76 protein-coding genes, 2 tRNA genes and 1 riboswitch (1 of these 79 running past the window's edge) are annotated in these 115,343 nt (G+C 59.4%); of the genes, 49 read left to right on the top strand and 29 right to left on the bottom strand.

What is annotated here, in order from left to right; genetic code table 11:
• The first annotated feature begins 472 nt into the window (after positions 1 to 472).
• A complete protein-coding gene (locus KQI84_14455; protein ID MCB2156076.1) occupies positions 473 to 8,236 on the top strand; it encodes an Ig-like domain-containing protein in 7,764 nt (2,587 codons plus the stop codon).
• 806 nt (positions 8,237 to 9,042) lie between these two features.
• Here the strand turns inward: KQI84_14455 and KQI84_14460 are convergent.
• Positions 9,043 to 9,132 (bottom strand) — tRNA-Ser (locus tag KQI84_14460).
• 203 nt (positions 9,133 to 9,335) lie between these two features.
• Here KQI84_14460 and KQI84_14465 point away from each other — a divergent pair.
• From KQI84_14465 to KQI84_14490, 6 genes are all read left to right on the top strand, one after another.
• On the top strand, positions 9,336 to 10,055 hold the full coding sequence (locus KQI84_14465) for a polysaccharide deacetylase family protein (GenBank protein MCB2156077.1): 720 nt from the start codon (positions 9,336 to 9,338) through the stop codon (positions 10,053 to 10,055).
• Positions 10,052 to 10,726, top strand: coding sequence for a class I SAM-dependent methyltransferase (locus KQI84_14470; protein MCB2156078.1), 675 nt, complete (start codon positions 10,052 to 10,054; stop codon positions 10,724 to 10,726). The genes KQI84_14465 and KQI84_14470 overlap by 4 nt, the downstream gene beginning before the upstream one ends.
• 43 nt (positions 10,727 to 10,769) lie before the next feature.
• Positions 10,770 to 11,408 carry a class I SAM-dependent methyltransferase gene (locus KQI84_14475; protein ID MCB2156079.1) on the top strand — a complete coding sequence of 213 codons (639 nt, stop codon included), beginning with the start codon at positions 10,770 to 10,772 and terminating at the stop codon, positions 11,406 to 11,408.
• Entirely contained in the window at positions 11,405 to 12,463 is a 1,059-nt protein-coding gene (locus KQI84_14480; protein ID MCB2156080.1) for a hypothetical protein, read from the top strand. The genes KQI84_14475 and KQI84_14480 overlap by 4 nt, the downstream gene beginning before the upstream one ends.
• A gap of 185 nt (positions 12,464 to 12,648) precedes the next feature.
• Positions 12,649 to 13,896: an isocitrate dehydrogenase (NADP(+)) gene (icd, locus tag KQI84_14485; GenBank protein ID MCB2156081.1), complete on the top strand. Its 1,248-nt coding sequence runs from the start codon at positions 12,649 to 12,651 to the stop codon at positions 13,894 to 13,896.
• Between the two features lie 181 nt (positions 13,897 to 14,077).
• Positions 14,078 to 14,545, top strand: coding sequence for a DinB family protein (locus tag KQI84_14490; GenBank protein MCB2156082.1), 468 nt, complete (start codon positions 14,078 to 14,080; stop codon positions 14,543 to 14,545).
• Between the two features lie 3 nt (positions 14,546 to 14,548).
• On the opposite strand, the gene KQI84_14495 is transcribed toward KQI84_14490, so the two are convergent.
• Complete coding sequence (locus KQI84_14495; protein MCB2156083.1) at positions 14,549 to 15,175, bottom strand: hypothetical protein; 627 nt, start codon at positions 15,173 to 15,175, stop codon at positions 14,549 to 14,551.
• Positions 15,176 to 15,347: 172 nt separating this feature from the next.
• On the opposite strand from KQI84_14495, the gene argB reads away from it, so the two are divergent.
• The 5 genes from argB to KQI84_14520 all read left to right on the top strand — a co-directional run bounded on the left by argB (position 15,348) and on the right by KQI84_14520 (position 23,027).
• Positions 15,348 to 16,220: an acetylglutamate kinase gene (argB, locus tag KQI84_14500; protein MCB2156084.1), complete on the top strand. Its 873-nt coding sequence runs from the start codon at positions 15,348 to 15,350 to the stop codon at positions 16,218 to 16,220.
• A gap of 10 nt (positions 16,221 to 16,230) precedes the next feature.
• Positions 16,231 to 18,258: a chloride channel protein gene (locus KQI84_14505; protein ID MCB2156085.1), complete on the top strand. Its 2,028-nt coding sequence runs from the start codon at positions 16,231 to 16,233 to the stop codon at positions 18,256 to 18,258.
• Positions 18,259 to 18,268: 10 nt separating this feature from the next.
• Positions 18,269 to 19,717: an NAD-binding protein gene (locus tag KQI84_14510; protein MCB2156086.1), complete on the top strand. Its 1,449-nt coding sequence runs from the start codon at positions 18,269 to 18,271 to the stop codon at positions 19,715 to 19,717.
• Between the two features lie 140 nt (positions 19,718 to 19,857).
• On the top strand, positions 19,858 to 22,137 hold the full coding sequence (locus KQI84_14515) for a DEAD/DEAH box helicase (protein ID MCB2156087.1): 2,280 nt from the start codon (positions 19,858 to 19,860) through the stop codon (positions 22,135 to 22,137).
• A gap of 32 nt (positions 22,138 to 22,169) precedes the next feature.
• Positions 22,170 to 23,027, top strand: coding sequence for an alpha/beta hydrolase (locus tag KQI84_14520; protein MCB2156088.1), 858 nt, complete (start codon positions 22,170 to 22,172; stop codon positions 23,025 to 23,027).
• A 12-nt stretch (positions 23,028 to 23,039) separates the two neighbouring features.
• Here the strand turns inward: KQI84_14520 and KQI84_14525 are convergent, their stop codons facing one another.
• Complete coding sequence (locus tag KQI84_14525) at positions 23,040 to 23,402, bottom strand: hypothetical protein (GenBank protein MCB2156089.1); 363 nt, start codon at positions 23,400 to 23,402, stop codon at positions 23,040 to 23,042.
• Positions 23,403 to 23,710: 308 nt separating this feature from the next.
• On the opposite strand from KQI84_14525, the gene KQI84_14530 reads away from it, so the two are divergent.
• From KQI84_14530 to KQI84_14540, 3 genes are all read left to right on the top strand, one after another.
• A complete protein-coding gene (locus KQI84_14530) occupies positions 23,711 to 25,705 on the top strand; it encodes a hypothetical protein (protein ID MCB2156090.1) in 1,995 nt (664 codons plus the stop codon).
• A 150-nt stretch (positions 25,706 to 25,855) separates the two neighbouring features.
• Complete coding sequence (locus KQI84_14535; GenBank protein MCB2156091.1) at positions 25,856 to 27,283, top strand: right-handed parallel beta-helix repeat-containing protein; 1,428 nt, start codon at positions 25,856 to 25,858, stop codon at positions 27,281 to 27,283.
• A 217-nt stretch (positions 27,284 to 27,500) separates the two neighbouring features.
• The gene (locus KQI84_14540; GenBank protein MCB2156092.1) at positions 27,501 to 28,217 is read left to right on the top strand and encodes a toll/interleukin-1 receptor domain-containing protein; all 717 of its coding nucleotides are present in this window, start codon (positions 27,501 to 27,503) and stop codon (positions 28,215 to 28,217) included.
• 536 nt (positions 28,218 to 28,753) lie between these two features.
• Here the strand turns inward: KQI84_14540 and KQI84_14545 are convergent.
• The 7 genes from KQI84_14545 to KQI84_14575 all read right to left on the bottom strand — a co-directional run bounded on the left by KQI84_14545 (position 28,754) and on the right by KQI84_14575 (position 36,522).
• Positions 28,754 to 29,383 carry an NUDIX hydrolase gene (locus tag KQI84_14545; protein MCB2156093.1) on the bottom strand — a complete coding sequence of 210 codons (630 nt, stop codon included), beginning with the start codon at positions 29,381 to 29,383 and terminating at the stop codon, positions 28,754 to 28,756.
• 183 nt (positions 29,384 to 29,566) lie between these two features.
• Positions 29,567 to 30,133 (bottom strand): hypothetical protein, encoded by a 567-nt coding sequence (locus tag KQI84_14550; GenBank protein ID MCB2156094.1) that lies wholly within the window; start codon positions 30,131 to 30,133, stop codon positions 29,567 to 29,569.
• A gap of 240 nt (positions 30,134 to 30,373) precedes the next feature.
• Positions 30,374 to 30,460: transfer RNA gene (locus KQI84_14555), tRNA-Leu, on the bottom strand.
• A gap of 204 nt (positions 30,461 to 30,664) precedes the next feature.
• Positions 30,665 to 32,434, bottom strand: coding sequence for a hypothetical protein (locus KQI84_14560; GenBank protein ID MCB2156095.1), 1,770 nt, complete (start codon positions 32,432 to 32,434; stop codon positions 30,665 to 30,667).
• On the bottom strand, positions 32,431 to 33,453 hold the full coding sequence (locus KQI84_14565; protein MCB2156096.1) for an NHL repeat-containing protein: 1,023 nt from the start codon (positions 33,451 to 33,453) through the stop codon (positions 32,431 to 32,433). Before KQI84_14565 ends, KQI84_14560 begins: the two co-directional genes overlap by 4 nt.
• 277 nt (positions 33,454 to 33,730) lie before the next feature.
• Positions 33,731 to 35,464, bottom strand: a complete 1,734-nt coding sequence (locus KQI84_14570; GenBank protein ID MCB2156097.1) for a hypothetical protein — start codon at positions 35,462 to 35,464, stop codon at positions 33,731 to 33,733.
• Between the two features lie 29 nt (positions 35,465 to 35,493).
• On the bottom strand, positions 35,494 to 36,522 hold the full coding sequence (locus tag KQI84_14575) for a hypothetical protein (protein ID MCB2156098.1): 1,029 nt from the start codon (positions 36,520 to 36,522) through the stop codon (positions 35,494 to 35,496).
• Positions 36,523 to 36,676: 154 nt separating this feature from the next.
• On the opposite strand from KQI84_14575, the gene KQI84_14580 reads away from it, so the two are divergent.
• Together KQI84_14580 and KQI84_14585 are read left to right on the top strand one after the other, a co-directional pair.
• Positions 36,677 to 36,982 carry a hypothetical protein gene (locus KQI84_14580; GenBank protein MCB2156099.1) on the top strand — a complete coding sequence of 102 codons (306 nt, stop codon included), beginning with the start codon at positions 36,677 to 36,679 and terminating at the stop codon, positions 36,980 to 36,982.
• Positions 36,983 to 36,985: 3 nt separating this feature from the next.
• The gene (locus KQI84_14585; GenBank protein ID MCB2156100.1) at positions 36,986 to 37,633 is read left to right on the top strand and encodes a YdbC family protein; all 648 of its coding nucleotides are present in this window, start codon (positions 36,986 to 36,988) and stop codon (positions 37,631 to 37,633) included.
• Here the strand turns inward: KQI84_14585 and rnr are convergent.
• The 4 genes from rnr to KQI84_14605 are packed head-to-tail and all read right to left on the bottom strand — an operon-like array spanning position 37,630 to position 44,484.
• On the bottom strand, positions 37,630 to 39,876 hold the full coding sequence (rnr, locus tag KQI84_14590; protein ID MCB2156101.1) for a ribonuclease R: 2,247 nt from the start codon (positions 39,874 to 39,876) through the stop codon (positions 37,630 to 37,632). The genes KQI84_14585 and rnr overlap by 4 nt on opposite strands.
• Positions 39,877 to 39,878: 2 nt before the next feature.
• Positions 39,879 to 41,624, bottom strand: coding sequence for a hypothetical protein (locus KQI84_14595; GenBank protein ID MCB2156102.1), 1,746 nt, complete (start codon positions 41,622 to 41,624; stop codon positions 39,879 to 39,881).
• Positions 41,625 to 41,636: 12 nt separating this feature from the next.
• Complete coding sequence (locus KQI84_14600) at positions 41,637 to 43,586, bottom strand: hypothetical protein (protein ID MCB2156103.1); 1,950 nt, start codon at positions 43,584 to 43,586, stop codon at positions 41,637 to 41,639.
• 31 nt (positions 43,587 to 43,617) lie between these two features.
• The gene (locus KQI84_14605) at positions 43,618 to 44,484 is read right to left on the bottom strand and encodes a hypothetical protein (GenBank protein MCB2156104.1); all 867 of its coding nucleotides are present in this window, start codon (positions 44,482 to 44,484) and stop codon (positions 43,618 to 43,620) included.
• Positions 44,485 to 44,679: 195 nt separating this feature from the next.
• On the opposite strand from KQI84_14605, the gene KQI84_14610 reads away from it, so the two are divergent.
• From KQI84_14610 to KQI84_14655, 10 genes are all read left to right on the top strand, one after another.
• Positions 44,680 to 46,602, top strand: a complete 1,923-nt coding sequence (locus tag KQI84_14610) for a hypothetical protein (GenBank protein MCB2156105.1) — start codon at positions 44,680 to 44,682, stop codon at positions 46,600 to 46,602.
• Complete coding sequence (locus tag KQI84_14615; protein MCB2156106.1) at positions 46,499 to 47,539, top strand: hypothetical protein; 1,041 nt, start codon at positions 46,499 to 46,501, stop codon at positions 47,537 to 47,539. The genes KQI84_14610 and KQI84_14615 overlap by 104 nt, the downstream gene beginning before the upstream one ends.
• Positions 47,540 to 47,903: 364 nt before the next feature.
• Positions 47,904 to 48,932 carry a sugar ABC transporter permease gene (locus KQI84_14620; protein MCB2156107.1) on the top strand — a complete coding sequence of 343 codons (1,029 nt, stop codon included), beginning with the start codon at positions 47,904 to 47,906 and terminating at the stop codon, positions 48,930 to 48,932.
• A complete protein-coding gene (locus KQI84_14625; protein MCB2156108.1) occupies positions 48,929 to 50,098 on the top strand; it encodes a carbohydrate ABC transporter permease in 1,170 nt (389 codons plus the stop codon). The genes KQI84_14620 and KQI84_14625 overlap by 4 nt, the downstream gene beginning before the upstream one ends.
• Positions 50,099 to 50,357: 259 nt before the next feature.
• Positions 50,358 to 53,186 (top strand): hypothetical protein, encoded by a 2,829-nt coding sequence (locus tag KQI84_14630; GenBank protein MCB2156109.1) that lies wholly within the window; start codon positions 50,358 to 50,360, stop codon positions 53,184 to 53,186.
• A 239-nt stretch (positions 53,187 to 53,425) separates the two neighbouring features.
• Complete coding sequence (locus KQI84_14635) at positions 53,426 to 54,658, top strand: hypothetical protein (GenBank protein ID MCB2156110.1); 1,233 nt, start codon at positions 53,426 to 53,428, stop codon at positions 54,656 to 54,658.
• 112 nt (positions 54,659 to 54,770) lie between these two features.
• Positions 54,771 to 56,750 carry an NAD(+) synthase gene (gene nadE / locus KQI84_14640; protein ID MCB2156111.1) on the top strand — a complete coding sequence of 660 codons (1,980 nt, stop codon included), beginning with the start codon at positions 54,771 to 54,773 and terminating at the stop codon, positions 56,748 to 56,750.
• Between the two features lie 14 nt (positions 56,751 to 56,764).
• Positions 56,765 to 57,397 carry a bifunctional nicotinamidase/pyrazinamidase gene (pncA, locus tag KQI84_14645; protein MCB2156112.1) on the top strand — a complete coding sequence of 211 codons (633 nt, stop codon included), beginning with the start codon at positions 56,765 to 56,767 and terminating at the stop codon, positions 57,395 to 57,397.
• On the top strand, positions 57,394 to 58,407 hold the full coding sequence (locus tag KQI84_14650) for a mechanosensitive ion channel (protein MCB2156113.1): 1,014 nt from the start codon (positions 57,394 to 57,396) through the stop codon (positions 58,405 to 58,407). Before pncA ends, KQI84_14650 begins: the two co-directional genes overlap by 4 nt.
• Before the next feature lie 6 nt (positions 58,408 to 58,413).
• On the top strand, positions 58,414 to 59,268 hold the full coding sequence (locus tag KQI84_14655) for a mechanosensitive ion channel family protein (GenBank protein ID MCB2156114.1): 855 nt from the start codon (positions 58,414 to 58,416) through the stop codon (positions 59,266 to 59,268).
• On the opposite strand, the gene rimO is transcribed toward KQI84_14655, so the two are convergent.
• The 4 genes from rimO to KQI84_14675 form a co-directional block, all read right to left on the bottom strand.
• The gene (gene rimO, locus KQI84_14660; protein ID MCB2156115.1) at positions 59,265 to 60,686 is read right to left on the bottom strand and encodes a 30S ribosomal protein S12 methylthiotransferase RimO; all 1,422 of its coding nucleotides are present in this window, start codon (positions 60,684 to 60,686) and stop codon (positions 59,265 to 59,267) included. The two genes, KQI84_14655 and rimO, sit on opposite strands and share 4 nt — an antisense overlap.
• Before the next feature lie 24 nt (positions 60,687 to 60,710).
• Positions 60,711 to 61,544 (bottom strand): metallopeptidase family protein, encoded by an 834-nt coding sequence (locus tag KQI84_14665; protein ID MCB2156116.1) that lies wholly within the window; start codon positions 61,542 to 61,544, stop codon positions 60,711 to 60,713.
• Between the two features lie 189 nt (positions 61,545 to 61,733).
• Positions 61,734 to 62,033, bottom strand: a complete 300-nt coding sequence (locus KQI84_14670) for an HU family DNA-binding protein (GenBank protein ID MCB2156117.1) — start codon at positions 62,031 to 62,033, stop codon at positions 61,734 to 61,736.
• A 209-nt stretch (positions 62,034 to 62,242) separates the two neighbouring features.
• Positions 62,243 to 63,478, bottom strand: a complete 1,236-nt coding sequence (locus tag KQI84_14675) for a PAS domain-containing protein (GenBank protein ID MCB2156118.1) — start codon at positions 63,476 to 63,478, stop codon at positions 62,243 to 62,245.
• A 175-nt stretch (positions 63,479 to 63,653) separates the two neighbouring features.
• Here KQI84_14675 and KQI84_14680 point away from each other — a divergent pair, with 175 nt between their 5' ends.
• Genes KQI84_14680 through KQI84_14690 form a run of 3 tightly spaced genes read left to right on the top strand, consistent with a single transcriptional unit; the run spans position 63,654 to position 67,149 of the window.
• Complete coding sequence (locus tag KQI84_14680; GenBank protein ID MCB2156119.1) at positions 63,654 to 64,601, top strand: hypothetical protein; 948 nt, start codon at positions 63,654 to 63,656, stop codon at positions 64,599 to 64,601.
• A 22-nt stretch (positions 64,602 to 64,623) separates the two neighbouring features.
• Complete coding sequence (locus KQI84_14685; protein MCB2156120.1) at positions 64,624 to 65,412, top strand: ABC transporter ATP-binding protein; 789 nt, start codon at positions 64,624 to 64,626, stop codon at positions 65,410 to 65,412.
• Positions 65,413 to 65,427: 15 nt separating this feature from the next.
• Positions 65,428 to 67,149 carry a hypothetical protein gene (locus KQI84_14690; protein ID MCB2156121.1) on the top strand — a complete coding sequence of 574 codons (1,722 nt, stop codon included), beginning with the start codon at positions 65,428 to 65,430 and terminating at the stop codon, positions 67,147 to 67,149.
• Positions 67,150 to 67,153: 4 nt separating this feature from the next.
• On the opposite strand, the gene KQI84_14695 is transcribed toward KQI84_14690, so the two are convergent.
• The 4 genes from KQI84_14695 to KQI84_14710 form a co-directional block, all read right to left on the bottom strand.
• Positions 67,154 to 68,020, bottom strand: a complete 867-nt coding sequence (locus KQI84_14695; protein MCB2156122.1) for a hypothetical protein — start codon at positions 68,018 to 68,020, stop codon at positions 67,154 to 67,156.
• 7 nt (positions 68,021 to 68,027) lie between these two features.
• On the bottom strand, positions 68,028 to 69,371 hold the full coding sequence (locus tag KQI84_14700) for a hypothetical protein (GenBank protein MCB2156123.1): 1,344 nt from the start codon (positions 69,369 to 69,371) through the stop codon (positions 68,028 to 68,030).
• A complete protein-coding gene (locus KQI84_14705; protein ID MCB2156124.1) occupies positions 69,368 to 70,759 on the bottom strand; it encodes a hemolysin family protein in 1,392 nt (463 codons plus the stop codon). Before KQI84_14705 ends, KQI84_14700 begins: the two co-directional genes overlap by 4 nt.
• Positions 70,760 to 70,895: 136 nt before the next feature.
• A complete protein-coding gene (locus KQI84_14710; protein ID MCB2156125.1) occupies positions 70,896 to 72,782 on the bottom strand; it encodes a glycoside hydrolase family 13 protein in 1,887 nt (628 codons plus the stop codon).
• 176 nt (positions 72,783 to 72,958) lie between these two features.
• Here KQI84_14710 and KQI84_14715 point away from each other — a divergent pair, with 176 nt between their 5' ends.
• A complete protein-coding gene (locus KQI84_14715) occupies positions 72,959 to 74,551 on the top strand; it encodes a hypothetical protein (protein MCB2156126.1) in 1,593 nt (530 codons plus the stop codon).
• A gap of 20 nt (positions 74,552 to 74,571) precedes the next feature.
• Here the strand turns inward: KQI84_14715 and KQI84_14720 are convergent, their stop codons facing one another.
• The 3 genes from KQI84_14720 to KQI84_14730 form a co-directional block, all read right to left on the bottom strand.
• A complete protein-coding gene (locus KQI84_14720; GenBank protein MCB2156127.1) occupies positions 74,572 to 75,822 on the bottom strand; it encodes a right-handed parallel beta-helix repeat-containing protein in 1,251 nt (416 codons plus the stop codon).
• 71 nt (positions 75,823 to 75,893) lie between these two features.
• Complete coding sequence (locus tag KQI84_14725; GenBank protein MCB2156128.1) at positions 75,894 to 76,532, bottom strand: prepilin-type N-terminal cleavage/methylation domain-containing protein; 639 nt, start codon at positions 76,530 to 76,532, stop codon at positions 75,894 to 75,896.
• 110 nt (positions 76,533 to 76,642) lie between these two features.
• A complete protein-coding gene (locus KQI84_14730; GenBank protein ID MCB2156129.1) occupies positions 76,643 to 78,043 on the bottom strand; it encodes a GAF domain-containing sensor histidine kinase in 1,401 nt (466 codons plus the stop codon).
• A gap of 176 nt (positions 78,044 to 78,219) precedes the next feature.
• Here KQI84_14730 and KQI84_14735 point away from each other — a divergent pair, with 176 nt between their 5' ends.
• From KQI84_14735 to ettA (KQI84_14775), 9 genes are all read left to right on the top strand, one after another.
• Positions 78,220 to 79,626: a hypothetical protein gene (locus KQI84_14735; GenBank protein ID MCB2156130.1), complete on the top strand. Its 1,407-nt coding sequence runs from the start codon at positions 78,220 to 78,222 to the stop codon at positions 79,624 to 79,626.
• A gap of 3 nt (positions 79,627 to 79,629) precedes the next feature.
• A complete protein-coding gene (locus KQI84_14740) occupies positions 79,630 to 80,973 on the top strand; it encodes a hypothetical protein (protein MCB2156131.1) in 1,344 nt (447 codons plus the stop codon).
• Positions 80,974 to 81,061: 88 nt separating this feature from the next.
• Positions 81,062 to 81,160, top strand: a riboswitch (glycine riboswitch).
• 158 nt (positions 81,161 to 81,318) lie between these two features.
• Positions 81,319 to 82,428, top strand: coding sequence for a glycine cleavage system aminomethyltransferase GcvT (gene gcvT / locus KQI84_14745; GenBank protein MCB2156132.1), 1,110 nt, complete (start codon positions 81,319 to 81,321; stop codon positions 82,426 to 82,428).
• 36 nt (positions 82,429 to 82,464) lie between these two features.
• Positions 82,465 to 82,854, top strand: a complete 390-nt coding sequence (gcvH, locus tag KQI84_14750; protein MCB2156133.1) for a glycine cleavage system protein GcvH — start codon at positions 82,465 to 82,467, stop codon at positions 82,852 to 82,854.
• A gap of 2 nt (positions 82,855 to 82,856) precedes the next feature.
• Positions 82,857 to 84,215, top strand: a complete 1,359-nt coding sequence (gcvPA, locus tag KQI84_14755; protein ID MCB2156134.1) for an aminomethyl-transferring glycine dehydrogenase subunit GcvPA — start codon at positions 82,857 to 82,859, stop codon at positions 84,213 to 84,215.
• Positions 84,216 to 84,261: 46 nt separating this feature from the next.
• Positions 84,262 to 85,761 (top strand): aminomethyl-transferring glycine dehydrogenase subunit GcvPB, encoded by a 1,500-nt coding sequence (gcvPB, locus tag KQI84_14760; protein MCB2156135.1) that lies wholly within the window; start codon positions 84,262 to 84,264, stop codon positions 85,759 to 85,761.
• Positions 85,762 to 85,938: 177 nt separating this feature from the next.
• Entirely contained in the window at positions 85,939 to 91,275 is a 5,337-nt protein-coding gene (locus KQI84_14765; protein MCB2156136.1) for a S8 family serine peptidase, read from the top strand.
• Positions 91,276 to 91,378: 103 nt separating this feature from the next.
• A complete protein-coding gene (locus KQI84_14770; GenBank protein ID MCB2156137.1) occupies positions 91,379 to 93,196 on the top strand; it encodes a mechanosensitive ion channel family protein in 1,818 nt (605 codons plus the stop codon).
• A gap of 14 nt (positions 93,197 to 93,210) precedes the next feature.
• On the top strand, positions 93,211 to 95,136 hold the full coding sequence (gene ettA, locus KQI84_14775) for an energy-dependent translational throttle protein EttA (protein MCB2156138.1): 1,926 nt from the start codon (positions 93,211 to 93,213) through the stop codon (positions 95,134 to 95,136).
• Here ettA (KQI84_14775) and KQI84_14780 read toward each other — a convergent pair.
• Entirely contained in the window at positions 95,133 to 96,035 is a 903-nt protein-coding gene (locus KQI84_14780; protein MCB2156139.1) for a carbohydrate kinase family protein, read from the bottom strand. The two genes, ettA (KQI84_14775) and KQI84_14780, sit on opposite strands and share 4 nt — an antisense overlap.
• Before the next feature lie 13 nt (positions 96,036 to 96,048).
• On the bottom strand, positions 96,049 to 98,865 hold the full coding sequence (locus KQI84_14785; GenBank protein ID MCB2156140.1) for a TIGR03936 family radical SAM-associated protein: 2,817 nt from the start codon (positions 98,863 to 98,865) through the stop codon (positions 96,049 to 96,051).
• A gap of 247 nt (positions 98,866 to 99,112) precedes the next feature.
• Between KQI84_14785 and KQI84_14790 the strand changes: the two genes are divergently transcribed.
• The 5 genes from KQI84_14790 (at position 99,113) to ettA (KQI84_14810) (ending at position 108,095) form a co-directional block, all read left to right on the top strand.
• Entirely contained in the window at positions 99,113 to 99,727 is a 615-nt protein-coding gene (locus KQI84_14790) for a fibronectin type III domain-containing protein (GenBank protein MCB2156141.1), read from the top strand.
• A gap of 30 nt (positions 99,728 to 99,757) precedes the next feature.
• Positions 99,758 to 104,191, top strand: a complete 4,434-nt coding sequence (locus tag KQI84_14795) for a protein kinase (protein ID MCB2156142.1) — start codon at positions 99,758 to 99,760, stop codon at positions 104,189 to 104,191.
• A 179-nt stretch (positions 104,192 to 104,370) separates the two neighbouring features.
• Positions 104,371 to 105,750, top strand: coding sequence for a tetratricopeptide repeat protein (locus tag KQI84_14800; protein ID MCB2156143.1), 1,380 nt, complete (start codon positions 104,371 to 104,373; stop codon positions 105,748 to 105,750).
• 90 nt (positions 105,751 to 105,840) lie between these two features.
• A complete protein-coding gene (locus tag KQI84_14805; GenBank protein MCB2156144.1) occupies positions 105,841 to 106,332 on the top strand; it encodes a gamma-glutamylcyclotransferase in 492 nt (163 codons plus the stop codon).
• Positions 106,333 to 106,418: 86 nt separating this feature from the next.
• Positions 106,419 to 108,095: an energy-dependent translational throttle protein EttA gene (gene ettA, locus KQI84_14810; GenBank protein ID MCB2156145.1), complete on the top strand. Its 1,677-nt coding sequence runs from the start codon at positions 106,419 to 106,421 to the stop codon at positions 108,093 to 108,095.
• An 87-nt stretch (positions 108,096 to 108,182) separates the two neighbouring features.
• Here the strand turns inward: ettA (KQI84_14810) and KQI84_14815 are convergent, their stop codons facing one another.
• Positions 108,183 to 109,178, bottom strand: coding sequence for a YpdA family putative bacillithiol disulfide reductase (locus tag KQI84_14815; GenBank protein ID MCB2156146.1), 996 nt, complete (start codon positions 109,176 to 109,178; stop codon positions 108,183 to 108,185).
• A gap of 203 nt (positions 109,179 to 109,381) precedes the next feature.
• Here KQI84_14815 and KQI84_14820 point away from each other — a divergent pair, with 203 nt between their 5' ends.
• Entirely contained in the window at positions 109,382 to 111,163 is a 1,782-nt protein-coding gene (locus KQI84_14820; protein MCB2156147.1) for a thioredoxin family protein, read from the top strand.
• A 221-nt stretch (positions 111,164 to 111,384) separates the two neighbouring features.
• Positions 111,385 to 112,128 (top strand): YebC/PmpR family DNA-binding transcriptional regulator, encoded by a 744-nt coding sequence (locus KQI84_14825; GenBank protein ID MCB2156148.1) that lies wholly within the window; start codon positions 111,385 to 111,387, stop codon positions 112,126 to 112,128.
• A 90-nt stretch (positions 112,129 to 112,218) separates the two neighbouring features.
• Here KQI84_14825 and KQI84_14830 read toward each other — a convergent pair whose 3' ends face one another.
• Positions 112,219 to 114,120, bottom strand: a complete 1,902-nt coding sequence (locus tag KQI84_14830) for a hypothetical protein (protein ID MCB2156149.1) — start codon at positions 114,118 to 114,120, stop codon at positions 112,219 to 112,221.
• Between the two features lie 276 nt (positions 114,121 to 114,396).
• On the opposite strand from KQI84_14830, the gene KQI84_14835 reads away from it, so the two are divergent.
• Both KQI84_14835 and KQI84_14840 read left to right on the top strand, forming a co-directional pair.
• Complete coding sequence (locus tag KQI84_14835; protein ID MCB2156150.1) at positions 114,397 to 115,200, top strand: TlyA family RNA methyltransferase; 804 nt, start codon at positions 114,397 to 114,399, stop codon at positions 115,198 to 115,200.
• 46 nt (positions 115,201 to 115,246) lie between these two features.
• Positions 115,247 to 115,343, top strand: the start of a protein-coding gene (locus tag KQI84_14840) for a tetratricopeptide repeat protein (protein ID MCB2156151.1). Its footprint extends 2,642 nt past the window's final position; 97 of the gene's 2,739 nt are visible here — the first part of the coding sequence; it begins with the start codon at positions 115,247 to 115,249; the stop codon falls past the right edge of the window.

Below are 115,343 nucleotides of genomic sequence, written 5' to 3' on the forward strand. Positions count from 1 at the left end.
GCGGCCGCATGGTTCCCTCGGGAACCATGCCCCGGCGGAAGTCGGCCGGCTCGGGCACATCCCTGGTCGGCCCAAAACCGCGAAAAGCTAACATCCCCGCTGGTACAGAAAAGGGGAGAGCATCAAAACCGCGAAGGGCTAACATCCCCGCTGGTACAGAAAAGGGGAGAGCATCACCCCCGGACTGGCCGGGGGCACTCGAAGGGCTTTATTCTCAGGGTGATAATGGCGGTGGAGGAGGGATTCGAACCCCCGGTACCGTTGCCGGCACACCCGCTTTCGAGGCGGACAGCGCAAATGTGCCTGCTCTCCCCTGTTTTTCCTTGAGCACTCATCGCTGTTTTGACCTAATCGCGTGTTCGTTTCAAGTTTCCAGGCGTCTTGTTCAGAATGTGAGGGATGAGACGCGAGGTGCCGCCCACGACTCGGCGGGTGCGCCGATCTGTTGAGGCATCCTTGAGGAGGGGCCATCATGTTTCTATCACGTCGCTGTTCTTCATTCCTATTCATCTGCGTCTCCATTCTGATGGTTGCCGCGGGGGGAGTCGCTCAGCCGGATGACTGGACGAACCCTGCCCAGGACGCCAACGAACAGTGGCCCTCCTTTGATGAGTTCCACCGCATGTCCGACCATGACAAAGAGCAGGTCGAACTCTACTGGCTGATGAACGTTTATGAGAGTGATCCGAAGTGGGAAAGCAACTACCACTTCACCTCGACCGGCTATGCCGATGATGGCCTGTCCGATGTGCCGGGGTGGTTGCGCGACGCGGCATGGTCTTCTTCCGCTTCTGTGGATGCGGTTCTTTACGGGGAGGAAGTCGGAGAGTCCAAAATCTGGGGCAGCTGCGCGGAGACGGCCGAGCGTGTCGAGAGTGATCTCAAGCTGGCCCGCGAGACGTTTCTGGAGACCTACTACCCGCCCGAACCGCCGCCCGGCGCCTCCTACGTTCCGGACGACTACGCGGACCTGGTTTCGCAACCAGTCCGCAATCTGCAGTGGGACTTCACCAACAAACCAGAAAGCGTCAGCTTCACGGGACTGGAACCCGCCTGGGCAACGCATCAGAGCGTGAAAGTCTATCCTAAAGGCGCCGATGGCACTGATGAGGGCTACGTGTTCGATCCGTGGGCCACGGGCTACCCGGAAGTCCTGGCCCCCGAGGTCGCCCACAACCGAGCTTACGTGTATAGCGGCGAACCCATGACGCGGCCCCTGTCGCCCTGGGAAATGCCCCCTCCTCCCTGTGAGGATTGCCCCCCGGGGGATGATGGAACCGACGGAAAAACCGGCGGCGACGATCCTCCGTCGGACGACACAACACCCGCTCCTCCCGGTGGAAGCGGGGGAGACATCAACTGGCTCCCCCAGGAGCATGATCGCCCTCCCACGAACCGCGACACTCCCGATGACAACGTGGATGCCGCTCGTGGCTCTCTTGCCTCCGGCCACCGCGCCGGCGTACCCGAGGCCCGAGTGATCGCCTCCTGGGTGCGAACGGCTCGCTGGCGGCAGGACACACTCCTGGCGGACCAATGGGCGAGTGACGAGTTCCCCTTCCTCATCGGGAATGTAAATGACGCCCGGCTCTTCTTCGACCCCTGGCGACTCTTCTGCCTGGATCATGCCGGACTCGTCGCCCCGGGCGGTCTGGCGGGATCCATTCAGGACACGGTGGACATGATGCGGCGGACACCCCGCATCGCGGTTCTCGCCAACGGGTACTTCCGCGATATGGCAGGAATCCTTGCCGCCCAGAGAGTCCCTGTTACTTTGGTCCGCCCCCAGGATATTGCGGCGGAGGCGGAGAACTACTCCGTTCTGATCGTGCCTTCGGGCGGCTTCTCGGGACTGGACAACGCCGAGTTCTTCCGCCAGGCCCTGGACGACTATGTGAGTGCCGGCGGGACCCTGGCCGTCTTCTGCCAGGCGACCGGCGACCAGTACCTCGCTGCCCCGGGCACTGCGGGATTGCAGGCCGCCGGCTGGCAGGAAGACCAGACCTGTGTCCACAATTCCGCCGTCATTACCCAGAGCCACCCGATCCTGGCCGGGCAACACACTGTGACTCCCGATTTCAAGGTGGATGGCTACTTCTCGTCCTGGCCGGACCACATGACTCCCGTCCTCTATCGGACGCGTAATCCCGTGCCGATGGTTCTGGTCTACGATCACGGGGAGGGGCACGTTCTGCTCACGACGAGCTACGCGGACTGGGGCGGCGTCCGATCCGCCATCGGGCGCGACGACGCGAACCTGCTGCGCCACATCAGTCATTGGGGTCTTTGGGCGGGGACGGAGATGCCACTTGTAGGAGCCGGCCTCCCCATCAACTTGCCGGTCACTGTCACCAACTACACGCTCGAAGTGGGAACTCAGGCTACCTTCCGGGTTGTCGATTCCTCCGGGATGCAGACGGGCGAGCCGATCATCAGGGAGGTCCTCGTTCTGCCGGGGGAGACGACGCAGGTGAACATCGACGTCGTGGCTCCGGATACTCCCGGCATCTATGAAATCGACGCGGACTTGCTTGCCGGAGACTTGACGGTCCCGCAGATCAGCGCCGCCGTCTTTGCGGCGGTCCGGCAGTTCCCGATGAACAGCGGCGCCACGCAAATCCCCGAGATCACCGCGCTGCTGACCTCCGATCGCCAGACATACGCGCCTGACGAAGTGGCTGACGTCACCATGACGGTCTATAACCAGTCGGCTCAGGATCAGGTCGTCGAACTGACATTTCCCGGCTATTTCGGCCAGCAATCCGAAGTGCGTCCCGGGGTCACCGTCCCTGCTGGGGGGTCAGCCGCTGAGGTCTTCCAGCTGGAGATGAGCGGGCGGCCGAGCGACGCGTTCCGAGCCTATGGGACCGTGTACAGCTCCCCGGAGCATTCCGCCATCGCCAGAGTCTGGCGAGGCATCTGGGTCAATGAACCGGAACCGCGCGCGTCGGTGGAAGTCGTTCCCGGCGGGGACACGCCCGCTGCGGGGGCGACGGTCGCCTTCGAGTGCCTCATTCAGAAGGACTACTTCGAGTCCGACCAGGATGTCTGGGCGTTTGACTTCACTCTCACAGGCCCGGGCGGGGAAGTACTCCACCAGGAGAGTTTTGGTACCTCTCCCCAGCCGAGTTCCTTTGCCCACCTCGTAGAGTATTCTTTCCCGAACGATGCCCCCTTCGGACCGTATCGCGCCACGTGTCAGGGCCAGTTCGAAGGAGCCGCTGGCGGTGCCTCGGTCCTGCTGCTGCTGCGCCCCGGCGTCGCCGGTCTGCGCCCGGCCGACAACATCTGGACGACCGCCGCCGGCAGTACCAAGGAGTTCACTGCAAGCTTCGAGACCTTCGCCCCCGGTGGCCAGACCGGGACCTTGCGGCTGGAAGTTCCCAGTGTCGCCTTCGATCAAACAGAACCCTTCATGCTGGGCTCGCCCGGAGTGGCCGAAGTCAGCTTCGACGTTCCCTTCCCCCCGGCTACGGCTTCCGGCGAGCATACCGTGACACTCACCGCGGACGCCTCGGGACAGGATCCCCAGGCTGTCGATCTCACACTCTTCGTCCCCGCGGCGGCTATCGTTGCCGAGCTTAACACCGGTTCCGTTCTGGCTGGCGATCCAGTGCAGGTACTTCTAACCAACTACGGAGGCGCCTATTCTACCGGTTGGGAGTATGCCCTCACGCTCAAGGATGGCTTCAAAGACATCTCGGAAACCTCCGGGACGGTTTCCCTGGCACCGGGCGAATCCGCCACTGTCGCTGTCGACACGTTTGTCGACCTGCGCGGAGGAGCCTACGCGATGGCCGCCGCCGTCTCGGAGCCGGGAGAATCCCCCCGCCTGCAGAGGCTCCCCCTGGAGATCCAGGGAACCACGGCCTGGATCACCGCCGACACCGACCGGAAAGTCTACGCGACAACCGACAATCTCAGCCTCTCCTCCGAATTTGGCCTCACATCCGATCTACTCCCGGACGCGATGGTCGAATTCCAGATTCTCGAAGGCAACAACGCGCTGACCATCAAGGGAGAGACCGGAAGTTTCCGGAGCGACGCCACCCGGATCGCGACATCGACCGGGGGTATCATCGCGGTGTATGGCCCCGAAATGGGCCTCAAGATGATTCACCACTTCACCGGCGCCACCCAGGCCACTTGGGGGGATATACGCACCGGGGCAGATCCGGTTGAGTATGGCGATGTGGCGTTCGACAGCACCGGCCAACTCCTTTTCCTCGACGGACCGGCTGGACGCATCGAAACGTGGGACCTGGATCCTTCACCGGTTCTGGTTTCGGATTGGATGGTGCGTGATTCAGAGGGACTCCCTCGTGTCTCGATGGATGTCGGCCCCAATGACAACGTGTATGTGCTGCGCCACGAGGATGACTCGGGATCTCGGGCCGGAACTTCCTATGTGGAGTTGTACGATTCCGCGGGCACATTCCTGTCCCAGGCCGGCAGCTACGGGTCGAGCGATGGCCAGTTCCTCAGCCCCACACATGTTGTCGCGGATTCCGAGGGGTCCTTCTTCGTCGTCGATCCGGGGAACCACCGGGTCGTCCGCCTCGGGACTGATGGCGTCCTTCTGGCTTCCTATGACGTCGGAGAACTCGCGCCCGTTGGCGTCGCGTTTGATCCGAATTTCGTCCCGAATGGACGTGTTGCCGTGTTGACGGAGGACGACTACAGCGGTCCCAACTCCGAGGAGATCTACTTCTTCACAACGGATGGCGTGCCGGACGGAACCTATGGAGTCTATGTGACGAAGGGGCGCGACCTCGCCCAGGATCGCACAAACCCCGCGCGCTTTGTGGCTTTGGAAGCCCTGAATATCTATGGTGCGCGGATTAACGTTCTCGCTTTCGAAGGTTACACCGAGTGGACGATCCGTTCCTACTCTCGACCGGCGGGGATCGATCGCCTCTCTGACGGCCGCCTTGTGATTGCCGATCCAGGATCCTACTCCGTGTGGATGTACGACCCGGCATCCGGACTTTCACCCTTTGTCGTCCCGCAGGCCGAGCCCGCGCTCGGGAACTTCTCCCCTCAAGACCTCATCGTTGGCGAAGGAGACATCATCTATGCCATCGATGGTGGTGTCTATAACCAGTACCTGCGCGTCTTCGATGCCAATGGGGCGCTCGTCCAGACTCTTCCCGGCGAAGGTACCCCCTTCCCCGAGACGCCCGAGTTCCTTGACATGGACGGTTCCGGGAACCTGTATGTCTACTTCAATACTGATGGCCGTGTTGTGAAGATGGATCCGGAGGGGAACGAGCTCAGCTCTTTCTACGTCGCCGGATCCGAGCAGAGGCTGACCAACGTGGACGGTATGGCGGTCGATCCCCAGGGACGTGTCTGGCTCGCCTGGGACGATGACGTGACGCTCCGCAACATGGATGGCTCGGTCGTCGCTGAAGCTGGGAGTTTCACCTACGTGTACGGCCTCGATGTCGGGTCCGATGGCTTGCTGTACCTGTGGGATCTGCTTCAGCGAGGTTTTGTCATTGATGACTCCGGCGATGTGATCAGCAGTTTCGCGCCTTCTCCTCCGTCACTGGTTACCTGCATCCGTGCGATGGATTCGCACGTTTATTTCGGCCTCAACTCCGCCTGGGGGATTGGTTGGACCGGCGGCTCCATCCATCGCGACAGTGTCGTGCCCGACATCGCGCGCGGCCTCTCGGGGACTGCCGGACAGACCATTGCCCCGCCGGTCAGCTACCCGTACGAAGGAACCCTGGTGGCCTCGTTGAGCAACCGTTTCGGTCAAGTGCTGGCTAGCGGATCCAGTTCCTTCAGCGTGACGGACGACGCTGTCGCCGTCGCCGTCCTGGCGGATCGGGCGAACTACTCCAGTGGAGAACTCGGCCAGCTCCGGTGCCTTGTCGCCAATCAGACAGACCAGCCTCTCAACGATCAACTGGTCCTTGCGAAAGAGGATGGAGACGTCTTCTTCGAGCAGTCCCTCGAACTGGGACCCTCGGAGACCTTGTCCTTCGAGTATCCCTTTGAAACCTCCTCCTCGTCGTTCACGGCGACCCTGGACTTTGGTCCGTATCACGCCGAATCGCCCATCAATGTGGTAAGTGCCGCCGTGCAGATCCAGGCAGTTGTCCCAGAACGGGTCACGTGCGAGCCCTTCGACGTCCCTGTGACATTGACCAACCTGAGGAATTCCCCCGCTTCTGGGCGGCTGACTGTCTCCACGGCGGCCGGCTCACGTTGGGCCGATGTCGCGCTGGCTCCGAAGGAAAGCCAGACGCACAATATCTCAGCCTGGGTTACGGCCGACGATTCCGTCAGAATTGTTCTCTCGAGCGGCTTGCGGGGCTCGGCCAGCTATCCTGTCACCCTGGGGCCCGCGGTTACCATCGATGTGACGGCCGACGAGGTCTATCCGCTAGGCAACGTCACCGTTCCCTACATGATAACGAACGCTGGCGCGTTGGGTGCCTCCGTCCCCATCACGTTCTCTACACTGGACGAATCCACTGTTTTGGAGCATTTCGTGGATGCCGCTGAGCAGGTAGCCGGCAAAGTCGCTGTGACACTGCGGGAGCCGGTGACCGAGCTGTTCTGGCAATCTCCTTACGCCAGCGGCAGCGCCCTCCTCCGGGCCGGCGGTGCCAGCATGCAACTTGTGGGAGCACCCGAGTGGACACTCGAGCCGGGGGATTCCGACATCTCAGGCGGGGACGCCGTGACGGTCACCCTCCAGATCGAAAACCTCTCCGACTTCCCCGATTCGGCGGACCTGTGCCATGACGCAAAAGGTGTGTTCCGGGGCGAGAGCCAGCTCTTCCTCGAAGGCGGCGAGACGGGGACGGCACACTTCTCCTTCAAGATTCCCGATGACCTGCCGGCCGGAACGTATCCCCTGCTTGTCTCCGTCGACAGCCTGGTCTCGCCTTTCGAGTACGAGGTGGCCGGTCCGGCTTTCGGAGTCTCCGCGGCATTGGATGCGGGCTGTTATTCCAGTGGCGACTCAGCGGCGCTGGCCGTTCACCTGGACAGCAGTTCCGCCGATTTGAGCGGGATCGAGATCATGGTAACCGCCCCGGAATTCCAGGAAACGCGGCTGGTGGACCTGCCGAACGGCGTGGCGGTGGATGAAGAGTTCGCAATCCCTGTTCTCGCATCGGGCCTCGTGGTCGTTGATGTCTCGATGCCACAGCAAGGGCGCTCCGCCTGGATCGATATGCTGAATCTCAGCACATGCGGCGGGTTGCGCGTGACCGTGGATGAGGAGTCGTACCTGCGCGGAGAAGTAGTTGCCGTGACGGTTGTTACCGACGCCCCCACGACAGCCAGCCTTTCGGCCTTTGAGGCGAATGTCGACATGGTGTTCGACAGCGCAGGGACGCAGGAGTGGGCCTTCACCGTCCCCGATGTTCCCGCCGGGCGGTATACCGTTGACTACCTGATCGGAGCGGGGGAAACCCCCGGAGAAGTCTACTTCGATGTCGACGGCCCCGAACTGCGTGTCATCCGTGTCGCAGCGACTCCCTCCATTCCCGTGGGCACTTGTGACCTTGCGGTGTCTGTGACTGCCGTCCCTCATCTCGTTCAGGAGGGAACGGTCAACTTCGAAATCCGGGATGATCTCGGAGACATTCTGTCCCGCTGGGCGGAGCCATTTTCCGGCATGACCGAGGGAGCCGAAAGCACAATCTCCACACGCCGCCAGGTCGCCTTCCACTCCTCCGGTCTGCATGTTCTCACCTACGCTGCCTACGCCGACGATACCGACGGGGCAATCGCGACCGGCCAGGTCTTCTTCGACGCCTTCTCCGAAAGGCAACCTGAGGTCGTGGAAGTAAGCCCCCGAGAAGGATCTGAAGAAGTCCCGGTCGGCATGCCCGTCAGCATCCGCTTCAACCGGAGAATGGACGCCCCGTCCGTCGAAGCCGCCTTTGCGGCCCAACCGGCCTTCACTCCGCAGTTTGAATGGCCCGCGGCGAATGTTCTCGTTGTTCGCCCGGCCGACGGCAGGTTCCGTCCTCTGCAGGCTTACACCTGCACGATTGACACACAGGCGCGCGACCGCGAAGATCAGGCTCTGGCAACTCCGTTCTCCTGGTCGTTCACCGCCGGGACCGGCGTGACCGCCGCGACGATCAACGAAGTCCTGGAAGGCGAGCGAGAGGTGACCACAGAGGAAGTCCTCCTGATGGATCTCAACGGAGATGGCGTCATCGACGTCGCCGATATCATCCTGGCGATCACCATGGGGTTGTAGAGACGTCAAAGCCGGGCAGCGCGAGTCCCGGGAGTTCCTGGATGGAAGACTCAAGAGCCCGGCAGCGTGACATGGGGCGGCACCCTTCACGGGAGAATGCCCGCAAATTGCGCGGGCAGCATCCGGCTGCATACAACGGTTGAAAAGGGACCCGGAGGCGGGTGTGTGCGCCCAGCCGTATGACCTGCCCCCGAGAACGCTACCAGGTCGTATGTTAGGTTTTCGGGGCCTGTCGAGGGTGGCTGGGCGGCGGAACCGGGGTCGGGGGGGAGGTCAGCCAAAAGGATTCCTCTTCCCCTTCTGAATACGGGACCAGTCATCACATCCCCGCGCATCGAAGGGCAAGAAGAACGTCCTCTCGATACCCCCCTCTAATTCACGATTCGCATGGGATATATCGAGGGAAAGCACCCGCGGGGGGACGAAAGTCGTTCGGGTGCCTCCGCATTGCCCTCCCCCCTCGACGCTTCTGCTCCAGATGGGGAGCCCGAGGCGAGGATTCCTGTCCTTCCCAACTCCTGGAGGGAATCGCCATCCTGATGACTCAAAGCCACCAGTCGACCTGAGGAAGGGACCACAGCACCGCTCGCCTTGTGACCTTGCCATTCCCCCGTGGCCGCCCCCTTCCCTCCGAGTGTCCTGGCGTGGCAAGAACTCTGTCTTGGCGAAAGGGCACAAGGAAGTTGGTGCCCAATTGGTGCCCAAACTGTGGGCACCAATGTCCAATTCCGGTCCAAAGGGGAAATAAAAGCAAAGCCCCCGGACGGGCCGGGGGTACTCAAAGGGTACTGTTTTCAAAGGTTTAGTGGCGGAGAGAGGGGGATTCGAACCCCCGATAGAGTTGCCCCTATACACGCTTTCCAAGCGTGCGCCTTAAACCGCTCGGCCATCTCTCCGTAAGCGGGGCTATGGAAGTGGGCCATCGGGCCGGGCTGGGTCAATGACAAATTCGCCGAAAGTACGGATTTCACGGAGCTCACGGATAAGGGCACGCTCAACTGGGGGCGGTTATCGTTGCGTCCGGTCGGAGAGGCTGGAACCCTGACGGCCCTGATCTTGCCCGCAGGGCAAGGCCCGGCCTGGGAGCGGCCAGTCTGTGATGTCGAGCCACCATGTCATCTTGTGCTGCGATTGCGAGGGCACCCGCGAGCAAATCGAGCGCATCCGCGGAGCGATCGATGGCGCGGGCGTGCCGGCCAACTGGTTCTTCGTCGGCGAGACGACCCGGGCCTTCCCAGATCTGATCCGCTCAATCTCCGAATCGCACCAGGTCGAATCTCACACGGACACGCACCCAAATCTGCGCAAACTGCGAAAAGAGCGCCAGAGAATCGAGATCATGGCCGCTCGACGCGCCGTCGAGGATGTCATCGGCCGTCCAACACGCGGATTCCGCGCGCCGATGCATTGCTTCAATCGCAACACGGTGGAAATCCTGCACGAGGAAGGCTTCGCCTTCGACGCCAGCCGCTTGTACTTCCGTCTCAATATGGGCGAGTTGGAAGAACTCCACCCGACTTGGTTTCGAGAGTGGATGCCGCTCTATGAGATGATCCACCTGCGGCCCAAGACAGCGTTTCGGCTGTTCCGGCTGTTCACGCGGGTTCGCACGCTCAGCGTTCTGCCGGTCCATCCCCATTACGCCGGCAAGAGCGATGAGTTGGCCGCGGCATTCCGCTGGTTCCTTGACGACGCCCTTGCGCGCGGCGTGCGGTTCTGGTCCATTGATCGCTGGCTGGCAGTGAAGCGCGATGTTCCGCCGCCCGAGTGGATGTCTCCGCTCGAAGAACCTTTGAAGAGCAAGAGAACTCGCAGATGACGGCGAATCCTCGCGAATCGTACTGGGAAAAGAAAATCCAGCGCTGGGCCGAATCGTCCTACGAGGCCGAACGGCGCGGCGTGTTGGACAAGTTGCGCACGTCCATCGACGCTCGCAAAGAAACAGCGCTTCAAGTGATCGAGAAGCACGCCAACCGCGGCGGCAAGCTCCTGGATCTCGGATGTGGCGCCGGACAGTTTGCAATCGAGGCCGCTCGTCGCGGCCTCGTCGACCAGTCCATCGGTGTGGACTTCGCCCGTCCCGGCATCGAGGCCGCTCGCAAAATGGCCGAGGATCTCGATCTTTCAGAAGCAGTTCGATTCGAAGTCGCCTCGGTGCTGGATTTCCCAATCGATGACGACGTCACCATCGTGACGGGCCTGGGTTTGCTGGACTGGCTTCACCACGATGAGGTCCTGCGCCTGTTCGAACGCGTCCGCGGCCGCCACTTTGTCTTGTCGTATTCAGAGCAGGACAATTCACTCGCCGAGATCGTGCATCGACTGTGGCTTTGCGAACGCCTGCGCTGGTTCGGCGGTGGTGTGCGGGCGTACCATCACAAGCGCACCTTTATCGAGAATGCAGCGCACCAGCAGGCCGGCGCCGACAAGGTCTCATTCGTGAAGAACCGGGAAATGCGCTTCGGAACTCTGGCGCACAATCTTGGGTGACTAAGCGCGTGGAATTGATGCAAAGCTCTCTCTAGGCCAACACATGAAATCCTCCACCGATCAGGCGCGCGCTTTTTTTGACGCCGAGGCAGAGCAGTACACGCTCCGCAGCGACACGGGCTTCTGGCGTTGGTGGCGTCGGCGCGAGCGCGCAGCGATCTGGCGTTTGCTCCGGCCGCGCGCGGGCGAACGAGTGCTTGATGCAGGTTGCGGAACGGGGTACTACGCGCGAGCGCTGCGCGATGCAGGGGCAAAAGTCTTCGCCGTGGACTTCGCACCGGCCATGGCGCGAGCAGTTTCCGAAGGGCTCTCCATCCCCGCGCTTGCCGTCGATCTGCAGCGCCCCTTCACCCGCCCTGTCTTCGACGCTGTGCTTTGCGCGGGAGCTCTCGAATTCTGCAGCGATCCGGAGGCCGCCATGCGCCACATGGCCGGTGCCCTCTCCCCCACTCCCGGGTCGCGACTTGTCGCGATGTTGCCCGCGGCGGGACTGTCCGGCTGGCTCTACAGCAGATACCACAGGCGCCACGGCCTGCAGTTGCAGCTCTTCCCCCCGGATCGCATTCGACAAATGGCGTGGCAGGCTGGGCTTCGCGTTGACGAAGCAGGCACGATCGGGTTCAACTACGTCGTTCGGTTCCGCCCGATCGGACTAGTCGGAACTCGAAACGAGAGGCAATGAAGAAATTCCTCTTCTGCATCGTCGGCGTCGGCGCCGGCAACACGACGCGCAACCTCGCGATCATCGAGGAGTTGCGCGCGATGGGGGACTGCGAGGTTCGCCTGGCGGCGCAGGGAAACGCCCTGAAGCTCCTCCGAGATCGATTCCGTACCTACCCGCTGGAAACTGTCGAGTACACTTCCGGCGGAGATTTCAACGCCGCCGACATCCTGCGCAGTAACTTGAACTTCCCCGCCCGATTTGTGGGAAACATGCGCGAGATCGCGCGCATTCTGCGCGAATACCAGCCCGATCTGGTTGTCGCCGACTCGGACTTCTACTGCTTGCGTCCGGCTCGGAAGTTGGGGTTCGGCCTGGTCTCGATCAATAACTCGCCGTGGGTTGTCGAAGGCATCCGCCGCATGGGCGGCGTGCCAAGGGACTGTCGATTCTCCTACCAGTTCATTGAGAAGACCGACTACTGGCTGCAGCGCCGTTACCCGCAGCGGGTCCTCTGCCCCGTTCTGCGCGCGCTGAAGGGCCTGCCCGGCAAGTACCACCAGGTGCCGCCATTCGTCCGACCGGAAATCCAAGCGTCCACGTCGCCCGGCGATGAAGTCGTCGTTCTCACGGGCGGCTCCGGCATCGGGACCGCGGACATCGATCTGCGCGCGTTGAAGGGGCAGAAGATCACCGTCTTGGGCGCTCAGCTCGAGAAGGTCCCCGATGGGACCAACCAGCCGGGGTTTACACTGGATGTCACCGAGCACCTCCGCCGGGCGAAGGTCCTGGTCGTGCAGGGAGGATTCAGCTCCGTCAGCGAAGCCGTCGCGCTGCGCATCCCGACCGTTGTGGTGCCGATCAGTCGGCACGCCGAGCAGTGGTCAAACGCTCGTCACATCGAGGAGCTCGGCCTCGGCCTGATGTGCCGCGAGGGGGCGAAGACCGGCGCCACCGTGAAGCGCATCCTCGACGACTACCCGCGTTATTGGGAACAGGCTCAGGCCCTTCGTGTCCCGACCGACGGGCACAAGAAGGCCGCGGAACTCCTCTGGCGCTGGGTAAATCTGCTGTAGAAAATGCAGCGATCGGAATGGACTCGGCAACTTCGCCAGGGCGGCACTTTTCTCGCTCCGCTTCCGAAGTGACTCCTTGACCGACGGCCCTCCGGGCCATCAGGCTCTTGCGTCTTCGAGGACGAGAGGGAGCCGAGCGGGGAGGATATTCCGCGCACAAACCGAACAAAACAGGAAAGAGGATCATGGCGACATTCGACAAGCTGACGCCCCCGACAACGGGCGAGAAAATCACTGCCGACGCGAAGGGACACCTGACTGTCCCCGACAATCCGATCATCCCCCGCATCGAAGGCGATGGGATCGGCCCCGACATTTCCAAGGCCATGACGCGCATCGTCGATGCGGCCGTCGAGAAGGCATACGGCGGAAAGAAGAAGATCGTCTGGTTCGACATCTACGCCGGCGACGCCTCGCAGGAGAAGTATGGCGAGTGGCTGCCGGACGACACGATCAAGGCCATCAAGGAATACCTGGTCGCAATCAAGGGCCCACTGACGACTCCGGTCGGCGGCGGCATCCGCAGCCTGAACGTGGCGCTGCGCCAGATTCTCGACCTCTACTCTTGCGTGCGCCCGGTGCGTTGGTTCCGCGGCGTTCCGTCGCCCGTCAACCGTCCGGACCTTCTGGACGTGGTGATCTTCCGTGAGAACACCGAAGACATCTACAAGGGCATCGAGTTCAAAGAAGGCACACCCGAGGCCAAGAAGATGATCGGCCTGCTGAAAGATGAATTCGGCAAGGAAGTCAACGCAGACAGCGGCATCGGCATCAAGCCGATCTCGATCAGCGGCTCGAAGCGTCTCGTTCGCATGGCGATCGAATACGCCATCGCGAAGAAGAAGCCCAGCGTGACCCTGGTTCACAAGGGCAACATCATGAAGTTCACCGAAGGCGCTTTCAAGGAATGGGGCTACGAAGTTGCTACGCAGGAATACCGCGAGCACATCGTGACCGAAGACGAACTCTGGGGCGAGCACGACGGCAAGATGCCCGAGGGCAAGATTCTCGTGAAGGACCGCATCTGCGACGCGATGTTCCAGCAGCTTCTTCTGCGCCCGGACGAGTACAGCGTGATCGCTACGATGAACCTGAACGGCGATTACCTGAGCGACGCCTGCGCCGCGCAAGTCGGCGGCCTCGGCATGGCCCCCGGCGCGAACATCGGCAATCCGTACGCCGTATTCGAAGCGACCCACGGCACCGCACCGAAGTACGCCGGCAAGGACATGGTCAACCCCGGCTCGCTTGCCCTCAGCGCTGTCATGATGCTCGAGCACCTCGGCTGGGACGAAGCTGCCAACCTGATCATCCATGGCATCGAGCAGGCCATCGAAGCCAAGACGGTGACCTACGACCTCGAGCGCCAGATGGAAGGCGCCACCAAGGTCAGCACCTCCGAATTCGCCACCAAGGTGATCGAGAAGTTCTAATCGATCCGGCCAAAAGCCACGATACACCTCAACACCCCCGGGATTTCTCGGGGGTGTTTCTTATGTAAGAGAAACAGCACGAAGCCCTCTTGCACGGCGCACGCTGAGAATTCACCTTGGCGCCTCGGCCTGTTGGGGAATACCCAGAATTCTTACTCCATCCCCTTCAGGAGGCCTTCGTATGGCACCCCAGGCAGTCGCGACTGTGCAGCCACAGCGCCAGTTTCTGATGAATGTTCTCAAGGACTTCAAAGAAGAGCACGAGAACTTCAAACCGACGGACGACATGATGACGGTCGCGCAGCAGATTCGTCATATCGCGCGCGTCACGGATTGGTTCCGCGAGGCGGGATTCGGGGCGGGGTTCAACATGGATTTCGAGGCGGAGATGGCCGAGATGGTGAAGCCGGTCACACTGGCGCAGGCGATGGCGGAGTTGAACGAAGCTTTCGATCGCTTCATGGAAGTCGCGGAGAAGGCAACCGAGGCGGAGATCTTCGCGCCGTTGCCCCCGAACCCGATCCTGGGCGAGGCACCGCGCATCGTCATCTTCTCGGCCAACGCCGACCACGTCGCGCACCACCGCGGCGCGCTGACGGTTTATCAGCGATTGCTCGGGATGACTCCGCGCATGGCCTACGACGGCTGACGGTTACTTTTTCTTTTCGGACGACGGCACCGCGTCCAGGCGAAGTCGCGCAGGGCGTGCGGAGGGCGGAAGCTGCAGCAGAAAGACGACCGCATCGCCGATGGCTCCGGCCTTCAGCACCTTCGGATCCATCGGCGCCGGTTGGGCTTCCGTCGGATCGGTACGCTGGAAATTGTCCAGCTCGATGATGCCGTGCCATGCCTCGGGATGAACCGGATCGCACGTGCCGTTCGCCACAGGCCACAGCGTCAACATGCGGAGCGGCCCACGGCCACCCAGTAGTTCAAAGCAGACCTGATCCGCCTTGCGTGCTAGAGCCGCGGCTGCTTCGGCATCGCCATCATGAACCAAAGCCAGGGCGTTCACGACCAGATGCACATGGCCGGCCATGTCGCGCGTCGTGCGCAACACATCCTGCCACTTCTCCGAATCCGCCGGCAAAACGACTTCCGTGACATCGCCGCCCTTCTGGGTCAACTGATCCGCCAGGGTATCCAGCCGGGCTTCGTTCTGCGCGGCCAGCCACACGCGGCACCGCGCGCGAGACAACTGCTGTGCGCACGTCCGCCCCGGGGCTGATTCCACCCCCAGCACCAGCACATTGCGTCCTTCGATCGTCGATTTTGCCATTTTCGGTCGTCTCCCGTGGGATGCAACGGGCAATCCCCGCCGCGAGGCCCGAGTTGGCGGAATGGCGGCCCTGCACGCAAGGGGAATGCGGCTCGTCACTCGCCACTTGCTCCGCCCCGCCCCCTCCCGCACCATATTCGCGATTCTCGGACTCCCGCAGAAAGGCCCTGCAATGCGCAATCTGTCCATCGAAGAACTGACCGCCCGGGCGGAAATCCTGATCGAAGCCATGCCGTACATCAGCCAGTTCCGCGGCTCGATTGCCGTGATCAAGTACGGCGGTGCGGCCATGGTGGAGGAAGAACTGAAGAAAGCCGTGATCCAGGACATTGCCCTGATGCAGACCGTCGGGATTCACCCGGTCGTCGTCCACGGGGGCGGGAAGGAAATCACCGCGCTGCTCTCCCAGATGGGCGCGCAGACGCAGTTCATCGACGGCCAGCGCGTGACAGACGCCCAGGCGCTGGACGCCGCCGAAATGGTCCTGGCCGGGCGCATCTCGGGCGAGATCGTGGCCGGCCTGAACGCCGCGGGGGCGCGTGCCGTCGGCGTTTCGGGCAAGGACGGCGGGTTACTGCGGGCTCGCAAGCACCAGCCGGGCGGCACGGATCTGGGCTTCGTCGGCGAGGTCGAAGAAGTCCACCCCGAAGTCATCGAAGTCCTCTCCTCCAGCAATTTCATTCCGGTTGTGTCGCCGATCGGTGCGGACGCCGAAGGCCAGACTTACAACATCAACGCAGACACGGCGGCCTTGGAAATCGCGAAGGCGATCAAGGCGCGAAAGCTGATTTTCGTCAGCGACATTCCCGGCGTGATGCGCGATCCGAGCGATCCCAAGTCAGTCATCGGGACGATCCGCCGCGGCGAGGTGGAGTCCATGATCAGCGACGGAACGCTGTCCGGTGGGATGATTCCGAAGATTCGCGCGGCTTCCGGTGCGCTCGACATCTGTCGGAAAGTCCACATCCTCGATGGACGCCGCCCGCACGGATTGTTATTGGAGCTCTTTACGAACGAAGGAATCGGAACGCAAATCGTCCGCTGACAGGTAGACGATGCGAGAACGACTGCAAGCATATTGGATTCGCGTTGGTCGGTTCATTCGCTCCGACCAGGTGCTGATTCTCGTGATGGCAGCGGTCGTTGGTGTCCTCTCTGCATACGGTGCAATTCTCTTTCGCTGGCTGATTCACTGGAGCCAGTTCGCCTTCTTCCAGTCCAGCAACGTCGACCTCGCCTACCTCGAAACCCTGCCGTGGTATTGGAAGTTGCTCGCCCCAGCCTTAGGTGGCCTGCTCGTGGCGGCCGTGGTCGTCAAGTGGTCCCCCGAATCAAAAGGCAGCGGAATTCCCGAGGTCATCGAGTCCGTTGCCCTTCGCGGCGGCGCCGTACGCAAACGCGTTGCACCTCTGAAGGCCGTCGCCGCGGCAATCTGCATCGGCAGTGGTGGCTCGGCCGGCCGTGAAGGCCCCGTCGTGCACATTGGTGCTGCTGTGGGTTCCTGGATCGCCCAATCGCTGCGGGTCTCCGTGAAGCAGATGCGCACGCTCGTTGGCTGCGGCGTGGCGGGCGGTATTGCTGCCACGTTTAACACGCCATTCGCCGGCGCTCTGTTCGCCGTCGAGGTCGTCCTCGGCGACTTCGGCACGGCAAAGATCAGCCCGATCGTTATTGCCTCCGTCGTCGCCACCGTGATCAGCCGTCATTACATTGGCGACTTCCCACAGATCACGGTACCTCCCTTTCACGAAGACATCAATCTGATCACGATCATCCCCTATTTCATCGTTGGTATCGGCAGCGCTTTCGTCTCGGCCGGCTTCATCAAGTCACTCGGTTGGGGCTGGAAGTTGGCCGATCGGTGGAAGTTCAGCCCGTTCCTGCTGCCCGCAATCGGCGGTCTTCTCGTCGGAACAATCGGCATCTTCGTGCCGGACGTGTTTGGTGTCGGTTACGATACGATCAACGCCGTACTCGAAAACCAGATCGGTCTCGGGATGCTGATCCTCATTCTCTTGCTGAAGGTCTTCGCGACATCCGCAACTCTGACATCCGGCGGATCGGGCGGTGTGTTTGCTCCGTCCCTTGTGATCGGTGCGCTGCTGGGTGGGATTGTCGGCGTCATCACGATGCGGATCGCGCCCGGGTGGGTACAATCGCCACACGCATTGGCGCTCGTTGGGATGGGCGCTCTCGTTGCCGGCACAACGCGCGCACCGATCTCGGCCGTGCTCGTCATCTTCGAAATGTCCTACGAATACAGCGTCATTCTCCCGCTGATGGCCGCCTGCATTCCCAGCGTTCTCATCTCTGCCTGGCTGCATCGGGATTCGATCTACATCGCAAAGCTGACGCACAAGGGCGTGAGCCTGAAAGCCCGCGGCGATGTCAATCTGCTGAAGGGCCTCCAGGTCGGCGACGTGGTACAACCTCGAGTCGAATCGATCAATGCCGGCGCGCCGCTGACGGAAGTGCTCGAACGATTCATGGAAACGCGTTTCCCGATCATGTGGATGGTCGATGGCAACGGCAAACTCCTCGGCGTTTTGGAATCGAAGAACCTGGAGATCGCGATCCTCGAAAGGGAATCATTGTTGGAACTTATCGTCGCTCAGGATATTGCCGTGCCCGTCGAGGCGCCCATTCATCCAAAGGATGATCTAAGTTTCGCAATGAAGCTCTTCGCCGACGTGCCGTTCGAGGTCCTTCCAGTCGTCGACAAGGCGGATGGACATTTGCTCGGCGATCTACTGCGCAGCGATGTCATCGATGCCTACAATCGCGAGCTTGCGATGCGCGACTCGATGGCCACTACGGTCGATGCGATCAATGTGGCGGACCGGCTCGGCCATGTCGACATCGGTGACGGCTATGCCCTGATCGAGTACGAGGTACCCGTCCACCTAGTTGGCAAGACGCTGGTGGAAATCGACCTTCGCAAGAAGGCGGAGGCTCAATGCGTTCTGATCAAGCGCCACAAGCAGCGACTCGTTCCGCGCCCGGACACGGTCTTCCAGGCCGGCGATGCGCTTCTGCTGGCCGGCGACCCGCGCAAGATGAACGAACGACTCAGGAAGCTGTAGGAGCCTATTCTTGACGAGAGCCGCCGCCAAATCGCGCGTCTTGCGATCGAAGGTTCGCGCCTTCATCACGCATCCGATCACGGATAACGTGGTTGCCTTCCTGATTGTCGCGTCGGTCGCGCTGCTCTTTGCCGAGCTCTTCATCGCCGGCTACCAAATGGTCCACCTTGCGGGCGATATCATCACCGCGCTCTTCGTGATCGAACTCTCCATGCGGTTCTATTCCGCCTCGTCGAAGCGTTCCTTCTTCCGCCTGTACTGGCTCGACATCATCTCGGTGCTTCCACTTCTGCGGCCGTGGCGACTTCTTCGACTGTTCCGATTACTGAGGCTCTTCCGCGTCGGCCCGCTCTTGATGCGCAGCAATCGACGCATGGCCAGCGTTCTTCGCCAGGTTGTCGGCGAGCAGCTTCAGATCGTCATGCTCATTCTCGTTACTGTCGTCGGTGTCGCATTGGGTTTGCGTGGCGTCGAATCCGCCAATCCCGCCTTCGACAGCTTTGGCGAAACGCTTTGGTGGTCGATCTTCTCGATCATTGCCGGCGAACCGGGGGGAGAAATCCCGTCCACGTTCGCAGGCAAACTGCTGACCGTGATCATCATGGCGGCAGGGCTGACTGTTTTTGCACTCTTCACTGGTACGGTCTCCGCCGTGATGGCGGATCGATTCCGAACAGGCCTAAGGAGCAATCTGATGAACCTGGACGATCTGAAGGATCATGTGATCATCTGCGGATGGAATCGTTCCGCGCGCACTCTGCTGGAAGAACTCCGAAGCCCCCGCGGCGGCAAGGCGCGAAGCATTATTATCCTCGCAGAGCAGAAGCCCACTCTCAGCGAGGCTCACGAGAACGACCCCAGCATCTTCTTCATCGAAGGCGATTACACGCGCACGGACGTCCTCGAAAAGGCCGGCGTCGAGCGGGCCTCCCGCGCGATCCTCCTGGCGGACAAATCCATCGCCACGCGCTCCGACCAGGACCGCGATGCCCGGACGATTCTGGCTGCGATGATGATCGAGAAGGTTTCGCCCGGGATCTTCACATGCGCTGAGCTGCTCTCGCGCGACAACATTCAGCACCTTCTCCTGGCCGGAATTGAAGAAGTCGTCATCGCCGACGACTACAGCGGCACACTGCTGGCCGCCAGTTCCCGCATTCGCGGCGTGACAGAGATCGCCGACGAGATCTTCAGCAGCCAGTACGGGAATCAGTTCTACAAGCGCGAAATCCCCTCGGCCTGGATCGACAAGTCGTTCCTGGAGGTCCAGAAGCTCGTCAAAGAGCAATACGACGCCCTGGCCGTGGCGGTGGAGCGCGCGGGCGGTTCGGGCCTGGAGGCCAATCTGCCGGGCGAGACGACCCTGCGGCACCGCACGGTGACCAATCCCCCAGCGGACTTCCGGCTGCACACCGGCGATTGGCTGATCACGATCGCGACGGAGGAGCCGAAGTGGTGAGGCAATCCACCTCGCCTTCGCCGAAACTTCGCCCTTGAGCGTCTGCGCCCCCGGTGCTACATCCGGCTCCAGTTGCGTGCCGAAAGGATGTCCCCGTGAGCGTCGACGCCTCTGCCAGCCGATCCAATGACAAGCGCCCTATCGAGGCACTGATCGAGGAGTTTCTCCACCACCCCTCCGTCCGGCGGAATATTGCCCACGTGGAGCGCGTGCCCGCTCGCCCGGCGCGCACGGCGCCGTGGCCCGAGGCCGTCTCGCAGCCACTGCGCGATGCCTTGCTCGCCCGCGGGATCGCCCAGCCCTACACGCACCAGGCGCAGGTGATTGAGAACGCCATGGCAGGAAAGAACTCTGTCGTTGTCACGCCGACCGCGTCCGGCAAGACGGTCTGCTACAACGTGCCCGTCCTGCAGAGCATCCTCGACGACACGAACGCCCGCGCCCTCTACTTCTACCCCACCAAGGCTCTCAGTCACGACCAGTACCGAGAGCTCTACGAACTCTCGCAGGCCTGCGGGAAAGATATTCGCGTCTACACGTATGACGGCGACACGCCGCCGGCCACTCGACGATCGCTGCGCAACGCCGGGCACATCGTGATGACGAATCCGGACATGCTGCACAGCGGCATTCTCCCCCACCACACGAATTGGATTCAGCTATTCGAAAACCTGCGCTACGTCGTCATCGACGAGTTGCACCAGTACCGGGGCGTCTTCGGCAGCCACCTGGCCAACGTGATGCGCCGCCTGAATCGCATCTGTGATTTCTACGGCTCGAAGCCGACCTTCATCTGCTCCTCAGCAACGATTGCCAACCCAGCGGAACTGGCGACGCAACTCACGCAGAAGGACTTCGCGCTGGTCGACGATTCCGGCGCGCCGACTGGCGAACGCGTCTTTGTTTTCTACAACCCGCCGGTCGTGAACAAGGAACTCAACATCCGCAAGTCCGTTCGGACAGAGGCCAGTCGCCTCGCTTCGCGCTTCATTGCGCGCGGGCACCAGACGATTGTCTTCGGATCGTCGCGCAACATGGTGGAGGTCATCACGACCTACCTGAAGCGCACGATGTCTCGCATGCACCGCGATCCCGACAGAATCGCCGGCTATCGTTCGGGCTACTTGCCCCTCGAACGACGCCGCATCGAGCAGGGCTTGAAGAACGGTCACTTGCTCGGTGTTGTGTCGACGAACGCTCTTGAATTGGGGATCGACATCGGTGGGCTTGACGTCTCAATCATGGCCGGCTATCCGGGAACGATCGCCAGCGCCTGGCAACAAGCCGGCCGCGCCGGTCGAAAGGCCAGCACAGCCCTCTCCATCTACGTCGGCGGCAATTCCCCGATCGACCAGTTCCTGATGACGCATCCGGAGTTCTTCTTCGGGCGCTCGCCGGAGCAGGGCATCATCAATCCGGACAACCTGACGATCCTCGCGTCGCACTTGAAATGCGGTTCGTTCGAGCTCCCGTTCGAGCGCACCGAAGCCTTCGGCGGTACGGATCCAAAGCCGATCCTGCAGTACTTGGAAGATCAGCACGTGCTGCGCCACAGCGGAAACCGCTGGCACTACTCGGAGGACGCGTACCCGGCCGAAAACGTCAGCCTGCGGACAGGCGCGAACCAGAACTTCATTATTCTTGATACGGGCAACAACAACGAGGTTCTCGGCGAGGTCGACTACAACGCCGCGCCATTTCTGATTCACGATCACGCGATCTACATTCACAATGCCGTGACGTACTACGTCGAGAAGTTGGAATGGGATCGCCGCACCTGCTATGTGCGCCAGCGCCGCGTCGATTATTACACCGACGCCGAGGCGAGTTCGAACATCCAAGTGCTTTCCGTTGATGAAGAACTCATGGTCTCTGAATCAAATAAGGTGCTCGAGGCAAAGCGCTTTGGCGACATCAGCGTCGCGACCGTGATCGCGCGTTTCAAGAAGGTGAAGTTCGAGACACACGAATCGATCGGTTATGGCCCAGTCAGCGTTCCACAACTCGAGATCCAAACCGAAGCAATGTGGTTCACATTCCGTCCGACGCTGCGTGCAGAACTGAAGAAGCGCGGCCACGATATCGCCGCCGGGCTCAAGGGCCTGGCACATCTGCTGCGCAACACCGTCCCCATCTACGTGATGTGCGATCCGCGCGACATCGGTGTGACCGCAATGGTGCGAGCCCCGTACGATCAATTGCCGACGATCTACATCTGGGATCGATTCGCAGGCGGGATCGGCCTGGCGCGCAGACTCTTCACAATGGAAACGAAAGTGCTGAAGGCCGCCCGCGAGATGCTGAACGGCTGCACCTGCCAGGGCGGCTGCCCATCGTGCGTCGGTCCAATTCTCGAAGCAGGCGAAGGCGCACGCGAAGTGGCAGGCGTATTGCTCGAAGAATTGCTTTCGGAACGCTGAAGTCTCGCTCAACACCACACAAGGATTCACAAATGCGCAGTGAGAAATTCTCCGTCCCCATTTCCGGTGAAGGCTCCGTGCTGGTTCGTGCCGCGGTCGCCGAAGGAACGCCGCTGTTTCTGATGCATGGCGGCCCGGGAGGGACGGACTATCTGTTCCCATACTTCGCCGTGCGGGCTGCCGAAGCGGGATACCGCGCCATCGGTATCTGCCAGCGCGGCACTCCGGGCTCGCCGAGCGATGGCCCCTTCACGGCCGATGCCAATATCGAAGACATGGAGGCCGTGCGCCAGTATCTCGGAGCAGAGCGAATCGGCGTGCTCGGACATTCCTGGGGTGGTGTGCTCTCCACCTTCTATTCCTCGCGCCACCCGGAACGCGTGGAACGCCTCACACTCATCTGCCCGATCGGTCCGCGAAAAGGCTGGCTCGTAGGATTCCGCAAACGCGTCGAACAACGCCTCTCCGCCGCGGAAAGCGCTCGCGTGCGCCAGTTGAAGGAGCAGGCGGATGCGGCCCCGACACCCGAAGAACGCGGACGCCTGATGGCCGAGCGTTCCAATATCATGGTGCACACCTACTACGCGCCACTTCACCGCGAAGGGAAACCCGGGCTCGCGAATCTGACATGGGAAGTCTATGAATCGGTGATGGCGTCGGTCGAAGATTGGTACAACAACACCGATTGGGAACTCGGATTGGATGGACTCGACTGCCCGATCACAATCATCCACGGCGAACAGGATGTGGTCCCGCCATCCGTGCCACGCGACTACGCGAACCTGTTCCCCACCGCACATTTCATCGCTATGAAGACTGCGGGGCATTTCCCCTGGCTGGAAGAACCGGAGGAGTTCAACGCGCACCTTGAGGTCGCATTGGCGGACTGAAGCGGAGGCGCGTCACTCCCAAGACCACGAAGTCAACTCGCACGTGCCGTCCAGCTTCTTCCAGACGATCGCAGACGCAGTCCTCTCCTTGCCGGAATCCTCCACTCGCAGAGTCAGCCGATAGTTGACCCCGGCCACAACTTGCATCTGGGCCGCCAGAACTTCCTGGAATTCCAACGCCTCTCCCGATTCCTCTGCGCGAAGAGAAACCGCCTTCGTGGCAACCTCTTCCACTTCAGCGTTAATGACATCAGCCTTCGACCACGCACCCACCATCTGAGTGGCAGGCTCCTCTGTCGCTGACCTCTCTGTGCGACATCCGCCCAGAAGCGCAACTGCGCCAACCAATAGCACAATTCCCACAAATCGATTCATCTCGCTGATCCTCCAAGGCCCAGAATCGCCGCAGACTATCCAGGTCAATTCCCCACGCCCGTGCCCGTGGAATCAACGGCATTCATCGCGCAAATGGGCGGGACCTTGATTTTGATCTCACTCAGCGACATTGCAGTGCGGGAATATTCGGGACGGAGAGGTGAACTGCTGGCAACCGACGTTCGAGTTGACCCGCCCATCTCTTTGATTTTAGCTGTATATGCGCTCACCAGTATCCACTGTTTTCTCACGGGGAGGATCTCAGTCTACTCTGTATGAGTGAGCATTACCAACGGAGGAAGGGAACCATGAAGCACATTCTGTGCGCTATTCTTGGAAGTGTTCTGCTGTGTCTGCTGGTCTCGCCGAGCTACGCCGATGTCGGCGATGCCGTCGACAACACCGATCTCGTTTGGGGAGACAGCGTCGCCTCGATCTCGCCCTGGTTTTCCCAAACCGCCTACACGCACGATGGCGTGGATGCCGCTCGCAGTGGCGCAGTCGGCAACGTCCAGCAATCCGATCTCACGACTGTGGTACAAGGTCCCGGAACCTTGAGTTTCTGGTGGAAGGTTTCTTCCCAGAACGATTCGGGAGCCGGCCGGTACGATATTCTGTACTTCTGGTACGACAATTCCGTCGGCATGACAATGATCTTCGGCGATGTGGACTGGGAACAGAAGGTCATCGAGATCCCTGAAGGGACGCACACGCTGAACTGGAGCTACGCCAAAGACATCGGCGGCTCCGCAGGTCTCGATGCCGCATTTCTCGATCAGGTCACCTGGTCGACCGGAGGATCGGACACCACGCCTCCGGAGAACGTCTCCGGCTTCAACGCGCAACCCGGCGATGGCCAAGTGACTCTTCTCTGGACCAATCCCGTAGACGATTTTGCCGGCACAAGAATTCAGCGCCGCACGGATGATTTCCCAGCAGACGAGAATGATGGTGACAATATCTACGACGGCACGGGGACGCAGTACGTCGATTCGGGCCTTGTGAATGGCACGACCTTCTACTACACGGCATTCAGTTACGACGGCGTGCCGAACTATGCGGGTGGCGTTCAGGCCAGCGCTTCTCCACGAGTTCCGCCGACTCCGGTCCCAGGAGATGTCGTGACTTCCATCTGGAGCAAAGTGTTCGATGGAGGAGGCGGCGACGATCACGGACGAAGTCTAGCCATCGACAGCCAGGGCAACCTCATCGTCGGTGGGCAATTGAAACAGGAGTTCTCTGCATCTGGCATTGATGCTTATGCCGCCAAATACGACCCGACGGGTGAGAATGTCCTTTGGTCGAATACCTACACGACCGGCGTCAATTCTGACCAGGAATTGTACCGCGGAGTTTGCGTGGACAGTCATGACAACATGATCCTGGTCGGCCAGAAAGCGGCTTCTGAAGCAGCCCTCCTGATTAGGAAGTTTTCAGCCGATGGCCAGACCTTGCTTTGGGAGCACGACTACGCAGTCGGGGCCTGGAATTATGGGCGAGGCGTGGCTGTTGATGGAAGCGACAACATCTATGTCTGCGGATACGAGTTCGGCGGTTGGGATGATCGGAGGGGACAATGGGTCATTCTGAAATACGATCCGGATGGAAATCTCGCTACGGGATTCCCGATGCACTACAACTACTCGACGGAATTCGATTACAAGGACATCGCGCTCGACATCGCAGTCGATACGGCAGGCAACATGACAGTCGTCGGCTATCGCGGCAATGTGCCGGCCGAAAATCTTGACTGGCACGTCCGGAAGTACAGCGCCGCCGGGACCCTGATGTGGGAAAGCACGTATGCTCCGAATCCAAACACGGGAGACGATATCGCGTGGGCGGTGGTTCTTGACGAGGCGGGCGACGCCTATGTTTCCGGCTATACCCATAACGGGAACGATCTGGACATACTGGTCATGAAATACGCGTCCGGAGATGGAAAATCCCCTGGCCGCGAAGCCTCTCCACTCTGGACCAAGACGATTGCCCATCCAGCCGCTAAGACCGACCAGTCCCTCACTCTCGCGCTGGTAAGCGAAGAGACTCTGCTGGTCGGAGGGTACATCACAGATGAGAACGACGTGGCGCAGTCGGCGCTTTACCGCTTTGATACCGTCGAAGGCATTCTGCTTGGCGAACAGGTCATGGACCTGACGGTTCCCAATCTCATTCGTTGGCTTGACTACCGCGATGGGATCCTCGGGACGGCAGGATCTTTCGGCAACGGAACAGACTACGACATTCTGATTTCAACCTCTACTCTCAGAGAGCCTCCCGTGAGCGGATGGATGATGAAGTAGCACTACCCGAAAACCAAAGACGTTCGCTGGCGGCCTCAACAGGGGCCGCCAGCTTCATGAGGAGTATCCATTGCGCGCATGGGACGAGGTTGCGACGATATTGACGCATTCGGGAAGATGCGCCGCCGGCGCGCGAAGGAGAGAAACAGGATGTCTGCAGCCTCGCCAACGATAGTGCGCAGTCTCCTCGCGCTTCCCGCGTTTGTGATCTTTGTTGCCAGCGCGTACGCCCAAGCCGAAAGCATCGCGGATGTCCACGATTACGATGCAATCGTTTATGTCGATCCATCTGCGCCAGATCCAGGCAATGGAAGTTCGCCGGAGAAACCGTTGCATTCCTGGATAGATGTGCGATTCCAACCCGCAACAGCTTATCTGCAAAAGCGCGGCACACGGGATCGACTCGAAGCATCAATCACCGTCAATGGAACGAACATCCTCCTCGGTGCGTACGGCGATGAAACCGCTCCTCGTCCCGAGATTCACGCGAATGTCCCCGGTGCGCATGCCTTTGATTTCCGAGGCGCTGGATCCACTATCCGCGATTTGCGAATTACCTCGTCCGAGGCCACCAGCCTGATCAGATTCGCTTCCTGGAACCACGCAGAAGACGGAACGGTCTACAATTGTGAGTTGCTTGGCCAGGGCACCGATGAAAGCCCCACCTGGGCCGTACGAGTCTTCGCGAATGGCGCGCGGATTCTGAGCACGAGGATCCAATATACAAAGGACGATGGGATATTCGTCCAGAACGCCGCCAATGTGGAGATCGCCAACTGTCACATTTCTGCGGTCAATCAAGCGTGGCTACAGGAAGGAGTGAGCCCCAGGAATGGGAAGCCTTGGACCGAGGAAATCAACTCGCCGGGCGATGGGATTCAACTGGATGGCGCCATCGATGGCTTCCACATACACCACAACACTATCGATCGGACCGACACGCAAAACAAGTTCTGTATCATCGCCAACGCTCGCACTCCGGGTGTCACTGGTGTGATCGAGAACAATCACATCTTGTTTCATGATGGTGTGGCTGGCATCTATGCCGCGCAGTTTTCTGCGGAACCAATGGACTTTCGCATTCTGATTCGGAGCAATCTCTTTGAATCGAGCGGAGGCGGTGCCGCTGTCTATGCGCATGCTGCGCGGACCGTGTTCTCCACAAATATCTTCGAGAACCCGGATGCCGGGATCTTGCTCGTGACTCCGGCGGCGACCTCCGAAATTCACCACAACACATTTCACGGAATCTCAAACGTCGCCATTCGCGGCGATCAGACGACCATGAACATCTCCAACAACATCTTCGATCTGGCAGACGGGGCGAAATCCGTCAGCACCATGCGTGGAGATACTCGGATGACGCACAACCTCTTCACAGAGGCTGAAAGCGCGCTGGGCAGTCATCCCATCATCGGCGAGCCACGCTTCACCAATCCCACAGACCACAACTACACGCCCGGCGCCGGCTCCCCGGCCATCGAGGCTGGAATACCCATCGAAGGCCTGACCAAAGATGCCCGAGGCCAAGCCTATATCGGCGAGCCCGATGTTGGTGCGTTCGAATCTGCGAATTAGGGAAACCTGGTGCCAGGGGGGGACTTGAACCCTCACGCCCTTACGGACTGCGGATGTTAAGCCCGCTGCGCCTGGGACGAACAAGCTGAACGGAGTCAGTCTTCCGTGGAGGGGGCTGGGTCTAACCCATTCAGTCCCACAGGTTGCGTTTTTCTCTTTCTTTCGGCCTGCCGAAGAGACACAATGCGGCTCAGGAAAAATAAGAGGAGGATTTCGAATGGCTCGATGCACAGCACCAGTTTACGGCCACAGAACAGAAAGCGGGAGGGCGAACTGCCCTGTTTGTGGTCGCCAAGGCCGCGGTTACGGTTACAGACCGACTTACTCCCCTTCCTATGCTTCTCCATTGGCTGGAAGCAACTCGTCCGGTAGCGGAAGAGTGCAGGGCAGCGGCAAGCGCACAACGAGAGCGACGTGGTCCAGACCGGGTTCTCCCGTTCTCTATACGCCCACCCAGTTGCAGGATCTCACTCCGATCCGCGAACGTATCGAGGTCGTCGCGAAGGAGAAGCCTGAGCTCTGTGATGCGTTTCTCTGCCACGCCTGGGCCGACAGGCAAGGAGTGGCCAAGGATCTGCACGATTTACTCAATGCGCGTGGGGTTCGAGTCTGGTTTAGTGAGAATGACATTCCTCTCGGCGTTCCGTTTCTCCGCAGCATAGACAAGGGCTTGGCGAAGTCGCGCGTGGGACTAGTGCTCGTAACCCCGGCGCTGCTGCAGCGACTTGCGGAAGAGAGCGTTGCTGACAAGGAGCTTTCGGTATTACTCCAGCGTCAGCAACTAGTTCCAATCGTTCATGGGACAACTTACGATGCTCTCCGCGATGTCAGTCCTCTGCTCGCCTCGCGAAACGGGGTAAGTACAGCGGAAGAAGATACACTGGAGAAGGTCGCAGAGAAGCTCGCAGATTTCCTCATCGTACGGCCCTGCTGAAATGACAGGATCATGAAAACACAGGGATCTAGGATGCCGTGTGAGCACTAGTGTTCCGAGTTTTGGGACACGCCATCAAGCGCGTACTCTTCCACACTGCGGCGAACACTGGTGCGATCGTCGCGGCTCGGACGGATGGGATGTGGTTGTTGACTGTGACCCACGAGAGCGAACTGATCGCGTGGCCCAGCGCTTGTTCGATCGGCGTCACGCTGATTCCCAATTCAAGAGCTCGGGCAGTACAAGCCAGAGGCCGCCGGGTCGTCGGGGAAGCGAGCAATTCAATCAGGATGATGTGAGCAGAACGGCTCCGCTGGGGCGTCAGAACGGAGAGAGCGAGGAAAAGGGGTTTCACGTCCTATGTTCGGGTATGGGTCTGATGCTGAGAGTCTCGAGTTCAACTGCTGCTCGCTAACTCGGGATGATTGCGGACTTCGATTTCATCATTGAGTCTAAAACCGCGATCGATCTGTTCCGCGGACTGGATCTGATAGTTGCGCCATGCACAGAATCTTGCAGGGGACAGCTTCGGGTCTTCAGTCCACATCCGCCTTAAGCTGTCCCTCCTTGACCATTTGAGCCATCCGCTTGATCTGTTCCGCGGTAACCCGGGATACGGAAAGCTCTGGCAGATCTTCCGGATCGAAGAATCGGACCTCAGAAGTCTCTGTGGATGCCGCGGCCTCGCCGCCGGTAATCTCGCAGAGGAAGAACATCTTGTAACAGTGCCTCGGCTCGGGTGGACGATGATCATGACGACGCCGATCGAAGACAGCCAGCAGCCGTTCTACCCGCGTTTCAAAGCCGGATTCCTCGCGGATTTCCCGCACTATGTTTTCAGCAGGAGTAAGACAAACGTCAGCCCACCCTCCCGGCAAAGTCCATCGGCCGTAGTCCGCTATCTCGCGCACCAGAAGCACTCTTCCTTCGCGCAATACTACACCCCGAACTTCGACTTTTGGAGTAACGTATCCTGTCTCATTGACGAAGAGATCAGGAATTTCGCCGCGCGGAATTCCAGATCCTTCAGCCATCATCTCCATGGCGAGTTGTTCCACCTGTTCATATCGATCGATCTCATAGTGATTATCGGCATAGTGAAGTCCCGTTCGCGCGATCGCCTGCAACTTCATGGCGATGTCCAGCCATTTAGGATATTCTTCCATCATTCTCCAGACCACCTGGGAATTCGTTCAGAAGCCAAAGGGCATCTTCCATCGACTGGCCTTCACGGGCAAGGGATAGCTAAGGAAGAAGGTCGCTGATTCTTTGCGCGACTAGACAGATCGGCGGAATCGTTCTCATCCCCTTACCAGAGTGGTATGCACAGGCCACCGCAAATCAAACTCTCATTTGGGAGCAGAAGGTGGCCTCTCGGACGCCAGTTGGGCAAAATCCTTCCTCTGTTCCTCGTGAGGCTTGTGAAGCCCTCTATGCATCAAGGTCACAAGAGAGAACACCATCAGTGGCAATACGGCAGTGGCGAGTAAGCACTTCCATGGATCGGCACCGCACCAGACTGGCCAATAGGCCACGAGTCCAAGAACCGCCATCGATATGATAAGAGCAACGAGAAGATTGACTCCCATTCCGTAGGTCAGAAGAAATCCTCCGCTGTATCTTGTCTTATTAAGTCTGTTGTAACATCCTCTTCCGTTCTCGATCTTATCCGCAGCCAACTGGCATGCGTTCATCAACATGCGACTACGGTGTTCAAAAGCCCAGAAGACGATCGAGATGACGATTACGGCTGCAAAGAGACCTGTTCTGATGGGCGCTGCGTCATACCTTGAGTAGGCTAGGGCCACGCCTGCAAGGGCCGTTAGATAGCCCGCAAAGGATTTGTCTCGCCAAGACCCAAAATAGCGCCAAGTCTTGCCTGTCTCTTGGTAGAGTTCGGAATCTTCAATCGCCATGTCGAGATCCTTCAAATCGCGCTGTCGCGAGAGTTACCTGCGAGCTCGGATCAATTGGTTGTCATTGTCCCTGAAATGCGTGAATGCCCGCAATGGAAATGGCGAATATAATAGGTGATTGAAGAGTCCGTTTGGAAGACTGAATCATGTACAAATGTTTCGATTGATCTTCGGGAATCGATGAGGTGTCAGGAGTATGAGAAGCGAATTCACCAACTGCTGCTCTGAAGAAGTGTGGTCTGGTGCCCGGGGGGGGACTTGAACCCCCACGCCCTTACGGACTGCGGATTTTAAGTCCGCTGCGTCTGCCGATTCCGCCACCCGGGCACGGCCTCAGACAAACCGAACTGACATGTTGAGCCAAGCCTTTTCAAGCACTCGCGGCCGCTTTCTCTTGCTGAGGCTCCATCGTCCGCACGTCCTGTCCTGGTTCCAGGCTTTGGTCCTCTGCTCAGCGTGAGTTGCTTCCAAAGCACTGGCCCCTCCGTGCAGGAGGGGCCAGAGATTCGGGAGGTCGTCCAACAGCGTTCCTCAGTTGCGTGTGCCGTGGAAGTGGCAGTCGAAGCAATTGTCCTTCTTGTCGCCCATGCTGCCTGTGTGGCACGTATTACACCACTCGTAGCCATTAATGTCTGGATTCTTCACGCTATTGTCGGTCATTTCGTAGGCACTGCCACTGTCGCTCGGGATGGCCGTCGTTCCGTCCTGCGACATGATGGTGTCCTTTGCCTGGAAGAGGTTCTGATTCGATGTTCCGGGGTGAGCGGTGTGGCAGGCAAGACAAGGCAGAGTCTGGTCTGCCGCCCATCCGTAGCCTGACTTCAGACTGGCGTTGCCGCCTGCCGTTCCGTGACTGTCCACCTGGTGGGATGCCAGGATGTCGACAAGAGCCGTCGTGGGCGGAGTGATTCCCGGTCCGTAGCTGCCATCGTGGCAATCGAGGCACCAGTCAGTCATCAAGTCGGATCCCGTCACGTAGACGTCCCCAGGGATCTGCCCATCGTTGGGATCGGGATCACTTCGGAATGGCTGAGTCGAATCGTCGGCGTGCGGGTTGTGACAATCCACACATTCGATCTTCGCCCCGCTCTGTGACTGAGCATCCCACTCCACATCGTGCCGGTCATTGAGATTGAGATTGGAGTTCGGTCCCGCGACATCCGCGACCCAACGAATCGGAAGGCCAAACTGACTGGCGATATCGGTCGAAGCCGGCCCGTCTGGATCGTGGCAAGTAAAGCAGAATCCTTCTTCTTCTTCAGCATTCGCCGGGGCAGTGGGCGGCACGTTGAACGGCGCAAGCAGTTTGCGCTTCATCGAACCGTGCCCACCATCGTGGCAATCCATGCACTCCAGCAAGGCAACGCTGTGAGAGGCCGTAAGCCAGAGGGATTCAGAGATGACTGGAGGCATCAGGGCGCTCGAGAATGGAGCACCGCCTTGCTCCGTCGATCCATCGTCATCATGACAGGATGTGCAGAAGGTTGACAGGTTCGGGTCAGTCAGAGTGTAGACGATTGCCGCGTTATCTGCGTTCATCAATCGAACGGTGCCCTGCTGGTGGAACGTCATGTCATGGCAGACGACACAACCCGCATCCGTCACTCCGGTCGAGACGTGATGACTGGCATAGCCGAATTCATCCACAATTGCCCGACGGCCGCCTGGCGGGACGTTGTCTCCATTGTCCTGCGCCACTGCGTGGCAGCCGGTGCAGGTCCCCCCGGCCGGCGCGAAGCCGTCTCCGTGGGGATGGCATGTTGTGCAGGTACGCCCTGTCTCATGAGAGTGATCGCCAGAGGAGTTGTTGCGATGATAAGTGGTCGATGTGTGGCAAACCTCGCACGCGCCATCGTAGGTCCCGTTTCCATCTTCATCGTTGTCCGCGAAGGAATGCAGCGTCGGACCACCAAGATCCGTCCCGCGGCTCTCGAACACCGTATCCATCGAGCCGCTGTTCGGCGTTATGATCGTTGGCAGAACCATCATAAGGTTGGTTCCAGCCAGCCAATTGGTCAGGTTGTTGTGGGGATCGTGGCACTCGAGGCACGTGAAGTCACCTCCCGTGTCCGTCCGGTGAAGATCAACTGTGGTGGCAATGCCTGCGGGCCCGTGGCAACTCAGGCAGACCGTCTCGGCGGTAATGTCCTTTAGGAGCGCAGGGCCAACTGCCCCGTGGATACTGTGGCAATTGCTGCAACTCGTGTGATTTGCGTTGAGCGCTTCGGCCGACCGTGCGGAGAGCAGGATCATGAGGAGGGCTGCTGCGAAGAACGAAGTCGAGAAACTCATCCGAATCATTGCGCGGCACCTCCCTGCTCAAAGACTTCTATCCGCGCCGATCCATTGTTCGTGACCAGAATCCGGCCGTCATCGGGATAGACTACAAGATCGAGAGGGAGTCGCAACTGCCCTGGGTCCAAACCGAATTCACCAATTGTAGTCAATGTTTGACCGTTCGCCCGGTCGAAGACGAAGACCTCGCCTGACAGACTGTCGGTCATCAGAATGTGCCCCTCTCCGTCCACCGCCAAACCCTGTGGTCGCGAAAATCGGGAGCCCATCATGCCTGCCTTTCCCGAAATCTGTCCCATCCGAGTGCCGTCCCACTGGAAGATCTGGATGCGTGGTGGGCCCCACCAACTGCCATCGCCGAAGTCACTGACAAGAACTTCGCCTCGCTCCGAATCGATCGCAATTCCGGTCGGTTCGGCCAGTGTGGATTCATTCGGAGGATTGGCGGGAATGGAGAAGGCAAACGTCCCGTCGAGATCGTAGACCTTCACACACTTATCGATCCCATCAACGACGTAGAGCCTCTCCCCCACGGGATCGATTGCCATGTCCGTCGGTTTACGGGCACGTTCATCACCTTTGCCAATCGTGCCCTTCAGTTTTCCGCCGGGAGTATAAATCTGAACTGCCCCCAGGGTTTCGTTTCCGACGAATATCCGATCGTTGGCGTAGGCCACGCCGAGGGGCTTGCCGTTCACATCTAACGAGCGTAAGACCTTCAGCGAATCCCGGTGCAGCACACGGACCTTCCTGGCCTGGTAGTCCGAAACAAGGAGATGACCGTCCGGGCCGATCGCGATGCGAACGGGGCTGATGAGTTCCTTCTTCTCCACGTTGCCGTTGGGCTTCTTCGTATTCTGCGATCCTTTGGCATCCGACTGCTGGCTTGTCCCACTGCCGGTCGACTGATCCCCGGAAGCGCCCGGTGGATCACCTGAGACAGACGACGGGAGCGCACTGCCCAGCAGCAGGAGAAGTCCCAGCAACACGCCCATCCGAAGAATGGAGCATTCCTGTCCAGCCATGCATATCCCCCTTTCGCACTGCGAGAGACGAGAAGAAGGCTCTGATCGGGATGCGGTAGGAAATGACGTGTTTTCTTGGGCCGATTGACAGCCCAATAGAAGCACTCCTCTCCTCCCTGGTCGTGCGAGAACCCTCCACCTCTAATTCTAATATGCACGCTAATTCATAAAGCAGAGGACTTCAAGGAAAAGGAACACACAAGCTAGGATCGCAGGTACAATCCAAAGCAGACCCGTCAGCGCGTGATGAAAATGGAGAGTACGAAATGAAGGTGCCCTATGGCTCTTGAACGTCTCGCATTCCTCTGCTCATCCGGCGCACATACCCAATCCACGCAAGAACAACCACGAGAGATAAGAGACTCAAAATCCCCGCAACACGCCGCACGGGCGTCGACTCGAATCGCAGTTCCAGTTCATACAACCCCGCCGGTTGTTGCCAGCCGATGACACCGAATTCTGTGGTGGGCTCTGTCGGAATCTCCTTCCCATCCAATCGGACGTGCCAGCCGGGAAACCAGAAGGTGTCGGTGAAGACGATGCCCGGCTCGTCGGAATCGATCAGGTAGAGGCGCCGGACGCCGCTGTGTTCGATCAGCGTTCCTGAACCGCTCTTCTCCTTCCATGTGAGTCCGCGGATCGACGTGAAGTGTGGGCGCTCGAGCACAGCAACTGGCAAGTAATCGCCTTCGTCGGTGGTGCTCATGCTGCGACGCTCGATTTCGACCCCATATTCGGGGGCCGTAAGCCAGTAGTGGACTGGCGTCAGGAAGGGGGCAGTAAGCGCGGGAGGCACCCCGAGGAGGAAAAGGAACGCGATGCGATTCCGTTGTTGTGTGAGGGGGAATTTCGCTACAAGTCGATCGCCCAGCCATCCGCCGAGCGCTGCCGCAAAGAAGCTGGCTGGAATCAGCAGTCGCCAAGGAAACTGCAGGAAGTTCGAAGCAGGAATGATCCGCCACAGCGGCGCGGCAAACTGAAGCATTGCTCCCACACAGAAGATGAATAGCGCCAGGATGCTCCAGGGGAAAGCACTTCGCTGGCGCTTCAGAATCAGGAGCAGCGCTCCCCCGCCGACTGCAGCCCAGAGCGCCCATCCGAGAGCAAAGGTCATCGTGTCGTCCGGGCCGGGGATGCTGATTCCCTGTCCCCACAGCGGGGTGAAGAGCTGGCGCAAATAGAGTAGATGCTCGGTCAGTTGGATGCCGAGGAGAGATTGTGACTGCACATACTTGAGCTCAAGGAGGGCCGGCAAAATGAAGAACGCGGAGAGCCCCAGCGCAAGAGCTGCGACACACGCCAAGCGCAAGAGACGGTGGATGGCCTCGGGAGTGCTCCTTCCTTCGACGATTAGAAAGATACTCCATGTGCCGATGGCAAACGCCAACATATACGCGGTCAGGACGTGGCAGAGCGCGACAGCCGCCAGAGCGATTGCTCCCACGACAATGCCGACCGATCGCCACGAACGGCGTGCGGCGATCTCGACTCCGAAGAAAGCCCACGGCCACAAATTGAGCGCTGTGAACTCCTGCAGGTTGCCGCGAACATACAACGTAATCGCATGATAGTGTGCGGCGGCAAAGAGGATCGCTCCGACCATCGCGCCGGCACGACTTAGTCGTGTGCGCAGGAAGAAGTACATGCCGGCGATTCCCAGAAACCGCGCCAGCACAAGTTCAAGCTTCCACGAGGCCGTGATCGGGAATCCGAGCGTGTGAAAGAACTCGGCAGGGAAGAACGAAAGAGGGGGAAAGAAATTGAATAACGGATAACCGAATCCGGCGTGCAGATTGCCCGCCCAGCGCGGCGGAATCTGCCCTTCCCACAGTGCTTCGCTGAACTCCGAAAGGCGCACGAGCGCATGCGCCATCTCGTGACTTGCAAACCATTCGCCGCCAAGAAAGAGCGGCAGGATCGTCAGGGTGGAGAGAAGAGCGAATACCGCCAGCGCCCACGCGTCGCATGGCTTCCAATCGAGAACGGGAGGAACATCAGTGTCGTTGTTCACACTGGGGTCGATTCTCTTGGCGAACTCGCTCAGCGACTCGCCTCCGCCTCCAGCATCGCATCGCGCACCACGCGAGTCCAGATCGCGTAGCCGTTCTCGTTCATGTGCAGCATATCCGAACGATACAACTCCGGCCGCATCTTTCCGTCTTCCGTCAACATCGGCGTCGCTACGTCGATGTAAATCAGACGGTCATCCTTCGCGCATTCGGCAGCCAGCATATCGTTCAACTCCTGCATCTTCGGCCAGAACTGCTCACGGTTAGGGCTGGGTTTTGTGCTCAGGACGTAGATGTGCGTGTCCTCGCGCGAATCCCAGATCTTCTTGCAGAAAGCCTGGAACGTGTCCAGAATCGTCTCCGGCTGAACGCCATGGGCAATATCATTGTCACCCTCGTAGAGCAAGACCGTCTGAGGGTTGTACTTCAGGACGATACGATCGGCGTAATACAGCGCATCGTTCATCATGCTGCCGCCGAATCCACGAGGAATGATCCGTAACGGATCGAGATCAGACTCGATGGAGTCGTGCCACATCCTCATGCTGGATGAACCGACGGCCACGACCGAGTTCGCTGCATAGCGCGCTCGCATGTCGAGTTGTTCAAAAGCACGAATCTCATCTTCCCACCGCGTTGGATCCGGATAGGGAATATCTGCATCCAGCCCACGGAAAAGAGGGACGGAGTCATGCAGCGTAGCAGCTCCTTCCACAGTGTGGGTCCGATTTCCGGGCACACTTCCATCCGGGTTGAGCGCTTCTTTGTCCCAGGAACCTCTCGTGAACTTGTACTCGATTTCCGTCCCTGCAGGAACGGCCAGGGTTGTCGTGAACTTCCCATCGCGGAACGTCATCTCTTTCTTCGCGGGGTCCCACGGGCCGAGTTCCTCCAGGTTGCCCGTCAAGTAGACGGGCGCCGAATTCGCAGGCGCTTCAAGAACAAAGGTGATCGGCACTCCCTCCGAGGCTTCCGCGGTGGCGGCCTCCGGCTGCTGAGCTCGCGCGCAAGCCACAAAGAAGATCAGTGCAGTCATTGAAATCAGAATCGTACGGTTCATGGGATTCCTCCGTTCCCCTTCTTTCTAACAGCGCGACCCCACGGGCAAGGCCGAAGGTGCTGATGTCCGCATTCCAATTGACGAATGCACACTGCGATCGGGAGAAGGAGACCATGGGAGGCGTACATCCCGCGACGTTGACGGAGTCAAAGAAATGCCAAAAGCATCGGCGGACCGAGTGGTCTGCGAGACACCCACACCAGGAAAGAAGCCCGTGCGCATCGACCGCTGGAAATACGATGCCATCCGGAAAGCCATACTGAAATCCATCCCGAGGCACAGCGAAGGCGTTGCCTGGAAAGAACTTCCAGTCCTTGTCGAAGCGAACCTGAGCGAAGATGAGAAGGACCGCCTGGGTCATGTGGGGTGGTACACGATCACGGTGAAGCTCGATCTTGAAGTGAAGGGCGAGATCAAGCGTCTCGAAGGAGTCAAGCCACAGAAGCTCGTTCGGACTTAGCCGATGCTCATCAAGTGGATCCATTGCGAAGTCTCCTCCGAGCAGCGCGATGCCTTTGATCGCGCGCAGCAGCAATGGTCTTCCTTGGCCGATTGCGATGGCTTCATCCTGCAGGTCGGCGGATGGAACCTGAGGGCGAAGAATGAAGCGTGTGTGATCGGGCTCTGGCGGGATGAAGCAAGCTACTCCGCCTTCATGCGCGACATTCACGACAGCATCACTACGATCTCGCATCAGGAAAAGACGTACGATTCCTGCCGGACGGAGAGGTTCGATGTGCAACTCCGAATGGATGGCACTTCCCACAACCTATCAGAGGGAATCAGCAACGCCGAAGTTCTCCGAATCGCACGATGCAAGTTGAGACCTGGGCGCGAAGAGCGCTTCACAGAAGTGCAAGAATCCATCTGGATTCCTGGAATGCGCGGCGCAGGGATGTCATGTGGACTCTTTGGAAAGCACAAGAGCGACCCCTCCCCCACCTGTATCGTTATCTCTGCGTGGGAGACTGAGCAGGTGCATGCAGCGTATGTCGATGGGCCGTTCCGAGATCTCCGCCGGCGGGCAAGTATCGAGGATGATGTCTCGGAACTGAGCGGCGCGCTGGTGAAGCTCCTCTCCGAATGGACGTGCCTGGGTCAGCGTCCTTAGCGCTTCTTGCCGCGGCCCTTCTTGGGAGACTTCTTCTTCCCAGTTCGGGGTGGAGCGTATCGGCGCGACTTGCCCTTCGAGGCTGCCGGGGTCTCGCCCACGAGTTCCAGATCCAGTTCTCCTTCGAACGGATTCGCGCGCACGATCTTTACACGCACCTCATCGGTCAGCTTGTACTTCCGCCCAGACTTGCGACCGACCAAACTGATACCCAGATCATCCAGATCGTAGCGATCGTCCGTCATCGTGCGGATGTGAACAAGACCTTCAACCGAGTAGTGCTCGAGCTCGATGAAGAGGCCGAAGCCCTGAACGCCGGAAATCAGGCCGTTCATCTCGTCGCCTTCGAACTGCTTGATATACTCGGTCGCCTTGATCTGAGTCGAATCCCACTCGGCGGATTCAGCGACCCGCTCCTGTGTGCTTGTATGATCGGCCAGTTCGGCTATTTCCTCGCGACCATCCGCATCGTCCGGATAGGGAAGAGGTTCATTACGCTCCAAAGCACGCAACTGGCGATGCACAACAAGGTCCGGATAGCGGCGAATCGGCGATGTAAAATGGCAGTAGCACTTCGATGCCAATCCGAAGTGCCCACGATTGTCCGGCGAGTACTCGGCTCGCTTCAGGGCACGTAGCACCATTCGCCGAATAATGTGACCGCCGCGTCGATCGCCAATCGATTCGATGGCCTTCTGCAACTGATGATGCTGCAAATCGCCATCTCGATTGGTTAGCCGGACGCGAACCCCAAGTGCCTTCAAAACGTCTTCCAGCTTCGCAATGCGATCCGGATCGGCCGGTTCGTGAATTCGGTAGAGAGCCGGTGCCTGCTTCTTCGCCAGGAATTCCGCAACCGCCTCATTGGCGGCAAGCATGCAGTGCTCGACAAGGCGATGTGCCTCGAAACGCTCGGAGTAGCGCATGTCTTCGACTTCTCCGGTCTCGTGGAACATGATCTCCGTTTCCGGAATATCCAGGTCGAGGGAGCCGTTGCGCTCGCGCATGCTCCGCAACGTGCGCGAGCAATCGCGAAGCATAAACAGATCCTCGATGCAATCGCCGAACTCCTCCTTCTTGGCCTCCGGCGTGTCCTCCAGAATCGCCTGCGCTTCCTCGTACGTCAGCCGATGATCGCTGTGGATGACGGAGGAATAGAACTTCGTTTTTCCAAAGGTCCCATCCGGCTTGATGATCATCTCTGCCGTCATGGTGAAGCGATCGACGTGCGGATTCAGGCTGCAGAGATCATTCGAGAGACGCTCCGGCAACATTGGAACGACTCGGTCGACTGGATACACGGAAGTCGCGCGGGCGCGGGCCTCCTCGTCAATCGTATCATTCGGCCTGACAAAGTAAGAAACATCGGCGATGTGAACCCACAGTCGCCAGCAATCGCCCTCTTTTTCAATGCTCAGCGCGTCGTCGAAATCCTTTGCCGTGGCGGGATCGATGGTGATTGTCTTCAGCTCGCGCAGGTCGTGGCGGATCTTCAGTTCCTCATCCAGATTCATCTCGAGTTCGGAAGCAGCCTTCTCGACCGAAGGAGGAAATTCCGGAACGATCCCGCGATCGCGCAGCAGCAACAGAACGTCGATGCCGCGTTCGTGCGACGCACCGAGGCGTTCTTTGATCTTCCCGCGCAACGGCTGATCGGTCGACGTGAAGTCGGTGATTTCCACCATGACCCAATCGAAGTTGGAAATGCCAAGTTCCTTCGGCGGCATCGCGACTTCGATGCGACGCTGGATGGACTTGTCGCGCGGGATGACTTCGCCGCGCGTCCGGTCGGACTGCTGGAACATGCCGGCAAGTTCCGTGCGCGCGCGTTCCAGAACGTCGACGATGCGGCCGCGCAATCCGCGCGAAGTTCGCCGTGTCAGTTCGACGGCCACCGTGTCGCCATCGAGCGCGTCGGCCAGGTCTTCCTCGAAGACCATCACGTCGCGTTCGCCTTCGGCGGCTTCCGCGCTGTGCGGATCGAGGCGAACAAAACCATTTCCGCTCGAAACGACCTGGACCAGACCGATCAGGACCTTGCTCTGTGTTTTGCGTGAGACAACGCGCCAGTTCTTGCCGCCAACGCGTTCGATTCTGCCAGTGCGATCCAGCTTGCGGAGCGTGATTTGCAGATCGCGTCGCTCCGCAGAGTGCAAATTCAAGTCGCGCATCATCTCTCGCAGCGACATCGTTCCATGCGCCTTGCTGAGCAGGTGCAGGAGTTCTTTCTCATTTATGGGCATTCTCAAAAACCTCTAGTCGGGGACGGCTCATCGGTCATGACGGGCAAAGGGATCCCCTTGTCGGCGCTCCACTTACATTCCCGCCAACGCAGGATGGAGCGCCCCTCATATTCAAATAAACCGAAGATGTATTCGGTGTTCCCGATTCTTCTTAGGCGAAATGCGCGCCAATCCTCCGGGAAATCAACGTCAAAGGGCTGCCAGTGGCGCAACGGATCGGCGGAGACCCAGACGCGGTGCGGGTCATCCGTGGTCATATAGTAGAGCTCTCCGCGATGGGAGAGAGCAATGTGCCTCGTGTTCGTCGGCAGTTGATTCGGAACTGCGCCCGCCTCGACCCAGTAGCGAATATCGGGCGAGACAAACGAAAGCAATCGCGGCTTCTTCCCACCGACCTGCGTCCAGGAAAGCAGCGCGTAACTGTCTCCATAATCGACGACGCTGTTCCCGCGCATGGCGAAAGGCTCCCCATCGACTTTCCCTGATAATGCTGCACCGGGCTCCAGAATCGGGTTTGCGGGAACCGGCCGGAACACTCCCGATCCTGCACTGCCGGCCATGCTGATCGATTCAATGCCTTGCGCCGAAAGGCCCGAAAGAAAGACCGCCATCAGGCCTTCCCTTCTCCCGATTCCAATGGACTGGAATCCGCCTTCCCAGGAATGGCCATAGGCTGGAACGCGCCAAACGTCGCGCGACTCGAATTTGCCTGTGTAAGGACTCAAGATGTTCGCGACGACGTCGTGACTTGCAGTCGCTGCAAGTTGCGGCTCTTCGTGACTATAGAGATCATCGAGAATGGCAACGACCAGCATGTCGCCGCCGGATTCCGCGATCTCATAGTCGCGGATCGATCGGAATGGCTGTTCGAATTGGCCGTGGACACGACCGGGTGGAAGGATCTGCAGGATGCGCCGATCCAGGACAGCGTACTTTTGACCTTCGAGATGAAGAAGCAGTCGGACATCGCGCGTATCACCGGCCTCGCCGTAATTGGGCAGCGTGAAGGTGCGCGTATACAGCGAGGCGTCCTCTGCCTTTTCGACATCGAGCTTCATGTCCGCAATGGGCCGCCCATCCAGAAGGAGCTTCATGTCCCTACCACCGCCTCGAACAGCAAGCACTCCCGGCAGAACGACACTGACTTGCTGCGTGACGGTATTGGCTCCCGCCGGCATGGTGTAGTTTGGAACCAAGGCGCGGAAGGGGCTGGCTTGGATCACTTCCGAATCTGAGAGCAGTCTCGCGTCGATAATTCGCGGATTGGAGATAATCACTGGTTCTGACTTGAACGGCGTGTCGGGAATGAACTGAGTGGCCAATGTGAAGCTGGTCAGGTCAGTCGCCCGGCCGACGCGCTGCTTCAGCATCCAACGGACCTTTCCTTCAGCATTAGAAATCCGTCGCGCCGGGAAAACCTCGAAGCGATCCCCCGCCATCGAACCCGTCAGCACGAGCGCCACGGTGGCGGACGTCGAGACGGTGACCTCGAGGATATTGGCTTCATCATGAAGAACTGGTCCCGGGGTATCGAGAACGATCTGCGGCGAGGGCATCAAGCCGATGCCCGGCGCGCTTGCCTCGACGCTCCAACTGCTCGCTGAACCGGCCGCCTCAGGCAATTCACCAGAAAGTCGACCCGTCAGCGGGAATTGGAAGTCCTCGTAGTCTATTGCGTTGACCGACGCATGGCCGCCAAGAGGGAGGAGCAGGAAGAGAACGCTGAGGAGAGAGTAGAGCAACTTCATGAATTCACCTTATCAGTTTTGATCAGTAGCTGTGTTCGCAGAAGCGGGAATGGGGGCGACCCAAATCTCTGAAACCGGGCCGACCGGAATTGTGCGAATCGCGTTTCGGCGACACAACACAAGGAACTCGTACAACACGCGCCGATTCCGAGTATCCAGACCCGCGAAACGGATCGATGGATAGGCAGCCATTGCACGGTCGACTTCGTTCGGCATGGATCGCATCCCGATCTCGCCCATCAATCGAGAACCCTCCAGTCCGCCGTAGAAATCCACAAGACGACCGAACTCGAACTCGTTGACGAAGAGCATTGTCAGACCTTGCTCTCGCAGGCGATTGGCAAAGTCGTCGGCCGAATCGCTCGCCTTCAGATCCTCCGACCAGGTTGGAACATCCCAAACCGTGCAGACGTTTGATGCTTCAGGAAACAGTCGGCTGCGGGCTTCGAAGACGAGAAGCGGCGCACCGTCGCCTGAGGACTCCCGAGTCGCCATCAGCAACTCCACGGGGATGATCTTGTTCCGATCCCAGATTTCATCGGCCCTGGCGACCGCCAGAGGGCGTTCCTCCAACATCGTGCTGAGCAGCAGCAATCCCAATGCGCCAGCACCTGCGAACTGCAGTGGCCGCGCCCCTCGGACAAACGTCGCTCGCGCCGCCACAGCAGTCGCCAGCCCGATGGCCGGGAGCACAAACCGGTCCGGGTTCAAACCCACCAGCAGCCAGGCCCCATAGCCCGCAGCGGCAGCGAATAGCAGCAGCCGCGGCGCGGGCCGACGCAGAGCGACTCCGCCCAGCGCGGCAAGGAGCAGAACGCTGATCGGGAGGAATGGAATGGCGTAGCCGAACACGGTGGTTCGCGTGAATGCCGCCTCCCAATACTCGGCCGAGATAGGCGAACGCGGGTGATGCTGCTCCACGACGAACGCGGCCTGCTCGGCAGACCAGCCGGGCGCTTCGCCCTTGAACGGATGTAGCGGATTGCCGGCCAGGGCGGTTGAGCGAACAAACCATAAGCCCAGTCCTGTCAGAATTCCAATCGAGACAATTGCTCCGACCATGACGGCCCTTCGTGCGTCCGGACTATGTCTCTGGCGCAGCCCCCCGATCACCGCAACCATACCCAAAGGCACAGCAACGATCCCGAGGGCGGAGAACTTCACCGCCGCCGCCGTGCCCGCGAAGAAACCGGCGAGAAGAAGGGCGCTGAGCCTTGGCCGAGTTGGAGCCAGGGCGGACAAGAGGCGTTCGAAAGCCGCCAATGCGAACATCGCCGTCAGCAGATCCGAATGGGCATTCAACTGACCGGCCCAGACGATCGGGTGCCACGCATAAAGCGCCACCGCGGCCCACCGGCCCCGTCGACGTGCGCCCAATTGACCAGCCAATCGGCCACACAGAAGCGACCCAGCCACGACTGCCAACCAGATCAGTACGCGGATACCCGGATCGTCCAGAGTTGAACTCCGATCGGAAAGCGCCGGCGCGTACAGCAGCGATGCCGCCTGTGGCAGGCGGCTGTAGAAATCGCCCGGAACGTACCGCAGGCCAGTGTCTCCGGCGACGGCATGTGCCAGCGGCAGATGATAACTGAGGATGTCGTAGGAAACATGTGGCTTCGGCAGAAGGGGCACGCCCGCCAGCCAGCCAAGGATCGCCACGCCGAGAAGAACAACCGCGAGGCGATCGCGCAAAAGCTCTCGGCCAGGCAGGAATTGCGGGAACCCGCGCTTCAGAGATCCCAAAGCAAATCCAGCGATGCCAACAACCGACAATCCCCACGCGAACGGAACAACCAGCCCGAAGAGCGCCCCCGCGAAGAGGACGGGAACGGCCACAGCCGCACCGAGGGCGAAGCAGACACTCCAAGGAATGCGGGCATGCGGGCGACGCTCCATGATCCGCCAGATCGCCAGCCCCCATGCGAGAAGTCCCGCACCCCAGAGCGCGGCGCGTATCAAATCGAGAGGTTGGGTGTCCAGATGGAGAATCTCAGAGGGCACGGTTCACAGGGCGATAGACAGAGAAGTGAGGCGTTCCCGGAAGCAACCGGGCCTGGCCCAGTTCCTTCACATAGGTTCGCAGCCCCGCAATCTCCGGCTCGCCCAGCGGTGTGCGCAAGGCATGTTGATAAATCTTGGTCATGATATTCGGCGGCAAGGTCAGGCGTTCGGCCTCTTTCTGGGCAATCATCGCCGCCTCGTTCGTGTTCAGATGGGCCAGGTCGGTGAGTTCCTGATCCAGGTTGTACAGATTAATTCCGCGGCGGCAGGCCCAGACGTGCATCACGTAAGGCGCGTTCGTCTGGCTGAACCAGCCCTGGCTCAGGTCCCAGGCCCAGGAAAAGGCCGACCGCCGAGCCAGCAATGCGTTCTCCCCCGCCAGAATGTACGCATCGTGTGGATCGCTATCGAAATTGAACCTACGCGCATCCAGGGGAACCTTCGACTGGGTGAACTGCGGATGCTGGCCGATCTGGCGCGGCAGCAGGAGCTCTGCAAGCAACCCCGCACCGAGGTCGTTCTGGTCGACGAGGACTCGGCGGATTTCGGTCGGGAGCCCCTTCGAGAGGACCAGGAACATATTCGCCGAAGAAACCGTCGAAATGCCCGCGCCCTTCAGCATGTTCAGATTCGGCGTGGTCAGGAAATCGCTCGTCGGCAACAGCGCCACGTCGAGCACTTCATGCTTCAGCCCCTCGAGCAAATCGTCGCGCGAGTACTGCTGCGATATCACCGGCGTCCGCACGGCTTCGATGCCGCGGACCAGCGCTCTGGTCGTAAAATCGTCGAAGTATCCCAGCTTCAATCGCAGGGAACCGGGCGAAACCCGCGTCGTTGTGCCCCCGGGGGTGCGCATGCGTAACTGACTCCTATATCCGAAACAGTGTCAGATCGTGTCGACCGTGTCATGGACAAAAATCCAAGGGAGGGCGTAAAGGGAAAATCTGGACAGTGTCTTTGGAACAGGAGTCAATACGCGTTGACCATTGGCCCAATGCAAGGTTCACTGGCTGTGCGGTCAGTCAACTTGAGAAGGCAGAGGAGAATGGGGATGAAGATGCTCACAGCGATCACGCTTGCCCTGGTGTTCCTGACCGGCTGCGCGTCGATCGAATCTGCGAAGGAACCGAGGACGACCGTCACGTTCAAGGACGCCTATCTCCTTTCGCAAGGCGGCCAGGAAGATCACGCTAAGCTGTTCGCATTGCTCGAGAGTGAGGACGTAGAAGCCCGGGAAAGCGCAGCGTTTGCGATTCGCTTTCTCGATGAGATTCCTTGCGATGTCTTTGAGAGGCTTGTCCTGATGGGGAAGGGAAATGGGGAAGGCCGATTGCCGGAGGTCATCGTCTCGACACTGGCGGCCCTCACTCCAAGCCACATGCAGTGCGTCCACGAAGTCCTGGCTCAAGAACCTGCTCTGGAGAACTTCGAAATTGCCCTGCTGGCGGCACTGTTTTCCAAATCTTCCCCTGATACGCAAAGGGCGATCGAGACCTGGCTGGACGATCCCAGCCCAGCCGTTCGCGCCAGTGCACTCTTTGCCCTGGTAATGTCTGACAGAATCTCACCCGCTCGGTCGAGGTACATCGCGCGGTCGCTCCTGCAGAATGATAATGAACGGGTCGCGGAGACTGCGAGAATGCTGTGGGCCTATGGCACGCAGCAGATAGGTGTCAGCGAATCCGATATCATTGAAATCGAACAGGCCGTGCCCGTGGAGGTAGAGCCTTGGGGCGGGGAAGGCGCCTCTCCCATTCTCTCCCTGTGGGCCAAGGACTCGTTATTTGTTCTCGAAGCGATGTTTGAGGACGTCGAAACCGGGGATGAAGCATCCCGGAAGCAAGCCATTCAGTGCTTAGAGGGCCTGACTCGGTTGCCCGATGGCAGCGACGAGGTCCTTCTCCGTTACCTTTCGAGCACAGACGAGGAATGTCGCAGGCTGGCCGTGAATCTTGCTGGCCAGACTTCAATTCCAGTGGGCAGTCCACTCGAAGAAGCACTTGTCACTGCATTGAGGGACTCCAGTTCCACCGTTCGCCTCCGCGCAGCGATCACGCTTTCAGAACTCGATCGTGTGGATGATCAGAGGTTGGAGGAGATCAAGGCGGCATTCGATCAGGCAGTGTCGGAGGAGGAGCGGATAGAGTTCGCTTTGGGCGTGAACCGCCTGATGTGGGAGTACTTCGATGCCTTTGAGCGCGCCGTGGACGCTGCGGGAGATCCAGGGGACCCACATTGCAGGGAGGCCCATGACTTGCTCTTTACTCCCCGAATGGAGCGGATTCGCGAACAGCTTGGCGATCCCGAAGGCTTCTTTGCTTGGAAGGATTTGGAAGGGAACAGGATTGCAGACGCTCTGGCCAGGCAGGAGTTCGTCAAGTCAACGTCGGAGGACACCCCAACTTCGATCGGATTCAAGGCATTCTGTGATCTTGCGACCGGTGAGGCGGCCAGGAGGGATGAGCTATATCGATTGCTACGAGAGGGCGATCAGCGATCGCAATTCTACGCGACTGTCGCCGTCTTCTATGTCCAAGACCTGCCATGCGATGTCTTTGAATCGCTACTGAGGATCGAAGAAGAAGATAGCTTATCCCGACAATCAGTCTTTCTGTCGGCAGCCATGATCGCCACAAATCGCTTGAACTGCCTTCGAGATTGTCTATCCCGCCGCGATTCAGATGGATTCTGGACTACGGTATTTGTGGCTATCAGAGCGGTGAAACTGAGACCCAATGCCCTCGAAGCAATGAAGCTCTACATTAAGGATCAAGACCCATATGTCCGGGGCCGGGCACTCCTCGTACTTGCCGCTTCAGGAGTCGTTGCGCCAGAAGAGTTGAGACTCCTCTCTCAACCGATGATGGCCGATGAAGACCCAGAGGTTTTGGAACTGGCGACTGAATTGGGCATACAACGTCTCGCACACGGAGGTTGCGGAGAAGGACATCTCTGCGCTGCGACAAGCAATTGACGATACGGATCGCTACTACACGATCCTCTCGAGATGGGCTGGGAGATCTTCTCTGGCTCTTCAGGCACTGTTCGAAGAGGTGGAGGCAGGCTCCGCCGATGACTGTTTGCTTGGCGAGTTGAGGGACCTGCCAGATGGGAGCGAAGCCGTGCTGGTTCGCTTCCTATCCAGTTCCAATCCCGTGTGTCGGAAGTGGGCGGCAAAGTTGGCAGACCTAGTCTCGATTCCGGACGACAGTGCGCTGGAGAAAGCCCTTCTCGATCGACTTGTGGACCCGAATGTCGATGTCTGGTGCGCTGCAGGTTCATCGATCGCAAAGGGGATCGAATCACATCCCGCGCGGCTTACTCGTGCGTTCGAGATGTTTCCTCAATTGGACGCGGAGTCCCGAGCGCATTTCCTCGCGCGAATTGCCTCCAATGACGCTGTTGTCGACCGAGGTCATATTCCGTTCCTGGCAGACCTGGCTCTGAACAACCCCGCCTCGGCCGTGCGCCAGAATGCGGGCGGTGTTCTTGGAGACATCGCCTTGGACGATGCGGAATGGGGAGCCACCTCTTCGCCGGAACTGATTGCTGTGTTCAGAGAGGGACTGAGCGATCCCCTGCCCTCGATCCGATGCAACTCGGCCACCTACCTTACCTGGACGAGAGTGACCGATCCAGAGATCATTGCGGAGATCCGCGAGGGATATGAGAACGCCGAGACACAGGAAGAACGAGGAACGCTGGCCCTCAGTCTTCTGCGTCTCGATCCCACCGCAACCGAAGCGCTGCCCGATGCGATTGCCATTCTGGACAACCCCAAGCACCCGCAATACGGCCCCGCAATCAGGCGACTGCTTGGCGAAGATATTGACTCGATTGAGAGCGCGATTGAGAGCTCAAAGCCCTTCTTTGAATGGATGGGCCTTTCCCTCAGCGATCTCCTGGAGTAATAGGCTCCCACATCTCGAGCATCGTGCCGCTGACCTGAACGGCGATCGGGTTTATGCCCGCGAACAGATTTCGACACATGTATGCAGTGGCGCCTCCCAGACCCTCCTCCGGCAGGGGCGTTTGGTGGAGATCGAGGAGCACTCAGACGTAAGCTGTGGATGAGCGCGTGATGAGCCTCAAACTTCTGACGAAACCGAGAAAAAGCCGGGCTGGTTGGCTGGCGTCCCGTTTCATGCTCCTTCGGGCACGAATTCACCAATTTTTATCCCTAGTTTTCCTTGCGGACAGCACTCCTGCGGTCATACCCAACACAGATGCTTGCCCGAAAGGGCGGGCCGATTTCCCGGAAATTTGACTGGTCCCATGACAACCTACCAAGCCCGAAGGATGCGCGAGAATTTCGAAGCGTACCTGTACCTGGCCCCTGCAGGCATTATCCTGCTCGTTTTCTGGTTTCTGCCCGTCATCCTGGCGCTGATTGTCAGCTTCTTCGACGCGACGGCCCTGATGCCGATCAGTGAGTTCAAGTTCGTCGGACTCAGCCAGTACATGCGAGCATTCAAGGACGAGGAATTCGTCAAGTCGTTGTGGAATACGGTGAACTACGCGATCTACAGCGTGCCGCCGACACTGGCGCTGTCGCTGCTCGCGGCGATGTTGCTGAATTCGAAGATCAAGGGCCGCGCGTTCTTCCGCACGGCCTTTTTCCTTCCGTACATCACGACATGGGTCGCCATCTCGATCGTGTGGAAGTATCTCTTCCATCGCGAGTTCGGCCTGATGAACTGGTTCCTGACGGTCTGGCGCGAGGACATTCTCTATTCGCTGTCCTTCCATCAGTTCGGCGGCGTGCCGATGAAGTTGAGCTGGCTGAGCGAGCCGGCGGGCATCTGGGAAATGATTTTCCATTTCAATATGCCGGCGTTGCCCGGAGGGGTCGATGCTCTGATCGCCGGACCGAGTCTCGCCCTTTTTTCGATCGTCATCACGAGCATCTGGCGCGATATCGGTTACTTCATGATCATCTTCCTGGCCGGCCTGCAGAACATCGACAAGTCGTACTATGAGGCGGCCGATATCGATGGCGCGACGCCCTGGCAGAAGTTCTGGACGATCACGTTCCCGCTGCTGAGCCCGGTGACGTTCTTCCTGATGATTATCTCCGGCATCGGCGCCTTCAAGATCTTCGTTCCGATGCTGATCATGACGCCAAACGGCGGTCCGGAGTACAAGACCGCACCGATTGTGTTCCGAATGTTCGAGGTTGGCTTCCAAGGCCAATGGGAACTGAGTTACGCTTCGGCGATCGCCTACATTCTGACCATCATTATTCTGATCCTGACGTTCGCTCAGAATAAGCTGTTCGGGAAGAAAGTGGAGTATTCCCAATGATCGCCCTCGCATTTCTCATTTTGCTGATACTGAACATCTTTGGGATCGGGACGCTGATCTGGATTTACTTCCTGCCCTATCGTGGCGCGCTCGTCTCGAAGACAAACAAGAACATCAAGGCATTCTTCCTGTATGAGATGCTGCTGATCGGCGCGCTATCGATGCTGCTGCCGTTCTACTGGATGGTTATCACATCCTTCAAGGACGCCGAGACGGCCGTGGCCTTCCCGCCGCAGTGGCTACCGGAACGCGTCGAGTACATCTACACGAATCCCGAAACCGGCGATGAGTCCCGCATTCGTTTGCTGGACGTTCAGCGCTACAAAGGCCAAAAGGTCCGCGCCGCCCCCGTCGATAAGATTGCATTCAAAGAAATCGACATGGGCGAGTACAAGATCACGCGCGAGGAAGCGGATCCGGAAGCGGTTATTCGCGTCGATCCCAACCTGCTCGAAAGCTCCACGGTGATGCAGCTCGATGGCCGAAACTTCCTGGCTGCGTGGTACGCACCGGAAGCGGCCACGCGCGGCGGCGTGAACTTCGGGCGCTATTTCTGGGTCTCGATCTTTGTCGGTGTCGTTTCGACGGCCGGAACGCTGATCACGGCGGCATTCGCGGCATTCGCCTTTGCCAAGATGAAGTTCTGGGGCCAGGGCGCGTTCTTCTACATCGTGCTGACAACGATGATGGTGCCGGGACAGGTGCTGCTGATTCCGGACTTCCTCATTCTCTCGAAGCTCGGCTGGCTGGATACCTATCTCGCCCTGATTGTGCCCTTCCTTGCATCGGTGTTCACAATCTTCCTGATGCGTCAGTTCTTCATGACGATTCCGGACGACTTGTGGGATGCGGCGCAGATCGACGGCGCGGGACGTTTCCGCTTCCTGTGGCAGGTTGTGGCCCCGCTCTCGAAGCCTGTGTTCATCACGGCCGGCATCTTCATCTTCCTGGGCAGTTGGAACTCGCTGCTCTGGCCGTTGATTGTGACGAGTACCCCCGAAATGCGAACGCTGATGGTCGGATTGCAGGCCTTCAACGAGGAGTCCGGAAGCGAATTCCAGCTTCTGATGGCCGCCTCGACCATGGCGATTCTTCCCATCGTGATCATGTTCTTCCTGCTGCAGCGCTTCTTCATCCAGGGCATTGCCCGCACCGGTTTGAAGTAAGCCCACAGGACGAACAGCCCCTGCTCACGCGGGCCCGGCGATTCCATTCGCCGGGCCCGCGTTTTTCTGCTCTCTGAGCTTTCGCCCTGGCAGTGCTTCTCCTTGCCATCTTGGGCCCCATTGCATGTCATTATTGTGATCAACCATCAGGGCGGATGGGGTGGCTTTTCTGCTTCAAGAGACTTCGAGGTCTCGGTGTATGTGGAGAGGGATTCCGTATTGGATTCTGAACGTATCGTTGAAGGAGGAGAGTCCAGTGATGACAAGAAACCTTCGCGGAGTTCGATGTCTACGGCGGCTCCTGGTCTGTCTGTTTCTATTGCTTTGTTCGGCGAGTGCCCTTGGACAAAGCACCACGCCGAAGGACCACTATTGGGAGCCCAACGGTACCGTCTATGCCATCGACGAATCCGATGGGATCACGTATCTTGGCGGCAGTTTCACGCAGATGCAGGCGAACATCCACCGGGCTGCGGTTCTCGATGCCTTCTCGGGGGAACCGACCGGGCATCAGCCTGAAACTAACGACATCGTTCGTGCCTGTGTATCGGAGGGCGACGGGGGCTGGTTTATTGGAGGGGATTTCACCGAGGTGGATGGCGTCGCCCGCGAGTTTGTTGCCCACCTTCTCTCGGACGGCTCGTTGGATCCGGATTGGCATGTGACTTTGGACGACTCCGTCCTCTGTCTCGCGCTTTCGGGAGAGACTCTCTACCTTGGTGGTCAATTCACGTCGGCGGAGTCGAATACCCGTGAGTATCTGGCCGCAATCGATGCAACAACGGGCGCAGTTCTTCCATGGAATCCAGGGGCGAATGATGCGATCCGCGCCATGACCATTTCAAGTTCGACAATCTTCGTGGGTGGGTCCTTCACGGAGATTGGGGGAAATCCCAGATCCTACTTCGCAGGATTGGATGCTTCCGGCGGAGTTCTGGGCAGTTATCCCGTGCCTTCCGCCGCAGTTTACTCTCTCGCAACATCCGGCACACAAGTACTGCTGGGGGGCGACTTCACCAGCCTCGACGCCGAACCGCGTGAGCGGATTGCAGCGATTGAAGTCGATACCGGAGCCATCGCCTCATGGGCCCCGGAAGCCAACGGCAGAGTTCTGTGCATCGCGGTCGCCGGCCCGCTTGCCTATGTCGGCGGTGAGTTCACCTCCATCGAGGGCCAATCGCGCAATCGACTCGCGGCGATTGAACTCGACACAGGACAACTCTCGGATTGGGGACCATCGATGTCGGGCTCGGTCAACGGGATCGCGGAACTGGGCGGGATGGTGTATGTGGGAGGGGACTTCCTAAGCATCAACGGCAGCTCGAATCCATACGTCGCGGCGATCAATGCAACGACGGGACTGGCCAAGGATTGGTGGCCAGTCCCGAACGCTCCCGTCCTATGCGTCGCAGTGGCCGATTCACGAATTTTCATCGGAGGCGACTTCACAAATCTCAAGACGGAAACGCGAGACAGACTGGCGGCGTTGGATTCGTCTCTTCAACTCACGGATTGGGCTCCAAGCGCAAGCGATACGGTGAATGCGATCGATGTTTGGAGCTCCACCGCATACATCGGGGGCGACTTCACGAACATCAGTGGCGAGACGCGAAACCGAATCGCAGCGGTCGATGCGACCACAGGTGCACTCGCGTCGTGGGACCCGAACGCGAACGGACGAGTCTACGCGCTGATTGCCACGGAGGATTCGATCTTTGCGGGTGGTTCGTTTATTGGCATCGGCGGACAAAGCCGCAATGGGCTGGCGGGGCTGGATCCTTCAACCGGCCTGGCCACGAGTTGGAACCCGCAAGTGGACAGCTTCGTTCTGTGCCTGGCGGCATCGGAGACAAATCTCTATGTCGGTGGCGGTTTCATGCACGCCGGAGGGCAAAGCCGATCGCGGCTGGCGGCATTCGATCTGGCGTCCGGTGCACTGAACAATTGGAGCCCTGGCGCGAACTACTTCGTCCATTCCCTCGCAGTCCACGACTCTACTGTCTACGTGGGCGGAGACTTCGTGGCGATTAGCGGGAACGTCCGCTATCGACTGGCATCATTAGATGCGGCGACGGGAGCCGTCTCCTCCTGGAATCCAAACTCAAACGGGATTGTCCATTGTCTGGCAGCGGACAATTCCACGGTTTACGCAGGGGGCGATTTCAGCACCATCGGCGGGCAGAGCCGATCTCGCCTCGCCGCGTTCGATGCCGTGACCGGCAGTCTCGTTTCGTGGAGTCCTTCGCCCAGCGGATCGGTGCGCGCGCTTGAACTCCGCGAGAATGACCTGCATGTCGGTGGAGCATTCACCACGATTTCCGGCGAGTCATGTCGTTCCTACGCACAATTCGATATCACCCCGCCTGACATCACACCCCCGATTTCTCAAGTCGCCGTCTCGGATCCGACACAGGTTGGAGGCGACATCGTGGGAACTTACTCCGCGGTCGACAGCGAGAGCGGTGTGACTTCTGCGACGTTGTGGATCATGCCACCGGGAGCCGTGTCCCCGGTCGGCCAGTCGATTTCCGGAGGCACTTGGTCATATTCACCCACGGCCGGGGACGGAGCATATCGATTCACCACTACAGCAATGGATGGCGCCGGCAACACCGAAGCCCTTTCCGGTGCCTCTGCGATTGTGGTGCTGTATAATGATATTGAAAACAGCCCATACGAAGTCACCAACCTCTCCGATGATCCAACAACGTTCCCAATGACGGGTGATCTGGATGTCGTCATCGAACTTTCCATCGGCGCGACGGGCGGCCCAGTTTCGGTCAGCCGAATCACCGGCGATGTCTCTCCAATTGGGCTCGATCCAGGAGCCCTGATCGATGAGATGCTTCACATCGAGGGAGTTCTGAATGGCGCTGCCACCATCATCTGGCCATACGACCCGTTGAATGATGATTCCCTGTGCGGGCCGATCGACACCGTGTTCCAGTACGAGGCGGGAATTCCAGTCAATCAGTACGCAGTTGCGCCCGCGTGTGAGACTCTGACTATCGGGCCGGTGTCGAGTTTCAGCGACTGGTACGCTGGGAACAGCACTGCCGATGTATCGGACTGGATGTTCCTCTATTAGGCGAAGTGACCGCCGCTTGAGCGACTGCGTCGCCCTGCCATTGACACATCGGCTGTGTCTGTTCTGGATAAGGGGCAACGGTCGATTCGGACCGGCGAATTCACTGCAGCCACAGGATGAATATGCGGATTCTCGTTCTTACCACTGAGCCCCTCCCCTTGCCGGGGCTGCCGACTACTGGAGCGGGGCTCCGCGCGTGGGGGCTAGCCTTTGGGCTTCGTTCTGCCGGATTTGATGATGTGCGCATCGGGTTTGCAGCGGATTCGGTTCGCGGTACGGAGGTCGATCCGTCGGTTGTTCCAGGCGTCTCGATGTTCGAGCGCGACCGTTTGCGCGAGTATCTGGAGGAGCAGAAGCCGGACGCAATTGTGCTGCAGCATTGGGGGCTCGGGGCGAGCCTGCCACCGGTCGATTGCCCGCTGGCCGTCGATCTGGCAGGGCCGCATCTGCTGGAGCGCCGGCTTTGGGGGTCCAAACGCCTGGATGCGGATCTGCGCGAAAAGGTGGAGACACTGTCGCGGGCGGACTTCGTGATTTGCTCGGGCAGATTCCAGCGCCACTACTTCCTACCTTTCCTTTTCCAGGCGGGGTTCGAGCCCGAAGCGAGCTTGTGCCCGGTGGTGCCGTTCAGCGTCGCGCCGGACATTCCAGCGCCGTCGGAGAACCGCGACCTGAGCGCGTTCCTGTACGGTGGGTTCTTCCTGCCGTGGCAGGATCCGGAGAACTCGCTGCGCTGGACGCTGGAAACGCTCGATGAACGGGAAAAGGGCAAGCTGGTCGTCGTCGGTGGACCGCACCCGAGCATCGACGTGAGCGGTGGGCGCTTCGAGAAGCTCGGACGCCTGATCGATGAACATCCGCGCGCCGAAAGCCATGGCACGATGCCGTTTGGCGAGTACTTGTCGCTGCTGGGCCGGTGCGGGGCGGCGATCGATCTGATGCCTCGGAATTCTGAACGCGAGCTCGCTTTCCCGACGCGCACGGTGGTTGCGCTGTGGGCGGGACTGCCTGTGATTCACAACAATTACGACGAATTGGCCGAGCCGATTGAGCGCGCAAAGGCGGGTTGGACGCTCGATCCGGGCGATCGGCAAGGATTCAGAAAGGTGATCGATCGCCTCGTCGGACACGGCGAGGACATCGAACGCCGCGGCCAGAACGCCCAGGAACTGGTGCGAAAGCACTTCACCTGGGACAAGACGATTCACCCATTGGCCGACTGGTGCCGCGAGCCCCGGAAGCGCGAGGGGAAGACCACAGTAGCCATGCCGGCGGCCACCAAGGCGCCCAGGGATGCGGCTTCGAAGAAGGGGCGCGTTAGCTACTCTCCCCCGCCGCCGGTTGCCGGTCCGAACCGCCTGCAGCAAGTCCTCTCGCCGCTGGCGCTACTACTTGCACTGCCGATTGCACTGGTCCTGCTGATTCTCTTTGGCGGCGCGGAACTGGTCAAGATCCTGATGCGCAGGCGCTAGTCGCCTGAAATGTCCAATCGCGACAGTCTGGCGATGCCGCCTCTTTCGGCTGGCCCCTCGGCGCGTTTCGTGCTGAAGTCTTTGCAGACCCTCGATCTGAATGGAGCAGGCTATGCGCTGGATTCGCATTGGAGCAGCCGCAGTCAATCAGACTCCGCTCGATTGGAGCGGCAACCGAGTCCGTTTAATCCGCATTGTGGAGGAAGCGCGCCTGGCGGGCGTGCAATTCCTCTGCCTGCCGGAGTTGGCGCTTTCCGGCTATGGGTGCGAGGATGCGTTCCATGGTTTGGCGCACAGCGCGCGCGCGATGGAATCGCTTCTGGAATTCGCGCCCGCGACAAAGGGCATGGTGGTGGCCGTGGGCGTTCCAGTTCGGATGCACCACGGGCTGTATAACTGCGTCTGTTTAATTGCGGGCGGAAAGATCCTCGGGATCTCGGCGAAGCAGAATCTGGCGGGCGACGGAATCCACTACGAACCGCGTTGGTTCCGGCCATGGCCGGCGGGCGAATGCACCAAGGTCGAGATCGGCGGCAAGGAAGTGCCGTTCGGCGATCTTGTGTTTGATGTCGGTGGGATTCGCATCGGAGCCGAGATTTGCGAGGATGCCTGGGTGCCGACTCGGCCCGGGCTGCGCATGTCGCGCGCCGGATGCGATGTGATCATCAACCCGAGCGCGAGTCACTTTGCATTCGGAAAGACGAAGCAGCGCGAACGAATCGTCACGGAAGCATCGCGGGCTCTCGGGACCGCGTACGTGTATTCCAATTTGCTGGGCAATGAAGCCGGCCGTGTGATTTATGATGGCGAGCTCCTGATCGCGTCAAATGGCGAGATCGTTGCGCGCGGTAATCGATTCAGTTTCTCCGATCATCAGTCGACCAGCGCGATCATCGACGTGGACATGATCCGCATGCGGCGTACGCGCCAGACGAGTTTCTACACAAGCGATGCGGGCATTCATATCGTTGAGGCCGATTGGAACTGGAAGATCACGCATGATCCACCAACGCCCCCTGCAACACAGCCGCATGGCTGGGCAGGCGGCGAACACGTGAAGGAGGAAGAATTCTGTCGTGCAGTGGCATTGGGGCTCTTCGATTATCTGAGAAAATCCGGTAGCCGCGGATTCGTCGTTTCGCTCAGCGGCGGCGCGGACTCGACGGCAGTCGCAACGCTCGTGGCATTGGCGTATCAGTTCGCGCGCATGGAACTGAGTGCAGAAGAAGTCCAGGCGCGTCTTCCACGTCTAAAGCTCGATCGTCGATCGTTCTGCGGCGGTCTGCTGGAAACGGCGTACCAGGCTTCGCCGAACAGCTCTGAGACAACGCGCAAAGCAGCCGAGGACGTGGCGAAGGCGCTGGGCGCGGGCCACCACGAGTGGAACATCGGAAAGCTTGTCGAGGAATACACCAGCCAGGTCGAGATGGCCATCGGCGAGGAACTGACCTGGGACAAGCATGATATTGCGATGCAGAACATCCAGGCTCGCGTCCGTGCGCCGGGGATTTGGATGCTGGCGAATGTGCGCGGTTCTCTGCTGCTTGCCACGAGCAATCGAAGCGAAGCGGCGGTCGGCTACGCGACGATGGATGGCGATACGGCAGGTGGTCTGAGCCCGATCGCCGGGATCGACAAGTACTTCCTGCGCAAGTGGCTGCGCTGGATGGGCACCGAAGGTCCCGAAGGGATCGGTGCGGTCGATGCGGTCATGTCCGTACTGGAGATTCCGCCGACCGCCGAGTTGCGTCCAGCCCATCACAAGCAGACGGACGAAGCGGACCTGATGCCGTATGATCTGTTGGACGCAATCGAGCGACTCGCGATTCGCGATCATATGTCGCCGCGCGAGGTGTTCGAGAACCTCGTTCATGAATGGGCGAACAAGGTGGGGGGCGAGGCGAACCTGGGCGATTACATTCGGAAGTTCTATCGTTTGTGGGTGAGGAATCAATGGAAGCGGGAACGTTATGCGCCGTCCTTCCATTTGGACGACGCGAATCTGGACCCGAAGACGTGGTGCCGGTTCCCGATTCTATCCGGTGGCTATGAGGAGGACTTCCTGCAATTGCCCGGGGCGCCAAATTCCTGACAAAGGAGCCAGTCATGTCCAATCGAGCTTTGCTCTTGATAGACATTCAAAATGACTTCTGCCCTGGCGGAAACCTCCCTGTCGAGGAGGGCGACCAAGTCGTTCCCGTCGCGAACAAGTTGCGAAGTCGATTCAAAATTGTGGCCGCAACGCGCGACTGGCACCCGGCGAATCACTGTAGCTTTGCATCAACGCATGCCGGGAAAGAAATCGGCGATACGGTGGAACTGGAGAATGGAGTCAAGCAAGCGCTTTGGCCCGCACATTGTGTCCAGGACACGCCCGGCGCAGAGTTCCATCCGGATCTTGATATTCGGCCAACGGACTTGATCGTCGATAAAGCTGCCGACCCGAAGGTCGACGCCTACAGCGAGTTCTTCGACGAGGCAGGCCAACCGAGCACGGCGCTCGTCGATCTGTTGCGGGAGCGCGATGTCAGCGTCCTGTATGTCTGCGGCCTTGCAACGAATATCTGCGTACGTGCGACAACGCTGGATGCGCTGAAGCTGGGATTCGAAGTCCATGTCGTCACCGACGGAGTACGTGGGGTTGATTTGCAGCCCGGCGATTCGGAACGGGCCTTGCAGGAGATGGAGAAGGCGGGAGCGAAACTGGAAACGTCTGAACAGATTCTGGAGCATCTATGAGCAAGATCTCGCGCACCAAGCGCATCTGGACAATCTCTGTAATCATCCTGCTGGTCTTTGTGATTCTCGTCGCACTGGGCAGCATCCAACTGCCGGAAGAGGTTGTTGAAATCGTTGAACCGGTCATCGCTGCGTTTACACGCATCTGGAATACGCGGCTGATGTCGATTGGCGATGGCTTTGTCACGCCGGGACAGATCGTCATCGCCATGTTTATCCTGTCGATTGGCCTCGTCCTGGTCCGTCGATTGGCCGCAGAAGCGAAGAAGCGGTTGCTCTCGCGCTTCGCACTCGACGTGAACGCGATGATGTTGATCGAACGCACAGTCTATTATGCGCTCGTCGCGATTGTCATTCTACTGGCGCTCGACATCGTCAACATCCCGCTCACGATCTTCACCTTCCTTGGTGGTGCCGTTGCGATCGCGCTGGGCTTTGGTGGCCAAGCACTGCTGGGCAACTTCATCAGCGGCTTTATCCTGATGATCGAGAAGCCCATCAAGATCGGGGACTTGATCGAGTTCCAAGGCACGTACGGCAAGGTCACGGAGATCGGCGCGCGTTGCACGACACTGCGCACTCCGGATAACCTGAGCATTCTGGTCCCGAACAGCCAATTGATCGAGAACGCACTGACGAACTGGACGCTGTCGGATTTCATGGTACGCACAAGCGTCACGGTCGGTGTGGCTTACGGCTCACCAACGCGGCAGGTCGCCGACTTGATCATGAAGGCTGTCACTGAACATGACAGCGTTCAGAAGCGCCCCGAGCCCGTCGTGCTCTTCACGGATTTCGGCGACAATTCGCTGGGATTCAGGGTCCACTTCTGGGTTCACATGAAGAACTTCATGGATCGCCTTAAGGTTGAGAGCGACGTTCGGTTCCGCATCGACGATCTCTTCCGCGAGGCGGGAATCACGATCTCCTTCCCGCAACGCGACGTTCATCTCGACACACTGAAACCGCTGGATATTCGCCTTCTCAAAGACGCTCCACAGGAAAAGTAACCGACAATGCTGCAAGATGTCTTTGCCGATTACGGCACGCAGTTGGTCGCGACAATACTGGTTATCCTGATCGCGGTGATCGCCCGATCGCTGCTGATTCGTCGCGTCATGAAGGCGTATACAGATTCGCCCGAGTTGCGCCGGCGCTACATCGTTCTGGTCCGAAACGTCTCGCTGCTCGTCCTGCTGTTGGCGCTGGTATTAATCTGGGCGAACGAGTTGCGCACGCTGGCGGCCTCCATTGTCGTGATTGCCGCCGCGCTGGTGATTGCAACAAAAGAACTCATCCTTTGTCTGAGCGGGACGTTTCTGCGCGCGAGCTCACGCGTTTTCAAAGTGGGAGATCGCATCGAAATCAACGGAATGCGCGGCGATGTGATCGATCATACGCTTCTGACAACGACGATCTTCGAAATCGGTCCCGGCCACAATATCCACCAATTCACGGGACGCTCGATCACCATCCCGAACAGCCTCTTCCTGAGCGCACCTGTATTGAATGAGACGTTCATGCAGGAATACGTTCTGCATGTGCTGATCGTGCCGCTGGCACTTGATGATGATTGGCAGGCTGCAGAAGAAGCGCTGCTTCATGCCGCGCAGTCCGAGTGCGCGATCTATCTGGAGAGTGCACGGGGGCACATGAAACAGTTGGAGGAAAAGCACGGCCTCGACGCGCCGTCTGTCGACCCGCGGGTCTCGTTGCATTTTCCGGAAGCCGGCAAGGTCAACTTGTTGCTGCGCATGCCGCTACCGGTGCGCAAACGCGGGCGAATCGAGCAGGCTGTCTATCGCCGATTTGCAAACAAGTACACCAAAAAGATTCGCCCGAAGGCGAATGCAAAAGATACCGAAGACTAAGACGTGATCACTTCACCCGTCAGATCGTAAGTGTCTGCCTGAACAATCTCCACATCCACAAAATCGCCAGTGGCAAGCGGTGTCGGCGATGCAACGCGGACAACACCGTCGATGTCGGCGGCTTCGCTATGGCTACGGCCGACATACCAGCCGGAATTAGGAACCTGGCCTTCGATCAGAACACGGCGCACGGTCCCAACCTGCTCGAATGCCCAGTCGGCGCTGATCTTTGATTGCAGCTTCATCAAGCGATCTCGCCGACGGCGACGGACCTTGTCAGTCACCTGGTTCGGCATGCCGGCAGAAGGCGTTCCCTCTTCTCGGCTGTACTCGAACACACCCATGCGCTCGAACTTGATCTCGCGCACTCCATCCAGCAGCTTGCGGAACTCTGCCGAGGTTTCGCCTGGAAATCCGACGATGAATGTTGTTCGCAGAGTGACCTCGGGAAGATCGCGCCGGATCATTCGCAGCAGATCGAGCGTGCGCTCGCGATCGTGCGGACGCTTCATGCGCTGCAGGACCTTCTCATCCAAATGCTGCAGCGGAATGTCCAGGTAGCGAGCGATCTTTGGCTGTTCCTTGATCAGTGCCACCAGGTCGCGCGTCACGGTCGAAGGGTAGAGGTAGAACAGGCGGATCCAGAATTCGCCCTCCAACTCCGCCAGCTCCGACAGGAGATCGGGCAACGCAAGGCGCTTTTCGAGATCGAGCCCGTACTTTGTGATGTCCTGCGCGACGATATTGATCTCGCGCACGCCGTCGTCCAGCATTCGGCGCGCTTCGTCCAGCAACACATTGCGCGGCACGCTCGTGTAGATGCCCTTCATCAGCGGAATGCTACAGAAGGTGCAGGTGTGATTGCACCCATCTGCAATCTTCAGGAATCCGTGCGGGCGGCGATCGACTCTGACGCGGGGAAGTGTGCGCGGCACGACAACACGCGGTGCATCGGCGGCGAATTCTCGATCATCGAACTCAATATCCTTGCCTCGTGCAGACGCGCTCTGGCGTTCAAGTTCCCAGGCCGGGGCATTCTCCCCCGCCGGCGAAAGAAACCGGCTCTTCTCGTCGCCTGCCACGAGCCTTGCAACGCGTTCGAAATCACCGACTCCCGCTAGAAAGTCGATTTGCGGGAAGTCGCGCAGGAGTTCCTCGCCGCTGCGCTGCGCGAGGCATCCAATCACGCCCAGGCGCGTATCTGCCTTCTCGCGAATGTCTGCCCACTCGCGAATCGAATCCACCGATTGATCGCGTGCCGCCTGAAGAAACCCGCAGGTTGTCACCACAACAACATCCGGTGGATTGGCCGGGTCGGCCACTTCCACGGTGTGCCCCTTCGTCTTCAGAAGACCGGCAAGGTACTCGTTATCAACAGTGTTCTTATCGCACCCGAGGGTGACTAATCCGATACGCATTGGTTGCTCCGGGTAGGACTGGGGCTAATCGAGTCCACGCGCCGCAAGATCGTCCTCGTCGAGGCCGAGATAGTGCCCGATCTCGTGCTTCAGCGTAATGCCGAGTTCCTCGTAGAGCCGATCCACATCCTCCGCGATCATCGCGATGTTTTCGGCGAACAGCAGGATTCGCGGCGTGTCGGTCGGGGCGTCGAAGACGCTTTGCTCCGGGATCGGCACACCTTCAAAGAACCCGAGCAAGAGCGGGTCCAGGGGCGGTTCGCAGCTATGCAGGAAGGACTCGTCGGGGCGCTCCTCGAGAATGATCGGAACATTGGTGATAGCAGTTCGGATTTCCAACGGAAGCTGCTCGAAAATCTCGTTTACCATCTTCTCGATGTCTTCGATCGGCAGGAAGCGTGGTTTCAGCCAGCGCTCGGGCTCCAACTCGTTGGCGCGTTCGAAATACAGGTTCGCCAACGACTTGTCGTCTCTGCGCAGTGCGAGCAATGCGAGGTAGTACCAGATCTCTCCTACGTCGGGATCTTCCACGCTGGCCATTTCGAGCCAGTGCCGCGCGGCCTCGAACCGGCAGAGGAAGTAGAGCGTGACTCCCATCGCGACGACAGCTTCCAGGCGTCCTGGTTCGGTGTTGTAGGCCTGATGATAGTAGCGCTGCGCGTCCTCCAGGTAGCCCTCTTCGAAACAGGCGTGTCCCGCCAGCATCAGGAAGTCGGAGTACTGGAACTGGCTGTCCGAATCCGGGTTGAGATCGAGGATATCCATAGCGGACTTGCAACGCTTAATGACCTCTTCGACAAGGCCCTCGCTGGCGGCCGCTTCGGCACTTCGGTACAGACGTTGGAGTTGCTCGTTCATCGGAGCCTTCAATCTCGTTGGTGGCGGGTGCGAATGGTGTCGCAAACCCGCGCGGATCAATGGGCGGGGGCCGCCCCTATTTCAAGTGAATTGTCACGTCGCTCGGGAAACCGGTCAAGCGCGAGGGAAAGGAAAATCCCCCGAACGAGTCGGGGGATCTCTCTCGAAGATTTGGAGTCCGCACCAATCTCAGCCGAGAACGGCATCCTTGGCAGCCTTGGAAATCCGGAACTTCAGAGCCTTGCGGGCCGGGATCTTGATGGCTTCGCCTGTGGCCGGGTTGCGGCCCATGCGAGCTTTGCGCTTCACGACGACCAGCTTGCCAACGCCGGGCAGGGTGAAGCCCTTTTCCTTCTTGGCTTCCTTGTAGGCGACGCCGATCAGCTCTTCCATGAGCATCGCGACGCTTTTCTTCGGGATTTCGCAGGTCTCTGCGAGGTGGGAAATCAACTGGGCCTTGGTAAGGGGTTTGTGAACTCTCTTCGCCATGACAGGAGCTTCCTCTCGAACAGGTAGATTGAGATTAGCCCTGGGAAATGGGCCTAATCTTGAACACGTTCATTCAAGTGTTCAACAAACGAAAAGATTCCCGGTGCGCCTTAGCGTCAATGAAAAGAAGCATCAAAAGCTGTGGAAAAGTCGTTTTTTTAGGGTTTTTGCCCAGTTTTGGGGCTTCAAATGCCGAAAACGACCATTTCTCAGGCCTTTTCGCTCCCTGAATCGGGCGCGGGAGGCTGCCCGGGAGGTACGATATTCTCCGAGTCAATCAGCCGGACAGGACGCTCATCGAGCGGCAAACCGATACGGAAGACGGTGCCCTGACCGAACTCGCTGTCGAGCCCAAGCGCCCCTCGGTGGGCACTGATAATCCGGAAGACAACCATCAGCCCCAGCCCGGTCCCCATCGATTTCGTCGTGTGGTAGGGCTCGAAGATCGCCAGTCGCTGATCCTCCGGGATGCCGCAGCCGTTGTCCTGGATTTCGATCAATGCGTGGTCGCCCTGGAGTGTCGTCCGAATTTCGATCCGCCCCTCAGGCTTGTCGATCGCTTCCATGGCATTTCTGGCGATGTTCAGGAGGGCCTGGCGAACCTGCTCGGGGTCGAGCTTCACCCGGGTCAGCGCACGCTCCAGATCGAGTTCCAGCTCGATGTTGCGCGCCTCGCACTCGGGACGGATGAGCTCGGCGACGGACTCGACCAGGTCGTTGATATCGGTCGGAATCAGCTCCAGCTTGGCCGGGCGCGCCGCGCGTATGAACTGGTCGACTATGCGGGTCAGGCGATTGATCTCCTCCAGGAGAACGCCTGTGCTCCGCTTCAACCGTTGGGCGTAACTTTCGTCGATACAATCCCCCACCAGCTCGTCGGCGGCCTGGCCGATCAGTTGCGCGTGAATGTTGAGACTGTTCAGCGGATTCTTGATCTCATGGGCGATGCCGGATACGAGCGTGGACAGCGAACGCATGCTTTCCATCTGGTGCCGCTCCGCAGCACGACGGTGTACGGACGTACGATCATCCAGGATCCAGACGCTGTGGGTCAGTTCCCCATTTGAATCGTGGATTGGCGAAACGGAAAGCGCATAAATACGGGACTGGGGCGTTCGAAGGCGGACCTCTTCCTGATCCAGCATCTCACCGGACTCCAGGAATGAGCTAGCCAGATCCTGGAGCGCCTTCACCTTGAGGGCCCTCAGAATCTGCTCGCCGAGGATCTTCTTTCGACCGAGGCCGAGCAACCCCCGCCCGGTTTCGTTGATGAAGACGATGCGGTGCTCTGAGTCTGTGACGAGGATTCCCTCCGGCAGAGAGTCGAGAATGGCTCGGTGGAAGTCCTTCTCTTTGACGAGCTGAGCGAGGAATGCCTCTATCTGAGACCGATCGACACGCTGGATTCTGGACAGGAATTTCGTGGCAAAGGAGGATTGTTCCATGATTGACTCGCAAAGTGTGGTGCGGAAACTGCCTCTCGGGTGATTTACAGGGGGCGGTTGGCCCGGAATTCGCCTCTAGAGTACGTTCAGCGGGGCCAGCACTGCAACGAGGGAAAGCCGAGAGGCCATGTGGCGCAACTTCCAATCGATCGCAACCGTCGGATTCTTCGTGCTCATGATGAGCTTGCTCTTCGTGGATCACATCCTCCCGACGCTGGCTTCAGGGGATTCGACACCGATTAACACGACGATGCTGGCCGAGCAATGGACCGGCCAGGATGACTGGATGGAGTTGACGGTGAACGACGTCCCGGTCGGCGTAATGCGGCTGACAGGCGGCACCATGGGCGAGGGTTACGCCTCGACGGCGGAAGTGCTCCTCGGCGCCTCGGACATCCTCTCGGGCACGATGGAGATGTCGGCTTTGCTGAACAGCCATCTGGAACTGACCCAGTTCGTTGCGCGGCTCAATTTCGAGGATCATGGAATTCCGCCTCTTGAGTTGGCCGGGATGGTGGAAGGCAAGGAACTGCTGCTTCGCCTGAAGAGCCCGAACGGCGCGCGCTTTCACTCGATCGATCTTCGGCATCCGATCACGCTGGCGACGGCGAGCGATCCGCTGATGGAAGGCAGCAGCATGCGCCCGGGCGAGACTTACACGGTCGACGTGTACGATCCGTTGTGGGGAATGCAGGCGGGCAAACTGCACATGAAAGTTACGGGAGTGGACTTCATACGAATCCGCGGGCACGCTCGTGAGGCGAAACGGATCGAGTCGCGCCTGGGCAACGTTGTAAGCAAGGTTTGGGTGGATACACGACGCGAAGAGATCCTGCAGCGCGAAATCCAACTCGCTCCACTGAACATCGAGAATCGAAGCGACTCGGAAGACGGCGAGGAATCGAAGCTGGTCAGCCTTGGACCGAAGCTGGTCATGACGACGATCGATCCGATCGAAGCAGCGCACTCGTTTCCGGAACTTGCCGCGACGCCCGATCTGCCGGATCTGACTCCCGATGAAATGCGCGGCGAGGATTACGGCGAACCGCTCGATGGCTTTGGGATGTTGTCGCTGTTGCTGCGTGGGAATCTGTCAGACTTGAAACTGTGGCGCGCCGAATAACTGATCGAAGAGAAGGACCGCGATGCTGAAATTGGAAGGCCTGCACAAGGATTACGACGGCTTTAATGCCGTGATAGATCTGAACCTGGAGATTCCCTCCGGGCAGTTCTTCTGTTTCCTGGGGCCGAACGGCGCGGGGAAGACTACGACGATCAAGATGATCACCGGGCTGCTTCGCCCATCGAAGGGGACAGTCAACATCGATGGACGCGACATCCAAACGGATGCAATCGAAGCCAAGCGCCGCATCGGCTACATTCCGGACACACCGTACCTGTACGAGAAACTGTCCGGCCGCGAGTTCTTCCGCTTTGTCGGCGATCTGTACGAGATCCCTCGAGACAAGCAAGACGCGGCGATGGAGAAGTATCTCGGCCTGTTCGGGATGATGCCGGCGGCGGACAAACTGATCGAGAATTACAGCCACGGCATGCGGCAGAAGCTGTGCTTCTCCGTGGCGTTCATGCACGAACCGAAGCTTCTGGTGGTCGATGAACCAATGGTCGGACTCGATCCGAGATCGGCGCGGACGCTGAAGAACCTGCTGAGGGGCTTCTGTGCCGACGGCGGAACGATCTTTCTCTCCACGCACTTGCTGCCGATTGCAGAAGAGCTGGCGGATCGGATTGGCATCATTACGACCGGCAAGTTGCGCTTCCTTGGGACGACCAAGGACCTGCGCAGCCAGTTGGCCCGCGAGGGCACACTCGAGGACCTCTTCCTTGAATTGACCGAGGACGGCTGTACGGAAGATCCGGGCATTCTGGCAAGCGATGCGAGTGCTAACGGTCCGCTCGCCGTCGGCGAGTAATCGGGGCGAGGTGATATGGCGGCGACGCACAGTGGCCTGATTCTGAATGCGAAGTATCGGATGGCGGGAAATGCGCTGCGAGGCATCCGCCGCCACATGTACATTCACATGTTTGTCGGTTTCGGCCTCGCGTTTGTGATGGTTGGTGGAGGCACGGCATTCTTTCACACACTGTTCGAGTTCTTGATGCGCCAGGAGGTCTTCGGCCCGCCGCTGATGGATATGCTGGTCGGCATTGTGTTCCTGGCATTCTTCTCGATGCTGATTTTCTCGAACCTGATCATCACGCTGTCGACGTCGTACATCTCGCGCGAAGTCGACTTCCTGATGGGGATGCCATTGTCGTATCAGGCGATCTTCCGCCAGAAGCTTGTCGAGTCGATCCTCTACAGCTCTTGGGCCTTCGCTGTGTTGTCGTTTCCTTTCTTCGTGGCGCTGGGCGTCTCGCGCGATGTCGCATGGTACTTCTTCCCGCTTGTTATCCTGCTGATCGTTCCGTTCTTGATTATCCCCGCCGCCTCCGGCGCCATCATTACGATGGTCGTCACGGCATTCCTTCCGGCGCGGCGGACGAGAACATTGTCGCTAGCTCTCGGCGTCATCGCCGTTGTACTGGCGCTGATGATGGCGAAGGTCATGGGGATGGGTCGCATCCTGGCCAAGGCCGACGAACAGAACTTCCTGCAGATCATGGGCATTCTGGAACTTGGGACGAATCCGCTGCTCCCGAGCGCATGGATGACGCGCGGATTGCTCGCGATTGCGCCCGGCGACATGGGCAAGCCGGACCTCGCGGAGTATCTCTACTGGCTGGGGATGCTAGCCGCCACGGCGATGTTTCTCCTCGAACTAAGTCGCTGGCTTGTGCCATCGCTGTATTACCGCGGGTGGTGCCTGTCGAAGGACTCGGCGAATCGGACGGTCGCAAGCCAATCGACGTGGTCGCCGTTCAGAGTCATCGACCAATGGCTGAATGTTCTGCCGAGGCAGAAAGCCGCTCTCATCTCGAAAGACTTGAAAACGTTCTGGCGTGATCCATCGCAATGGACTCAGTTGGTGATTCTGTTTGGACTGATGATACTCTACATCGCGAATCTGAAGTCCGCTCGCCGGTACTCCGACACAGTGCAGTTCCTTCTGACGGAATGGAAGACGATCCTGGCGTTCTTCAACCTGGGCGCGACGTGCTTCATTCTGTCAATTCTGACGACACGATTCGTTTATCCCATGCTCAGCCTCGAAGGTCGACAGTTCTGGACCGTCGGTCTCGCGCCGATGCGGCGCAGCACAGTCGTTTGGCAGAAGTACGTCCTGTGCGTCGCGACAGCGTTGGCGTTTGCACTGACATTGATGTTGCTGAGCAACTGGGTGCTGCAGATCAAGCCATTCATGAGGTGGCTATCCATCGTGACGATTGTGGTGATGTCCTTTGCACTGAGTAGCTTGTCCATCGGCATCGGTGCGATCTTGCCGAACTTCCGCGAGGACAATCCTGCGCGTATTGCCAATGGGCTCGGAGGCACAGCGAATGCCATGCTGTCGCTGGGCTACATCGGGCTGACGATTGCAATGATCATCGTCCCGGTGAACGTTTTCGATCGCGGGGGATGGGACCCGTTCCTGAGACACAAGATTTGGACGGCGCTCTACGCGCTGGGATTCCTCGCCGTTCAGCTCAGTGCCATCGGCCTTCCAATGTACATCGGCTTGAAAAAATGGGATAAGCTGCAGTTCTGATCGATCAGTCTTGGGACCACGGCTTCAGGATATCGCGGAGTGTGCGTTCGTAGCGTGCTTTGCGCAGGCGTTCTTCTTCGTTCTCATCTTCCGCTTCTTGAATTTCGCGCCAAGACGTCGGGCGATCGTCGCCTTCCTCGGCCGCAGCACGTTCAGCACGCTCTTCGACTTCAAGAATCACATCGTGCGTGCTGTTGATGAACATGCCAGTCGCGGAGAATGCGAAGACGATCAGGCCGACGAGCCTCAACCCCACCGCCAGCACGAACAGACTGCCGATGTACAGCACGCACCCGAGGGTCAGGATAGGGTACTTCATCGAGAGATAGAGCCCCGCCTTCAAAGCCGGCCAGGTCTTTCGCTCGTATCGGACAACGAGCGGCATTCCGTGCAGTGCGATCCCCATTACGAAGAGAATCAGCCAGAAGCAAAGCCCGCCCAGGAGATACGTGAGCAGCCAGAGTTCCGGCGAGAGAATGTCTGCGTAGAAGTAGAACCAGATGTTGAGAACAAGAAGAGCGATGGCGGCCCCAATCACCAGCAGGAAGCGAAACAATCGAAAGCCCGTCTTGCGAATGCCCGCGAAGAACGATCGGAAGGGCGGATCTTTCTCATCGGAAGAAAGCATTCCGAAGTGCAGCAGGCCGCCGAACCAGATCGTGCCCGCCACGGGAATCAGGATCGCCAACCCGCAGCAAAGGACGAGCATCCAGCCGGCACTTCCTGCACCGGCCGCGGCCGTCGCCATGAAGATCCCAAGGTAGAACGCAACCGGCCACAGAATGACGAACAGCAATAGGTTCATGCCTAACAGCCGACCAAGGTAGTCGTAGCAGTCCCAGAACCATTGCTTGAGAATCTGACCAAACATGAGTGCCTTACTCTTCGGGCTTTCCGTCTTCAGGCGCAGGCGGTATTGCTCGGATACGCCGGATACGATGATTGTCGAGTCCGGAAACGACGATCCGCCAACCGCGCTCTTCCAGCACTTCGCCCGGGCGCGGAACGCGACCGAGTCGCTGGTAGATGTACCCGGCGATCGTGTCGCAATTTCGCTTCGGCAGTTCGAGGCCGATTTCCTCTTCCAGGTCATCCAGGTCAATCGTCGGGCTGACAAGGAACCAGTCTTTGACCGGTAGAATCTTGCGCCGCGGACGTTCATACTCGTCTTCGACTTCACCGACGATTTCCTCGAAAATGTCCTCGCGCGACAACCAACCGGAAGTTCCACCGAACTCGTCGAACACAATCGCGACCTGCTGTTTTCGCGTGATCATCTCGTTCATGATCGCATCGACACGGGCGACTTCGGGCACGAAGATCGGCTTCGTCACGAGTTGCCGTAAGTCCTTCGGACTCTCTTCCAAGTCCAACAGATCGTAGATGTTGATATAGCCCTGCAGGTTGGTGATCTGGTCTTCGTAGACCGGGATTCGCGAGTATCCCGTGCGTCGTGCGAGCTCAAGCAATCGCTTCGGGCTGTAATCCTTAATGCGAATCGCTGTCACCTGGTTGATCGGCTTCATCACCTCGCGCACCAGGGTGGAATCCAGTCGCTGGATGGCGCGAACCATTTCGAGTTCCGTGCGTTCGCGCTGGATGGTTGTGCTCGCGCCGGGCGTTGCGACGGATTCCGGATCGATATCTTCGACGTCGAGACGAATCTGATCTTCGAGTTCATACATCGTCGCCTGGGGGCGCCGCATTCCGACGGCCAGGAACCGCTCCAGCGAGTGCATCAGCCATTCCCAACCAATCCATCCCGTCGCCACCCACGCGGGCCAGCTCACGTCTTCGTCAGTAATCCATGCGGGTGGATTCTCGCGCAGTTGTTCGCTGCGGCGGAACGCGCGACGTGCGCCATAGGTGGAGCTGATGATCAAGATCAAGAAGAGCGCGACAAACGCAAACACGTCGACGACCAGCGGATTCGCGTACCATGGTGGGGTCCCGCCTGCGGCGGCAACCTCACGCAGATCGATCGCCACAAGGCTGCCGGAGGTCGCCAGAACGAAGAGCGAGAAAAGACGCAGCAGCTTGATCGCGCTCAGCAACATGCGTGTCCGATCCAGGGCTGTGGAAACGACTTCGCCCTGGTCGGCATCGGGCTGGATGATCAGCGCCGCGATGCGCAGTTGGCGCGCCTCCGCCGAATCGCACCAGGTGCGAATCAACAAGCCGAACAAGAACACGACGAGCAGAACGCCGAGAGCTGGAGTCATGGCTCCACCTCCGTGACGTCCAGCAGTTCACGCGCCGGCAGGTCGCGTTCAAACAGGAGCTCGGAAACGCGGTTGTTCACGATCTCGCGAATCTGGAAGTGGCCGCGATTGACGGTCCAGCTCTCACCCACCTCCGGCAGGCGTCCGAATCGATGCATCAAGTAGCCGCCCAGCGTACGCGAGACGGATTCATCAAGTTCTAGATCAAGCTCTTCGTTGATTTCCCACAGTTCGACACGGCCCGAAATTCTGGCGTGGTCCGCATCGAGGAACTCGATCCAAAGCTCGTCCTCTTGCTCTTCGTCTTCGATGTGCTCGCCGATCAACGCTTCGAAGAGATCGTGCAACGTCGCTATGCCCGCCGTGCCGCCGTATTCATCGATGACCAGCGCAATACGCGAACGCGTCTGACGCAGGCGCCGCAGCAGTTCCGGCAGGTGCGTGTTCTCCGACGTGACAATGGGATCGCGCAGGAGATCCAATGGATTCTCCGGCCGGTTCAGCAGAACTTCCTTGGCCAGCAACACGCCTTTGATGTCATCGAGATTCTCGCCGTAAACGACGATGCGGCTGTAAGATGTCGCGCGCAGGATCCGATAGATTTCTTCGGAGCTTGTCCCAATCTGGACACCCTCGAGGTCTGTTCGGGGAGTCATGACATCGGCCACCGTCGATTCGGTGAACTTGCGGACGGAATCGATCATGTCCACGGCTTCTTCTTCAACGACGCGATCGACGCCGGTCACGTGCGGCAGGAGGCGAAACTCGCGATCGACGATCGGCTTCGAATCCACCGATCGCAAACGGTGTGGCAGAGCCAGGACCGACAAGGCGCGCACCAGCGGGCGCATCGGCAGGCTGAACGCGAAGGCCGGCAAGCTGAGGAATCGCAGGATGCGTTCGGAGTCGCGCAAAGCGACGTTCCGCAGCGCAACGTCCACGACGAGGAAGAACAACGCAGAGGAGATGATCCCGCCCAGCAGCCCGCCCGCCAGTGGTGTCAGGAAGCTCAGGCGAGAAAAGCCGTCGATGGCAAGGACCAGCGTCGCGAGATGGAAGAAGAGGCTGGACCGTGTGTAGAGGCGATCGATGAAACTCGATTCCTGGCCGGCGGCCGGCGAGAGCCAGCGCCACACGATGGTTTGCGAGAGTTTGTCGCGGGCCTCGCGACTCAATCCCGTCAGTGCGGACTGGACCATGGTGAAGAGCGCCGCCAAGGCAGCACACACCACCGCCAATACCAAAGGAATCCACGCACCGGTGGAGTTGGTGGCGATAGCCTCTGTTGATCCGGGGGGCGGGCTGGCGGACGCGGCGGCCAGAACGGCGGCGCATACAACGGCCAGCATCAGGAGGCGGGAAAGCTGACTGGGAGGCTCAGATTCCAATCTGGGCGTGTTTTCCTCTTCGCTCGACGAGTATTCATCAGTACTTCGGTTGGAATGTAGGGAGACCGCCGGGCCTCCGTCAAGGCCAAGCGGCGCCCCGGAGCCCGCCATATCTGTGGCTCCGGGGCGCGATCGATTACTTCTCGAGGTTCAGGACAGCTCCCCAACGGGCCGGGATGTTGACCGTCAAGGTCGTGCCCTCGGCAGCCAGCAGGCCTCCATTCAGCAGATCGGTGAAGACCTGGCCCCGGCCGACTGGCAGGCTGACCGCCCGGGGCTGGTCGCTATTGTTAAGGACCACCAGGATGTTTTCGCGCGGGGCGATACGGCGATAGGCATACACCTCTGCCTCGTCGTCCGTCAGCACCGTCTCGAAATCCCCAGTGCGCAGGGCCGGATGGTTGTTCCTTATCCGGATCATCTTGCGATAGTGACTCGCCATGTCGTGGTCGTAGGCGACCACGTCGCCGGGCGAGAACTTCGCACCAGTCGGAAGAGTCGTCTCTCGCTGGTAGGTCAGTTCCGGCCAGACCATCGGCTTTCGACAGTCTGGATCGTTTCCGCCCCACATGCCGGCCTCGTCGCCGTAGTAAACCATCGGCGCGCCAGGATAGGTCATCTGGAAGATTACGAACAGCTTCTGGATCTGCCGATCGGCGTCGCTGGGTTTGCGCGTGTTGTAGTTGCGGTTATTCTCGGCCTTGGAGTTGTTGAAGTAGCTGCCCCAGTCGCGATAGTGCCCATGCGCACGATTCACGATGTGCGAGCCGATTCGGTTTGTGTCGTGGCTATCAAACAGATTCTGCTGTACTGAGGCCACTCCCCCGCCGAAGGCGTTCCTCAGATCGCGCAGTTTCGCGTCGAACTCCGAGGGAGTAATGCTGTGTTCCTCCTCGATGAAGAACTCCGCAGAGGTGAACGCGAAGTTGTAGTTCATCACGGCGTCGAATTCATCGCCTTGCAGATACGGTTTCACCTTTGGAATCGGATCGACAATTTCCGCCGTCAGGTAGGCCTCGGGATTGATCGCCTTGACGTGCTTGCGCCAGTCCTTCCAGAAGGCGTGATCGACGCAGAAGGCCACGTCCAGACGCCATCCATCGATTCCGTCGGAGGGATCGCCATCGCCATTCGGGTCCATCCAGCGACTTGTCGAATCGAAGATGTACTGCTTCGGCCCATCGACGATTCCGTTCTCGTCTTCGCGTAATTCAGGCAACGTATCCACGCCGAACCAGCCCTGGTACTTGAACTCCGTCCCTGCTTCTTCGTCGCGCCAACTGTGAACGACGAACCAGTCCTTGTAGGGTGAATCCTGCTGATTTTTGACGACGTCCTGAAACGGCCAGCTATTGTAGCCCAGGTGATTGAAGACGCCGTCGAAGATGATGCGCATGCCACGCTTGTGAACTTCATTGATGAGTTCAAGTGCCAGATTATCCGCGCTGGTCATCACCCACGTCGATGGATCTGCGGGATTCTCCGTCGCGATCAGTGCCTCGTCGCCCGCCGGATCCGGGCCGAAGATCGGCTCGACGTGGTGATAAGATTCGCCGTCGTATTTGTGCAGCGACGGAGACATGAAGATCGGGTTCAGGTAAATCGCGGTCACGCCGAGATCCTGCAGATAATCGAGCTTGTCGATGATTCCCTGCAAGTCGCCGCCGCAACGTCGACGCAGGATGTTCCACCAGATGTTCTCGCCCGTGGCCCATTCCCACGGCTGCAGTTCATACCAGTCCGATGTCCAAGGTGAGATGTCCCACGGTTTATCCGGCGCGGTCGGCCATGCGCCTGTCAGGTCTTCGAGCTTCGGATCGTTTGACGGATCGCCGTTGTTGAATCGTTCAGGGAAGACCTGATACCAGACAACATTCTTCGCCCATGACGGGACGAACTCATCTGTCGTTTCGGGTGTGAGTGCCTTCTGAGCCGGTGTCGGTGTGCTCGTGCAGGCAGTTGACAGCAACAGCAGGGCTCCGGTCGCCGCGGCGATTCCGGCCCTTGTGATAGACGATTTCATGACGCTCCTCCTGTTCGTCCTTTGCCGCCGATGGCGGTCTGCAAGTCATGGGACAAGGAGAACCGTCCCGGTGTTTCCGAGGCGGGGCAATGACAGATGGAGGAAAGGCTTGTGCCCTCCTTTGCACCGGTGTAGATGATCTATGCCATTGGATACTTGGGAAGAGGAGAGGCCCGATGCGAAGGGGACCGTGCATTCCCACGGCGCTGATCGTGTTGCTGCTCGCGTGCGTGGCACAGGCGGACAGTCCTGCGCCGAGCCTCTCTGACGTCACGACCACGGGATCATGTCCGGCGCTTCCGGTGCCGGCGATTCTGACAGCGTCTGTCGCCGAATACACGCCGGAAACAACATTCACGCTCGCCCTCAATCCCGAATCCGCCGACTGGCCCTCTACACTAACCGCAGTCCATTGGGCTTCCGACTTCGGCGCGGCCGATTCGACGATGACAACTCTCGACCTCTCGATTCCTGAAACTGCACCTGAGACTGTGACGTTCACAGCCTGGGCAGAGGGCGAACCTCCGTTCGCGAACTGCACAACGTGGATGTCAGAAATGACGAGCGTGACGCTATCGAGGGTGCAGCCTCCCGCTCCCCTCCGAGTGCAATTCTTCACTAACACCTTATACTATGGGACAACCGCAGTTGTTGAAGTGAAAGAAGGTGATCAGTCACTTCTGCTTCAGGAATCGGATCTGGTGCCGTCCGAGCTTCTGGAGATCGATATCCCGAGAGGGAATGGTGAAATCGTTGTAACATACCATGTCTCAGGAAATGCTTACGATCCTTTGCAGGTCACGATTCTGCATGGTGATATTCCGATCTTCGATGTGGAGCATGACAGCTTCTACGTACAGCGGAACATCCGGCTCAACTCTTCGCCCACAACGACGACGCTTCTCGTTGGCAGAATCCCAGCACGTCTGAGGCTCAGGCTCTTCGATGAAGATGCGACTGCGGGGATCAGCGGTGAGAACTTCGACCTCAGGGGCTTCTATCTGCCACCATATATCCCATTCGATGTATGGCTGGATGTGGATTTCTCTCCCGGCTGCTATGTGATGAGCGCCTATGCCCGGGATTCCGGTGGTCCGTTCTATGACTATTCGTCCGGAGGTATTACATTCGAGGGGGAATGCGGGACATTCGGCGTCGGCGCGAGCGATCGGTGCTTCGATTATTGCTCAGGGGGCAATCAGCGTTGGCCCCTCTACATAACTTATGATGAGTGCCTCTTTGGGGAGGATGCTGTCGATATCTGTCCCGGCAGTAACTACGGCGACTTCGAACTCGATTGCTCGCACTACAGTCATTGTCGTCCGCCAACACCGACCGCCACACCCAGTCCGACGCCTACGCCCAGTTGCGTGGCGGAACCTGTTCCGGCCGTCTTGGAATCCTCTGTCGGCGCAATTCCCGAGGCAACGACGTTTACTTTGACTCTTCGGCCGGAAGCGGATGATTGGCCCTCAACCATCACCGTGGTTCAGTGGTACACAGACTACGGATACCTCGATACAACAACAACGCCGACGCTCGATGTCGCGGTTACTCCTCCCGTCCCTCCGAGCATGAAGTTCCTCGGCAAGGCAGTGGGCGAACCGCAGTATCCCTATTGCGACGTATGGGAAAGCGAAACGGCGAGCCTGATCTTGTTGGCCGCCACGCCGACGCCATCCCCCACGCCTCCATCACCGTCTGGATGGTTGATGGGTGCCGCGCCGACGGCATCCGAGCCGAACGCGATCAGCATGAGATTGAAGTGAAGAACTGACTGGGTTGGCGGCTACTCTTTGTTCGCGCGCGCGACGAGGCCGCTGCCTTCTTCGATGGACCAATTGCCCTTCGAGTTGCCGCTCAATTGGCACTGCTCGATCGAGCCTTCGGCCGACTGGCGGGCGCGCACGCCGTAGGTTCCGTTGTCTGCGATGCGGCACCCGCGCAGGTGCGGTTCGCCGGAGGTCTTGATGTAAACGCCTTCGCGTTCGTTGTTGGAGATCGTGCAGCGCTCGAAGCTGCCGCGGCCTTGCTTCGTGATGTTGAGTCCACGGCACGAGTTCGCCAGTTGCGTCTCGCGCACGACGGGTCGCGCGCCACCGGTCACGCCGATGGCGGCCTTGCCCATGCCGGTTACTCGGCAGCGTTCCACAATACCGCCGGCTTCGCGCCAGAAGTAGAACCCGGCCTCGGGCGAATCATGGATCGAGCATTCCAGGAACGATGGATTCGTCGGACCTTCGACGACCACTGCGGAGAGCGTGTCGCTGGAGAAATCGCAATTCTCGAACGTCGACTTGCCACTCTTCACATGACAGGCGAATCCCGGCATGCCCTCGGCGCGCCCGACTTGACGAATCGTGATGCCATAGACAGCCGCGTAGTGGGCGGTGCATTCCAAGGTAGCTTCTGCCGTGCTGGTCAGAATAATGCGGTGCTCGGGGCCTTCGCCGACGATCTCGATGTTCCGGCCGATCTCGACGGGGCCCTGGTAGTTCCCCGGCCGAACAATGATTCGGGTTCCATCCATGACGGCGCGGACGGCATCCGCCAGTTGGCGGTACTGACCCTCACCCATTTCAGCCACTACGACCGTCCGCAGCGGGTCCATCCCCGGCTGCCATTCGGTCGCCGTGGGGATGCGATCGTTTCGGCTTTGGAATCGATCGCGATCGCCCTCGCGGAGCGTCTCGATGTCCTCCGGCGGCGGGAGCGACGGGATCATGTCCTCGCCGCTGGGCAGCGCCATGCCGAGAGCCTCGGCCCAGGTCGTCGCGACACCGCGGGCGGTGTTCTCCGGCAGGCCAAAACGAGTCAGGTCGCCGATGGCTAACTCCAATACCGAGAGGGTGTCGAAATCCGCGTCCGAGCCCGTCAACCGGTCGCAGGCGCCGCTCTGGACAGCCAGCGAGAGCAGCTCCGCCGTGGGGGCTTCGACGCCAACGTCCAGCAGCGCCTGGCGGCATTGATCGGCATCGTGGACCACGCTCGATCCGTGGAGGTCGACGAGGCGGGCCAGCGTATCGGAGGAGGAACTCATGATCGGATTCCGGGCAGAGGGTAAGTTAGCCCAGCCCTATCCGATCGACCCTGGGGGCACAAGCGGCAAAACTAGAGGGTGAACCCGCCGGGGTTGCGCTGGGTGCGGATCACGTCGCCGTTGCTGATCGTGCCATTCGTCGGATCGTATACGCCGTTGATGATCTCCGTGGGGCCGACGCGGTCCGGCGCCATGTCCTTTCGGTCCTGGTCCGGGCCATTTGCGAACATGACCCACGCGCCATAGGCGTCCGAACGGACCTGCATCGGCGCCATCAAGTCAACATCGGCAGCAGCGGCCAACCTGTGGGTGTAGTCCCAATTCTGGTAGTAGATGTAGGACTGCTCCGGTGAAGGCTGCAGCCCTGGATCGGCGAACACATCGACGAAGATGGTCGTGACGTAGGACACGGGCGTGGTCACCGCTGCGGGCAGGAAGTTGTGCGCGTACATGTTGTGCATGTAGGTCGGCATGGGATAGCGAATCGAGAAGTCCGATGCCATTACCGCCGCCGGCAGAGGCGGCATGTTGTAGTCGACCGTGTAGGCCTCCACGGCCGTCGCCATCGCACGCATGTCCGACATGGTGCGCGAGACCTTCGAGCGCGTTTGTGCTTCGAGGAAATTGGGAACAGCGATCGCCGCCAAGATAGCGATGATGGCCACGACGATGAGAAGTTCGATGAGAGTGAATGCCCGCGTATTCCGCATCCGAAATAAGGTGCCCTCCAAGTGTGATGGAGGAGCATAGAAACAAGTTCGGGACCATCACGGTTTGGGGATGGAGCGCGGGATCCTATAGCATTTGTCGGCGAGAGGGATCAGTCAGCCTCCGGAGCCTTCGTCGGCAGGCTGAAGGTGAACGTCGAACCGACGGCGATTTCGCTTTCGACCCAGATGTGGCCGCCGTGGGCTTCGACGATGCGTTTGCAGATGGCGAGGCCAAGGCCGGTGCTTTTCTCCCCTGCCGTCGGCTTCACGCTGCAGCGCCCGAAGTCCATGAACAGCTTCGGCAGTTCCTGCTCGGGGATGCCCTGGCCCTGGTCGGCCACACTGATCTCGATCGTCTCGGGCTCCGCACCCATGCGCGCGCTGACGGTTACCTGGGTGCCGGGGAAGGAGAACTTCAGCGCGTTCGTCACGAGATTCCCAAGCACCTGCCCGACCCGGTGTCCGTCAAACCAGGCCGTCCCAAGATCGTCGGGCACATCCAGGATCACGTCGATCGTCTTTGCCTGACCGAGAATTGCGGAGGAATCGTGGAACTCCTGCAAGTACGGCACGACCTCGATCGTTTCGGGTTCCAGGACAAGCCGGCCGGCTTCGATGGCGCTGATGTCGAGCAGATCGTTTACGAGATTAATCATCGTCTCGCAGGCTCGATCCATGGACTTCATGATCTGCCCCTGCTCCGCGGGCAGTTCGCCCAAAGCGCCCATCAGGTGCAGCCCGACGTAGCCTTTGATGATGTTGAGGGGATTGCGCAGGTCATGGACGATCACGCCGAGGAACTTGTTCTTCAGTTCATTCAGGTCGACGAGCTGTTGGTAGAGTCGGCTCTTCTCGACGATCATGGAGAGCTGTCCGGCGATCTGGCGGAAGATCTCAACGTGGACGTCGCGGTACGTGTTCGGCTGCATACTGCTGAAGAACATGAAGCCGATCGGCCGCCCCATGGCGATCAGCGGGCATGTCAGGCTGGAGCGCATGCCTTCCTTCACCACTAACTCGGTCGAACGCGATGTTGGATGCTCGGCCAGGTAGGCCTCGAGGTCATTCAGGATGCGCGGCTGGCCGGTTTCCATGATAGTCTGGAGGCTGCTGCCTTCCATCGGTGCGGTGAAGCCCTTGGTCAGGAAAACATCCTTGGCCCGAGTGCGGGCCCAGTGGGCCTGAACGGCGCGACCTTCGTCCTGGAGAAGCGAGAAGCCGATGCGATCATACGGAATCACCGGATCGAAGGACTCGTAGACGTGCGAGAGCACTTCGTCTAGGAGGAGACCCTTATTGATCTGCTCGGTGATCTCACTCAGATTCCTGATCTGTTGAAACTTGTTGTCGAGAGTCTTCCCCAGGTTGGCCAAGGCTTCGCCCAGACGTCCCACCTCGTCGGGATCGCCGATGGGGAGTTCGGACTGAAACTGCCCCTGGATCATCCGCTGGGCAGCGTCGGAGTAGGTCGGTATTCTGGGGTCGACGGAATGCGCGTCGCGATCAGTCATTGGTGGCCTCCACCCCTTTGATGTCAGTATGCGTTTACTGCTGCTTCCCTCCTGTCCGCAACCCTGTTCCAGACTTGTCATGCCTTTCGGGGCATAAATTGGTTGCTACTGCTGCCCGGCAGTCAATAAACGATACTCACAATGACAAATTCTTCAGAGCGCGCGAGGTGGTGCCAATGTCACCAACTGCCTTGTATGTGGTGTCCGTCTTATTCGGGATGCTGTTTCTTCCTGTGGGGCGCGAATCCGCAGTCGAAATGACTCCAATGGGAGGCCTGACGGCTGCCGAGTCGGATGTCGCGGTGGACGATATTGCCGGTCACATTGTAGTCTGGAGGAACAGCTCTTCTGACCAGATTCGCGGACGATTCTTCAGCGACTCGGAGGGACTCTCCGAGTTCGAAGTCGCCTCCATGGCCAGCGGGAACACCTGCGGGAGCCCGGCGATCGCGCTTTCGACGAGTGGAACGTTTGTCGTCGTGTGGGAGCAGTCCACTTCGGGCGCCACGAAAGACATCTATGCACAACGCATGAGTTCGACTGGTACCAAGATCGGCACACCGATTCTGGTACCCACCGTGGGACAGTCGACACGCAACCAGGTCAGCCCGAAGGTCGCCGCTCGAGAGAATGGCGATTTCTTTGTGGCGTGGACCGACGAGTTTTCTGTAACCGACTTCGACGTGCGGGCTCGTTTCTTTCAGTTCTCCGATGGAACCCCCCTGACGACTGATTTCGGAGTGGTCACCACATCAAACCTGGAGGATAGCCCCGCGATCGCCGTCGTCCCAGAGGACACGGGGAACGGTTCGGGCGACCTGACTTTTGCGATTGCCTATCGAATAGTCCAGCCTGATGGCCGTTCCGATATCTTTTGTTCACGCTATGATGGGGATGGGGCGGCAATCGGCGGCCCATTCCTGGTGAACACTGCAATTGTCTCGACGAATCGAATGCAAACACCTGACGTCTCGCTCGGATGGATTGCTGGTGTGTCCAGACTTCATTTTGTGTGGCGAAATGAGTTCGATTCAAAATGCTATTTCAAGCGATTCGACTCATCTGCTTCTGCTATCGATCTCACGGACGTAGTGGTTCAGTCTTCATACAGCTCGTCCAATCCCATGATCGCAGCGGGTTGGGGAGGATACTTTGGTGTGTCAATCAATGACGGCGGGCTCGATGGCAGGCTCTGGACTTATGACGCCACGGGAAGTCTCCGGTTCAGTTTCATCCTCCCCCTCTATGCCGGCGAACGATATGTCGGGAATCGAGCCATCGCCGTATCGCGTAGCGGACGCTTCATTGCCGCCGCTGCGGACGTCCAACCTTACATGGCGACGATGGATGGAAAGCACTATCGCCAGAGCCTCTTCAACCTGGTCGATGCAGAGTCAGATTTTGACGGGGATGGGGTGAGCAACTGGCGTGAGGGAATGTCTGGTACTAGAATCACGACCCCTGCCGATTTTCCCCTCGAATACGACTACAATCGCGATGGCCTTTCGACTACAGAGGACGCAGAGTATCTCTATAACTTCTCGACCGGCAGGGAGAACACGATCCCTGCGGAGGTGAACTGAGCCATGTTCCCGATTATTGCAGTCTTACTTCTGGCAGGTGGCACGGCTCTCCTTCCCGTCCACTCCGCAAAATACGCCAGCGAGGATTCGAATGTTTCGGACCATGCGTGCGATGTTGCGGTCTCGGACACTGGCTACACGGTCGTGGTCTGGGAGGGCTATCGCGACCAGACTCCCCCGAGTAAGAGTCAAATCTACGCGAAAATCTTCTTCACAAGTGAGAGTAGTACTCTCCTGAATGTTGCGGGGCCGACAGACAATATCGCGTACCGGAATCCTCGTGTTGCGATGCGGGACAATGGTGGATTTGTCGTCGTCTGGGAACAGGCGGGACCAGGGGTCAGTGACTACGCAAAGGTGTACTTCCAGCGGTACAATGAGTACGGCGTGCCCATGGGCGGGGCGACTCTGGTTCCCGTCGAGGGTGTCGATACGAATGATATCACGAATCCGGATGTAGCAATGTTCGGAAACGGCGATTTCTACGTTGCCTGGACATACTACTTCAACACGTCGGATACCGATATCCGGTATAGAATTTTCCGCTATTCCGATGGAACTCCGTTCACAGGGGACCTCGCCTTGGCTGAGACGGGCACACCTGAATCCGATGCCGCGGTGGCCGTCGATGTTGTTGCAAATCTACCGACCGACACATCCGTGGCAATCGCCTATCGCGCATACGACAACAACACCTCCACCTACGCGATCAATGTGCAGCGGCTTTCCGCGGGCGGAACCAAATTGGGAAGCCCGATCACGATTCAGGGCCCCGGGCTGAGCTACGGTCCGCCGAGTATTGGCATGGATCAGAGCGGCAACTTCGCCGTTGGCTATGAGGAACTCACGCAAGACCGGACAACTTGCAGCCACTACCAATCAAACGGGTTCTGGGATGGTGACGATTTTCTGTTCGGAGTCACGACTCCATCGATTTCGTTGGACCGAGATGGCACCGTGGTCGCCTGCACGACGAAGTATGAGCAGGTTCGCCTGACAGAAATCCGCCCGAGCCGCGATTACTCTAGCCGAGCAATACCGGTTTTCTCAACCGGTTCCTACGAAGTGATGCCGAGCGTTTCAGTCGCCAGAAATGGTCTTCGCGCGTCGGTGGCGACGCTGGTGCGAACGACCTCGTCATCTCCCATCCCGCCAACCGTTCGGGTCAGATTCTATAAACGTGCGGCGCAGGGGCCGGATTCCGACGGCGACGGCTTTGGGGACGCTTTCGAATCCTATTTCGGCTCAGATCCAGGGAATCCCTCGCGGATTCCCCTCGAACTCGATGAGGACCTTGATAACCACGTAAACATGAAGGATGCGATCATCAAGTACCGCAGATACTGAACTAATGATGCCACGGGTCGCCCCCATTAATGGCCGAATATCCTTTGACGAGCGGGGCTGGCTCGATTAGCTACAAACGCACATCCGGACGAAGTCCGCGGGAGAGACTTCCGGCCGTCGTGGCCGGAGGCGCCGAAGGGGTAAGTGGCCCTCGCAAACTCTCAGGCAAACGAACCGCGGACCGACGGGCCTCTGGAGAGCGCCGGCACCACCAGCCGGCCACCGAAGGAGCATCTCCGAAGCGCATCGCGCCGGGGAATCTCTCAGGTCCCGGGACAGAGGAGGGTAACGGCCGCCGCGCATGCGACGGTTGACTCGATTCTGCGCCCCACGGAGGTGCCCCGGATGTGTGCTCTTCTCCAGACTCCCCTTCACCAATGTCATCTTGATCTGAACGCCCACATGACCGGCTTCGGCGGTTGGGACATGCCCGTTCACTACGGCAGCCAATTGGCCGAACACGAGGCCGTCCGCAATGCCGTCGGCATGTTCGACGTCTCGCACATGGGCCAGATCCGCTTCCTGGGCGAGAACTACCTGAAGTTTCTCGCGCTGCTCGTGCCCGGAAATCCCTGGCGCCTGGCCGATGGCGGATCGCTCTACACGTGCCTGTGCAAGCCGGACGGCGGTGTGGTGGACGACTTGATCATTACACGCCTGACCGAGAAGGAAGGCTTTACGGTCGTGAACGCGGCGACCCGCGAGAAGGACGTCGCCTGGATGAAGGAACAGCGCGATGCCCTCGGATTCAAGGACGTCGAGATCATCGACGAGAGCGAACAGTGGGCGATGATCGCCGTGCAGGGCCCCGATGCCCTGGAACTGATCGAGAAGATGATCGGGGGGCAGCGCTGGACAGAAACAAAAGCCTTCACCATGTTTACCATGACTTTGAAAGGCCGCCCTCACCTGGTTTCGCGGACCGGTTACACCGGCGAGAACGGCATCGAACTGCTCTGCCCCGCCGAGTTGGCGCCCGAATGGTGGAAGGAGTTCCTCGACGCCGGAGTTCAACCGGCCGGCCTCGGCGCACGCGACAGCTTGCGACTCGAGATGGGCTATTGCCTTTACGGCCAGGACCTGGACGAGACGATCTCGCCGGTCGAAGGCGGCATCGGATGGTCGGTCAGCCTGAAGAAGGACGATCCGTTCATCGGCCGCGAAGTTCTCGAACGCCACAAGAAGGAAGGCGCACCGCGCAAATCGGTCGGTCTGAAGATCGACTCGCGCCGTCCGCTGCGCCACGGCGATGAAGTCGCCGACGGCGAGAAGACGGTCGGCGTCGTCACATCCGGAGGCTACTCCCCCACTCTTGGTTGCGGTATCGCAATGGCGTTGGTGGAGACTGCTGCGGCCAGCAATCCGACACTGCAAATCGTGTCTCGTGGCAAAGCAATTGAGGCGAAGGTTCAACGGCCTCCGTTCGTTGAAGTGAAAAGCAAACCCATCAAGTGAGTGGCTAGTCACTAGCCACTTTACTCTCCGCAGGAGATGCAGATGAACCCCACAAACGTGCTCTACACAAGCTCTCACGAATGGATTGAAGCAGATGGCGACGTCCGGAAGATGGGCGTAACAGATCACGCGCAGGAAATGCTTGGCGACATCGTGTTTGTTGAGATGCCCGAGGTCGGCAAGGTCGTGAAGCAGGGCGATGAATTGTTGACGCTCGAATCGCCGAAGGCGGCCGCCGAAGTTTATGCCCCGATCAGCGGCGAAGTCGTCGAGATCAACGAGGACCTCGAGTCCTCGCCCGACAAGATCAATCAGTCGCCTTACGAAGACGGCTGGATTGTGAAGATCCGCCCGGCAAGCGTCGATGAAGAAGCCGGCGATCTGATGGACGCCGAGGCTTACGAGAAGAAGATCGAAGAGGAGTAAGCATGGCTTACACACCCCATACAACGGCGGACATCGAAGCGATGCTCGCCGCAATCGGTGTTGATTCACTCGATGACCTGTTCAGCGACGTCCCGCCGGAGTTGATCCGCAAGGACATGCTGGAGCTGGAGCCGCGAAGCGAGTTCGAGGTCGTTCGGTACTTCGAGAAGGCCGCCGCGGAGAACCGCACGGTCGATCCCGGGCGGCTGTTCCTCGGCGCCGGGGCTTACCAGCACTACATCCCGTCCGCGGTCCGTCACCTGATCACGCGCGGCGAGTTCATGACCTGCTACACGCCGTATCAGGCAGAGGTCAGCCAGGGAACGCTGCAGGCCATCTTTGAATTCCAGTCGCACATTTGCGCGTTGACCGGGATGGACGTCGCCAACGCGTCCATGTACGACGGCGCGTCGGCCCTGGCCGAAGCGGTCCTGATGGCCGTGCGCCACACGCGGCGCGAGCTTGTCTATCTGCCGAAGACGATCCATCCGACGTATCGCACTGTCGTGGAAACGTACATGCGCGAGATCAACGTCGAGGTACGCCACGTCGATATCGAAGATGGACGCGGCGGCTATCTGAAGGCCTTGGATAATCCCGAACCGGCAGCGGCCGTCGTTATCCAGACACCGAATTTCTTCGGCGTGCTGGAGGAGGCCGAAAACGCGCGCAAGCTGGCCGATGCGACGAAGGGTCTGCTGATCGCGGTCTGCAACCCGACGGCGCTGGCCGCGATCGAGCCGCCCGGAGCCTTCGGAGCGGATATCGCGGTCGGCGAGGCCCAGCCCCTCGGCATTCCGCTGGCGTTTGGCGGTCCGTACGCCGGCTATTTCGCCTGCAAAGAGAACCTGATCCGGAAGATGCCCGGCCGAATTGTTGGCAAGACGACGGACGAAAACGGCATCGAAGGCTTCGTTCTGACCCTGCAGACTCGCGAACAGCACATTCGCCGCGAGAAGGCGACCTCCAACATCTGCACGAACCAGGGCCTGTTCGCTCTGATGGCGACGATGTACATGACCTTCGTCGGCCGGGCCGGGCTGGAAGAAGTCGCCGAAACCTGTGTGGCACGCGCTCATCAGTTGGTCGACGGGCTTGAGCGGGACACAGGTGCGAGCCTCCTCTTCCCGAACGAGCCATTCTTCCACGAGGCGGCGCTGAAGCTGCCGATCCCCGCCGAGGCTTTCCTCGATCGCATGCGCGAGGACTTCGGAATCGTTGGCGGCCTGGATCTTGGCCGTTTCTATCCGGAGATGGAGGACGCGGTCCTGGTTTGCGCGACGGAGATGAACACGGCCGAGGATGTCGAAGCGTACATCGACGCCGCCCGCCAGGTCTTGTCTCAAGTGATGGTTTCCTGAACCCGCCATAAGCGACCTGATATCAAGAGAGAAGCGAACCATACAAATGACGCAGATACTTCCAATGATCGATGAACGCAGCCGCGCCGGACGGCGTGGCTCGAGCCTGCCAGTGGCGGATGAAGCGACGCGACGCGCTGCGCGCGAGGCTATTCCCGAGCGCCACAAGCGGAAGAAGTCCGCCGTGCTGCCCGAGGTCTCTGAACTGGATGCGGTCCGGCATTTCACGCGTTTGTCTCAGCGCAACTTCTCCATCGACGGGCAGTTCTATCCGCTGGGCAGTTGCACGATGAAGTACAACCCCAAGGTCAACGACCAAGTCGCCAGCCTGGCGGGATTCCAGGGCCTGCACCCGCTGCAAATCGCGGACGATTGCCAGGGGACCCTGCGCCTGATGTTCGAGCTTCAGGAATTGCTGAAGCGCATCCTTGGAATGGCGGATGTCACACTGACGCCGGCCGCGGGCGCCCAGGGCGAATACACCGGCATGGCGATCATCAAGGAGTACCATCGTCGGAACGGCAATCTGGACCGGGACATCGTCCTGGTCCCGGACAGCGCACACGGGACCAACCCGGCAAGCGCGGCGCTGGCCGGATTCAAGGTCCGCACCGTGAAAAGCAACGCCGAGGGCCGCGTGGATCTGGATTCTCTGCGGGAATCCCTGGATGACAAGGTCGCGGCGATCATGCTGACCAACCCCAATACATGCGGGGTTTTCGAGCAGGATATCCTCGAGATCGCGAAACTGGTCCACGAAGCCGGTGGACTGTTGTATTACGATGGCGCGAATCTGAACGCGATCGTGGGCCGGGTTCGCCCCGGCGACATGGGATTCGACGTCGTACACATCAACCTTCACAAGACGTTCTCGACTCCGCATGGCGGCGGAGGGCCAGGCTCCGGGGCGGTCGGCGTGGCTCCGCTGCTTTCGGCCTACCTGCCCGATCCGCATGTCGAGCGGTGCGAAGATGGGACATTTGCGCTCTCCGACAGCGACCGCGAGCACTCGATCGGTCGAATGTTGGCCTTCCACGGCAATACCGGGGTTCTCTTGCGCGCGCTGGCTTACATCCTGGCGCAGGGCGGCCCGGGGCTGAAAGATGTCGCCAACCTCTCCGTTCTGAACGCCAACTACGTGCTGAGCCAACTGCCAGAGATGTTCGAGCAGCCCTTCTCGCGCCCCTGCAAGCACGAGGCCCTCGTCACGGTCCGCCACGCCACTAAATCGAGTGGGATCAAGGCGTTCGACGTCGCAAAGCGCCTTCTTGACCTGGGCTATCACGCGCCTACCATCTACTTCCCGCTACTGGTTCCGGAGTGCCTCTTGATCGAGCCGACGGAGACCGAGAGCCGTGAGTCGCTCGACGGATTTGTCGCTGCGATGAAGCAGATTGCACAGGAAACAGAGGACGATCCGGAGGGCGTGAAACACTCTCCCTCGACGCTTTCCACTGGCCGATTGGACGACGCCAAAGCGGCGCGCGAAGTCAATGTTTGCTGCCAGTGGCATATCCCCGAGCGAGAGCAGTCGCCCGACAACTAAGAACGACCGTACACTTTCAAAATCGACGCCTCCTCAAAGGCTACTGACCGCCGGACAAAAGCGCTTGCGGTCAATGACCTCTGTTCCTAACTTGAGGGAACGTTGGGACCGCTGCGCCCAGGACTGGGCGGGGCGATGATTATGTGTGTAATTAAGTTACTTTTCCCGAGGACTCAGATGGCTAACTGGACGAGGAAAGCTCACTGGGCAGAAGGCCTGTTCATTCTGGTAGCGTTGACGATTCTGCTACCCATCTCTGCGATGGCAGCCAGCACAAAGGACGCCCCCTACTTCCCCGGCTACAAGGGAGAGAAGATCCCCCTGGTCAAGTCGGACAATTTCGTGGCGCTGCAGTATACCAGCGACACAAATCGAGGGGATCTCTATGAACTGGCCAAGATCGATTCGCGCGCACTCGGCGTCGAGCCGCTGATGACGTTGGGGTTCGCAAAGCAGATTGTCATGAAGGGCGATCGGGCCGCCGTTGAGAAGGCCCTCGGCACTCGTAGCGACCTGAGAGAGCGAATCGTCGGTGTCGAACCGATCTTCTTCTTCTTCGGCAAAGAGGACCCGAAGATGGCCGCAACGATGACCGGCCGCGTGATGATTCACTTCGAGCAGCCCTTGTCGATCGATGCGCGGGAGAAGTTCTTCGCCGCCAATGGTCTGACCAACACAAAACGAATGCTGGATGATCTCTATTCCGCGGAGACCAGTGTTTCTCGCGCAGAAATCCCAGCCTTCAGCAATCGTCTTGCGGAAGAGAACAAATCAGTCTCGTGGGTCGAGCCCGGGATCATCATGCCAGTCAGCCTGCACTCGTCCAATGCTCTGGCTCATCCCAACGATCCATTCATCGACCTTCAGTGGCACCTGACAAACAACGGCGACAACACTTACAAGCACCGTGGCAAGATCGACGTCGATCTTGATGTCCCTCGAACCTGGAACACCATGCCGTGGTCTGAGACCTCCGTCGCCGGGGCGCACACCGTCCCGAACTATGGCCAACGGAACCCGCCCCTGATCGTCGTTGTGTTTGATACCGGCACAGATCTGAATCATGAAGATTGGAAGATCAATACGGACGACCCCGACAATCTGCTGCCGGGAACGTCCGCTTCCGACCCGGTGAATCAGAGCGTTCTCGACACGCGCCTGGGATACGATTACGTCGACCAGGATCCCGATCCGAGTGCTGAGTTTGCGACTCCATCGGATGGTCATGGAACGTCTGTCGCCGGCATCATCGCGGCGGCTCGCAACAACGGCAAGGGCGTCTCGGGGATCGCGCCGGGCGTGAGAATTTATACCGCACGCATTATCGCGGGCGATGCGACTTCATCGAACGAGCAAGTCGCTCAGTCGATTATCGACGTGACCGATGCGCAGATGAGTATGGGGAATCACTCCTGGGGCTTCAACCCCGGCCTCAGTTCTCCAACAATCGACGTTGCTCTGAGGTATTCCTGGGAGAGTGGCCGATTTGGATTGGGTATGCCGCACTTCTGCTCGAGCGGCAATGATGGCATGGAATTGGTCAGCTACCCAGCGAGCAGTGACTACTCGATCTCTGTTGGTGGCGTTGGCGACCGGGGAAACCGTGTTTCGTACTCGAATTATGGCGAGGCTCTCGACTTCGTCGGGCCGACTCTTTCGCTGACGGGCACGGGCATCGTGACGACCGATCTGTCCGGCCCTCCAGGGTTTGCGGGCGCCGATTCGCTCGATGTGGCCGATCCCTTCGGAAACTACACGAAAGATTCCTACGAGTGGTTCAGCGGCACGAGCGCATCCTGTCCTGCGATCACGGGCGTCGCCGCTCTCATCATGGGTGTCGAGTCCTCCATCACTGTCACCGATCTTGTGAAGGTCATGTCGCAGACGGCTGATCGCTTCGGTGATGCACGTCGATTTGTGGGTGCAGGTTTGTCGGGCAACAATGGACATCGTGGGCTCGATGGATACGATGCCCTCGGCCAACTGGGCTACGGTATGCCGAATCCCTACAATGCGCTGTTGAAAGACTACGCGAATACGTATTCTCCCGCCCCATTGCGCCTGGATTATTGGCTGGAAGCACCGAAGCTCCCGAACTTTGGCGATACGATTAAGGAATTGGACATCGAGCCGACCTTCGATGAGGAGGAAGGCGTCCAACTGGTTGACGGCTCCTGTCACCCAGCCAACTTCCCGAATCTCTACGATCGAATTCAGTGCCGTAAAGACGCAGATCCATACTGGATCTGCTATGGCGCTGAGTATGGTGGGGATCCTGAGACTGGCAGAGTGAGAGGCGTCGACACAGATGAGGGCTTCAGCCCCATCGAGGACTTCGAGTATCCCATGTATGTCTTGGCAACACCCTATGAGTTTACTGAGGACCAGATTACGAACTGGGAATTGCAGGATTTCGTCCAGGATCCGTACATCCCGATCGGGAATCTGGAATTCTCAGACGACGCCTGGGAACCGGAGCCCCCGGGATTTGGAGCGTATCTGATGTCGACTCGGCCTTCGCTCGAACTCGCTAATACGACGATTCGCTTCAATCCCCGTGGCATGTACCTTCCAAACTACCAGTACGTCGTGCAGAACAATGATGACGAGGATTCCGGTGGCGAGAACGAAATCGATATCCACTATGCGTACGAACGCTGTCTCCCCGTCTTGATCCAGGTGATGGTCAAACACGAACTCGGGACTCAAAACGCGAGCGAAGAAGTTGGCACTATCCTGTCGGAAAACGATGTGATCGAGGTCTTTGGTGACGGCAACCTGCTGGGCAGAATCACCGGTGACTCCCGGACGGCAGAGAAGCCTTCGCTGATTCCCGCTGTAGAGAAGGTGACCTCGAACGAAGGTGGTGGCTCTGGCAACGAAGTATTGGTCGCCAGTTGGGGGGATATCGAGCCCTACAGGCCCCAGCTTCCAGAGAGTCAATACTACTTCAACACATACGTGTTCCAGATGCCTTACGAGTATATGGACGATGAATCGCTGCAGTTGGAGATTCGGATGACAAGTGGGAGTTCGTACCTGCCTGTCTACGATGGCGACAATCGCGCCGACGCAGTCCGCCGCGACTACCGAGGGTTCCAGTTGGCGGACATTGCGGTTTACCAACTGACGCCCAAGGGCGAACTCATTCAAGCCCCAAATCAGGGACGTGTCGGCGTTCTTGGCACGCAGCCCATCATGTCGCCGGGCAACACGGAGGAGATCTTCCTGGCCGATGACCTTCAGACGGTGCGGGTCGCCCAGCAGGAATCCTTCACAGATCGAGCCCTGATTAGCGGCAGTACGGTCATCATTGACGACCTGATTCGCGAACCGGTTCCGATCTTCCATTCCGATACCCAGATTCTGAATATGGACTCGGACTACGAGACCATGCGGATTCTGTACACGTCCAATTCACCGACCGGCGCTCGCCGACTCTACACCATTCACTCCGACGGATACGATGAAGTGGAGATTCCGACGACGGAATTCCCGACATTTGCTACGTTCTCGCAGTCGACGGATCGTATCTACTACACAAATGGCTCACAGATTCGGGCTATCTATCGTGACGGGTCGGACGATACGTTCCTGTTCGACGATGTCGGCGCCGACTACCAGATTGGGCCGGACGAATTTGCCGATCTCTCCGGATTCGGTCAACTGACCGTGGATTACTCGGATGGCGTCGTCGTCTTCACCGCGGTCGAAACTGTCCGCGATGGCGCGGGCAACATCCTGACCAATGGAGACGGCTCTGATCGCGTTTCGATTAACCTCTATGCGGCTCCGACGATTTCGAACCCAGTCGGCGAAATGGCCCGCCAGCCGGTGAAACTGGTCGAGTGGAGTACTTGGGAACGCAATCCGAAGTTCTCCTACAAAGAGAATCGTCTGGCATTCGCCTCGAATGCGAACTCGGTCGAGGATCCGACGGCGACTGGGATGTTCAAGATTTACATTCTTGAGAACATCGAGCACGTGATCTCTGGTGCCCAAGACCCCTACATCACGTCGTTGCTTCTGCCGCGGATGCCACTGTCGCCCGAAGAAGCCGCTACCTCCCTTGAGTACTATCTTGGTGGCGATGTGCCGCGCTGGTCTACAGACGGCGACTTAATCGGCTTCATTGGATTCCGACAAGAGCACGTCGATGCCGACCAGGTCGTGAATGGAATCGGCGAGGTCGCCTGGGTCCGTATCAACGCATGCTCGACCGGCGGCGAAGCCGTCCCGCCGGTGCCTCCGACGCCGACGCCGTATCCCACCCCGACCGTGAGCCCCACTCCCCCGCCGTCGCCGACTCCGGTGGACGACAATCTGATCTTCGAAATCGGCCACTACGATTTCGACTCGGTGGGAGACGGATGGCAGTTCATTTCCAGCGCGGACTTTGATGCGCCGCTCGCGGCCACGGAGAGCATGGACGGCGGATCCTATCTGCAGTTGACTGCCAACAACGACAGTACGAACACCTTCGGCTTCTACACTTCTCCCTCGAACGCATTGGGTCTCTTCCCATACGAAGCGAGCTTGAAGGCCGAGCCGGACTTCTACCTGTTCCGCGGCTATCTGCGCCGGACCACAGCCGATGCGACAATGGCACCGGGCCTGCGTCTGCGCGTCAATTCCCGCGACTACCAGCACTACGCGACGATGGAATCCTACAGCGTCGGCGAAGGCTTTGCCGTCCCAAGCGCAGACTCGCTGACCCCGATGGATCTGCTGTTCCAGCCTCCGCGAAAGATGTTCGACCTGCCGTCCGAGTACCAGACTTACACGCTCGCCTTCGACCTGCTGAACTTCATGCCAGAGGACGATCCGAACGGTGGCTATCGCCTCGAGCGCGTGGATCTGTACCGTATCACCTCGACCGATACATCGATTAATGTCCTGAGTTCTGTGGACACGAAGATGGCAGACTCGAATTCGTTCGCGACGGCCGAGGAAGCGGAGACTCAAATCCTCGGTATGTGGGAATCGGGTGCACTGCCCGAACGTCACGGCGTGCCCGAGATGACTTACGAGATCGTCCAGGCCGGACCGGACAGCTATCGTGGCCGCTTCATGGGTCGCGTCGTCGACAGCGAGAGGCCCAGCTTCGGATTCTGGTCGACGATCCCGCTGGCGCTATCTGCCAACGTGCCTGCCTCCGGAGGCCCCTACTTCCTGCGCATGCGCACCAGCGTGAACTGCTACGGCTCGAATGCCTCCTCGAACCCGGAGATTCGCTACCGCATCTCCTCGGCCCGGTTCAGCACGACCGTGACGCAGGGCATCGTTCCCTCCGGCTCGTACGAGTTGACCCCATCCGGCGGTCAATCGGCCCAGCACTACACGTTCTTCCCGATCCCGGGGAGTGTCTCTGGAGACTTCCCGATCCTGATCGGCTGGGACGTGATGAACTTCGTCAATTGGCCGAATACAAACTCGGACACGATGTTCCTGGATTCGATCCAACTGGACGTCATCTCCTTCGCCAATTATCCGGCGGTGGACGAGACACCCTGATCGCCCAAAAGAAGGTTGGCTCTCACGCACCCCCGCGACTACAAACGCGGGGGTGCTTCATTGACGGGCACTCCGATTTTCAAGAGCTGTGGAGCGGAAGATCATGACAACCGTGAGGTTCTCTCGTTGGTCCCTGATCCTGATGTTGGTCCTTCTGGCGTTCGCTCTGCCAGAGGCCATTCGTGCGCAGGATGCACCTGAAGAAACTGAAACCGTCGTCCAGGTACCGGCGGAGCGATCTTCGCCCAGGGCGACGATCAAGACGTTCCTGACGATGTTCAACGATGCGGACGACACGGGGAACCAGCAGTCGCTGGACAAAGCCGTGGCGACTCTCGACCTCAGCGACATCCCAAAGGGAATCCGCAATGAGGTTGGCGAGGAACTGGCGAAGAAGCTGAAAGTCGGGGTTCTCGACAAGTCCGGCTTCATTGTCTATGAAGATTACTCGGATCAGCCAGATGCCGCCCCTCACACGATCCTGAAGGTTCCTGCCGGCGAGGTAACGATCGCCCCGGACAAGAACGGCGATTGGAAATTCACAAAGGAGACGGTGGCCAGTATCGATCGGCTGGTCGAGCACTTCCGCGACCAGGATTTCGCTGAAGGCGTTCAGAGCACGGAGAATCTGACGCTGGACAGTTCGTGGATTCAGGACTTGATGCCAGACGTCTTGCGGAACTCAGAGTTCATTCTGAAGGGCTGGCAGTGGGTGGCGATGGCAGTCCTGGCCATGATCGGCCTCCTGATCGACCGTATCATCGTCTTCTTCCTGATGATGCTCGTGGCTCCTCGCCTGGAGCGCTATCGGATCGAGACCACTCAGCAGGGCCGCGCGAAGCTGGTCCGGCCACTTGGCCTCGTCGCGATGGCAGCCTTCTGGCGATTCAATCTGCCTTCCCTCGAGTTGCCACCCCAGATGTTGAACGCGGTCTACTCGATCATCGTTCTCATCATTGGCTGCTCGTTCATTCTGTTCCTGCTGCGGGTCGTCGACGTGATCGCAGGCCACATGAGTAACTGGGCCGATAAGACGGCGTCCAAGTTCGATGATCTTCTCGTCCCATTTGTTCGCAAATCGTCGAAGATCATTATCGTGATCATCGGCTCGTTGACGATTCTTGAGAGTCTCGATCTGCGCCCCACCAGCGTTATCGCTTCGCTCGGACTCGGTGGCCTGGCTATTGCCCTGGCGGCGAAAGACACCGTGCAGAATGTCTTTGGCTCGGTTACGATCATTGCCGATCGCCCGTTCCAGATCGGCGACTGGATTGTTGCCGGCGACACGGAAGGAACCGTCGAGTCGCTCGGTTTCCGCTCCACGCGCGTGCGCACGTTCTACAATTCCCTGGTGACAATCCCGAACGCGATACTAATGAATGCCACGGTCGACAACCTGGGCATGCGACGCTACCGACGCTACAAGACGGCGCTTGCAATCACCTACAATACGCCTCCCGAGCGCATCGAGGCGTTCTGCGAAGGCATTCGCGAGATCATCCGCGAGCACCCGTACACGCGGAAGGACTACTACCACGTCTACATGCACACGTTTGGGGCGCATTCGCTCGACATTCTTGTGTACATGTTCTTCGAGACGCCCGACTGGTCGACGGAGTTGCGCGAACGCCATCGCTTCAACATTCACGTAATGGAGTTGGCGGAGCGCCTTGGTGTTGAATTCGCATTCCCGACGCAAACGCTCTATCTGGAGCGCGGCGCCGGCGCGGCAAAGCCGAACGACGAGGCCTTCCTCTCGCGAGAGGAAGTCACCGGCCGTCTGGATCAGGGGCGAAACACCGCACGGGAGCTCGTCGGCAGCACGCTGCATAAGGGTGAGGTGCCTCCGCCCGTCGTCATCAACCCCCCGCGCGCAAACGAACCTGTCGAGAAGCAGGATCACTTCGATGGCGAGGAGTAGACCGATCGCAATCTATGGCTGATACTCCGCCAATTCTGGCGTTGCTCGACATTCACAAGTCCTTTCTGTCGCGCCCCGTGCTCGATGGCATTCATGTTACCGTACACGAGGGCGATCGCGTTGGCCTGCTCGGCGTGAACGGCTCCGGCAAATCGACACTCATGCGAATCATGGCCGGAGCGATCGAGGCGGATTCGGGCGAGGTTCGCTCGCGGCGCGGCCTGAAGGTCAGCTATCTCGATCAGTCGTTCACGCTCGACGAGTCGCAGACTGTCCGCAAATGGGTGGAGGGCGCTTTCGCAGAGCTGCACGAACTGGAAGCGGAACGCGATCACGTTCATCGCGAACTGGAGATACACCCTGACTCGGAACGCACACCGAAACTGCTGGAACGCCAGGCGGAATTGACCCACGCGCTCGAAGCGCGCGGAGCGTACACGGCAAATGCCCGCCTCGAGGCGGCGATGAACCATCTCGATCTGCCACCGGGCGAGCGCGAGATTTCAACGCTGTCCGGTGGCGAGAAGCGTCGTGTCGCACTTTGCCGTGTGTTGCTTGAGCAACCTGATCTGCTTCTCCTTGATGAACCAACGAACCACCTCGATGCACAAACCTTGGAGTGGCTGGAGGAGTTCCTTTCGGGTTATCCCGGCACCGTGGTGCTTGTCACACACGATCGCTACTTCCTGGATCGCGTTGCGACGCGGATGGTTGAAATTGCGCGTGGGCAAGTCAACGAGTACGCCGGCAACTACAGCGATTACCTGATTACGAAACAGCGCGAGGCAGAGTTGGCCGCGCGCACAGAGGCCAATCGCCAAACGCACCTGCGCCGGGAGCTGGATTGGCTGTCGCGTCAGCCAAAAGCACGCACGACGAAATCGAAGGCGCGAGTTACCGCGATCGAGCAGACCCTGGAGAACGGTCCACCACCGATCGATCGATTTACGGACTTTCAACTTCCCGATGCGCCTCGATTGGGCAAGACGGTCATGGAAGTCGAGCACATCTTCAAGACACTCGGCGATCGCGAGCTCATCGGGGGCTTCACGTTCACGATGGTGCCTGGAGATCGCATCGGGATCGTCGGTCGCAACGGCGCGGGGAAAACGACGCTGCTGCGCCTGATGCTCGGGCAGGACGAACCGGATCGCGGCAAGGTGAAGCGCGGCAAGAACGTGAAGATTGTCTACGCAGATCAGCAGCGCGCAGCGCTCGATCCGGAGGAAACGGTTCTCCAGACGGTGACAGGCGATGCGGATTGGTTGCGCGTCGGCGGCGAGCGCATCACCGTGCGTGCGTACTTGCGCCGGTTTCTATTTGATGACGAGAAGGCTGCAATGCCGATCAAACGCCTCAGCGGGGGCGAGCGCAATCGCGTGCTGCTGGCGAAACTGCTTCGTGAGGGCGGCAACTTGATCGCGCTCGACGAGCCGACGAACGATCTCGATTTGCAAACGTTGCGCGCGCTGGAGGATGCACTCGTGGCCTTCGATGGCAGTTGCATTGTCGTCAGTCACGACCGCTACTTCCTGAATCGCGTCGCAACGCGCATCCTCTGGCTGGAGGGCGACGGCCAGGTGCACGAAGTCGTCGGCAATTACGAGCACTTCCGCATCTACCGCAATAAGCTGGAGCAGAAGCGCGAGGCGGAACGAGGCGCCCGCGATCCGGAACCGGCCAAGGCCACTCGCCAGAAGCCCAAGACACCGCCGAAGAAGCTTACCTTCAACGAACGGCGCGAGTTTGAAGCGATGGAAGAGACGATCCTGGAAGCGGAAACGCGACTGGACGAAGTGCACGCCCTGCTGGAGGATCCGCAGACGTACATGGATCGTCCGAAGGACGAAGTGGCGGCTCTGGTCAGCGAGAAGAGCGACCTGGAGTCGCGCCTGAACAAACTGTACGAGCGTTGGGCGGAACTGAGTGAGCGCGCCTAGACTTGCCCTGAAGAAATCCTGTCGAGTTCATCCTTCTTCAAGAACCCTCTTGTCGCTCCGGGTTCGCCGATCATGTGACCTGCGAAGTACTGAGCCCGCGCCAGTGCATCGCGGGGCGTCAGTCCTGAAACAAAGCCCGAGAGGAATCCGCTGACCAACGAATCGCCCGCGCCGATCGTGCTGACGACTGGTCGTGTCGGCGTTGCCGGCAGAGTTGCGATTGTCTGCGATTCTCTCACGCCGAGCATCGCACCGTCTGCCCCACACCCACAGATAGCGATCTGCACGCCGCGATTCCACATCGTCTGAATCGCAGACTCGGCATCCTGCTCGAGATTCTCGTCACTGAAGAAAACCACATCAGCGATCTCGATGAAACGTCGATTGTAGGCATCGTCAACGGATGGAATTGCCTGCACGTCTGTGGAGACGCGCTTCCCGCGTTCCTTGGCCCTGCGGCCGAGAGCGAGGGCCCACTCGATGTTCGTCGCATGCACGTGGTCGACGCGGTCGAGAAGCGCGTCGAAGTCATCGAGTGGGTAGGTCTGCGCAAGCGCATCCTTGAGATCTGAGAACGCAGCCGCACGCCCTTCCTCCCCCACCAGGATCACGCTGCGCGGCGAGTCGTCCATGGCTTGAACGATGCCACCGGTTGCGATCCCGTGGGACGCAATTTCCGGAATCAGCGATTGCCCCAACGCATCACGACCGAGAATTGCCGCCAATTCGACATCGATTTCGAGTGTCCGAAGCGCCAGGGCGATATTCCATCCCACGCCGGCGGGGTTGTCTGAGACGCCGTGCGGAATGAATCGGGACTTCGCGTACTCGATGGGGAACTGGCCGACCAGAACCGACGTTTCCAAGTTCACGTTTCCGGCAACGAGAATGCGTGGCATGACTCCGACTCCCTCAAGCGGAAGCCTGCTGCGGCACCTCCGCCAAAATCATGTTCTTGCGCGTCAGCAAAACGAGCGCGTCGTCGGGAATCATGCCATCCAGGATGTGGCGGAGCGCAACCCCGGGATCGAGATACTTGCCGGGGATGAGCGACACGCGCGCCCGGAACTCCGGACGGTCCGGATTGCGCGATTCGGCGGGCTCGATTCGATGAATGCCGTCTTTCAACTCGCGATGCTTCTTTTTGCCCTTTCGCTCGATCGTCAGCGGAAAAGACTCGGCGTCGTTGAATACCGCAATCCGTCGCTCGGCTTCGTCGAAATCGAATCCCTCCACGCCGAGGATTTCGAGCGTGTAGTCGGCTTCACTTGCGACCGCAGAGATCGCCTTTCCGTGCAGTTCGACTTCTTCGGCAGTATGATACGACAAGCCGGGACAATTGAGGGCCTGAAGTCGCGCCAGGGCCTCGGATGGTTCAAGCCGCTCGCTCAACTGCACTTCGAAGTATTCAGCCTCGCCGGCCGTACCGACGCCCAACGGCGGCCCCCAACTCATGCGCGGGCGCGGGCTGTAGCCTTCGGAGAAACTGATCGGCAGCCCGGCGCGCAGCACGACCATCTCGACCAGTCGAATCAGGTCGAGGTGCGCCAACCAGCGCAAGTCGTCGGTCTTTGACAACGTGAAGCGAATGCGTTGCACAGCCTGATTTTCTTCCACGCCTTCCAGCGGCCTGACCTGCTGCAGGCGCGCCAACTCGCGATCCGTCTTCCCGTCCTGCTCGACCGACCCTTCGCCTTCCAGAATGTCAGTGCTTACATTCTCCAGCGCTGCATTCTCGCGCGCTATCTCTTCGGCGTGAATTGATTCGTGCTTTGCGAGTATGTTCTTGATCGTCACATCATCGCAGACATCGCACTTCACGCATCGAACCAACGCGCAATCGGGCGTCTCGCCTTCGCGCTTGGCTTTCTCGTTTTCGCGGATCAGGAAGAGCTTGCCAAGCGACGGATCGAGATGATCCCACGCAAAGAACTCGTGCTGAGCACGTTCGCGATTGGCGTAGAAGGTCGGGTCCACCTGCTCGTCCAGGAAGGCCTGCATCCACGCGTCGAAACGGAACCCCTCGCGCCAGGAATCGAAACACGTTCCGTTCTGCCAGGCACGGTGGAGGACGCGGGCGACTTTGCGATCGCCACGGGCCAGAACGGCCTCGATAAAGGAGCCGCGGAAGTTGTGCGCACGCACCTGGGTGAAGCGCGATTCGGCGCGCTCGCGAACGTAGTACACGCGGCGCTGCAACTCGTCGACGTCGGGCTGGGCGTGCCATTGAAAGGGCGTGTGTGGCTTCGGAACAAACGGCGACAAGGTGATCGCGAGTGAGAAGCGCTTGCCATGAATCCGGCGGCCTTCCGACTCGGCGTACTTCGTCAACTCAATGATCCCATCAAGATCCGCATCGGTTTCGGTTGGCAGGCCGATCATGAAGTACAACTTCAGCGTCCGCCAGCCGCGCTTCAGCACCTGCGTGATCGTCTCGCGGAAGTGGGATTCATCCACTGCCTTGTTAATGACGCGTCGAAGACGCTCGGTTCCGGCTTCCGGGGCAAACGTGAAACCAGATTTCGGCCCCTGCGCAATGATCGAGGCCAATTCCACATCGAACGCGTTGATTCGCAGGCTCGGCAGGGAAAGACCCATCTTGTTGGCGCCAAACTGCTCCTGCAGCATCCGCATCGTAGTCGGCAAAGCCGTGAAATCCGCCGAACTCAGCGACATGAGGCTGATCTCGCGGTAGCCCGTATTTCGAATCGCTTCCTGGGCAATCTTGAGGATCTGCTCGGGGGTGCGTTCGCGCAGCGGCCGGTTGATCATGCCGGCGGCGCAGAAGCGACACCCGCAATTGCAGCCGCGCTTGATCTCCACGGTCACGCGATCGTGCACGACGCGCACGTTTGGCACGACCGGACAGACGGCGCCGAGGTCCTCGCCGATATTGAACTGATTCTTCTTAACGAAAGACGGAATACCGCTCTCCAGAAGGCGGAATCCCTGCAGAGTTCCGTCCTCTCGCCAATCGAAGTGATAGAACGCAGGCACGTAACAGCCCTGGATTCCAGCGATACGGCGCAGAAGTCGGCGTTTCAGGTCATTCGAAATCGGAATGTCGTTGTGCTGATCCAGGCCTTTGCGGTCGTCTTCCCGACCGTTGCCGGGCCGGAACGGTCCGGCCGGATGGAGGGTGCTCAGATCCACACCGTCCGCAGCCAACTCGCGCTTGAACTCCTCGATGCAGAGCAGGAGGTCTTCTAGGACCCCTTCCCCGTCTCCCGTGACGAACACGTCGACAAATGGCGCGAGCGTCTCGGCGGCCAGGGCGCCCTCGCCTCCGGCGATGACAATCGGGAACACGGATTTCCTGAAAGCAGACCATGGAGAAAGCCCGGCCAAGTCCAGCGAATTCAGCACGTTAGTATAGTTCATTTCATGCTGGAGCGAGTATCCCAGTACATCGAACAGCGCCAGCGGATCCTTGCTTTCGTGAGCGCGCAGCGGAAACCCGGCGCGCCGCATCTCCTGCTCCATGTCGATCCAGGGACAGTAGGCGCGCTCGGCCCACCATTGGGGCCGGCGATTCACGCGCTCGTACAGAATCTTGAAGCCATGGTACGACATACCGATGTCGTACTGGTCAGGAAAGACCAGTGCCGTCCGAACGGAAACGGTGCTCTTGTCCTTGACGACCTGGTTCAGTTCGCCGCCGACGTAGCGGCCGGGCTTCTCGACACGGGCCAGGATCTGTTCGTAGTGCTGAGTGCTGGAGTTGCTCATGTTACCTCTTAGGACGGGGGCTCCGACAGGCATGGGGCATCGATGCCTGGTCGTTTCGGTGAATGCTGGCGGGCGGAAAGTCAAGGCCTCAGGCGGCTTTGCTCCGCGGGTGACTGAGGTAGCGACGGTTGTGCCGGAATCTGGAGTCGTCCGATCCGCTTTACAGTCGGTCCAAAATGGCAATTGCGGAACTGCGATTCGATCGTCTATGGAAACGGCCAACAGATTCTGGAGTGAGGTTGCCCCGATGCCCCGATTTCCTCGACGAGAAGGCGAAATCATCCTGCTGGCCGACGATATGATTTCCGGCCTGAATTCCTATGGGAAACACTTTCCCAATTGCGACCCGAAAGGTCTTGAAGGCCTGCGAGCAGATTATCAGAAGCAGAAGGACGTCCAAATGGACGCCCTGAATGCTTACAAGGCGGCAACGGAGGCCAAGGATGAGGCCCTGCAGGAACTGATGCGCAAGATGAAGGACGAGTTGAAGCAGGCTGAGGACGACTCGAAGCAGGACCCGTCGAAGCTGGAGCGCATCGGTTGGGGCGGCCTGTCCGAAGTAACCGTCACTCCCCCACCCGCTCCGCCGCGCGATCTGGAGGCTGTCTCCGAAGGCGCAGCGGGCGTTCGCCTGCAGTGGCGCCAGCCCGCCCGCGGCCAGGGAGGCCCGGTCCGCGTCTACGAAGTGGAACGGCGCGAGGGAGCCGACAAGAGCACCGAATGGACGCTCGAAGCCAATTCCTTCGATCTCGAATTGCGCATGAAGGAACTGCCGGTCGGAATTCCGCTTCGGTTCCGTGTCCGGGCGCGTAATCAGGCCGGCGCCTCCGATCCAAGCAACACCGTCGAAATCACCTTGTAACGAATCTGTCGGCGAGGGACTCTTGTTCGCGTGGATGAACAGATCACAGATCCCACGCCTTGGCCCTTCCACGAGCCGGAAACCGGCTCGCCGGAAGAGACGTTTGCATTGGAGCCGGACTCCGATGAGGAGCTTCCGGATCCGGACGCATCATTCCAGAACCTCTCCCAATGGACAGTCTCTGTCGCTTCTTCCGATCCCGATGATCTGGAAGCAGTTCGCGACGCGCCGGAACTGACTCGAACCAATTACATGCTGGTCCGCCGTGTCGGCCACGGCGGTTGCGGCGAAGTCTGGGAAGCGATTCAAAACAATCTCGGCCGCGAGATCGCGGTGAAGCTACCGTTCGGTGGTGCGGATGCCGAGGCAACGACGCTTGGGACTTGCTCGCGCGATGTCGAACTCGGCTTCCGACGCGAGGCCCTCACGACCGGCAATCTCGAACATCCGAACATCGTACCCGTTCACGATCTGGGACGCGACGAGCAAGGACGTCCGCTGCTCGCAATGAAGTTGGTTCGCGGCACACCATGGAATAAGATGATCTGGTCAGACGAGGACCTGCCACTCGCAGACTTCCTCGCGCGTCATCTGCCGATCCTGATCGATGTTGCGCAAGCAGTCGCCTTCGCACACTCCAAGGGCATTGTTCATCGCGACCTGAAACCCAGCCAGGTGATGGTCGGCCGCTACGGTGAAGTCGTGCTGATGGATTGGGGCTTGGCCCTCGTGTTTGACGAAGAACTGGCGGGGCACGAGGTGCCGCTGCTCGTCAAGTCCGGGCTTGCTCCGACGAAGCAGACCGCCGGCGGACCTGCCGGAACGCCCGCGTACATGGCGCCGGAACAAACGCAGAAGCACTCTTTGGATGTCGGCCCTTGGACTGACGTGTACCTGCTCGGCGGAATCCTCTACTATCTGTTGGCCGGGCGCCCACCTCATGACGGCAGCCAGGCGAGCGAGGCATTTGAAGCCGCCTGCCAGGGCCGCATTCATCCGCTGAAAGGGCGGACAGAGGGTGAGCTGATTCCGGATGAATTGCGCGGCTTGTGTGCGCACGCAATGGCTGCAGATCCGAAGGATCGCATCGAATCGGTCGAGGCGTTCCTGGGCGCCATTCAGGACTACGTCACCGGTGCCGGCCGACGGCGCGAAAGCCAGGAACTTACGAATCGGGTCGAGGAAGAGCTCGCGGAAGAACAGCTCTCTCCGGAGACATTGGACTACCAGAGGCTCATTCAATTTCGACTTCAGGTCGGCCGTGCGATTCAACTGTGGCCGGAGAATTTCCACGCGCGGCAATTGCATGAAAGTGTCGTGTTGCTGCACGCGCAAAAAGCCGTCGAGGGCGGCGATCTGTTGCTGGCGGAGTCGATGCTCGCTTCCGCTCCAGCCGGCGAGCAGCGCGAGCGCTTACTGAGCAAACTTGAAGCGCGCCGCGCACAGCTGCAGCGCGAGTCTCGTCAACGTCGTCTCTATCTGACTGCCAGTATGGTCCTCGTCGGGATGCTGCTCATTCTTGGCGGCTGGTTTTCAATCGAGCACGACCGCCAGAATCGTCGCGCACTCGAAATCTCCATGCGCGAGCAGGAAAACGCGCGGCAGTTGGCGCGCGAAGCCGCGCAGCGTGCTTACGAAGCCGAACGCGCGCAGTATGTTTCCGACATTCGCTTTGCGCAGAGTCGCCTGACGGAAGGCGCACTGGACGAAGCCGAAGGCATGCTGCTCGGCATTGATGAATCGCGGCGCGGAATCGCGTGGGGCCTGCTGATGCGACTCTGTCACCCCGAGTTGATTGCGCTGCAGGGACACACGGGCGCGATCACGGGGTTGGACTTCAGCGAAGATGGGCATCTGCTGCTGTCTGTCGGGGAAGACTTGAAAGCCCGCATCTGGGATATGGATACGGGCAAGGAGAAGCAGGTCTTTCACGGTCATCGCAAACGCATTCGAACGGGGGCAATCAGCCGGGACGGGAAGTTGGCAGCAACGTGCGGTTTCACGGGATCGATCCGGCTCTGGGAAACCGACACTGGACGCGAACTGTATCGCTGGCCGGTCGATGCACGCACGGTTGAGTTTGCGCCGGACAGCCTGAGCTTCGTTGCCGCCGGCCGCGACAAGTACGCCCGCGTGTATGATGTCGGGACGGGTAATTTCATCCTTCTCGAACGCCACACCGAGGAAGTTGCCAACGCGCATTTCTCTCCGAATGGCAAACAGATCATCACTGCATCATACGACAACACGGCAATTGTCTGGGACCGCGAAACTGGTCGGGTGGTGGTGGTTCTCGGCGAGCATGAGCTGGGCGTTTCCGATGCGCTCTTCAGCCCCAGCGGCGGACGCATCCTGACCGTATCGCACGACGGCCAGGCGGGCATTTGGGAAGCGAATACAGGTCGACTGCGCATGATGCTGAATGGGCACGAAGGCGGCCTGACGGCCTGCGCCTGGAGTCCCGATGGCCGCCGCATCGCGACGGGATCGCAGGATCGAACAGTTCGGATCTGGGATTCGACGACCGGCTTTGAACTGGTGCAATTGCAGGGACATGAGGAAGAACTCAGCCACGTGACATTCAGCCCGGATGGTGCATTGATCGCGACGACGTCGCTGGATCGCACGGTGCGCGTCTGGCAGGCATCGACCGGCCGGCAATTGGCCGTTCTGTCGCGACAGGCCGTACCATTCTGTCCGCCAAGGTACAGCCCGCGCGGGACGATTCTTGCCTCTTCGGGCGGAGACGATGCGATTCAGATTTGGGCGCCTTCGGGGCAACCGGAAGAGTTCCGCCTCGAGGGGCATGAGGAGGAAGTGCTCGGCCTGGATTTCGATCCGAAGGGGCGCTTCATCGCGACTGGTTCACGCGATCGAACGGCAAGACTGTGGGATGCGGGGAACGGACGGGAGTTCCTCGACATGGACGATCAGGATCGCGAAGTTTCGAGCGTGGCATTCTTTCCGGATGGCGAGCGACTCGCCGTCGCAACCTTCGATCAATCGGCATACGTGTACGATGTGAGAACGGGCGAACGACTGAGCACGCTCAAGGGGCACGAGCGCGAGCTCTCCACGATCGACGTTGCCGAAGGTGCGATTCGCATTCTGACGTGCTCGTTCGATGGAACCGCCCGTTTGTGGAAAGCCAACGAAGAGGAGCCCTACGCGATCCTGGAAGGTCATGAAGGCCCCGTTCTGGTTGGTTGCTTCAATGATGATGGCGATCTCGTCGTGACGGGTTCCAGCGATCAGACGGCGCGCATCTGGAATGCCAACACGGGCGAGCTGATTCATGTGCTGCGCGGGCACAATGGATCGATCACGGCCGCGGCCTTCGGGAAGTCCAACAAGCGCTTGGCGACGGGCTCTTCCGACAATCGCATTCGACTGTGGGATGTGCAGACCGGAAAGCCGCAGCAGTGGCTAGTGGGTCACGATGGGCGAATTCTCGATCTCGATTTCCATCCGGACGGGGACTACATGGTCAGCACTTCCGACGATGGGACATTCCGGCTTTGGGACGTGACGACTGGGCGCGAGATGGTCCGTCTGTCCGATCCTTATGGGGCCGTCACGCACGCGAGGTTCAGTCCTTCAGGCCGTCAACTGGCAACGGCGAATCGTGTCGGCAGTGTGCGTGTTTGGGAGCCGGTACCATGGCGGTCGCAGGATCTCGGCGGATCCCCCGATCTGCCGTGGGATGAACGGTTCTCATTGTGGCAGCATCAGCGTTTCCTGGAGAACATCGCGCGTCTGCCGGATCGACGCCTGCCCGCCTCCTACTGGCATGCCGTGTATCTGGCAGAGCAACCCGTCGATATCGGCAAGGCAGCGTTCTCGGGTGCGCTGGCGGCCTTGAAGGAAGTCTCGCCACGCACGCCGCAGGTTCAGAAGCTCTTCGTTGAAACGAGCGAGGCGCTGGCGACGAGTTCTCCGGAGACGAAAATCGCCGATGTTGCCCAGCCGCTGCTGGATGAAGTTCGAGGGGCTTTACGCGACATGCAGGTTGGTCTTCTGCCTCAGCGCGAAACCCAGCAGGCCGATGCTCCGGCCCCGAAATTCGATCGATTCGTGGAAGGCGCCCGCGGGCCGCTGCCGCTTGAAGAACAAAAGGCCATTCCAAGCGGGACGCCCCTGCGCGTGTTGTGCTTCATCCGTCGCGACGTCGAAGGGCACAAGGTCTTCATCGCCGGCAACCTTCCGGAACTCGGATCGTGGGAACCGTGTCGCGTGCCGTTCAGCCACGTCGAAGAAACGCCCTACGGCCACCTGTGGGAATTCCGCCTGCCTTACCAGCCGATGGAGTTCAAACTCTGCTACGGCCGCGAAGGCGATGGCTGGGTCGCCGGCGAGTGGTGGGGAATCGAGAATCGCCAAATCCCAAGCCCGACGGCACAACTCTATCGCCTGCCCGACGGCGAGTTGTTGCTGCTGACGGAGTTTGGAAAGCATCCGGGGTAAGCCCTATGCGCCCGACGAAGACGATTATGAACACCGCTCCGCTGAGCACGAGCATGCTATCGAATGTTGCGCTCTAATCACGGACGCCGTTTCGATGTGCCCCCTCGGGCATTGCGCTTGACCGCTCTGGATAGCTTCAACCCAATGGCGGCGATATTTCTTGCGATCAAGAGGCGATCATGATCGGTTCGGCAGAGCAATGGTACGACACGTATGAAGAAGCTGTTGAGCTCTACATGGATCAGAATCTCTCGGGCGCCGAGGCGCTGCTTCGGGAGTGCACGGATTCGATCGCGGTCCTTATCGCCGACGAACGTCCGATCCAACATGCGCGAGTTCTGAGTGTTCTCAGCGCCGTGTATCGCGGGATGAATCGCACGTCGGATTCGCTTGAGACAATCAAGCGCGCTGTTGCCCTTGTCGGCGAATCCGCCGGAGAGGCAAGCCAGGAGTTCGCCAACATTGTCCGCAACGCCGCGGACCTGCATTATCAGGCAGAGCGATTTGACGAGGCCGAGGCACTCTATCGGCGCGCTCTGTACACGATGGAAGCACTCGTGGGTTCCACCATTCATCCCGAGTTGTGGGAGTGCCACTACGCGATGAGTCTCCTGGCGGAGGCTCGTGGGGTTGAAGCAGCAGCGGAGCAGCACTTCGAGCGCGCGTTCGACAGTGCGGCGCTGGACACAAGCGGTGAGGCCATTGCCGAGTTGTGCGCGCGCCACGTTCAGCGAATGGTCGATGCCGGCGCCCAGGCGAACAGCGTGTCGCTCCTTGAACGCGCGTTGAAGACGATGATTCAGATATACTGCCAGCCGCCGCAGGAGTTCCCTGCGGAAGCGCCGATGGAAGAGGCAATGAGCCACTTCTTCTCGCCGACTTATCATTATCAGATCGAATACCAGCAGTATGACATCGAGCCGCGACCGCTTCGATTCATTCGGCAATTGCTGGGGATGGCGCTGAAAGAAAACGAGGAGTTCGAGCGCGCCATCGAACAATTCAAACTGGTCGACGAGAATGACCAGAGAGCCCGGCGGCTTGGTAAGGGCGACCGCTATCCGGTTGAGATGCACTTGGATTCGCCGGAACGGTTCGAGTTGGATGAGGACGATCCGCCGCTTTTCCTCGATGAGGAAGAGGACGACGAAATCGATCCGGAGGATGTCAATTGGGATGACGTGATGAAGAGCGTGGGCTCGGTTCTCTCAAACATCGACGAATTGGAGGATGACGAAGAGTGGGAGGACGAAGGAGAGGATGAAGCCGAGTGGGCCGACGATGATGAGTTCGCTCCCCTTGAAAAGCCCGCGGAGGCGAACCTCGAAGATCTCGCTCCGACAACGACACGCGGCGACTTCCACATGCACTATGGCGTTTCGCTTCACATGCTCGGCCAGAAAACGGGCATCGCCCAATACCTGCATGAAGCGGCCGGACATTACGCCTGCGCGGAGGCGAACTTCCGCCGCCTGCTCCCGTCCGACTCGCCTCTGCTGGCGGCCATCGAGGAAAACAAGAGGCACCTGGAGAACGACCTGAAGCAGTTGGAGGGCTAGTGCTTCGGAATCTTCTGCCCTTGTTTCACTTGCCAGCGGGGCCAATGCCGTCTGAAATGACTTCAACACAATAGCCCCGAAAGTCGTTCCATGCCCACTCCCCCGCCGTCGAATCATCTGCTGCGCGTTGCCGTCTATGGCACTTTGCGCCAGGGCCATTCGAATCATGTCCGATTCTGCACAGGGTTCTCCGCAGTTCAGGAGATCGAGATACGCGGTCGAGTGGGAGAACTGCGTCCCGGTATTCCAATCCTCTCCATACCGCTGCGATTCAACCTGGCCGATGGCACGGCCGATGCCACGAGCGATCTGCAGACGCAGAAGGAGATCGCAGCGACGGTCGATGGCTCGGAGGAGTGGACCGAGCGATTCGAGCAGGCGGGTAACTGGAATCGAATCCCAGGCGAGCTGTTTTACTTCGCGGACGCATCCCGACGTTTGCCGCCGCTCGACGGGTTGGAGGGCTTCCGCCCAGGGCGCAACAGCCTGTACCATCGCGTTCTGGCGCCCGTCATGACCGAGGCCGGAATCCGCGTCGCATGGCTGTACGTCGACGGAGCGACTTCGACAGCGGACGACTGATCCATCTCCAACACAAAAACCTTTGCCGCGTCCGGCATGCCTGATGCATGCACACGCCCACAACCAATCGAGGAGTCGTCCATCCGATGGCCGAGCAATTCGTTTTTCACATGTATGGTATGAACAAGTATTATGGGCAGAAGCACGTCCTGAAGGACATCGGGCTGAGCTTCTATCCCGGCGCGAAGATTGGAATCGTCGGCGAAAACGGGTCCGGCAAGTCAACGTTGCTGCGAATCATGGCCGGCGAGGATGACGATTTCCAAGGACACGCGGAGCCCACCCGCGGAACGCGCGTCGGTTTCGTTCACCAGGAGCCGGAACTCGATCTCTCGAAGACCGTCCGCGAAAACCTCGAAGAGGCGTTCGCCGAGACGGTCACGCTCTTGAAGGAATACGAGGACATCACCGAGCGTATGGGCGAGATGGATCCGGACGAAATGGAGAAGGCCATGGATCGCATGGGCGCTCTCCAGGACAAGATCGAGGCCGTCGACGGATGGGAACTCGACACGCGCCTGCGCATGGCGTCGAACGCGCTCGTGCTGCCGCCGGATGAAATGGTTGTGGAGAAACTCTCGGGCGGCGAGAGGCGCCGCGTGGCGCTCGCCAAGGCTCTTCTGGAACGTCCGGAGTTATTGCTGCTCGACGAGCCCACAAACCACCTGGATGCCGAGACGATCGATTGGCTCGAAGAGCAGTTGGTCAATTATCCCGGCACGGTGATCATCTCGACGCACGATCGCTACTTCCTCGACAACATCACCAAATGGATCCTGGAGCTCGAAGGCGGGCATGGCATTCCATTCGAGGGCAACTACTCCTCCTGGCTGCAGCAGAAGCTCGACTATCTCGCGAAGCAGGAGAAGAAAGCCACGGGCCGCCGCAAGTCCCTCGATCGCGAGTTGAAGTGGATGCACATGAGCACGGCGGATCGTCACCAGATGAGCCACGCGCGTATCAAGGAATACGAACAACTCGTCGCCGCGGAAGCTGCCGCCAGCAAGGAAGATTCGGGCGCGATTCAAATCGCTCCAGCCCCGCATCTGGGCGACCAGGTCATCGAATTCAAGGGCGTTACGAAAGGCTACAATGGCCAGAATCTGATGGAGGACACGTCGTTCTCCATTCCGAAGGGCGCGATCGTAGGCATCATCGGTCCGAACGGAACCGGCAAGACAACGATGTTCCGAATGATCACTGGCCAGGAGAAACCGGAATCCGGCGAGATCGTCGTTGGACCGACAGTGCAACTCGCCCACGTCGACCAGCACCGGACAGATCTTGAAAGCGATCGAACCGTCTTCGAAGAAATCACCGGCGGTGCCGACGATATCGAGTTCGGCAAAATCCGCATCGCGTCACGAAGTTACGTGGCCCGATTTGCCTTCCGCGGTGGCGATCAGCAGAAGAAGGTCGGCAACCTCTCCGGTGGCGAACGCAATCGTGTTCACCTGGCAAAACTGCTGAAGGCCGGCGGCAATGTGTTGTTGCTCGACGAACCGACGAACGACCTGGACGTCGGCACGCTGCGACTGCTTGAGGATGCGATCTCCGAATTCGCCGGGTGTGTGCTGGTCATCAGCCACGATCGCTTCTTCCTGAACCGCATCTGTACGCACCTGCTCGTTTTCGAGGGCGATGCCACCGTGCGCTGGTTCCCAGGCAACTACGAGGAATACGAAGCGATTCGCCGCAAAGAAATCGGCGACGCCGCGTTCGAGAATCGCCGCGCGCGGTACCGCAAGCTGCCGCACCTTTGATCGCAGGAGACGAAAGTCTCTAAAAGACACGAGGCGCAGAGGGCTAATTCCCCTCCGCGCCTCGTCTTTTCTTATTGGCAGAATTCGTTACCTGGCAGCCAGTTCCCCCTGCTGCAGGCCCTTCAGGATCATATCGCCGTGGTGGCGCGAGTTTTCGATGAAGACGTGCCCGCTGACGTTGCCGGCGATGATCGTGCCGGCGATGAAGAGACCCGGGACGTTCGTCTCGAGCGTTTCGGGATCGTGCTTCGGAATGTTGGTGCCTTCCTCGATTTCGATGCCCATGTTGCGAAGAAAACCGGCTGGCGGATCGTAACCTGTCTGGCAGATCACGAAGTCGTTGGCGATGTCGAAGTCCTTGCCCGTGGACGTGTCGCGAAGCGTCACCGTTCCCCAATCGATCCGGGCGATCTCTGTTCCCATGTATCCCTTGATCTCGTCATTCTTGATTCGATTCTCGATATCTGGACGAATCCAATACTTGATCCCATAGCCGCGCAATTCCGGCCGGCGATACGACAGCGATACGTTGGCGCCGGAACGATACAACTCCAGTGCCGTCTCAATCGCCGAGTTGCGCCCGCCCACGATAAGTACCTCGGTACCCGCGTATGGATGCGCCTCCTTGAAGTGATGCGTAACCTTTGGCAGATCCTCGCCCGGAACATTCAGTTGCCGGGGATTGTCAAATGCACCGCAGGCAACCACGACCGAGCGAGCTTCGACAGTCTCGGGCTCCAGGCCTCGTTGCCGAATCTGAACCTCAAAGGAGCCACCCTGCGTCTTGCTGACCTTCTCAACGGTTGTGAAGGTCTGGAGCGGAATATCGCGATCTTGGGCGAAGCGAGTCAGGTAGTTCAAGTACTGCCGCCGGCTCGGCTTTTCCTCGGTAATGGTCAGCGGAAACCCGTCAATCTCGAGAAGCTCGCGGGTGGAGAAGAACTGCATGAATGTCGGATACTCACTAATATGCTGTGCGATTGCGCCCTTGTCGGCCACAAGCACGCTGAGTCCTTCCTTCTTGAGGGTATTGGCAACGGCCAGACCTGCGGGTCCGGCCCCGATAATCAATGTGTCCAGCACGATTCATAGACTCCTGTTAGCACTTGATATGGGTGCGGTTCTGGAATACTCCTTGGAGAGAAAAGCGGAACGGCTTGCTCATTCCGTATTTTCCATGGGGGGTTCATGCAAACTCCTTGCCGCCCGGTGCCAGCCTCGGGCAGCATACTGTCTTGGGTCGTTGCTCGGCCACCCCCAATTACATGCAAAGAGTGGGATACTCCATGATTGAATCGACTGTCTTTACACGACATCTCCGAATGCTGCTGCTGGGGCTGCTTCTGGTGCCCGTGGCAGTGCGCGCCCAGACCTTCGTGATCGAGTCCGACTCCCGCGGCCAGAACTCGGACCGCTTCCAGATTACCAGCGGCAGTTGGGTGCCCAGCGACGTCAAGAGCCGGGCGAGCTACCTCGGCGCGACAGCCGTGGCTTTGAAGATGGAAAGTCAGACTGGCGCGGTTCGTTTCAACCCACTTATCAAGTACGGTGGCGACTACCAGATCGAAATGACCTGGCCGACTCGATCCAACGTAACCGGCGCTATTGCGAAGGTAACGGTCAATGGAACAGAGCTGGCCTCCGTGCCACTGACAATGGATTCGACCAATGCCGATAATTGGTTCTCCCTGGGCCTATTCCCCCTGACTGAGGGCGAAGGTACAATGATCGATCTCGTTGTGCCCAATGAGGCAAAGGCCGCGCACGACGATAGTCCGATGGCAGTCTACGCCGACGGCGTTCGCTTTCGCGCCGTCCAAGCCGGATCGCTCCCCACCGACGCCGTGACCGAGGAGAATCCCTTCGAACGCGCCACGTCCTCGGAACCCGCTGGTGGCGCTTCGCCATTCGATTCACCTCCGCCAAGCGATACCATGGGCTCGGCGGCTGTGAGCTCGGCGGATAGCCCCTTTGAAAATCCGCCGGCAGCCGACAATTCAGCTTCGACATTCTCAAGCCCCCCAACGAGTTCCAGTGACAGCCCGTTTGCCAATCCTCCGGCTGAAGACCCGTTCACCGCTTCCAGCAGCGCCCCGAGCGCCGAGGATCCCTTCGGCGGTTCCGGCGGACAGAGTCTCCCGTTTGGCGACGGCACGGGCGGAGCCCAGAGCGAGGGAATCTTCGGCTCGAACGTGGAGTTCCAGTCTTCGGGCGGTTCCGAAATCCTTGAATTTCAGGGTGGAGAGGGTGAACAGGAAGGCTTTGCTGCTCCTCCGACTTCCGGGACGGCCGCTGCATCCTCTTCGTCGGGTTCGTTCGCCGATCCGTTCGCCACAGAGGCAGGCGCCTCCGATCCGTTCGCAGGCTCGTCGACCTCTACGGCTTCCAGCAACGATCCGTTCACGGGCGGCACGCGAGCCTCTTGGGATCCATTCGGCAGCGGTGGTGATTCCGGGGCTTCCTCGTCCTCAGGATCGACCTCGATGAATGAATACGGCAGCGCCTCGCTCCCCGAATCTTCGACCGGCAGCCCGTTCGGCACGCCTCCGTCCGATTTCGGCGGCTCCGGCGGATTTGCAGCCTCGACACCGCCCTCCAACACCGCAGCTTCGAACATCGCTCGCAGCCAGGACCTGAGGAACTTCGCCTCGACGATGGAGAGCGAAGATGCGGAACCTGTCTTTGTCGATTACTCGGCCAGCCAGCCGAAGGCCGAGCCGACACCGGCGCCTGCCGGCGACATCGATTGGCTGTACGACCTGGACAAGGCCATGGAAGTGGCTCGCGAGCAGGGCAAACCCATCCTGGTCGTCTTCCTGGGCTCCAACAAGCAGAGCGAGACGTTCGAGAACGAAGTTCTTGCGGATGCGGACGCGGTGGACCTGATCAACAAGTTCATCCCCGTTCAGTTGGACTTCCAACTGGATAATGCCCTGGCCCGTAAATACAATGTTCCCAGCTCTCCGTACGCGGTTGTTCTCAATAAGTTTGGTTACACCAAGAGCCACGTTTCGATGATGACGGATACGCGGCGTTTCAATCGAGCCCTGACCCGACTGACGGACTGAACGCCCGGACGGCAGGATCGGTAGCTTGATCGCTTTGAATCGAGATTCCCGCGGGCGCCACGAACGCTCGCGGGAATTTTGAGGTCCAGTAGGAATCTCCAGGAGGCGAAAGCGATTGGGCTTGAGATTGTCCCGGGCAGCCGGGCAAACCCTTCGCCTCACGGAGAAACGAGCAGGGCCTTCGGTGCCCCAACGAGTTCTTCACCCAAGGAGTCATTCAGATGTCCGGCCACAGTAAATGGCATTCCATTAAGCACAAGAAAGCCGCGGTCGACGCGAAGCGCGGCAAGCTGTTCACTCGCGTCATCAAGGAGCTTCAGATCGCCGCCCGCCTGGGCGGAAGCGATCCCGGCGGGAACCCGCGACTGCGCACTGCCATCCAGTCCGCAAAAGATGTCAACATGCCCAAGGACACAATGGAGCGCGCCATCAAGAAAGGCGCCGGTGAACTGGAAGGCTCGTCCTACGAAGAGATCCTCTACGAAGGTTATGCTCCGGGCGGCGTCGCGGTAATGGTCGAAGTCACTACCGACAATCGCAATCGCGCAGCTTCGGAGATTCGCCACACCTTCACGAAATACGGTGGGAACCTTGGGAACTCGGGCTGTGTCAGCTATCTGTTCGAGCGCAAGGGCGTTATCGAAGCGGAATGCGAAGACGACGACAAGGTGATGGAGGCGGCCCTCGAAGCCGGGGCGGAAGACATCGAGAGCGAAGAGGGGTTCCACGAGATCACGACGAATCCGGACGACGTCCAGGATGTTCGTGAGGGTATGGAAGCGGCCGGCATCAAGGTCACGAGCTCCGGCATTCGCCAGATCCCGACGAACACGGTTACCCTTGAACTGAAGGACGCGCAGAGCTGCCTGAAGCTCATCGGCGCCCTGGAAGACAACGATGACGTCGATGAGGTCTACGCCAACCACGACATTCCGGACGAAATTTCAGAGCAGTTGGAAGACTGATCCCGAACACACTTCCGCCAACGAAATCGGGGCTTCCAGCGATCTGCTGGAAGCCCCACTTGTTTTGCTTCGTTCGATTCCGAGGGCTGACTACTCGGCCACTGCCTCGACGGGTTCCGGCGTGCGGTAGTTCGTCGCCCGGATGCCGTACCAGCCGTCCGCATTCAAAACGGTTGCGGAAGAGGAAGTCTCCAGGAAGTCCACGCGCTGGGCCACTGGGGCGAGGCGCTGCAGGATCGAGAAGACCTTCGTGAGTTCCTTCGGCGCGTCGGGCTGGGCTCCGATGAAGGCACCGGCCATTCCCATCATTCCGAACATCTGGCCGAGTTCCTGACCGAGGCCGGAGAGGTCCTTGAACGTCATCTTGGTGACTTCACCCTTGGGATGGACGCCCTGCTTCTGGAAGCGCTCGTTCTTAAGGACACTGTCGTGCTCGCCCGCCGCGGTCTTCAGCGAAAGGGCAATGGCGCGCTCCGAGGAGCCGATGAAGAGGCGGTCGCCCTTGACGCCGATCACCGGGCGGATGAATGCGGCGACGACCGGGTGGGTCACGAGTTCGAACTCCTCGCCCAACTGCGTGGCAGGCATTCTCATCAGATTCTGGCCTGTCTGTTGGGCAGCCAACTGATCGAGCATAGTGACTGCCTTCTCGATCATCTCACGGGCCTTGTCGGCATTCTTGACGCGAATGATAGTGGCGCCGTCTCCGGTCGCCATTCCGGGGATCGAGAAGCTGACCGAGTCGGTGGTAATCCAGCTCAGAAGATCGTCTTCGATGCTGAAACCAACCTGGGTAAGCTGCTGATCGAATTGCGCCAATCCCTGCTCGCCGTTGGGGATCTCTTCAGCGACGATCTCGCGAACGCCGGTGTACAAGGCATTCAGATCGCAGCCGGCGGAAACGCTGAAGCTGGTTGCTTCGACTGGGATGTACTCGCTCCAATTGGGAACGGGGTCCACAGTACCAAGCATCTTGTAGACGAGAGTGTCCTTCGCGTCGTCGCCCAGGTAGGCGTAGGACTCGCCAATAACCTTGTAGCCATCGATGTGGACGACTTCGGCTGTGCGATCGAGCGAACGCATCTCGCGGAAGGTCAGTTCCATGATGGTCGTCACAGTCATCAGTTCCTGAGAATCGTTTTCGCCCGCCTGCTCTTTCGCCATTTCAAGCGCCGGCACAATCGCGCCTTCAAGGGCATCGGCCATGCGATCCATATCAAAGTAGACGTACTTGATGCCCTGCTTGGGAAGGTCCTTGAACGCAGACTGATAGCGCTCCGAGGCGATCAGGGATTCCTCCGCGCCGCCTTTGTCCATATTCTCGAAGATTTCCTTCAGAAGCGTCTCGTGCAGCGAGAAGGCCAGGACGTTTCCGTGGCGCCCAACGCCGAACTTGATGATGCTCGTGCCATCGACCTGGACGTCTGCGAACGTGTACTGAGCTTTGCCGACTGTTTCGTCCTCGAGAACCATGTTCTCCCCGGACATGCTATCGATGTACTCGAGGATCCCCCGCATCGCCTTGTAGTTGGAGTCCACTTTGGCGGGATCCGAATCGAAGAGCCAAACCTCTTCCGGCGGACCAACGTTCACGTTCTCTCCGTTGACGTTGATGGACTTCCCTTCCATGTAGCGCATCGTGTAGATCATCCGGCCGCCGACCAGCGATTCCCAATCAACGGCAGTGACGGTGTCGATGGCCTCGTCGATCTTCTGCTGAGCCATGGCGCGCTGCTCGGGATCTTCGACGGAACCCATCAGCAAGCTGAACAGGTCCTGAAGGACGCCGGCATTCTGCACATCTGTCCAGACGTTGCCCCAGTAGTCCTTCACGAAATCGGCTTGGTCAGTGTCTTCGGCATAGACCATGAAAAACACCGATTCGGGGATGGAATTGGTCAGTTCGTTTTTCGGTGCGCCACCAATGGCCCACGCGGGCAACAGAACCGCCATCAACAGGAGCAAGTGGGTGAACTTCGCGGTCCCTTTCATGATTGTGACTCCTCTTCGCCGGGATTCTCAGGGGCTCGTTGGACCCCTCCCTGGGTTTTTGGGTCGTCCGCCGGATCTTGCCGGAAATTCGGAGCGGTTGGCGGTTCGACCTTTCACTGTCTCTTACGCACTCCCCAACGATTCCTTCATTGGGCGCCATTCAAACTTCTCGGATCGAAGTCCAGTCCGATCAGTGGTTATTGGCAACCCTTCGGGATGGACTTCAACCGCCGCGGGACGCAAGGTTGAAGGTTGATTGAACGGGACATGAGGACCATGGCGAAGATCCCCAAACAGCGTGTCGATGAACTGCTCGTTGAACAGGGCCTCGCCGGCGATCTGGCGGAGGCTGCCGGTCTCGTTCGCGCCGGTCGTGTGCATGGGGCGGATCGGCGCTACGAGAAGCCTGGAGAGTCGGTGCGTACAAATGTCAAACTTTCAGTCAAAGGGCGTGAGCATCCCTATGTGGGCCGCGGAGGACTGAAGCTGGCGGGAGCACTCGACCGATTTGGCATCGAACCGACTGAACGCGCCTGCCTGGACCTGGGAGCCAGCACGGGAGGATTCACCGATTGCCTGCTGCAGCGCGGCGCACGGGGGGTGCTCGCCATCGATGTCGGGCGCGGGCAGTTGCACGAACGACTTATTCGAGATCCACGCGTCACCAGCCGAGAGCAGACGCACCTGAAAGACCTGAAGGCTGCCGACATGCCTCCGGAACTGTCGCTGGTCGTGGCAGATCTGTCGTTCATCTCGCTGCGAGCTTGCATTCCGATGATCTCAGCGCTCCTACCGGAAGGCTGCGAAGCCATTCTCCTGGTCAAACCCCAGTTCGAACTGCCGCCGGGTGATGTCCCCGAGGGCGGTGTCGTGACCGATGAGGCGCCTCGACGGAAGGCCGTCGAGGAGGTACTGGGGGCCGCGCTCGAACAGAGATTTGTGCTTCTGGGGGCTGCCGCGTCGCCAGTGGCCGGCGCGGACGGAAATCGCGAGTTCTTCGTCTACTTGAAGAAGCCAAGGGGCGGCGAAAGTGGCCCGGGCTTCGCTGTTGACGATATCCTGGCGGACGCTTTCAACTGAACGGGCGGCATCGTCGCCAGTAAAAATACGCAACGATTGGATGGAAATGAGACTTCTCAGCGGGAAACTCGGACCGAAACTCACCGTCGCGGGAACATCATTGGTACTTGGAATCTTCTGGGCGGGGTGCGCCAGCGCGCCAC

The sequence above is a fragment of the bacterium genome (assembly GCA_020444065.1).
GTDB lineage: Bacteria > Sumerlaeota > Sumerlaeia > SLMS01 > JAHLLQ01 > JAHLLQ01.

Coding starts and splice junctions, on each gene's coding strand:
- KQI84_14605 (MCB2156104.1), bottom strand. CDS start 44,484: ATGCGCACCCCCGGGGGCACAACGACGCGGGTTTCGCCCGGTTCCCTG.
- KQI84_14725 (MCB2156128.1), bottom strand. CDS start 76,532: ATGCGGAATACGCGGGCATTCACTCTCATCGAACTTCTCATCGTCGTG.
- KQI84_14530 (MCB2156090.1), top strand. CDS start 23,711: ATGAAGCACATTCTGTGCGCTATTCTTGGAAGTGTTCTGCTGTGTCTG.
- KQI84_14625 (MCB2156108.1), top strand. CDS start 48,929: ATGATCGCCCTCGCATTTCTCATTTTGCTGATACTGAACATCTTTGGG.
- KQI84_14455 (MCB2156076.1), top strand. CDS start 473: ATGTTTCTATCACGTCGCTGTTCTTCATTCCTATTCATCTGCGTCTCC.
- KQI84_14505 (MCB2156085.1), top strand. CDS start 16,231: ATGCGAGAACGACTGCAAGCATATTGGATTCGCGTTGGTCGGTTCATT.
- KQI84_14740 (MCB2156131.1), top strand. CDS start 79,630: ATGTTCCCGATTATTGCAGTCTTACTTCTGGCAGGTGGCACGGCTCTC.
- KQI84_14710 (MCB2156125.1), bottom strand. CDS start 72,782: ATGAAATCGTCTATCACAAGGGCCGGAATCGCCGCGGCGACCGGAGCC.
- icd (MCB2156081.1), top strand. CDS start 12,649: ATGGCGACATTCGACAAGCTGACGCCCCCGACAACGGGCGAGAAAATC.
- nadE (MCB2156111.1), top strand. CDS start 54,771: ATGCGCTGGATTCGCATTGGAGCAGCCGCAGTCAATCAGACTCCGCTC.
- KQI84_14620 (MCB2156107.1), top strand. CDS start 47,904: ATGACAACCTACCAAGCCCGAAGGATGCGCGAGAATTTCGAAGCGTAC.
- KQI84_14735 (MCB2156130.1), top strand. CDS start 78,220: ATGTCACCAACTGCCTTGTATGTGGTGTCCGTCTTATTCGGGATGCTG.
- KQI84_14670 (MCB2156117.1), bottom strand. CDS start 62,033: ATGGCGAAGAGAGTTCACAAACCCCTTACCAAGGCCCAGTTGATTTCC.
- KQI84_14700 (MCB2156123.1), bottom strand. CDS start 69,371: ATGACTCCAGCTCTCGGCGTTCTGCTCGTCGTGTTCTTGTTCGGCTTG.
- KQI84_14520 (MCB2156088.1), top strand. CDS start 22,170: ATGCGCAGTGAGAAATTCTCCGTCCCCATTTCCGGTGAAGGCTCCGTG.
- KQI84_14805 (MCB2156144.1), top strand. CDS start 105,841: ATGCCCACTCCCCCGCCGTCGAATCATCTGCTGCGCGTTGCCGTCTAT.
- gcvT (MCB2156132.1), top strand. CDS start 81,319: ATGTGTGCTCTTCTCCAGACTCCCCTTCACCAATGTCATCTTGATCTG.
- KQI84_14465 (MCB2156077.1), top strand. CDS start 9,336: ATGTCGAGCCACCATGTCATCTTGTGCTGCGATTGCGAGGGCACCCGC.
- KQI84_14770 (MCB2156137.1), top strand. CDS start 91,379: ATGACAACCGTGAGGTTCTCTCGTTGGTCCCTGATCCTGATGTTGGTC.
- KQI84_14685 (MCB2156120.1), top strand. CDS start 64,624: ATGCTGAAATTGGAAGGCCTGCACAAGGATTACGACGGCTTTAATGCC.
- KQI84_14610 (MCB2156105.1), top strand. CDS start 44,680: ATGAAGATGCTCACAGCGATCACGCTTGCCCTGGTGTTCCTGACCGGC.
- KQI84_14830 (MCB2156149.1), bottom strand. CDS start 114,120: ATGAAAGGGACCGCGAAGTTCACCCACTTGCTCCTGTTGATGGCGGTT.
- KQI84_14715 (MCB2156126.1), top strand. CDS start 72,959: ATGCGAAGGGGACCGTGCATTCCCACGGCGCTGATCGTGTTGCTGCTC.
- KQI84_14595 (MCB2156102.1), bottom strand. CDS start 41,624: ATGAAGTTGCTCTACTCTCTCCTCAGCGTTCTCTTCCTGCTCCTCCCT.
- argB (MCB2156084.1), top strand. CDS start 15,348: ATGCGCAATCTGTCCATCGAAGAACTGACCGCCCGGGCGGAAATCCTG.
- KQI84_14585 (MCB2156100.1), top strand. CDS start 36,986: ATGCTCATCAAGTGGATCCATTGCGAAGTCTCCTCCGAGCAGCGCGAT.
- KQI84_14680 (MCB2156119.1), top strand. CDS start 63,654: ATGATGAGCTTGCTCTTCGTGGATCACATCCTCCCGACGCTGGCTTCA.
- KQI84_14475 (MCB2156079.1), top strand. CDS start 10,770: ATGAAATCCTCCACCGATCAGGCGCGCGCTTTTTTTGACGCCGAGGCA.
- ettA (MCB2156138.1), top strand. CDS start 93,211: ATGGCTGATACTCCGCCAATTCTGGCGTTGCTCGACATTCACAAGTCC.
- pncA (MCB2156112.1), top strand. CDS start 56,765: ATGTCCAATCGAGCTTTGCTCTTGATAGACATTCAAAATGACTTCTGC.
- KQI84_14675 (MCB2156118.1), bottom strand. CDS start 63,478: ATGGAACAATCCTCCTTTGCCACGAAATTCCTGTCCAGAATCCAGCGT.
- KQI84_14790 (MCB2156141.1), top strand. CDS start 99,113: ATGCCCCGATTTCCTCGACGAGAAGGCGAAATCATCCTGCTGGCCGAC.
- KQI84_14665 (MCB2156116.1), bottom strand. CDS start 61,544: ATGAACGAGCAACTCCAACGTCTGTACCGAAGTGCCGAAGCGGCCGCC.
- KQI84_14730 (MCB2156129.1), bottom strand. CDS start 78,043: ATGACTGATCGCGACGCGCATTCCGTCGACCCCAGAATACCGACCTAC.
- KQI84_14495 (MCB2156083.1), bottom strand. CDS start 15,175: ATGGCAAAATCGACGATCGAAGGACGCAATGTGCTGGTGCTGGGGGTG.
- KQI84_14825 (MCB2156148.1), top strand. CDS start 111,385: ATGTCCGGCCACAGTAAATGGCATTCCATTAAGCACAAGAAAGCCGCG.
- KQI84_14765 (MCB2156136.1), top strand. CDS start 85,939: ATGGCTAACTGGACGAGGAAAGCTCACTGGGCAGAAGGCCTGTTCATT.
- KQI84_14615 (MCB2156106.1), top strand. CDS start 46,499: ATGAAGACCCAGAGGTTTTGGAACTGGCGACTGAATTGGGCATACAAC.
- KQI84_14560 (MCB2156095.1), bottom strand. CDS start 32,434: ATGATTCGGATGAGTTTCTCGACTTCGTTCTTCGCAGCAGCCCTCCTC.
- KQI84_14580 (MCB2156099.1), top strand. CDS start 36,677: ATGCCAAAAGCATCGGCGGACCGAGTGGTCTGCGAGACACCCACACCA.
- KQI84_14525 (MCB2156089.1), bottom strand. CDS start 23,402: ATGAATCGATTTGTGGGAATTGTGCTATTGGTTGGCGCAGTTGCGCTT.
- KQI84_14550 (MCB2156094.1), bottom strand. CDS start 30,133: ATGGCGATTGAAGATTCCGAACTCTACCAAGAGACAGGCAAGACTTGG.
- KQI84_14575 (MCB2156098.1), bottom strand. CDS start 36,522: ATGAACCGTACGATTCTGATTTCAATGACTGCACTGATCTTCTTTGTG.
- gcvH (MCB2156133.1), top strand. CDS start 82,465: ATGCAGATGAACCCCACAAACGTGCTCTACACAAGCTCTCACGAATGG.
- KQI84_14650 (MCB2156113.1), top strand. CDS start 57,394: ATGAGCAAGATCTCGCGCACCAAGCGCATCTGGACAATCTCTGTAATC.
- KQI84_14480 (MCB2156080.1), top strand. CDS start 11,405: ATGAAGAAATTCCTCTTCTGCATCGTCGGCGTCGGCGCCGGCAACACG.
- KQI84_14695 (MCB2156122.1), bottom strand. CDS start 68,020: ATGTTTGGTCAGATTCTCAAGCAATGGTTCTGGGACTGCTACGACTAC.
- KQI84_14800 (MCB2156143.1), top strand. CDS start 104,371: ATGATCGGTTCGGCAGAGCAATGGTACGACACGTATGAAGAAGCTGTT.
- KQI84_14780 (MCB2156139.1), bottom strand. CDS start 96,035: ATGCCACGCATTCTCGTTGCCGGAAACGTGAACTTGGAAACGTCGGTT.
- ettA (MCB2156145.1), top strand. CDS start 106,419: ATGGCCGAGCAATTCGTTTTTCACATGTATGGTATGAACAAGTATTAT.
- KQI84_14565 (MCB2156096.1), bottom strand. CDS start 33,453: ATGGCTGGACAGGAATGCTCCATTCTTCGGATGGGCGTGTTGCTGGGA.
- gcvPB (MCB2156135.1), top strand. CDS start 84,262: ATGACGCAGATACTTCCAATGATCGATGAACGCAGCCGCGCCGGACGG.
- KQI84_14785 (MCB2156140.1), bottom strand. CDS start 98,865: ATGAGCAACTCCAGCACTCAGCACTACGAACAGATCCTGGCCCGTGTC.
- KQI84_14535 (MCB2156091.1), top strand. CDS start 25,856: ATGTCTGCAGCCTCGCCAACGATAGTGCGCAGTCTCCTCGCGCTTCCC.
- KQI84_14630 (MCB2156109.1), top strand. CDS start 50,358: ATGACAAGAAACCTTCGCGGAGTTCGATGTCTACGGCGGCTCCTGGTC.
- rnr (MCB2156101.1), bottom strand. CDS start 39,876: ATGCCCATAAATGAGAAAGAACTCCTGCACCTGCTCAGCAAGGCGCAT.
- KQI84_14545 (MCB2156093.1), bottom strand. CDS start 29,383: ATGGAAGAATATCCTAAATGGCTGGACATCGCCATGAAGTTGCAGGCG.
- gcvPA (MCB2156134.1), top strand. CDS start 82,857: ATGGCTTACACACCCCATACAACGGCGGACATCGAAGCGATGCTCGCC.
- KQI84_14690 (MCB2156121.1), top strand. CDS start 65,428: ATGGCGGCGACGCACAGTGGCCTGATTCTGAATGCGAAGTATCGGATG.
- KQI84_14655 (MCB2156114.1), top strand. CDS start 58,414: ATGCTGCAAGATGTCTTTGCCGATTACGGCACGCAGTTGGTCGCGACA.
- KQI84_14820 (MCB2156147.1), top strand. CDS start 109,382: ATGATTGAATCGACTGTCTTTACACGACATCTCCGAATGCTGCTGCTG.
- KQI84_14540 (MCB2156092.1), top strand. CDS start 27,501: ATGGCTCGATGCACAGCACCAGTTTACGGCCACAGAACAGAAAGCGGG.
- rimO (MCB2156115.1), bottom strand. CDS start 60,686: ATGCGTATCGGATTAGTCACCCTCGGGTGCGATAAGAACACTGTTGAT.
- KQI84_14720 (MCB2156127.1), bottom strand. CDS start 75,822: ATGAGTTCCTCCTCCGATACGCTGGCCCGCCTCGTCGACCTCCACGGA.
- KQI84_14490 (MCB2156082.1), top strand. CDS start 14,078: ATGGCACCCCAGGCAGTCGCGACTGTGCAGCCACAGCGCCAGTTTCTG.
- KQI84_14835 (MCB2156150.1), top strand. CDS start 114,397: ATGGCGAAGATCCCCAAACAGCGTGTCGATGAACTGCTCGTTGAACAG.
- KQI84_14470 (MCB2156078.1), top strand. CDS start 10,052: ATGACGGCGAATCCTCGCGAATCGTACTGGGAAAAGAAAATCCAGCGC.